Origin of the sequence: Ornithinibacillus bavariensis, from assembly GCF_018333235.1 — a bacterium.
Taxonomy (GTDB): domain Bacteria; phylum Bacillota; class Bacilli; order Bacillales; family Amphibacillaceae; genus Ornithinibacillus; species Ornithinibacillus bavariensis.
On sequence record NZ_BORP01000002.1, the window covers coordinates 230686 to 346028 of the forward strand.

At 38.1% G+C, this 115343-nt stretch carries 108 protein-coding genes (2 of these 108 only partly in view); 87 read left to right on the plus strand and 21 right to left on the minus strand.

Annotation, left to right across the window (positions count from 1 at the left end):
* Positions 1-425, plus strand: the 3' end of a protein-coding gene (gene megL / locus KI338_RS06945) for a methionine gamma-lyase (protein WP_212920283.1). The gene continues 796 nt to the left of window position 1, outside the view; 425 of the gene's 1221 nt are visible here — the last part of the coding sequence; its start codon lies beyond the left edge, outside the window; it ends in the stop codon at positions 423-425.
* On the opposite strand, the gene KI338_RS06950 is transcribed toward megL, so the two are convergent.
* The gene (locus tag KI338_RS06950; protein ID WP_212920284.1) at positions 385-942 is read right to left on the minus strand and encodes a short-chain dehydrogenase; all 558 of its coding nucleotides are present in this window, start codon (positions 940-942) and stop codon (positions 385-387) included. The two genes, megL and KI338_RS06950, sit on opposite strands and share 41 nt — an antisense overlap.
* Before the next feature lie 179 nt (positions 943-1121).
* On the opposite strand from KI338_RS06950, the gene cls reads away from it, so the two are divergent.
* The 7 genes from cls to hutG all read left to right on the plus strand — a co-directional run bounded on the left by cls (position 1122) and on the right by hutG (position 10674).
* On the plus strand, positions 1122-2558 hold the full coding sequence (cls, locus tag KI338_RS06955) for a cardiolipin synthase (protein ID WP_212920285.1): 1437 nt from the start codon (positions 1122-1124) through the stop codon (positions 2556-2558).
* 32 nt (positions 2559-2590) lie between these two features.
* Positions 2591-3106, plus strand: coding sequence for an acyl-CoA thioesterase (locus KI338_RS06960; RefSeq protein ID WP_212920286.1), 516 nt, complete (start codon positions 2591-2593; stop codon positions 3104-3106).
* A 169-nt stretch (positions 3107-3275) separates the two neighbouring features.
* Entirely contained in the window at positions 3276-4697 is a 1422-nt protein-coding gene (locus KI338_RS06965) for an alanine/glycine:cation symporter family protein (protein ID WP_212920287.1), read from the plus strand.
* Positions 4698-5297: 600 nt separating this feature from the next.
* Complete coding sequence (hutH, locus tag KI338_RS06970; RefSeq protein WP_212920288.1) at positions 5298-6824, plus strand: histidine ammonia-lyase; 1527 nt, start codon at positions 5298-5300, stop codon at positions 6822-6824.
* Positions 6817-8469: a urocanate hydratase gene (hutU, locus tag KI338_RS06975; RefSeq protein WP_212920289.1), complete on the plus strand. Its 1653-nt coding sequence runs from the start codon at positions 6817-6819 to the stop codon at positions 8467-8469. The genes hutH and hutU overlap by 8 nt, the downstream gene beginning before the upstream one ends.
* A gap of 49 nt (positions 8470-8518) precedes the next feature.
* Complete coding sequence (gene hutI / locus KI338_RS06980) at positions 8519-9727, plus strand: imidazolonepropionase (protein WP_212920592.1); 1209 nt, start codon at positions 8519-8521, stop codon at positions 9725-9727.
* Positions 9724-10674 (plus strand): formimidoylglutamase, encoded by a 951-nt coding sequence (hutG, locus tag KI338_RS06985; protein ID WP_212920290.1) that lies wholly within the window; start codon positions 9724-9726, stop codon positions 10672-10674. Before hutI ends, hutG begins: the two co-directional genes overlap by 4 nt.
* Before the next feature lie 243 nt (positions 10675-10917).
* Here the strand turns inward: hutG and KI338_RS06990 are convergent, their stop codons facing one another.
* A complete protein-coding gene (locus tag KI338_RS06990; protein ID WP_280530736.1) occupies positions 10918-11241 on the minus strand; it encodes a winged helix-turn-helix transcriptional regulator in 324 nt (107 codons plus the stop codon).
* A gap of 199 nt (positions 11242-11440) precedes the next feature.
* Between KI338_RS06990 and KI338_RS06995 the strand changes: the two genes are divergently transcribed.
* The 3 genes from KI338_RS06995 (at position 11441) to KI338_RS07005 (ending at position 13934) form a co-directional block, all read left to right on the plus strand.
* Positions 11441-12685, plus strand: a complete 1245-nt coding sequence (locus KI338_RS06995; protein WP_212920291.1) for an aminopeptidase — start codon at positions 11441-11443, stop codon at positions 12683-12685.
* A 130-nt stretch (positions 12686-12815) separates the two neighbouring features.
* Positions 12816-13589, plus strand: a complete 774-nt coding sequence (locus KI338_RS07000; RefSeq protein ID WP_212920292.1) for a class I SAM-dependent methyltransferase — start codon at positions 12816-12818, stop codon at positions 13587-13589.
* A 24-nt stretch (positions 13590-13613) separates the two neighbouring features.
* Entirely contained in the window at positions 13614-13934 is a 321-nt protein-coding gene (locus KI338_RS07005) for a hypothetical protein (RefSeq protein ID WP_212920293.1), read from the plus strand.
* Positions 13935-14006: 72 nt separating this feature from the next.
* On the opposite strand, the gene recQ is transcribed toward KI338_RS07005, so the two are convergent.
* A complete protein-coding gene (gene recQ / locus KI338_RS07010) occupies positions 14007-16154 on the minus strand; it encodes a DNA helicase RecQ (protein ID WP_212920294.1) in 2148 nt (715 codons plus the stop codon).
* Between the two features lie 323 nt (positions 16155-16477).
* On the opposite strand from recQ, the gene KI338_RS07015 reads away from it, so the two are divergent.
* Entirely contained in the window at positions 16478-18322 is a 1845-nt protein-coding gene (locus KI338_RS07015) for a cation:proton antiporter (protein ID WP_212920295.1), read from the plus strand.
* Positions 18323-18414: 92 nt separating this feature from the next.
* Here KI338_RS07015 and KI338_RS07020 read toward each other — a convergent pair whose 3' ends face one another.
* Entirely contained in the window at positions 18415-18597 is a 183-nt protein-coding gene (locus KI338_RS07020) for an SE1832 family protein (RefSeq protein ID WP_212920296.1), read from the minus strand.
* 99 nt (positions 18598-18696) lie between these two features.
* Between KI338_RS07020 and KI338_RS07025 the strand changes: the two genes are divergently transcribed.
* The 3 genes from KI338_RS07025 to asnB all read left to right on the plus strand — a co-directional run bounded on the left by KI338_RS07025 (position 18697) and on the right by asnB (position 22554).
* The gene (locus KI338_RS07025; protein WP_212920297.1) at positions 18697-19548 is read left to right on the plus strand and encodes a GNAT family N-acetyltransferase; all 852 of its coding nucleotides are present in this window, start codon (positions 18697-18699) and stop codon (positions 19546-19548) included.
* 177 nt (positions 19549-19725) lie between these two features.
* Positions 19726-20511 carry a helix-turn-helix domain-containing protein gene (locus tag KI338_RS07030; RefSeq protein WP_212920298.1) on the plus strand — a complete coding sequence of 262 codons (786 nt, stop codon included), beginning with the start codon at positions 19726-19728 and terminating at the stop codon, positions 20509-20511.
* Positions 20512-20703: 192 nt separating this feature from the next.
* Positions 20704-22554 (plus strand): asparagine synthase (glutamine-hydrolyzing), encoded by a 1851-nt coding sequence (gene asnB / locus KI338_RS07035; RefSeq protein WP_212920299.1) that lies wholly within the window; start codon positions 20704-20706, stop codon positions 22552-22554.
* A 298-nt stretch (positions 22555-22852) separates the two neighbouring features.
* On the opposite strand, the gene KI338_RS07040 is transcribed toward asnB, so the two are convergent.
* Positions 22853-23935, minus strand: a complete 1083-nt coding sequence (locus KI338_RS07040; RefSeq protein WP_212920300.1) for an AI-2E family transporter — start codon at positions 23933-23935, stop codon at positions 22853-22855.
* Positions 23936-24163: 228 nt separating this feature from the next.
* On the opposite strand from KI338_RS07040, the gene KI338_RS07045 reads away from it, so the two are divergent.
* Complete coding sequence (locus KI338_RS07045) at positions 24164-24529, plus strand: DUF488 domain-containing protein (RefSeq protein WP_212920301.1); 366 nt, start codon at positions 24164-24166, stop codon at positions 24527-24529.
* A gap of 46 nt (positions 24530-24575) precedes the next feature.
* Here KI338_RS07045 and KI338_RS07050 read toward each other — a convergent pair whose 3' ends face one another.
* The gene (locus KI338_RS07050) at positions 24576-25544 is read right to left on the minus strand and encodes a DUF4003 family protein (RefSeq protein WP_212920302.1); all 969 of its coding nucleotides are present in this window, start codon (positions 25542-25544) and stop codon (positions 24576-24578) included.
* Between the two features lie 149 nt (positions 25545-25693).
* On the opposite strand from KI338_RS07050, the gene chrA reads away from it, so the two are divergent.
* The 3 genes from chrA (at position 25694) to KI338_RS07065 (ending at position 28984) form a co-directional block, all read left to right on the plus strand.
* Positions 25694-26878 (plus strand): chromate efflux transporter, encoded by a 1185-nt coding sequence (gene chrA, locus KI338_RS07055; protein WP_212920594.1) that lies wholly within the window; start codon positions 25694-25696, stop codon positions 26876-26878.
* Between the two features lie 38 nt (positions 26879-26916).
* Positions 26917-27357 carry an OsmC family protein gene (locus KI338_RS07060; protein ID WP_212920303.1) on the plus strand — a complete coding sequence of 147 codons (441 nt, stop codon included), beginning with the start codon at positions 26917-26919 and terminating at the stop codon, positions 27355-27357.
* Positions 27358-27586: 229 nt separating this feature from the next.
* Positions 27587-28984 (plus strand): L-cystine transporter, encoded by a 1398-nt coding sequence (locus KI338_RS07065; RefSeq protein ID WP_212920304.1) that lies wholly within the window; start codon positions 27587-27589, stop codon positions 28982-28984.
* 61 nt (positions 28985-29045) lie between these two features.
* On the opposite strand, the gene KI338_RS07070 is transcribed toward KI338_RS07065, so the two are convergent.
* Both KI338_RS07070 and KI338_RS07075 read right to left on the minus strand, forming a co-directional pair.
* Complete coding sequence (locus KI338_RS07070) at positions 29046-29552, minus strand: hypothetical protein (protein ID WP_212920305.1); 507 nt, start codon at positions 29550-29552, stop codon at positions 29046-29048.
* Positions 29553-29622: 70 nt separating this feature from the next.
* Positions 29623-31434 (minus strand): DNA ligase D, encoded by a 1812-nt coding sequence (locus KI338_RS07075; protein ID WP_212920306.1) that lies wholly within the window; start codon positions 31432-31434, stop codon positions 29623-29625.
* Positions 31435-31544: 110 nt separating this feature from the next.
* Here KI338_RS07075 and ku point away from each other — a divergent pair, with 110 nt between their 5' ends.
* Both ku and KI338_RS07085 read left to right on the plus strand, forming a co-directional pair.
* On the plus strand, positions 31545-32387 hold the full coding sequence (ku, locus tag KI338_RS07080) for a non-homologous end joining protein Ku (protein WP_212920307.1): 843 nt from the start codon (positions 31545-31547) through the stop codon (positions 32385-32387).
* Between the two features lie 331 nt (positions 32388-32718).
* Positions 32719-33711: an acyltransferase family protein gene (locus KI338_RS07085; protein ID WP_212920308.1), complete on the plus strand. Its 993-nt coding sequence runs from the start codon at positions 32719-32721 to the stop codon at positions 33709-33711.
* Between the two features lie 135 nt (positions 33712-33846).
* On the opposite strand, the gene KI338_RS07090 is transcribed toward KI338_RS07085, so the two are convergent.
* Complete coding sequence (locus KI338_RS07090) at positions 33847-35193, minus strand: YjiH family protein (protein WP_212920309.1); 1347 nt, start codon at positions 35191-35193, stop codon at positions 33847-33849.
* Positions 35194-35499: 306 nt separating this feature from the next.
* On the opposite strand from KI338_RS07090, the gene KI338_RS17830 reads away from it, so the two are divergent.
* The 3 genes from KI338_RS17830 (at position 35500) to KI338_RS07100 (ending at position 36499) form a co-directional block, all read left to right on the plus strand.
* Positions 35500-35631, plus strand: a complete 132-nt coding sequence (locus KI338_RS17830) for a hypothetical protein (RefSeq protein ID WP_280530737.1) — start codon at positions 35500-35502, stop codon at positions 35629-35631.
* A 174-nt stretch (positions 35632-35805) separates the two neighbouring features.
* A complete protein-coding gene (locus KI338_RS07095) occupies positions 35806-36117 on the plus strand; it encodes a YwdI family protein (protein ID WP_212920310.1) in 312 nt (103 codons plus the stop codon).
* Positions 36118-36130: 13 nt separating this feature from the next.
* Positions 36131-36499, plus strand: coding sequence for a DUF423 domain-containing protein (locus KI338_RS07100; RefSeq protein WP_212920311.1), 369 nt, complete (start codon positions 36131-36133; stop codon positions 36497-36499).
* Here the strand turns inward: KI338_RS07100 and KI338_RS07105 are convergent.
* From KI338_RS07105 to hemQ, 4 genes are all read right to left on the minus strand, one after another.
* Entirely contained in the window at positions 36494-36745 is a 252-nt protein-coding gene (locus KI338_RS07105) for a hypothetical protein (RefSeq protein ID WP_212920312.1), read from the minus strand. The two genes, KI338_RS07100 and KI338_RS07105, sit on opposite strands and share 6 nt — an antisense overlap.
* Positions 36746-36834: 89 nt before the next feature.
* The gene (gene gerQ, locus KI338_RS07110; RefSeq protein WP_212920313.1) at positions 36835-37293 is read right to left on the minus strand and encodes a spore coat protein GerQ; all 459 of its coding nucleotides are present in this window, start codon (positions 37291-37293) and stop codon (positions 36835-36837) included.
* Between the two features lie 28 nt (positions 37294-37321).
* A complete protein-coding gene (locus KI338_RS07115) occupies positions 37322-37744 on the minus strand; it encodes a cell wall hydrolase (protein ID WP_212920314.1) in 423 nt (140 codons plus the stop codon).
* Between the two features lie 269 nt (positions 37745-38013).
* The gene (gene hemQ / locus KI338_RS07120) at positions 38014-38763 is read right to left on the minus strand and encodes a hydrogen peroxide-dependent heme synthase (RefSeq protein WP_212920315.1); all 750 of its coding nucleotides are present in this window, start codon (positions 38761-38763) and stop codon (positions 38014-38016) included.
* 287 nt (positions 38764-39050) lie between these two features.
* Between hemQ and pta the strand changes: the two genes are divergently transcribed.
* Positions 39051-40022, plus strand: a complete 972-nt coding sequence (pta, locus tag KI338_RS07125) for a phosphate acetyltransferase (RefSeq protein WP_212920316.1) — start codon at positions 39051-39053, stop codon at positions 40020-40022.
* A gap of 75 nt (positions 40023-40097) precedes the next feature.
* Here pta and KI338_RS07130 read toward each other — a convergent pair whose 3' ends face one another.
* Positions 40098-40955 carry a lipoate--protein ligase family protein gene (locus KI338_RS07130; RefSeq protein ID WP_212920317.1) on the minus strand — a complete coding sequence of 286 codons (858 nt, stop codon included), beginning with the start codon at positions 40953-40955 and terminating at the stop codon, positions 40098-40100.
* Between the two features lie 97 nt (positions 40956-41052).
* Between KI338_RS07130 and KI338_RS07135 the strand changes: the two genes are divergently transcribed.
* From KI338_RS07135 to KI338_RS07145, 3 genes are all read left to right on the plus strand, one after another.
* Positions 41053-42357: an HD domain-containing protein gene (locus KI338_RS07135; RefSeq protein ID WP_212920318.1), complete on the plus strand. Its 1305-nt coding sequence runs from the start codon at positions 41053-41055 to the stop codon at positions 42355-42357.
* Complete coding sequence (locus tag KI338_RS07140; RefSeq protein WP_212920319.1) at positions 42357-42860, plus strand: YwgA family protein; 504 nt, start codon at positions 42357-42359, stop codon at positions 42858-42860. Before KI338_RS07135 ends, KI338_RS07140 begins: the two co-directional genes overlap by 1 nt.
* A 75-nt stretch (positions 42861-42935) precedes the next feature.
* Positions 42936-43448 carry a YwhD family protein gene (locus KI338_RS07145; RefSeq protein WP_212920320.1) on the plus strand — a complete coding sequence of 171 codons (513 nt, stop codon included), beginning with the start codon at positions 42936-42938 and terminating at the stop codon, positions 43446-43448.
* Between the two features lie 602 nt (positions 43449-44050).
* Here KI338_RS07145 and dltD read toward each other — a convergent pair.
* From dltD to KI338_RS07175, 6 genes are all read right to left on the minus strand, one after another.
* Entirely contained in the window at positions 44051-45226 is a 1176-nt protein-coding gene (dltD, locus tag KI338_RS07150) for a D-alanyl-lipoteichoic acid biosynthesis protein DltD (protein ID WP_212920321.1), read from the minus strand.
* Positions 45223-45456, minus strand: coding sequence for a D-alanine--poly(phosphoribitol) ligase subunit 2 (dltC, locus tag KI338_RS07155; RefSeq protein WP_212920322.1), 234 nt, complete (start codon positions 45454-45456; stop codon positions 45223-45225). The genes dltD and dltC overlap by 4 nt, the downstream gene beginning before the upstream one ends.
* A gap of 213 nt (positions 45457-45669) precedes the next feature.
* Positions 45670-46836 carry a D-alanyl-lipoteichoic acid biosynthesis protein DltB gene (gene dltB, locus KI338_RS07160; RefSeq protein ID WP_212920323.1) on the minus strand — a complete coding sequence of 389 codons (1167 nt, stop codon included), beginning with the start codon at positions 46834-46836 and terminating at the stop codon, positions 45670-45672.
* Positions 46833-48353, minus strand: a complete 1521-nt coding sequence (gene dltA / locus KI338_RS07165; protein ID WP_212920324.1) for a D-alanine--poly(phosphoribitol) ligase subunit DltA — start codon at positions 48351-48353, stop codon at positions 46833-46835. Before dltA ends, dltB begins: the two co-directional genes overlap by 4 nt.
* Before the next feature lie 112 nt (positions 48354-48465).
* On the minus strand, positions 48466-48612 hold the full coding sequence (gene dltX, locus KI338_RS07170) for a teichoic acid D-Ala incorporation-associated protein DltX (RefSeq protein ID WP_244853447.1): 147 nt from the start codon (positions 48610-48612) through the stop codon (positions 48466-48468).
* A gap of 522 nt (positions 48613-49134) precedes the next feature.
* A complete protein-coding gene (locus KI338_RS07175; protein ID WP_212920325.1) occupies positions 49135-51189 on the minus strand; it encodes a transglycosylase domain-containing protein in 2055 nt (684 codons plus the stop codon).
* 194 nt (positions 51190-51383) lie between these two features.
* Between KI338_RS07175 and KI338_RS07180 the strand changes: the two genes are divergently transcribed.
* The 27 genes from KI338_RS07180 to KI338_RS07310 all read left to right on the plus strand — a co-directional run bounded on the left by KI338_RS07180 (position 51384) and on the right by KI338_RS07310 (position 82882).
* On the plus strand, positions 51384-51812 hold the full coding sequence (locus KI338_RS07180) for a YwiB family protein (RefSeq protein WP_212920326.1): 429 nt from the start codon (positions 51384-51386) through the stop codon (positions 51810-51812).
* Positions 51809-53479 carry an arginine--tRNA ligase gene (gene argS, locus KI338_RS07185; RefSeq protein WP_212920327.1) on the plus strand — a complete coding sequence of 557 codons (1671 nt, stop codon included), beginning with the start codon at positions 51809-51811 and terminating at the stop codon, positions 53477-53479. The genes KI338_RS07180 and argS overlap by 4 nt, the downstream gene beginning before the upstream one ends.
* Positions 53480-53790: 311 nt before the next feature.
* Positions 53791-55899 (plus strand): (Fe-S)-binding protein, encoded by a 2109-nt coding sequence (locus KI338_RS07190; protein ID WP_212920328.1) that lies wholly within the window; start codon positions 53791-53793, stop codon positions 55897-55899.
* Positions 55900-56019: 120 nt separating this feature from the next.
* On the plus strand, positions 56020-57207 hold the full coding sequence (locus KI338_RS07195; RefSeq protein WP_212920329.1) for an acetyl-CoA C-acetyltransferase: 1188 nt from the start codon (positions 56020-56022) through the stop codon (positions 57205-57207).
* A gap of 219 nt (positions 57208-57426) precedes the next feature.
* The gene (locus KI338_RS07200; RefSeq protein WP_212920330.1) at positions 57427-58278 is read left to right on the plus strand and encodes a 3-hydroxybutyryl-CoA dehydrogenase; all 852 of its coding nucleotides are present in this window, start codon (positions 57427-57429) and stop codon (positions 58276-58278) included.
* Between the two features lie 68 nt (positions 58279-58346).
* Positions 58347-59477, plus strand: a complete 1131-nt coding sequence (locus tag KI338_RS07205) for an acyl-CoA dehydrogenase (protein ID WP_212920331.1) — start codon at positions 58347-58349, stop codon at positions 59475-59477.
* A 13-nt stretch (positions 59478-59490) separates the two neighbouring features.
* Positions 59491-60630, plus strand: coding sequence for an acyl-CoA dehydrogenase (locus KI338_RS07210; protein WP_212920332.1), 1140 nt, complete (start codon positions 59491-59493; stop codon positions 60628-60630).
* Between the two features lie 14 nt (positions 60631-60644).
* Entirely contained in the window at positions 60645-61577 is a 933-nt protein-coding gene (gene meaB / locus KI338_RS07215) for a methylmalonyl Co-A mutase-associated GTPase MeaB (RefSeq protein WP_212920333.1), read from the plus strand.
* A 5-nt stretch (positions 61578-61582) separates the two neighbouring features.
* On the plus strand, positions 61583-62200 hold the full coding sequence (locus KI338_RS07220; RefSeq protein ID WP_212920334.1) for a TetR/AcrR family transcriptional regulator: 618 nt from the start codon (positions 61583-61585) through the stop codon (positions 62198-62200).
* Positions 62201-62224: 24 nt separating this feature from the next.
* Complete coding sequence (icmF, locus tag KI338_RS07225) at positions 62225-65470, plus strand: fused isobutyryl-CoA mutase/GTPase IcmF (RefSeq protein WP_212920596.1); 3246 nt, start codon at positions 62225-62227, stop codon at positions 65468-65470.
* A gap of 294 nt (positions 65471-65764) precedes the next feature.
* Positions 65765-66331 carry a DNA-directed RNA polymerase subunit delta gene (rpoE, locus tag KI338_RS07230; RefSeq protein ID WP_212920335.1) on the plus strand — a complete coding sequence of 189 codons (567 nt, stop codon included), beginning with the start codon at positions 65765-65767 and terminating at the stop codon, positions 66329-66331.
* 324 nt (positions 66332-66655) lie between these two features.
* Positions 66656-68266, plus strand: coding sequence for a CTP synthase (gene pyrG, locus KI338_RS07235; RefSeq protein ID WP_212920336.1), 1611 nt, complete (start codon positions 66656-66658; stop codon positions 68264-68266).
* A gap of 250 nt (positions 68267-68516) precedes the next feature.
* The gene (locus KI338_RS07240) at positions 68517-68879 is read left to right on the plus strand and encodes a response regulator (protein ID WP_212920337.1); all 363 of its coding nucleotides are present in this window, start codon (positions 68517-68519) and stop codon (positions 68877-68879) included.
* Positions 68880-69013: 134 nt separating this feature from the next.
* Positions 69014-69868, plus strand: a complete 855-nt coding sequence (locus KI338_RS07245; protein WP_212920338.1) for a class II fructose-bisphosphate aldolase — start codon at positions 69014-69016, stop codon at positions 69866-69868.
* A gap of 110 nt (positions 69869-69978) precedes the next feature.
* Positions 69979-70623: a fructose-6-phosphate aldolase gene (gene fsa, locus KI338_RS07250; RefSeq protein ID WP_212920339.1), complete on the plus strand. Its 645-nt coding sequence runs from the start codon at positions 69979-69981 to the stop codon at positions 70621-70623.
* 204 nt (positions 70624-70827) lie between these two features.
* Positions 70828-72117 carry a UDP-N-acetylglucosamine 1-carboxyvinyltransferase gene (gene murA, locus KI338_RS07255; RefSeq protein WP_212920340.1) on the plus strand — a complete coding sequence of 430 codons (1290 nt, stop codon included), beginning with the start codon at positions 70828-70830 and terminating at the stop codon, positions 72115-72117.
* A gap of 81 nt (positions 72118-72198) precedes the next feature.
* Complete coding sequence (gene glpX, locus KI338_RS07260) at positions 72199-73170, plus strand: class II fructose-bisphosphatase (RefSeq protein ID WP_212920341.1); 972 nt, start codon at positions 72199-72201, stop codon at positions 73168-73170.
* 448 nt (positions 73171-73618) lie between these two features.
* Positions 73619-74899 (plus strand): transcription termination factor Rho, encoded by a 1281-nt coding sequence (rho, locus tag KI338_RS07265; protein WP_212920597.1) that lies wholly within the window; start codon positions 73619-73621, stop codon positions 74897-74899.
* Between the two features lie 169 nt (positions 74900-75068).
* On the plus strand, positions 75069-75314 hold the full coding sequence (locus KI338_RS07270) for a type B 50S ribosomal protein L31 (RefSeq protein ID WP_212920342.1): 246 nt from the start codon (positions 75069-75071) through the stop codon (positions 75312-75314).
* A 204-nt stretch (positions 75315-75518) separates the two neighbouring features.
* Positions 75519-76139, plus strand: coding sequence for a thymidine kinase (locus KI338_RS07275; RefSeq protein ID WP_212920343.1), 621 nt, complete (start codon positions 75519-75521; stop codon positions 76137-76139).
* Between the two features lie 287 nt (positions 76140-76426).
* Positions 76427-77404, plus strand: coding sequence for a nuclease-related domain-containing protein (locus KI338_RS07280; RefSeq protein ID WP_212920344.1), 978 nt, complete (start codon positions 76427-76429; stop codon positions 77402-77404).
* Between the two features lie 238 nt (positions 77405-77642).
* Positions 77643-78713 (plus strand): peptide chain release factor 1, encoded by a 1071-nt coding sequence (gene prfA / locus KI338_RS07285; RefSeq protein ID WP_212920345.1) that lies wholly within the window; start codon positions 77643-77645, stop codon positions 78711-78713.
* A gap of 1 nt (position 78714) precedes the next feature.
* Positions 78715-79563, plus strand: coding sequence for a peptide chain release factor N(5)-glutamine methyltransferase (prmC, locus tag KI338_RS07290; protein WP_212920346.1), 849 nt, complete (start codon positions 78715-78717; stop codon positions 79561-79563).
* Between the two features lie 341 nt (positions 79564-79904).
* Positions 79905-80504: a stage II sporulation protein R gene (gene spoIIR / locus KI338_RS07295; protein ID WP_212920347.1), complete on the plus strand. Its 600-nt coding sequence runs from the start codon at positions 79905-79907 to the stop codon at positions 80502-80504.
* Between the two features lie 102 nt (positions 80505-80606).
* On the plus strand, positions 80607-81008 hold the full coding sequence (locus KI338_RS07300; RefSeq protein ID WP_212920348.1) for a hypothetical protein: 402 nt from the start codon (positions 80607-80609) through the stop codon (positions 81006-81008).
* Positions 81009-81229: 221 nt separating this feature from the next.
* Positions 81230-82273, plus strand: coding sequence for an L-threonylcarbamoyladenylate synthase (locus tag KI338_RS07305; protein WP_212920349.1), 1044 nt, complete (start codon positions 81230-81232; stop codon positions 82271-82273).
* Between the two features lie 60 nt (positions 82274-82333).
* Entirely contained in the window at positions 82334-82882 is a 549-nt protein-coding gene (locus KI338_RS07310; protein WP_212920350.1) for a manganese efflux pump MntP, read from the plus strand.
* A 142-nt stretch (positions 82883-83024) separates the two neighbouring features.
* Here KI338_RS07310 and KI338_RS07315 read toward each other — a convergent pair whose 3' ends face one another.
* On the minus strand, positions 83025-83222 hold the full coding sequence (locus KI338_RS07315) for a DUF2187 family protein (RefSeq protein WP_212920351.1): 198 nt from the start codon (positions 83220-83222) through the stop codon (positions 83025-83027).
* Positions 83223-83581: 359 nt separating this feature from the next.
* Between KI338_RS07315 and KI338_RS07320 the strand changes: the two genes are divergently transcribed.
* The 32 genes from KI338_RS07320 to spoIID form a co-directional block, all read left to right on the plus strand.
* Positions 83582-84193 (plus strand): low molecular weight protein arginine phosphatase, encoded by a 612-nt coding sequence (locus KI338_RS07320; RefSeq protein ID WP_212920352.1) that lies wholly within the window; start codon positions 83582-83584, stop codon positions 84191-84193.
* An 11-nt stretch (positions 84194-84204) separates the two neighbouring features.
* Positions 84205-85497 carry a methyl-accepting chemotaxis protein gene (locus tag KI338_RS07325; protein ID WP_212920353.1) on the plus strand — a complete coding sequence of 431 codons (1293 nt, stop codon included), beginning with the start codon at positions 84205-84207 and terminating at the stop codon, positions 85495-85497.
* Positions 85498-85522: 25 nt separating this feature from the next.
* Positions 85523-85969, plus strand: a complete 447-nt coding sequence (gene rpiB / locus KI338_RS07330; RefSeq protein WP_212920354.1) for a ribose 5-phosphate isomerase B — start codon at positions 85523-85525, stop codon at positions 85967-85969.
* Between the two features lie 56 nt (positions 85970-86025).
* Positions 86026-86574, plus strand: a complete 549-nt coding sequence (locus KI338_RS07335) for a TIGR01440 family protein (RefSeq protein WP_212920355.1) — start codon at positions 86026-86028, stop codon at positions 86572-86574.
* A 57-nt stretch (positions 86575-86631) separates the two neighbouring features.
* Positions 86632-87867 carry a serine hydroxymethyltransferase gene (glyA, locus tag KI338_RS07340; RefSeq protein ID WP_212920356.1) on the plus strand — a complete coding sequence of 412 codons (1236 nt, stop codon included), beginning with the start codon at positions 86632-86634 and terminating at the stop codon, positions 87865-87867.
* A 385-nt stretch (positions 87868-88252) separates the two neighbouring features.
* Positions 88253-88882, plus strand: a complete 630-nt coding sequence (gene upp, locus KI338_RS07345) for a uracil phosphoribosyltransferase (protein WP_212920357.1) — start codon at positions 88253-88255, stop codon at positions 88880-88882.
* A gap of 23 nt (positions 88883-88905) precedes the next feature.
* Positions 88906-90024 carry a non-hydrolyzing UDP-N-acetylglucosamine 2-epimerase gene (wecB, locus tag KI338_RS07350; protein ID WP_212920358.1) on the plus strand — a complete coding sequence of 373 codons (1119 nt, stop codon included), beginning with the start codon at positions 88906-88908 and terminating at the stop codon, positions 90022-90024.
* Between the two features lie 123 nt (positions 90025-90147).
* Entirely contained in the window at positions 90148-92385 is a 2238-nt protein-coding gene (locus KI338_RS07355) for a S8 family serine peptidase (protein WP_212920359.1), read from the plus strand.
* Between the two features lie 586 nt (positions 92386-92971).
* Entirely contained in the window at positions 92972-93187 is a 216-nt protein-coding gene (locus KI338_RS07360) for an AtpZ/AtpI family protein (RefSeq protein ID WP_212920360.1), read from the plus strand.
* Positions 93188-93190: 3 nt separating this feature from the next.
* Positions 93191-93565, plus strand: a complete 375-nt coding sequence (locus KI338_RS07365) for an ATP synthase subunit I (protein ID WP_212920361.1) — start codon at positions 93191-93193, stop codon at positions 93563-93565.
* A gap of 17 nt (positions 93566-93582) precedes the next feature.
* On the plus strand, positions 93583-94305 hold the full coding sequence (atpB, locus tag KI338_RS07370) for a F0F1 ATP synthase subunit A (protein WP_212920362.1): 723 nt from the start codon (positions 93583-93585) through the stop codon (positions 94303-94305).
* Between the two features lie 87 nt (positions 94306-94392).
* Positions 94393-94602: a F0F1 ATP synthase subunit C gene (gene atpE, locus KI338_RS07375; RefSeq protein WP_280530738.1), complete on the plus strand. Its 210-nt coding sequence runs from the start codon at positions 94393-94395 to the stop codon at positions 94600-94602.
* A 125-nt stretch (positions 94603-94727) separates the two neighbouring features.
* Entirely contained in the window at positions 94728-95249 is a 522-nt protein-coding gene (gene atpF, locus KI338_RS07380; protein ID WP_212920363.1) for a F0F1 ATP synthase subunit B, read from the plus strand.
* Entirely contained in the window at positions 95246-95788 is a 543-nt protein-coding gene (locus KI338_RS07385; RefSeq protein ID WP_212920364.1) for a F0F1 ATP synthase subunit delta, read from the plus strand. The genes atpF and KI338_RS07385 overlap by 4 nt, the downstream gene beginning before the upstream one ends.
* A gap of 107 nt (positions 95789-95895) precedes the next feature.
* Entirely contained in the window at positions 95896-97410 is a 1515-nt protein-coding gene (gene atpA / locus KI338_RS07390; protein WP_212920365.1) for a F0F1 ATP synthase subunit alpha, read from the plus strand.
* 91 nt (positions 97411-97501) lie between these two features.
* The gene (atpG, locus tag KI338_RS07395; RefSeq protein WP_212920366.1) at positions 97502-98356 is read left to right on the plus strand and encodes an ATP synthase F1 subunit gamma; all 855 of its coding nucleotides are present in this window, start codon (positions 97502-97504) and stop codon (positions 98354-98356) included.
* Positions 98357-98387: 31 nt separating this feature from the next.
* Positions 98388-99779, plus strand: coding sequence for a F0F1 ATP synthase subunit beta (gene atpD, locus KI338_RS07400; protein WP_212920367.1), 1392 nt, complete (start codon positions 98388-98390; stop codon positions 99777-99779).
* A 48-nt stretch (positions 99780-99827) separates the two neighbouring features.
* On the plus strand, positions 99828-100229 hold the full coding sequence (locus tag KI338_RS07405; protein WP_212920368.1) for a F0F1 ATP synthase subunit epsilon: 402 nt from the start codon (positions 99828-99830) through the stop codon (positions 100227-100229).
* A 433-nt stretch (positions 100230-100662) separates the two neighbouring features.
* Entirely contained in the window at positions 100663-100893 is a 231-nt protein-coding gene (locus tag KI338_RS07410) for a DUF1146 family protein (protein WP_212920369.1), read from the plus strand.
* A gap of 97 nt (positions 100894-100990) precedes the next feature.
* On the plus strand, positions 100991-101704 hold the full coding sequence (locus KI338_RS07415) for a YwmB family TATA-box binding protein (RefSeq protein ID WP_212920370.1): 714 nt from the start codon (positions 100991-100993) through the stop codon (positions 101702-101704).
* Between the two features lie 34 nt (positions 101705-101738).
* Positions 101739-103049, plus strand: a complete 1311-nt coding sequence (gene murA, locus KI338_RS07420; RefSeq protein WP_212920371.1) for a UDP-N-acetylglucosamine 1-carboxyvinyltransferase — start codon at positions 101739-101741, stop codon at positions 103047-103049.
* A gap of 378 nt (positions 103050-103427) precedes the next feature.
* A complete protein-coding gene (dppA, locus tag KI338_RS07425; protein ID WP_212920372.1) occupies positions 103428-104252 on the plus strand; it encodes a D-aminopeptidase DppA in 825 nt (274 codons plus the stop codon).
* A 58-nt stretch (positions 104253-104310) separates the two neighbouring features.
* A complete protein-coding gene (locus KI338_RS07430) occupies positions 104311-105114 on the plus strand; it encodes a serine hydrolase (protein ID WP_212920373.1) in 804 nt (267 codons plus the stop codon).
* Between the two features lie 116 nt (positions 105115-105230).
* Positions 105231-106163 (plus strand): ABC transporter permease, encoded by a 933-nt coding sequence (locus KI338_RS07435; RefSeq protein WP_212920374.1) that lies wholly within the window; start codon positions 105231-105233, stop codon positions 106161-106163.
* A gap of 3 nt (positions 106164-106166) precedes the next feature.
* The gene (locus tag KI338_RS07440; RefSeq protein WP_212920375.1) at positions 106167-107123 is read left to right on the plus strand and encodes an ABC transporter permease; all 957 of its coding nucleotides are present in this window, start codon (positions 106167-106169) and stop codon (positions 107121-107123) included.
* 9 nt (positions 107124-107132) lie between these two features.
* A complete protein-coding gene (locus tag KI338_RS07445; protein ID WP_212920376.1) occupies positions 107133-108140 on the plus strand; it encodes an ABC transporter ATP-binding protein in 1008 nt (335 codons plus the stop codon).
* Positions 108141-108152: 12 nt separating this feature from the next.
* Positions 108153-109799, plus strand: coding sequence for a peptide ABC transporter substrate-binding protein (locus KI338_RS07450; protein WP_212920377.1), 1647 nt, complete (start codon positions 108153-108155; stop codon positions 109797-109799).
* Between the two features lie 296 nt (positions 109800-110095).
* Positions 110096-111019, plus strand: a complete 924-nt coding sequence (locus KI338_RS07455) for a S66 peptidase family protein (RefSeq protein ID WP_212920378.1) — start codon at positions 110096-110098, stop codon at positions 111017-111019.
* Positions 111016-112110 (plus strand): dipeptide epimerase, encoded by a 1095-nt coding sequence (locus KI338_RS07460; protein WP_212920379.1) that lies wholly within the window; start codon positions 111016-111018, stop codon positions 112108-112110. Before KI338_RS07455 ends, KI338_RS07460 begins: the two co-directional genes overlap by 4 nt.
* 52 nt (positions 112111-112162) lie before the next feature.
* Positions 112163-113107 (plus strand): C40 family peptidase, encoded by a 945-nt coding sequence (locus tag KI338_RS07465; protein WP_212920380.1) that lies wholly within the window; start codon positions 112163-112165, stop codon positions 113105-113107.
* A 14-nt stretch (positions 113108-113121) separates the two neighbouring features.
* The gene (locus KI338_RS07470) at positions 113122-114132 is read left to right on the plus strand and encodes an ABC transporter ATP-binding protein (protein WP_212920381.1); all 1011 of its coding nucleotides are present in this window, start codon (positions 113122-113124) and stop codon (positions 114130-114132) included.
* Between the two features lie 308 nt (positions 114133-114440).
* Positions 114441-115343, plus strand: partial view of a stage II sporulation protein D gene (gene spoIID / locus KI338_RS07475; protein WP_212920382.1) — the 5' portion only. The gene runs 195 nt beyond the window's last position; the window shows 903 of its 1098 coding nt (coding positions 1-903); the start codon lies at positions 114441-114443; its stop codon lies beyond the right edge, outside the window.

Below are 115343 nucleotides of genomic sequence, written 5' to 3' on the forward strand. Positions count from 1 at the left end.
ACAGTGATAATGCAGAAGAAATTTTTAAACGATTAAAAACACATCCTAATGTGACCGAGGTTTACTATCCGAATGATGAATCCCGATCAGATTATGCGATTATGAAAAAACAAATGAGACGAGGTGGCGGTGTTATTTCATTTGAAATAAAAGGAACCAAAAAAGATGCACAAAGCTTTTTAAATAATCTATCCTTCCTGAAAATTGCAGTGTCTCTCGGGGATGCAGAAACACTTATTGAACATCCAGCAACCATGACACATGCAGTGGTTCCAGGAGAATCTCAGAGAGATATGGGCATCACGGATCAGCTTATCCGCTTATCTGTCGGTCTAGAGGCATGGGAGGATATTTGGCATGATTTAGAGCAAGCACTAAATAAAATTAATGTGGACGCATACTCCAAGGCTTTAGAGTCCCGATAATAGCTTCTGGAATGTTTCGTTTAATTACTTTTATCACACCATTGGAGATTTCGTCATGTGTAAGCCATCTTGAACTGCCATCTTCAAGCACAAATCCCAAATAAACACGTCTGTATTCACACGCTTCCGGTACAGTCGTGTTTTCTTTTACAAAGAAAGAAGAGCTTCCTTGAACATGAATTAATTTCCATGGCTCTATTCTTGTCTCTACCTCTTTTAGAATCGTTGATAATGCAAGTGGCGCAGAGTTATGTATCCAACTAACAATTAAGTCTGGGCAACCTCCATGCTGGTCTATTACTTCTCGGACCTTCCCCTTTAATGCCTGTGTATCATGATAGTCAACCGTGAGCGAATGCAATTGATTTGGTTTTTTACTTTTTTCCTGCATGGATTTGAAACTCTCCGGCTTACGATGTACCACATATACATGATAGCCCTCCTCTACCAGCCATTGACAAACCCCTTCTAGCATACCAGTTCCACCAATCACAAATGCAAATAGTTTTTTACTCACGATTTCATCTCCCTTCTGTTATAGTATTATATAGCAAATTGTTCTGTATAATCGATTTTATCACAACGTAAGCTAAAGGAAAGTTTCAATAAAAAGAGAAAGTGAAAAAATTGGCAATTTTATGCCTTCCTTAGCTTTCATTTATTGCTTCATTATTATGATTAAAAGGGGTAAATAGCATGGAAATTATGCCCTATATATTTCTAGCTTTAATAATTTTTAATATTACATTAGGACTTTCAATAGTATTCTTAGAAAGAAAAGATGCGTCAGCAACATGGGCATGGTTAATGGTTCTTTTATTTGTCCCTGTGGTAGGTTTTTTTCTATATTTAATTTTCGGACGAAGAATAAGTGGAAAGCGTATTTTTACTTGGGACGCAAAGGCAAAGCTTGGCGTAAAGGCAAAGGTTCAGTCTCAGATAAGAGCAATTGAAAATGATGAGTTCATTTTTAATGACCTAGCAGAGTATCGGGATTTATACTATTTACATTTGCGAAATGATGCTGCAATCTTTACTCAGAATAATAAGGTGGATCTATTTGTAGATGGAAATGAAAAATTTCAGGCATTGTTAAATGATATGGAAGCTGCTAAAGACCATATACACCTTTTATACTATATTATACGTCATGATGAGCTCGGACAACGAATAGCAAATATGTTAATTAAGAAAGCACAAGAGGGTGTAGAGGTTAGACTACTATATGATGCACTTGGAACACGATATCTACGTCCTAAATATCTTCGTACATTAAAACGGGCGGGAATTCAAGTAGCAGCATTTTTTCCTTCACTGATTCCTAAAATTAATTTTAAAATTAATTATAGAAACCACCGTAAGCTAGCAATTATTGATGGGGAAATAGGATATATTGGTGGCTTCAATATTGGTGATGAGTATGTAGGGAAGAGTAAAAAATTCGGTCATTGGCGTGATACCCATTTGAGAATATGTGGGGATGCGGTTCAAGGGATGCAAACCCGTTTCATTTTGGATTGGAATCAGGCGTCAAAGAATGATATTCTGTATGATGATCGTTATTATACAACACATTCCTGTGGCGATGTTGGGGTACAAATAGTTTCAAGTGGACCTGACTCTGACTGGGAGCAAATCAAAAATGGTTATATTAAGATGATATTGTCAGCTAAGGATTATGTTTACATACAGACTCCTTATTTTATTCCAGACGAGAGCTTAAAGGATGCCATTCGTATCGCAGCATTATCCGGTGTTGATGTAAAAATCATGATTCCTAATAAGCCTGACCACCCATTTGTCTATTGGGCAACCTTGTCCTATGTTGGAGATATGCTAGAGGCTGGTGCTGAAGTGTATATCTATCAAAAGGGATTCCTTCATTCCAAGACAATCGTGGTTGACGGGAAAATTGCATCCGTAGGAACAGCTAATATTGATGTGAGGAGCTTCCGATTGAATTTCGAAGTGAATGCTTTTTTATATAATAGAACTCTAGCTTCCAGTCTAGTAAAAGAATTCCATATTGATATTGAGAATTCAACACAAATGACGAAAAAACTGTACAGTAAACGATCCGTAGGCATTAAAATAAAAGAGTCCATCTCGCGGTTAATATCACCAATACTATAACAAAACGAAAAAATAAATGGAGTGAATTCATCATGAAAAGAAAACCTTGTTCCGATTCATTAGCAGTAAAAACTTCCCATGTATTACCACCAGACACGAATTATCACGGAACACTTTTTGGTGGAACATTAATGGCACATATTGATGATGTAGCTGCAATTGCAGCAGTAAGACATTGCCGTAAAGCGGTTGTAACTGCTTCGACGGATTCAGTGGACTTTTTAGAGCCTGTTAAAGAAGGAAACTCTATTTGTGTAGAAGCCTTTGTAACCTATACTCGAAATACATCGATGGAGGTATTTGTTAAAGCAGTATCAGAGGATCTTCTATCTGGTGAGCGCAAGGTTTGTGCAACAGCCTTCCTAACCTTTGTTGCGGTTGACGAAGATTTGCGCCCTATTCCAGTACCAGAGGTATATCCGGTTACCGAATCTGAGAAATTACTACATGAAGGTGCAAAGGAACGAGCTGAACTTAGAAGAGAACGGAGAAGGAATTCCAAAGAGTTTGCAGCACGATTTGGAACAAGCTATCCTTGGAATAAATAAAGCCTTGTAGAAATATTACGTTTAGAATTTTCTTAGAGTATGAATAGTAGCCTTGAGAAGAGAGGTCTAGTTTTAATAGGCTTCTTTCTTTTTGAGGGATTTTTTCATAATTGGTTATGCTAATTAATAATAATGAGATTAGATGTCTGTTACTGAAAGGGGAAGTTTAATGGGTTTTTTAGAAGGGCTAGTTGATTCTATTAATGAAGTGTTATGGTCATACATACTTATTATTGTTCTGATTGGATTAGGATTATATTTCACAATTCGTACAAAGTTTATCCAGATTCTTAATTTTCCTGAAATGATACGTGTTTTGTTTGATAAGCGTACAATCGATGCATCAGGTAAAAAAGGTACATCCTCCTTTCAAGCATTTGCAATAAGTGCTGCTTCAAGAGTTGGAACAGGAAACCTTGCAGGAGTAGCCTCTGCTATAGCAGTAGGTGGACCAGGGGCAATTTTTTGGATGTGGGTCATTGCACTACTTGGTTCTGCATCTGGTTTTGTAGAAAGTACGTTAGCTCAAATTTATAAGGTGCCTGAGAAAAATCAATATCGTGGTGGGCCAGCATACTATATGGAAAAAGGTCTTAAAAATCGCTGGTTAGGAGTTGTTTTTGCTATCACGATTACGTTTACATATGGACTTGTATTTAATTCTGTACAATCAAATACAATTAGTTTAGCATTTGAAGGACAATTTAATATTTCGGAAGGCACAATAGCGGTTGTGTTGATAATACTAACGGCTGCCGTTATTTTCGGCGGGATAAAAAGCATTGCTAATGTGTCGCAGGTTATTGTTCCAATCATGGCAATTCTTTATTTGGCTATTGCTTTTTATGTAATAATCATCAATCTTGATGCAATCCCAGAGATATTCTCGTTAATTTTTGCAAATGCTTTTGGAATTAAAGAGGTAGCTGGAGGCGGCTTTGGAGCAGCTATTATGATGGGAATTAAGCGGGGGCTATTTTCGAATGAAGCCGGAATGGGTAGTGCACCAAATGCTGCAGCAACAGCAGAAGTGTCCCATCCAGTTAAACAAGGACTAATTCAGGCATTAGGGGTGTTTTTTGATACGTTATTAATTTGTTCGGCAACTGGATTTATTATCCTATCAGCAGGAGGTTATGCTGGCAGCAAACTAGACGGTATTCAATTAACCCAGAATGCCATTACACAGCATATAGGCCCATGGGCTGGCATATTTGTAGCAGTTGCTATATTTCTATTTGCCTACAGCTCGATTTTAGGTAACTATTATTACGGAGAAAGTAATATTGGATATATTAAAAATAGTCCAGGCTGGTTATTTATCTATCGATTAGCTGTATTAGCGATGGTGGCATTTGGAGCTCTAGCAAGCTTTGACTTTGTCTGGGCACTAGCCGATTTGACAATGGCAATCATGGCATTAATAAACCTTTATGCAATAATGAAACTATATAAAATTGTCCATCGAGTCCTTCAAGATTACCGAGAACAAAGGAGAGCTGGAAAGGATCCAGTTTTCAATCGAGAAATATTAGATGATACATCTGGGATTGAATTTTGGGAGCCAGGTCAGGTGAAAGGAAAGGAATAGAAGTGGAAAGACACTCACTCAAATGAAGTGGGTGTCTTTTATGTTGGAGAAGGGCTGTAAGCATCATTTTAACAGAAGATAAGGTTTGAAATGAATCATAGAAGGACTGTAAGCATCATTTCAACCGTAGAAGAGGACTGAAATGAATCATAGAAGGGCTATAAACATCATTTCAACAGTAAATAAGGTTTGAAATGAATCATAGAAGGACTGTAAGCATCATTTCAACCGTAGAAGAGGATTGAAATGAACGATAGAAGGGCTATAAACATCATTTCAACCGTAGAATAGGATTGAAATGAATCACAGAAAGACTGTAAGCATCATTTCAACAGTAAATAAGGTTTGAAATGAATGATAGAAAGAATATACACATCATAACTAGATGAGATTCATTAATAAAACCATTGAAATATTTAAAGTAAACGCTTACAATGAAAAGTAAGAATAGTGAGAACATATGAGGTGCTGGAATGGTGATTCATAAACTGAAGTATCATCTACAGCTTAATAATCAAGGAGGCTTGGTCTAAGGATCGCAAGCCTCCTTTTTATTTGAACACTTTAACTTGCTAAAACGATACTATGGAGGTGTAGGAAATGGTTGTATTAACCGGGAATTCATTAACCTTGGAAGATATAAAGCGTGTTGTAATGGAGCACGAGTCTGTTACCCTTTGTGATATTCAACGAAAGAAGATAGAACTAAATCGGCAAACAGTAGAAGAAATGCTAAATGAAAAACGTGTGATGTATGGAATTAATACAGGTTTCGGAAAATTTAGTGATGTGCTGATAGAGGAAGATGATCTAGAAGAGCTTCAACTCAATTTAATCCATTCACATGCATGTGGGGTGGGAGAACCATTTGATGAAAAAATAAGTAAGGTGATGGTTTTACTGAGAGCAAATGCGCTTGCACAGGGCTATTCAGGAGTTCGACCAGAGCTTATTCAACAATTAATCGATATCCTGAATGTTGGTATAGCACCAGTGATTCCGCAACAAGGGTCACTTGGTGCGAGTGGCGATTTAGCTCCGCTCTCCCATCTAGCACTTGTTTTACTAGGTGAGGGTGAAGTGTTTTATCAAGGGAAAAGGATGCATACATTGGATGCCTTTCAACAAGTGGGTTTAATACCAATATCACTTAAGGCAAAGGAAGGCTTAGCACTCATTAATGGGACACAAGCAATGACGGCAGTTGGAGTTATCACGTATTTAGAGATGGAAAAGCTTTTATATCAAAGTGAGCTTACGGCTGCCATGACAATGGAAGGATTACACGGAATCATGGATGCATTTGATGCAGATGTTCACCGTGTAAGGGGACATCAGGAGCAAATGGAAGTAGCGAAACGCATACGAGAGATTTTACGTGATAGTGAATTGACAACAGCGCAAGGAGAAATGCGTGTTCAAGATGCCTATACGATACGATGTATTCCTCAGGTTCTAGGGGCGTGCTGGCAGACACTACATTATGCAAAAGAAAAACTAACGATAGAGATAAATGCTGTTACGGATAATCCATTAATCTTCTCCGATGACAATAAGGTAATCTCTGGTGGAAATTTTCACGGTGAGCCAATTGCTTTTACAATGGACTTTTTAAAGCTAGGTATAGCAGAGACTGCAAATATATCAGAAAGAAGAATCGAAAGACTGGTGAACCCACAATTAAATGATCTTCCTGCTTTCTTAAGTCCAAAACCAGGCTTAGAGTCAGGAGCAATGATTATGCAATATAGTGCGGCTTCTCTTGTGTCAGAAAATAAAACACTAGCACATCCAGCAAGTGTCGATTCCATTCCGTCGTCTGCTAATCAAGAGGATCATGTGAGCATGGGAACAATAGCAGCAAGGCATGCACTATCTATGCTGCAAAATACAAGACGTGTCATAGCAATAGAACTTATATGTGCCATGCAAGCAGTTGAATATCGCGGTATCGAAAAAATGGCAGAGAAAACGCGATTATTTTATGAAAAGGCAAGATACATCGTTCCTAGTATTACAAAGGATCGAATTTTCTCCATAGATATTGAAAATTTAGCGGATTGGTTAAAAGAGTCACAGGAAAGTGATGTTACGAATTTAAAAGGAGAGGTGAGGGTTTATGAATAAGGTAAAGGTATGTGCGAAAAAGGGCTTGGAATTAGAGTGTAAGGGCTGGGAGCAGGAAGCTGCTCTTCGGATGCTGTATAACAATTTGGATCCAGAGGTCGCTGAGAACCCTGAGGAATTAGTTGTTTACGGTGGAATTGGAAAGGCAGCACGTAATTGGGATGCCTTCCATGCAATTGTTAAAACGCTCCGTAATCTAGAGAATGATGAAACAATGCTGATCCAATCAGGAAAGCCTGTTGGTGTTTTTAAAACACATCGTTATGCGCCACGAGTGTTACTTTCTAATTCAGTGCTTGTTCCAAAATGGGCAAACTGGGAGCATTTTCATGAGTTGGATAAGAAAGGGCTTATTATGTATGGCCAAATGACTGCTGGAAGCTGGATTTATATTGGAACACAAGGTATTTTACAGGGAACCTATGAAACATTTGCTGAGGTTGCTAGAAGGCATTTTGGCGGTACTTTAAAAGGAACGATTACTTTAACGGCAGGGCTTGGTGGTATGGGAGGCGCTCAGCCACTAGCAGTCACCATGAATGAAGGTGTTGTGATTGACGTCGATATTGATAGAAGTAGAATCGAAAAGCGAATCAAGACGAAATATTGTGATGTCGTGACGGAAACCATAGATGAAGCGGTTGCCTTAGCCAATGAAGCGAAGGAAAAAGGGAAGGCATTATCGATTGCGTTAGTAGGAAATGCTGCCGAAGTTCACCATGAGCTACTTAGGAAAGAGATCAAAATTGATATAGTGACAGACCAAACATCTGCCCATGATCCTCTAAATGGTTATATTCCTATTGGTTATTCAGTTGAAGCAGCAGCGGTTTTGCGAAGAGAAAATCCGGAGAAATATATGACTCTTGCTAAGCAAAGTATGGCTAGACATGTAGATGCGATGTTAATTTATCAAGAAAGAGGTTCTGTTGTCTTTGACTATGGTAACAATATTCGTCAGGTTGCAAAGGATGAAGGAATCGTAAATGCATTTGATTTTCCTGGCTTTGTTCCAGCATATATTCGACCACTATTTTGTGAAGGAAAAGGACCGTTCCGTTGGGCAGCATTATCTGGCGATCCAGCAGATATTTATCGCACAGATGAATTGATTAAGGAGCTTTTTCCAGAAAATGAAGCATTAATCCGTTGGATAGATATGGCTAGAGAGCGTGTGGCTTTTCAAGGATTACCATCTCGAATTTGTTGGCTAGGGTATGGGGAACGCGTGAAAATGGGATTAGCAATTAATGAATTAGTGCGTAAAGGTGAATTGAAAGCGCCTATAGTTATTGGGCGTGACCACCTTGATTGCGGTTCCGTTGCTTCACCAAACCGTGAAACGGAGGGGATGCAGGATGGTAGTGATGCAGTTGGTGACTGGGCAGTACTTAATGCATTAATTAATACTGCAGCAGGTGGGTCTTGGATTTCTTTCCACCATGGTGGAGGTGTCGGAATGGGATATTCACTTCATGCTGGAATGGTAGCTGTTGCGGATGGCTCGGAATTAGCTAGGGAGAGACTAGAAAGAGTACTCACTACCGATCCTGGAATGGGGATTATCCGCCATGCCGATGCGGGCTATGAAAAAGCAATTAATTTTGCAGAGGAACATGATATTACGATTCCTATGAGGAGGTAATAAAGTGCAGGTTGATATTCTAATAACAAATATTGGTGAGTTACTGCCCATGGATAAAAAGGGCCCTGTTCGAGGGAAGGCAATGTCTGAACTAACTGTTTGGCACGATGCTGCAATTGGGATAAAGAATGACCAAGTAGTTTGGATTGGGTCAGGAGATGAAGCTAAAGTTCTAGAAGCTTCGAATGTAATGGATGCAAAAGGTAGGCTTGTTACCCCTGGATTAGTTGACCCACATACCCACCTCGTTTTTGGTGGGTCCCGTGAAAAGGAAATGGCGCTTAAGCAACAAGGAATTCCGTACTTAGAAATTTTAAAGCAAGGTGGAGGAATATTATCTACGGTAAGAGCAACACAAGCAGCATCCTTTGAGGAGCTTTTAGAAAAAGCACTCTTTCATCTTGATCGGATGGCAATGCATGGCATTACAACTGTTGAAGCAAAAAGTGGCTATGGGCTTGACCATGATACAGAAATGAAGCAGCTTCGGGTGGTAAAAGAAGCAAATGAGAAGCATCCATTGGATATTGTTTCTACCTTTTTAGGTGCACATGCTATTCCAGAAGATTATAAGAATAATCCAGAGGCATTTTTGGTATACATGAGTGAGCTTTTTGAACCAATACGAGAAGAGAGGCTTGCAGAGTTTGTTGATATTTTTACTGAAACAGGTGTATTCTCTGTTCCGCAGTCGCGTAGATATTTAATGAAGGCAAAGGAAATGGGATTCGGTCTTAAAATACATGCCGATGAGATTGATACACTAGGTGGGACGGAGCTTGCGGTAGAACTAGGTGCAGTAAGTGGAGATCACTTAGCAGTTACCTCTGACGAAGGAATAGAAAAACTAGCAAACTCCGATACTATCGGTGTTATTTTGCCAGGCACTAGCTTTTATCTTGGTAAAGATGATTATGCAAGAGCAAGACAAATGATAGACGCTGGTGCAGCTATCGCTATTTCAACTGATTTCAATCCAGGTAGTTCGGTGACGGAAAACCTTCAGCTCATTATGTCTATTGCGGCATTAAAACTGAGACTATCCCCTGAAGAAATTTGGCATGCAGTTACGGTAAATGCTGCACATGCTATTGGAAGAGGAGAAGTTGCAGGTTCAATTGCAGTTGGTAGGAAGGCAGATATCGTTTTATGGGATGCACCAAATTATTTATATATCCCGTATCATTATGGGGTAAACCATGCTAATACCGTCATTAAAAATGGAAAAGTAATTTTTGAAAGGCAGGCGATACGATGACAGAAATACGTCATTTGAGGCCTGCTGGTAAAGCTATTTTTAAGGACCGCTATACAACGAAGGCAAAGGAGCTATTAACGAACTGGCTACCAAGAAAGAGTGCTAAATACGGAATTATCGGTCTCCCATTATCCAAATCATCCATTAGTTATTCTGGTGCGGCATTTGCTCCCGGTGCCATCCGTGAAGCACTACAAAGCTACTCGAATTATGCCGGAGAGATTGGTATAGAGTTGACAGATGAGATAATAGACTTTGGGGACTTAGAAATGCACCCTACCGATACCATCGGAAATCATACTCGGTTATATGAGGGATTATCGGATATTTACCAGACAAAGGCTGTAAATAATTGGTTTTTATTAGGTGGGGATCACTCTGTCAGCTATGCTTCTATTCGCGCTTTTAAGGAGCAACTTGGCTCGGTTGGTATTATCCAGTTCGATGCCCATCATGATCTACGGAATATGGAAGATGGTGGACCAACAAATGGAACGCCATTTAGAAGGTTGCTAGAGGAAGGGATTATAGATGGACGGGATTTAGTCCAAATTGGAATCCGTGATTTTACGAATGCCAAGCAGTATCATAATTATGCTATGGAACAGGGAGTAACCGTTTATACAATGGCAACTGTGCGAGAAATTGGGCTGAATGCTATTTTAGAACAAGAGATTGACAGATTAGCAAAGTGCACCAACCATATTTATCTATCAGTGGATATGGATGTCTTGGATCAGGCATTTGCCCCTGGGTGTCCAGCAATCGGTCCTGGTGGGATGGATAGTACTACATTATTGAATGGAATTCACTTCGCTGCACAGCATGAATCTGTAAAAGCAATGGATATCGTAGAAATTGATCCAACGATAGATATTCGGAATATGACAAGCCGTGTAGCATCATATGTATTATTAGAATATATGAAGGGGAAGGCTAGTATGTAAAAAAAGTCCCCAGCCTGGGGACTAAATTAAACATTCGACAAATCTTTCTATTAGAGGGATTCTAATAGATCACAGTTTACTAAGGAAAGTTAAAATTACATAAAGAAGTATTTTAATAGACTTGGGTTAATCTTGATTTATTTGTAATGTCTATTTGTCTGGCTCTGAAAGACCAATCGCCATTGATGAGAGCTAAAATGTTAATTGGCTATACTCTTCCAAAATGCGATAATGGTTAATAGCCTATGCTTCTTCTAATTCTTCCTTTGTAATCCATTTATTTGCCCAGTCCTGGATGTCTTCAATAACAGGACGAAGTGATTCACCTTTTTTGGATAGTGAATATTCAATACGAACTGGAAATTCGGAATATATATTTCGATCGACAATGCCTTCTTTTTCAAGCATCTTTAGACGGTCAGAAAGTAGTCTCCCACTAATAGGTAAACTGGATTCCATTTCAGAGAAACGCTTAGCACCGTCTAACAATTCAAAAAGAATAAGTCCGACCCAGCGTTTACTAATAATTTGCATGGCTTTTTCAAAACGTGGGCATAGTTCACTCACTCAGATCACCTCACTATCGGCATCGGAAGTCTTCATTAGCTTACAAAAAGTAACTATAACAATTTTAACATAACGTAATGAAGAAGTAAAATACAAAAAATGACATAAAAGCTGGTTATACGAATAGAAGTTAGTTGGATATTTTAGTATTTTGTGAAATAATAACAATACAATGAATTTAATATTTGGAGGTTTCAATATGGTATCACAGCAAACACAAGAGAAATATGCAGAATTAGCTTTACGTAAAGGTGTAAATATACAAAAAGGTCAAGCATTAATGATTAACTCTACCATTGAGGGTGCAGAGTTTACAAAGATTGTTGCAAAAAAGGCATATGAGTTAGGTGCAAAGGATGTACATATTATCTGGGGAGATGATGATTTAACACTTTGGAAATATCAATATGCTCCAGATGAGGTATTAGAGCACTTTCCAGAGTGGAAGGTAAAGCTACACGATATGTACGCTGAAGATGGAGCGGCAGTTCTTTCGATTCGATCAACAAATCCAGATTTATTAAAGGATATTGATCCTACAAAAGTAGCTAAAGCAAATAAAGCAGCAGCACTTGCAATGACAAATTTTCGTAAGTATACAATGAACGACAAAATTACATGGTCTATTATTTCGATTCCAACAGGTGATTGGGCACAGAAAATTTTCCCGGAAAAATCTCGTGAAGATGCAATAGCAAGTCTCTGGGATGCTATCATTAAAATTGTTCGTGTTGACCAAGAAGATCCGATTAAAGCATGGGATGAGCATAATGCAACCTTAAAAACAGCTCGTGAAATCTTAAATGATAAGAACTATAAAAAGCTGGTATTCAAAGCACCAGGTACAGATTTGGAAATGGAGCTTCCAGAAGGACATATTTGGAAGGGTGGTTCTGCAGTATCAGAAAAGGGGATTACATTTAATCCAAACATGCCAACAGAGGAAGTTTTCTCCATGCCACATAAATATGGTGTAAATGGAACGGTATCAAGTACAAAGCCATTAAATTATGGTGGAAGCCTTATCGACAACTTTAGCCTAACATTCAAAGACGGAAAGGTTGTTGATTTCAAGGCTGAAGTAGGTGAAGATACATTAAAACATCTACTTGAAACAGATGAAGGTGCAAGTCGTATCGGAGAAATTGCTCTAGTGCCACACGAATCTCCTGTTTCTCAATCAGGCTTAATCTTCTACAACACATTATTTGATGAAAATGCTTCTTGTCATATCGCACTTGGTAAAGCGTACCCAACGAATGTGAAAGGTGGATCAGCTATGAGTGAGGTGGAACTAGATAAGGCTGGTGTCAATGATAGCCTTGTACACGTGGACTTCATGATTGGCTCTGAGAAGCTTGATATCGATGGTGTAAAAGCAGATGGATCAACAGAACCGGTATTCCGAAATGGAACATGGGCATTAGATATGAAAGGGAAATAAGAGCAAAAGAAAAGCTGTTACACAGTGAATGTGTAACAGTTTTTTGTTTAAACGGCAATTTCCTATTGTGAAAAAGGGATACATATCTGTGTTATAATAAATTTGGAAAACTTTGATTTGGGGGATAAACATGGATATTATAAAACAAAATTCAATCGCCTGGGACCAAAAAGTAGAGGATGGAGCAACATACACAAAACCAGTCGCAAAAGAGATTATAGAAAAGAGTAAAACAGGGGATTGGGAAATAACGGTTACTACTGTAAGAAAAGTACCTAGAGGTTGGTTTCCGGATTCTATAAAAGGATTAAAGATACTATGCTTGGCTTCGGGTGGAGGACAACAAGGTCCTGTTTTAGCTGCAGCTGGAGCAGATGTGACCGTTGTGGATATGTCTTTGAAGCAATTAGAGCAGGATAAGTATGTGGCAACACGGGATGGGCTGAATATTACAACCATACAAGGCAATATGAAAGACCTTCATTTTTTAGAAGAGGATACATATGACATGATTATCCATCCTGTTTCAAATGTATTTGTGGATGATGTTTTACCAGTGTGGAAGGAAGCTGCAAGGGTGCTTAAGGAAGGTGGCATTCTAATCGCTGGATTTACTAATCCTCTTCTATATATTTTTGATGATGAAGCGGAAATGAAGGGGAAATTAGAGGTTAAGCATAAAATTCCGTATTCTGATTTAGAAGCACTTTCTAAGGAAAAGCTAGAGGAGTTTAGAAAAAACAAACAAACGTTTGAATTTGGTCATACATTAGAAGATCAAATTCAAGGACAGATTGATGCTGGCTTTGTTATTACAGGATTTTATGAGGATGATTTTGGTGGTACAAGATTGTTAGATAATCATATTAAAACATTTATAGCGACACGTGCTTTAAAAAAGTAACACGATGGAAATGGAGTGTAGGATATGAACGTTGGTGAAATAGATACCTTTGTTTTACTTAGACCTATGTTTACGATGCTATTTGTTTTCTCACTCATTATATTGATTCTACTTATTGTACCGAAAACGAAGTATTATATGAATGGTTTAATGGTAATCGGATCATCTGTTATGCTATCGGTAATAGCAGCACAGTTATTGTGGACGGAAGGTGTATTAGCAGACGAGCTTGGCATAGCTAGTGACGTAATATCAATACTATTGTTTGCTGCTATATTAGGTTTAGCAATTTTATCTTGTATCCTTTTTTATGTACAAAAGAAGAAAGTCACAGATAGAAAATGATTCCTGATAAGGTAAAAAGGTATCCATATGTGGATACCTTTATCGACATCGAAGAATGATTATTACAACTAACTACATAAGCCCATTCTTCACCAGAACAGCTTTTATCTTTGTATAATCATAATCCTCTGGCAACGCCTCTTTAAGTGGCTTTAACTTAGGCTCTTCTACCACTTCTCTTGTTGTAAGTACCTTTGCCTCCTCTTCATCAGTAAAGAAGATATCCCAAGCAATTGGGTAACCATCCTGGAATGCTTTGAAAAGATGACTTTCAACTGTAATCGTAGTCATCTCTCGAATAGCGGCTATTTCCTTTATTGATTTTCCGGACTGAAATAGCTTATAGCTTACTAAATGACTTGGGCCTTCATCTTCTTTTCTTTTTGGTTTGGAAGCATTTGGTGCATTCCCAGTAATTTTAATTCTCCTTTTAGCCTCGGGATGATCACCACGCCATTTACGAATAACTTCTAAAAAGATATCCCCATATTGGTCGTATTTTTTCTCGCCGATACCTTTAATTTCAAGCATATCTTCCTTCGTTTCCGGGAAATACCTACTAAGCTCTTTTAAGGTAACATCTGAAAATAGAACATAGGGTGGAACATTTTGTTCGTCCGCTAGTTTTTTACGTAATTGACGTAACGCATCAAATAAATCCTTATAGTAATCATCCTCTTCCGTCGTAGGGATGGATACCATATACATTTCAACAGTTCTACTCCCTTTTAAAACATCGATGGAATTTTTGTTTAGCTTTAATGTTGGGTATTTCCCCTCTTCTGTTGCAAGCAATTGTTCAGCAATCAAAAAGTGAATTTTTTCAGTGATTTCCTTCTCTGTATAGGTAGACAATAGCCCATAGGTAGTCAGGTTGTGAAGTTGGAACTCTTTCAGCTTTTTATCGCTAGAACCTTTTAATACCTTGGCAGTCATGCTAACACCAAATCGCTCTCCCATGCGTTTAACACAGGATAAAATCATTTGTGCTTCTTCAGTAATGTCTGTTTTTTCTGTCTTGCTAACACAGTTGCTACAGCGACCACAATTTATATGCTCGGAGCTATCATTAAAATAATCTAAAATATACGTATGTAAGCAGCTCTGGGTATGGCAATAATTAACCATTGCCTGTAATTTCCTATACTCATTTTGTTTCGCATTTTCATCCATCAAGGAGCGCTCAATTAAAAACTTTTGCAGTTGAATGTCCTGTGGTGAAAATAACAAAATACAGTCACTGTTTTCTCCATCGCGCCCCGCCCTACCAGCTTCCTGATAATAGGATTCAATGTTCATTGGCATGGCATAGTGAATCACATAACGAACATTGCTTTTATCAATACCCATTCCAAAAGCGTTAGTGGCGATCATAACTTGCTTCTCGTCATGTATAAAGGCTGCTTGCTCCTCTTTACGTTCATTTTCAGACATCCCAGCATGGTATTTCGCAACATTGACTCCTCTTTTTAATAATTGCTCATAAATAGCGTCTGCCTGTTTTCGCGTAGCTGTATAAATGATACCAGAATCATCTAGATGATCCTCTAAATAAGAACGGATAAAGGAAAAACGATCACGTCCTTTTATAATATGAAATGTGAGATTTTCTCTCGCAAAACCGGTATTAATGACATGCTGCGCTTCAATCTGAAGTAATGTCTGTATATCAGCAATTACCTCTTCAGTAGCTGTAGCGGTTAATGCCATAAATACAGGGATATTGCCAAGCTTTTTTAAATTTGGAACAATAGACCGGTAGCTTGGACGGAAATCATGCCCCCATTGAGAGATACAGTGGGCTTCATCAAAAGCAACCAGAGAAATGTTAAGCTGCTTCATTGTATTTATAAATGTCTGGGATTCAAATCTTTCGGGAGCAACATAGACAAATTTATATTGGCCTTTAACTATTTCTTCCATTCGACTATCCTGTTCGGAATTGGTTAAGGAGCTGTTAATAAAGGTTGCTGAAATTCCTAATGCAACTAATGAATCAACCTGATCCTTCATAAGAGATATTAGTGGGGAAATGATAATAGCTGTTCCATCTAAAATTAGACCTGGTATTTGATAGCAAATTGATTTACCACCACCGGTTGGCATAACAGCTAACGTATTCGTAGCAGACAGAACACGGCTAATTACTTCGTTCTGTCCAGGCCGAAAAGCATCATAGCCAAAGTAACTTTTAAGGACTTTTTCTTTATCTTGAATCATGATACTCCTCCTTCCACTGTTCATCCTACCATAATTTAAAGGTTTAAACGAATCGTAAAAACTCGACTTTATAGTGCGAAACATGCTTTCATTCATCAGAATGACTAGCAGAAAAAAGAAGTATTTCCTTTATGAATATCGAGAAAATAAGTTTTGGAAAAGAGTAAATACTACTAAAAAGAAATTTTTGTAAAATAAATACGATGTCATCAACATTTAACCAATATGTAACCAAACCTTATAGGAATTTTAAGGATAAAACGGTTTACTTTTTTAAAGTGGACATTTAGAATGTCCTTATATTTGTAATTAGGGGGTATGTAATGGAGCTATCATTACTTTTTGAAATTATGCTTATATTCTTCCTTGGTATTGGTTCACAATGGGTTGCTTGGCGCTATCGGATGCCAGCAATTGTGGTCATGGCCGTTACAGGGTTAATCATAGGTCCACTATTTGGCTTGATCAATCCAGAGGAGGATTTTGGTAGTCTATATAAACCGATCATCTCAGTTGCAGTAGCAATTATTTTATTTGAAGGAAGCTTAAATTTAAGCTTTAAAGAGCTGAGAGGCCTTGGAAAACCGGTATTTCGAATTGCGACAGTTGGTGCATTTCTCGCCTGGATATTTGGTTCATTAACAGCTCATTACATAGCTGGCTTGTCTTGGGCAGTAGCGTTTGTCATCGGTGGGCTATTTATTGTAACAGGTCCAACGGTTATCATGCCGTTACTACGACAGTCAAAATTAAAGCCTAGGCCAGCAAAGATTTTAAAATGGGAAGGTATTATTGTTGATCCAATTGGTGCATTATTAGCTGTTTTTGCCTTTGAAATCATTGCTTTTTTAACTGCGAATAACCCAGATGGAACAAAACTTCTTCTCTTTTTTGCAGCATCTATTTTTGCAGCTGTTTTTGGTTGGTTATGTGGACGCGGAATTGGTTGGATATTCGAAAATGGCTATATTCCCGAGTTCCTAAAATCACCTGCAGTATTTACCGCAGTAATTTTCTGTTTCACCATTCCAGATGAAATCATGCATGAAACAGGTTTATTATCCGTAACCGCAATGGGAATTACATTAGCTAATATGGGAATATCCTCTGTTGCAGATATGCGTCATTTTAAGGAAAATATATCAATCCTGTTAATTTCGGCAATTTTTATTATGTTAACAGCGTCACTGCAATTAGATACTATTTTACACATTTTTAGTCCGAATATTATCGGTTATGTTCTCTTGATGATGTTCCTTGTAAGACCACTTTCCATTTTTCTGTCTACGATTGGAACAGGTTTGACGTTTAATGAACGATTATTGGTAGGGTGGATTGCACCAAGGGGAATAGTTGCTCTAACCGTTTCTAGTTATTTTGCAAGTATTCTACTCGGGGCTGGCTATGATGATGCGAATATACTCACAACCCTGACATTTGGGTTAGTCTTCTTTACAGTTATTTCGCATGGGTTTTCAATTGGATGGCTTGCAAAGAGACTAAATCTATCGATGGAAGGGAAACCTGGTACATTAATCGTTGGTAGTAATCTATTTACGGTAGAGTTAGCAAAATCACTTGCAAAGGCAGATGTACCAATCATTATCGTCGATAGCTCTTGGGAGAGGCTTAAGGCTGCAAGGGAAGCGGGTGTACCTTTCTATCATGAGGAAGTATTATCAGAGCAAACAGAATATCATTTGGATACTATTCCTTATGAATATTTAATTGCTGCAACGGACAGTAAGTCCTACAATTCACTCGTATGTACAACATTTATGCCGGAATACGGAAGAACGAATGTCTTTAAGATAAGCCCATATGATAAGGAATATCGCTCATCATCTGAAATTGTCTCAAAAGTAGGCGGTAGAATCCTTTTCCGAAAAGAAGTGAATTTAGAAGATTTAGTCGAAAAAATAAACAAAGGGTTTGTATTCCGTCAAACGAATATTACCGAACAATATACGTACAAGCAATATCGTGAAGACCAAGACGAGGAGACAGTATTTCTGTATATTATTAAACCGTCTGGACAAATAAAGTTTTACTCCGAGGAAATGCGTACTGTTCCAAGTACTGGTGACATCATTGTTAGCTTAATGCCAAGAAATAAGGAAAAAGCAAAAATACAAGCAAGACTAGGAAATGGAAATAATAATGAATAATCAATAAAGGAGCATGTTAGCCGATTGGGGTTAACGCTCCTTTTCATTTTGAAAGTATTATTGAAAGGTAGATAGGGGATTCTATCCCTTCATTAATCCTCATATTCTTCTAGCTTTTTATAAACTTCTGCAAGCTCTTTCTCTAAACGAACGAGCTGCTCCTCTGCAGAAGAAGCTCTACCTCTTACATAAACCAATTTATCTAAATCACTTTGAATTCGGACATAATCAGACTTTAGCTCGTCAAGCTTATCCTCAAGTTCTTTCTTTGTCATTTCATCACTCCTTTAGCATTAGTTTATCGTGAACGACTTTACAAAACAATGGATTCGTGTAAAATAGAACCAATTATTTAGAAGAAGGAGGTAAACAGTTTGAAGGTTTATTTAGAAACATCCATTAATAACTACTTAAGTAAGGTTGAGGAGCTTTTACTTAAGGACGAAGCGAACAACAACTTAATGCTTGGCTTATTGGAAAGAGGAAGAAATAATATTGGCATCTATACGAATGGAATCCGTTTAGGTGTCGTAGAGGAGGATGGAGAAGTCATTTATGCCTTCATGCAAACACCTCCGAACAAGTGGATACTGGCTAAGATTGATTCTGTTCAGAAAAACATCATACCAGCAATTGTTCAATTTCTATTTACGAATAAGTATCCTGTTCCTGGTGTACTTGGTCCTTTGAAGCAGGTAGAAGAATTTGTTGATTCATGGAAAGCAGTGTCTGGAAAACGTGCTGACCTAAGTATGAAGCAATTAATCTATCAGTTGGATAGTGTGAGGGTAACGCCAGACCCAAGAGGAGAATTAATGATTGCTGAAGATACACACACACCGCTAGCTAAAAGGTGGCTATATCAGTTTGCAAAAGAAGCAAGAATGCCAATGACAAAGCAAGAAGCAGATAGTATGGCTGTATCGTTTATTCAAAAGCAATCCCTTTTTCTTTGGAAAATGGGTGATGAAATAGTGTCTATGGCAAATAATTCTAGAAGAACAAGGAATGGATCGACTATAAATGCAGTATTTACCCCAGATGAGCATAAGCGAAAGGGCTATGCTACTAGCATCGTGGCAGCATTATCTCAGAAACTACTAGATGATGGGTTTACGTTTTGTAGCTTATATACAGATGCAGATAATCCAACCTCTAATAGCATCTATCAGAAAATCGGCTATTATATTGTTGGGGAGTCAGTGGAGTATTATTTTGTCTCATAATTAATTGTTCCAGTGGGAAAAGCAGTATCCTAGCTTGATAGGTACTGCTTTTCGTACTTTTGTTCCAGTTTCCTATCGTACGAAATAGTGTCTAAATTTAATTCTTTATCCTTTCTATATCAGACGATAAAAACATAAAATAAATTTTAGCAACAATTTCTTAGAAAGGAGAGGGGTATGCTAGATATAAATCCCGATGATTTCATTCTAATGCCTGTGTTTGCTACTATTAATTGTGAGCCTAATTGGCAATGGAAACGTCAGGCTCCCATTCCTAATTATGATTTGCTGTATGTTTGGAAAGGGGAGGGGAAGTTACTATTAAACGGGAAGGAATATTTGATAAATAGAGGAAGCTGTTTTCTCTTTCAACCAGGGGACTGGGTAACTGCGACTCATAATCCTCAAAATCCGCTTGTATTAACCTACATCCACTTTAACCTAGGAAATAGACCAAAATTAATCCCAACTCCTTATCGTATATTACAGAATGCAATCATTTTCGAGTCCCTGTTAACAAGATATATTCGTTTACTTCTCATGGAAAGATTTGCAGCAGAAGTAGAAGCAAGGCTAATTTTAAAACAATTGATAATTCAGCTTTTACGGGAGGATCAACAGAAGGAAAGAAGAGAAGACACCGAGTCAAACACCCTTTTAACTGCCATTAGAGAAGCGGCAAATTACGTGCGAGAACATCCTAGTGAAGCTCATACCATAGATAGCCTAGCTAGTCGTGCAAGCTTTTCTCCTCGCTATTTTTCTCGAAAATTCAAGGAGATTATCGGTCAGTCAGTCCGCTCCTATATAATAGTGGCTCGAATCAAGAGAGCGGAGCATTTACTCTATTACACAGGAATGACTGTAACAGAAGTTTCAGAAGCATTGGGTTATCGTAATCTTCATTTTTTTAGTCGCCAGTTTAAGCAGTATACCGGAAAAAGTCCTTCATCCATTCGCTAAATACAATTATTTCCATACGAAAACACTAAGCATAATGATTCAGTTTTTTTAGTAAAAATATATGCCAAAAAGTACAAATGTTGTATCGAATGGTCTAAATATTCTATAGGTCTATAGTGATACCATAAAAGATACCACGATGAAGAGTAAATGAATTTAGTGGGGAATTTTCTTATGAAAGAGTGATGCTAAATGTGTGGAATTACAGGATGGGTTGATTGGAAGCAAGACTTAAGACAGCAAGTACAAACAATCAAAGGAATGACACAAACTCTAAGTAAGCGTGGACCTGATGCTTGCGAAGTTTTTAGTAATCCTCATGCTGTATTTGGTCATACAAGGCTTTCCGTAGTTGATCCATTGGGAGGCGGACAGCCGATGACAAGGACTTCCAGTAATGGTGACTCTTTTACTATAGTGTATAATGGTGAGCTTTATAATACGGTGGAGCTTAGAAGAGAGCTATCCAATATTGGGTATATGTTTCAATCTTACTCCGACACGGAGGTACTTTTATTTTCATACATGGAATGGAGAGAGAACTGTGTAGAACGCCTAAATGGTATTTTTTCATTTGCAGTATGGGAGCACGGTAGAGAAAAACTCTTTATGGCAAGGGATAGACTAGGAGTCAAACCGTTATTTTATAAACAAAACAATAGCACTTTTTTATTTGCATCAGAAATTAAGGCGATATTAGCTCACCCAGATGTAAGAGCTGAAGTCGATAGGGAGGGGTTACAGGAAATATTTGGACTAGGTCCCTCTCGCACACCTGGACACGGTATCTATAGGGGAATAAAAGAGCTAAGGCCCGCTCACATGTTAATGTATGATCGTAATGGAATCTGTGTAAAACGGTATTGGAATGTGGCAAGCCAGGTGCATTCTCATTCACTAGTAGAAACAGTTGAGCAATTGAAGTATCTAGTTGAGGATGCCGTTCAAAGGCAACTCAATGCAGATGTTCCAGTGTGTACATTTTTATCTGGAGGACTTGATTCTAGTGCGATAAGTGCGATTGCATCAAACTATTTTAAACAGCAAGAAATAGGAACGCTCCATACGTATTCCATTGATTATGAGCATAATAGCAACTTTTTTCAGGCGAGCTTATTTCAGATAGATGAAGATCGGCCATGGATAGAAAGAATGAGTACTTATATAGGTTCCAATCATCATGCTAAAATCATCTCAAATGAAATTCTTGCCAATCGATTGGAGGATGCAGTTAAAGCAAGAGACTTGCCGGGGATGGCAGACATTGATTCGTCTCTCTTATGGTTTTCTGAAGAAATAAAACAAGACTTTACGGTAGCATTATCGGGTGAGTGTGCTGATGAAATATTCGGTGGTTATCCGTGGTTTTATCGAAAAGAGTTATTACAAGCTAATCATTTTCCATGGCTGTATTCTGAAGTAGAAAGACAAAAGCTATTGTTACCACACTTACAAAAAAAGCTAAATCTAAAAGAATATGTGCAGGAGCGATATAAAGAAACGATATCAGAGGTACCACGTTTAGAAGGAGAAAACATATTAGATGCACGACGCAGGGAACTATTTTATTTAAATATGAACTGGTTCATGGCTACCTTGCTAGAGAGAAAGGACCGCATGAGTATGGGAGCAAGTTTAGAGGTTAGAGTTCCATTTGCTGACCATCGAATTGTAGAATATGTGTGGAATATTCCGTGGGAGATGAAAATGTTAGAGGGAAGAGAGAAAGGGATTTTGAGAAAGGCGTTAGAGGGAGTTTTGCCTCAGTCTATTCTATATCGAAAGAAAAATCCTTATCCGAAAACATATCATCCAGAGTATACGGCACGTGTAAAACGTATGCTTTCTAAGATAATGGAGAAAAAGAGCTCACCAATTTTGGAATTAGTGTCAAAGGAAAAGATAGCGAAAATTATTGATACAGATGGTGCTTCCTTTAAGAAGCCATGGTTTGGTCAGCTCATGACAGGGCCCCAGGTGATAGCCCATATCGTGCAAATAAATAGATGGTTAGAGTTGTATAACGTTGATATTATCGATTGATAAACACATGGGTGGAAACATTTGAAGCAAAAGACAGATGCGTAGCAATAATAATTAAAACGGCTAAAGGCTCATAAAAAATGCAATTGACTAATCATTTTCATTTGCCTATGTTTTTGCTTCTATTCAATTTATTAGTTATCTTTCATAAAAGTTACTAAAGACTGGGACAATAACTATCCATAGGATACGAAGCAACTAGTAATTAACATTGGGACGTATTTGGCAACATCCTAGTATATATACCATCAAAAGTAGTTCGTTTAGTTATGTCTCAGTCTTTTTCTCTTCTAAATTATTAAATCAGTGCATCTTCCTTATTTTTCCTTGTATCCCGATATGTTTCATAAAAATGAATTATTATCGCCTTGACCACTGCATAGAATGGAACTGCAAATAGGATACCAATGAATCCCGCGATACTTCCGGCCGCTAAAATTATTGTAATGATGGTTAAAGGATGTATACGTAAAACACGTCCCATGATGTTAGGAGAGATGAAGTTTCCTTCAATCTGCTGAGCAATAATCATAATAATAGCAATCCAGACAACATTCATGGGGTCCTGGAACACTCCCACAACCATGGCAGGGACAACTGCAATAAAAGGACCAACAAATGGAACGACACACATAATCATTCCGAATAACGCAAGGGTGAGCGCGTAATTTAATTCGATGATGGAATAACCAATAAACAACATAATACCAATACTTAAGCTAACAAGGAGCTGTCCTTGGATATAAGCAGAAAGCGTATGGTCAATTTTTTGTAAAAGGCTTCGCAGGTTACTAGCTTTTTTATTCTCAAAAATTTGTGTGACAAATGGAACAAATTTTTCATCATCCTTCAGCATGAAGAACAGGAAGAATGGAACCAAAACGAGAGAAAAGACAAAACCTACGACTTGACTGATAAAACTAAATAAAAAGGTCATGAATCCTTCAATATAGGTTTGGAGGTTGGCCATCATTTTATCAATCGTACCGTATACTTCCTTAGGTATAATACTTTGATTTTTTTCGATATAGTCGATTACATCCTGTGCACCAGATATCATGGCAGGCATATTTTTGACAAAACGTGTTGATTGGTCCTGTGCAATTGGTACAATAAATATGGTGAAGACATAGACAACGCCAATAAGTACTAGAAACACAACAAGAATGGCGACTAGTTTCGGTGTTTTATATTTTACTAGGAGCTTCATAATAGGTCTGGTCAAATAATAAAGTAGCCCTGCTGCAATAAACGGAAAAGCGATTGCACCTATGTATTTCAGTACTGGATCAAAAATAAAACGAGTTTTATAAATTAAGTAGATTAATAGAAAGACTAGAATCAATCCAACTAAAACTTGAAACCAACGTTTTTTAGTCAAGCTCATCACACTTTCATTAGTATTATGGTTTATGATATATCATTTTCTGCCATTTCGCATCTAATTTATTTACCTATTTTAATAAAATTATAGCCGTAAGTTTCGTTATTCATACGATTACGTAGATAAATAGAAAAAACATAATGAATGTGATACTATTTGTGTCATTATTTGTTGGAGATTATGCTTTTTTATAAAATGATTGGCTAACTAGGAGGAATAGCGAAAATGGTTAAGATACAGTACAAACGGATTTATCAGGATGTCTTGGAGGAAGATGGTATACGAATATTGGTAGATCGTTTATGGCCACGTGGAATTTCAAAGGAAAAAGCTAAACTCGATCATTGGATCAAAGAAGTTGCTCCATCCAATGAACTCCGTAAATGGTACCACCATGATGTAAGTAAATTTTCTGAGTTTCAGATGAAATATAAGCAGGAACTATCTCAAGGTACACAGTTTGAGGCATTGGAAAAGCTGAAGAGCATTATTTACAGCAGTAGGGAAACCGTGACACTTTTGTATGGCGCAAAGGATGAGAAGTACAATCAAGCAGTTATTTTAAAGCAAATTCTAGAGGATAGTAAATAAAGAAGCAAGCCCTCAGAGGAACAGAGAGCTTCATTTCTGTAATGACTTAATTACTGTTACTGCTCGTATTAGCGGCGGTAACAGCAGCCATAGTTGTTATCATCACAACCTGCTGGGCTTCTAAAATAGCCTCTAAAATTGTATTTAGACTAGTTTCAGCCACGTGTTCTTGTTCTAGTTTGCCACTAACAAAGATGCTAGATGCTAACATAACATTCATATCCTTTTGCCATTTAAAATCCTTATGCTCATTCAATTCATCATATAGTGCAACAACAGCATCCATAGAAAACTCCTTTTGTGGCAAAAGTGCTAGCATTCCCATCACAGGATAATATATCGGCTTTGCTCTAAGCTTACTCCTAGCAAAGGCATCAAAAACTTGGACAGCACGACTGATAAGATTGGTGCTTTTTTCTTTATCCCCTAGTGCTAGAATATGACTTAAGAACTGTAAATCATTACCTTTTCTAAAGCCATTATTATTTAGCTCCCGATAAAAACCTTCAATATGATTAATAATATCTGGTTTATTATCTAGTGCAAGTAGCGTCGCCAACGGATAGTCACTACTTGATGTAAGAAAGGTATGCTCTTGTTTCATTCCATTGTATATTTCCTTTGCCTTACGAATGATAGCTTCAATATCCTCATGTCCACTTGTTAACAGAATTGTTGCCGCGTGATATGTATAGATTCCACTTCCGAATCGTAGAGATCTAAATCTCTCATATAAGTCCAGTAGTGACTGAATTTCTTCCGCAGGGTGTTCTAATTTTACATCAAACACCGCAGCGGTTGTATATCGTGCATGCGAGCGAAGCGGAGAGAAAAGGGGAGATTGACTTTTAATCTTTTCAGCTAGTGAGAGAAATCGATCTATCTGTATTTCTTCATCATTTAATATATAAATGGCAGCAACCATCATAATAATACGCTTGTCAGAGACTTTCCATTTGATGTGTGGTTTCAGTGCTTCATACGTGTTTAGATAGCTTTGAACGGTGTTATTCATACTTAACCTCCTTCTATGTCTTTGGTAATACTCGTACGGATTAACTGGTGAAAAGGTTTCAAGGTGGAACATTGTTAATTTTTTGTAAATTATTGCATAGGGATCTTCATCCTATGTTATTCTAGGGGGAGTAATAGTTGTTGGAGGTCATGATGAAACAGAAGCATTCTTTACTTGAAATCTTAGGGACATCCTTAAAATTAGGTTTGACATCCTTTGGTGGACCAGTTGCTCACCTGGGCTATTTTAAAAATGAATATATTGATAAGCGAAAATGGTTGGATGATAAGACATATGCAGATATTATTGCATTATGTCAGTTCCTTCCGGGACCTGCAAGTAGCCAGGCTGGTATAGCCATCGGTATACTTCGTGGTGGACTTTTAGGTGGGATCATTTCTTGGTTCGGTTTTACGATCCCATCAGTGTTGATATTAATGTTATTTGCACAAGCTTTTCAGGCATTTTCAATTGGTGATGCCAACTGGATTGCTAGCCTGAAAATCGTAGCCGCAGCAGTTGTACTACACGCCATACTTGGCATGGGTAAAAGTTTGACTCCAGATAAGCCTAGAATTGCAATTGCTATAATAGCGATGTTCATCATGTTATGGTTTCCGTCAGCTATAGTCCAAATTGCAGTCATATTCGGTGCGGGAATCCTAGGTTATTTTCTATTTTCTAGGAATACAGCATCTAAGGTTGAAGCCTTTACAGTTTCCATTAACAAGGTACAGGGCATAATTGCTTTATCTATATTTTTTTTACTGTTAATCGTGCTACCGATCATGGCAATTTTGTTTAACAACCAGTATATTAGTATTTTTGATACCTTTTTTCGTGTCGGCTCTATTGTTTTTGGTGGTGGACATGTCGTTCTTCCATTACTAGAACAAGAAGTTGTACCGAATGGATTCCTTACAAGTAATGAGTTTCTTGCTGGATATGGAATGGCACAGGCAGTACCTGGTCCCTTATTCACATTTGCTAGTTATATCGGAACAATGATGAGTGGAATAGCAGGTGGATTAATTGCAACAGTTGCAATGTTTTTCCCCTCCTTCTTATTGATTATTGGCGCACTTCCATTTTTAAGCGAGTTGCGGCAAAAGAGAAGCTTTCAAGGGATTTTAGCTGGCGTTAATGCCAGTGTAGTCGGAATTTTATTAGCAGCCTTTTATAATCCTGTATTTTCCAGTGCCATTACAGATGCAAAAGACTTTTCACTTGCAGTGATTTTATTTGCGCTACTGTACATTTGGAAAACACCAGCTTGGCTGATTGTTGTTATTGGGGTAGTTTTAGGGGAAGTCATGCATTATTTTTCTATCTAGCTTAAAAGTAGACTAAAATGTATGTGGAGGTGCTAGAAATGGCTGAACATCATTTTCATTTAAAGGCAGAATGGCCAGGCGGTAGAAATAGTGAAGGGTTTATTGATGCAGGAAATTTAAAAACGAAAATTTCCATACCAAAAGAAATGGATGGACCTGGAATTGGGACAAATCCTGATGAGATGTTACTAGGAGCAGCTGCAACTTGTTATATTATTACTTTAGCAGCAATGATTGAGCGAGCAAATTTACCTCTTAAGGAAATGGCTCTAGAATCAGAAGGTATTGTTGACGTTACGAATGGTGTTTTTACGTATAAGAAAATTATTCATCGCCCAACGGTTTCTTTAACAGAGGAAGCGACGGAAAAGGATTATGAGTTAATCGGTAAGCTCATCCAAAAAGCAGAAAAAAGCTGTATGATATCACGAGCGATTCAAGGAAATGTAGAAATTGAATTACAAGAAAGTATTTTATAAATAATTGCAGGGTACTATAAAGGTAGTGCACCAAAAAGTTAGCTTTTAATCTAACCATGGATGCAACACTTAATAGTGCCTTTTTCTTTTCTAATTTCATTCTCTTGACAGACTGATAGAGGCGTAGTATTTTATTAAAGCATACTATTTTTATCGGAATAATACATTTAAAGGACGATATCGATATACTGTGCATATTTTAATAATAAAACAATAGGGGGAATTTACGATGAACTGGCTGGTTATATTAAATATCGCCGTACTAGTAGCGATTATTGGCTTACTGATTTACATGCAACATAAACATGTATCCTTTACCAAACGTGTATTTACTGGTCTTGGCCTTGGGATTGTATTAGGTGCTGCCTTACAATGGATTTATGGTAGTGGAACAGATACGTTACAGCAAACTACCGAATGGTACAATGTTGTAGGTCGAGGATATATTAGCTTTTTAATGATGATTGTAATCCCATTAGTTATGGTATCCATCATTCAATCAATTACTAATTTAGAAAAAACAGCACAGCTTGGTAAAATGGCTGGATGGATTATCGGAATTTTAATCGGAACAACGATGATTGCAGCAATCATTGGTATTGGTGCTGCAACGATATTTGATTTAAATGCTGATCAAATCTCTGCAGGTCAAGCAGAACAGGACCGTGTTGCTTCATTAGAGGAACGTTTTTCTAGTGATATTGAGGGAGTTTCAACACCTCAACGTATTCTGAATTTTATTCCTTCTAATATCTTTCTTGATATGACAGGGCAGCGTTCAACATCTGTAATTGCAGTAGTTATTTTCTCTATTTTTGTAGGGGTTGCAGTATTAGGATTACGTAGAAAAAATCCGGAGCAAGCGGAAACTTTTACGAAGATGGTCAACGCAGTGTATGGTGTTGTTATGCGAATTGTAACATTGGTTTTACGGCTAACACCGTATGGTATTTTAGCACTAATGGCAAACACAGTAGCATCTACTGATTTTGCAGGAATTCTTGAGCTCGGTAAGTTCGTATTAGCATCATATCTTGCGTTAGTGGTTATGTTTATTATTCACTTAATCTTGGTAGGGGTATTTGGCTTAAATCCATTAAATTATGTACGCAAGGTACTACCGGTATTAAGCTTTGCTTTTACATCACGCTCAAGTGCGGGAACAATTCCATTAAATATCGCTGCACAAAAGAATGCGCTTGGTGTTGAGGAAGGCATTGCAAATATGTCTGCATCCTTTGGAGCGACTATGGGGCAAAATGGTTGTGCAGGTATCTATCCAGCAATGTTAGCTGTAATGGCAGCTCCATCGGTAGGAATTGATCCATTATCCATGGACTTTTTAATTCCACTTATATTAGTTATTGGATTTAGTTCATTTGGTATCGCTGGAGTCGGTGGTGGTGCAACATTTGCAGCATTAATCGTTCTTTCTACCATGGGATTACCGGTAGGATTAGCGGGATTATTAATTTCTATAGAAGCCTTTATAGATATGGGTCGTACACTATTGAACGTAAATGGTGCTATGGTAACTGGAACGTTAACCTCACGAATTCTTGGTAACTTCAATATGAAGATATTTAATGATAAGACGGCAATTGAAGAAGCTAAGACTACAATCTAAGATGGCGTATAATATTTAGATATGAAAAGGTGGCTACCTAAAAAAGGTGCCACCTTTTGTGTTAATCGATTAATTGTGAAAGATTTATTTTATATTCTTTTTCCACTCCACCCTCATCCCAGGTAATAAGAATAGGGTGGTGCTGATACATAGTCTGGACATCCTCTTCGGTTAAACCGCTATATTCAAATAGAATGTATCCTTGTGTACTTGCATTGTATTGACCACCATCTTGTTCTCCGGCTCGAATAGAACGTATTTTTCCGTCATAATGGTCTACTGGAAACACTAAGTCAGGAATATCAATCACGATATTTGACATCCCCCAATTCGGATTTACAGAAACGGAGACCTCTAGTTTACGTATATTATCTAAGGATTGGCTACGTGTATTCCTTATACTTTCTGGAATCGACTCATTCCACTCCGTCTGATTAATTGAAGAAATTGTAAGCTCTGCATGTATAGTAGGGTCAGCGTGAACTTGGATCATAAAAAAGGTACTAAATATTAATACAGAAGAAAATAACAGCAAGAAGATAATTTTTCTCCTAGTGAATGTAGCCATAGGAACCCCCAAGAAACATAGTTAGTTTAGTATTATAATACAATAATAGTTATAATTTTCAAACTATACTTTACTGCATTAATGATAAGACTTGATTTAGCTGCTGATTTTTTCCAACTGCAAAATAGTCCCGAAATGGACATCCTTGTCGTTGAACACGGTCTACGACATTTTTAATCGTAAACATTTCTGGTCGTAATTCCATAGTTACTTCCTCCCAAAAAAGTGGAGTTGCCACTGTTCCCTCTGGAGTCCGCCTAGTTGAATAGGGGGCAATCAGTGTTTTATCTCTTCCGTGCTGAACATAATCAATATAAAGACGCCCATTCCGCTTATCCTTCATTCTTTCTGTTGTAAAAATATCCCGTTGCTGACTCTCCAATGTATAAGCAATAGCTTGGGTAAAAACGCCAGTCTCTTCGTAGCTCATACTCCCCTCTGGGATGGGAATATGGACCTGTAATCCCTTATTTCCAGACGTTTTTACAAAGGAGATTAATTGTAAATCGTCTAAGATCTTTTTTATTAATAGTCCAGCTTGAACAGCCCAAGAGAATTTTCCTCGATCAGGTGGATCAAGGTCGAATACTATCTCTTTAGGGTAATTGCTAGAAATATCCTGAAAAGGGACATGGAATTCCAGTGCTCCATGATTAGCAAACCATAATAATGACTCTAGAGAATCACATAGTATCAGTTTTTCTTCATCAGTCCCGTAACCCTCAATGAAGTCAGGAGCATATGGTGGTAGATGCTTCTGAAAAAAGGACTCTTCATCAACACCGTCTGGACAACGGATGGTTGTCAGAGGTCGATTTTTTAGAAAGGGTAGCATATATGGCGAGATTTCTCGTATATAGGCTAAGAAATTTCCTTTTGTTAAGCCAGCGTCTGGCCAATATAGTTTATCAGTATTTGCAAAGTCGATTTTTTTAGGAAGCATAGCCAAGTCTTGCTGAAGCATTTCTAAGGTACAGTCCTCTGGTTTTAATTCCGGTGCGATTCTTTTAAATTCTGGCTCTCGAAGCTCCCCCTCATAAATATCCAACGTATGGATCTCGGCACATACAGCAGGTGGTAAATGATACTTTGTAGCATGCTTCTCGCCATTATTAATAAATAGGTTCTTTACGGTGTTCATATCCTCTGTATTTAGCCCGTGCTTACATTTGCCAACCGCATAGCGTTTATTATCATCTAATACTTGAACATCAAAATAACCATTCTCATTATCATAGGAGGTTAAAATTCCATGTATAAGGCGCCAGTTTTTAATTTTAAACCAATCTTGATGGCCTTTTCCTTTAATGTAGGAACTTTTTTTTCGCTTGGCAACCATTCCTTCTCCTTTATGTTCAAAGATGATTCGCCATAGCTCATTAGGATTTTGAAATGCTTCTACCATCCCTAGAGGATTCCATAAACCTCGGCTTATGTAGCTAGTATCAAAGAAATTCGAAAGCGATTTTTTTCGATAGGTAAAGTCTTTTCTCGTGAGATCAGTGCCTTTTATTTCTAAAATATCGAATACTAACAAGGTAGCAGGTCGTTCTTTGGACGCATTTTGTATCGAATGCTTACTTTTTAAGCGTCCTCGTCTTTGAATTTGTGAAAAGTTGGCTTGGTATGAATTGTTTAAAATGACAAGCTCGCCATCTAATTTAATGGGGAGGACATTCTTTACATTCTTTACATATTCCATGCAATAGGAGACAATTTCCGGAAATTGCTTTGTTAAGTCTTTGTTATTTTTGCTAATTAAATTTATTTCACCATTCTTATTCCAATGGAGAACACAGCGAAAGCCATCATATTTCACTTCATAAAGCCAGTCCTCTCCTAATGGAACATCATCTCTCGGAATGGGCTTCATAATATCCATCTGACAAAAACTCCCTTCTACTTTAAGATGGTTCATTTAGCAACAAAATAATCAAGGATGGATTAAAAATAAAATAGTTCGACAAACTATGGAAAAGGGAGGTTTTTCATGTGCATACCATGTGGAAGGGAACCATTAGTTTCGGGCTTGTGAATATACCGGTAAAAATGCATGCAGCAACAGAAAATAAGGATGTTCCACTTCGGCAGCTGCATAAAGAATGTAAATCACCAATTAAATATGAAAAAGTCTGTCCGGTTTGTGAAAAAGAAGTCGGAAATGATGATATTGTGAAGGCTTATGAATATGCTAAAAATAAATTTGTCGTTTTAGATGAAGATGACCTTGCAGCGTTAAAGAAGGAACAGGAGGACAAAGCGGTAGAAATCATCGATTTTGTCAAATTAGAGGATATTGATCCAATCTATTTTGAAAAAAGCTATTATTTGTCACCAAATGAGGGAGGCAGCAAAGCTTACGGGTTGTTGCGGAAAGCATTAGAGGAAACAGGCAAAATAGGCGTTGCAAAAATGATGATTCGCTCTAAGGAGCAATTAGCAGTCATTCGTGTTTATAAAAATACCATTGTAGTGGAAACAATTCATTATCCAGATGAAGTTCGGGACGTGAAGGAAGTACCCAATGTGCCAGAAAATGTTGAAACTGCAAAGAAAGAGCTTGATACAGCTAAAATGCTCATAGAACAATTAACAACAGAGTTTAATCCAGAGAAATACCAAGATGAATATCGTACTGCGTTGTTAGAGTTAATTGAGGAAAGGAAAAACGCTGATAAAACGACCACAGCGAAGGATAAACCAAAACCAGATAATGTTACAGATTTAATGGAAGCATTACAGGCTTCATTAGATAGAGCAAAAAAAGATAAACCAAAACCAAGCCAGCCAAAGAAGCGGAAAACTACCGCGAAAAAGAAAGTTGCTAGTAAATGAACCCTTCATAAAGGTGGTGAACCCCAAAAGTTAGATATATATGCTAACTTTTGGGGGCAGTACATATTATGAGGGCTTTTTTTCTGTCTAAGAAAATATTTAGGAGTGGCTTGATTATTGTAAGAATGCGCCTGTACATAGGAATGATGTATCCAAGAATCGAAATTATGCATCCAACTATTCCCATTACAAAAAAATATCAATCTTGCATTGCTTTTACAAGATGTTAACAACCACTATAAATCGTGTTGGACAATGCGTAATACTGTTTTGAGATGGGTAGAAAAGTAATACCGCTAATCAAAAAACAGAGTAAAGGATGAATTTCAATATGGAAAGGAACGCTTTTTTTGATAATGCGAAACTACTACTAATCTTCTTAGTCGTGTTTGGGCATATGATTCAGCCATATATCGATGGCTCAGTAGGTTTGCATACATTATATACATGGATTTATACATTTCATATGCCAGCATTTATTTTCTTATCAGGATTTTTTGCAAAAGGATTTGGAAATAAGGGATATATAATAAAGCTATCGAAGAAGTTACTTCTTCCCTATATACTATTTCAACTGGTCTATTCTTCTTATTACTTTGTACTTGGAAAATCAGATTGGTTATCAGATATTTACTATCCGCATTGGTCTCTTTGGTTTTTAATCAGTTTATTTAGCTGGCATATACTATTATATTGGTTTAAAAAGTTACCGTTTTATGCAAGCTTGTTAATTGCAGTGGCATTAGGGATTGTTGTCGGTTATCTAGCTGGTGTCGGTCAATTTTTTAGTTTGTCGAGGACATTTGTATTCTTCCCATTTTTCTTATTGGGTTATTGGTTAAAAGAAGAGCATGTTATGGCACTGAAACGAAAAGGGTTTCGTTATGTATCAATCGGAATTATGGTTTTCTTTGCGATTGCAATATATTATGCTCCTGAGATTAATACGGGGTGGTTATTAGCATCAAAGTCTTATTTTGACCTAGGCATGGAAGAACTAGGTGGGGTTGCGAGGTTAATGGTCTATGTAACCTCTTCCCTAATGGCAGCTAGTATTCTAGCATGGATTCCTTCCAAGCGTTTTTTATTTACGAAATATGGTGAACGAACGCTTTATGTGTATCTTTTACATGGGTTCTTTATCCAATACTTCCGAGAATATGATGTATTCCAAGTGAATGGTCTAATGGACTTATTGTTATTAACTGGAGTAACGATGCTCATTGTCTTCGTTTTATCTAGTAAACCAGTTTTAACGGTTAGTCAGCCTTTAATTGAAGGGAAAATTAGCTATATGAAGCATACCATAAAAACTTCTCAATAAAATGAAACTTTTTTCCTTAGAATAACGTATATATAAGTAGCCCCCCTTTTTCTAGATTCATATAGAAGAAAAAAACCAAACCTCTACCCAAGGTTTGGTTTTTTTGTGTTCGTATCGCTTTATTTTCATGTCTGCTTAAAATAGTATATGAGCGATTAGGACGATGACTGGCAAGGTGATGATGGTTCGTAAAAGGAAAATGATAACTAAATCCTTGAAGGATACGGGTACCTTAGATCCTAATAATAATCCACCAACTTCGGACATGTAGATTAACTGTGTAACAGATAGAGCAGCAACAATAAAACGTGTCATCTCTGCTGGTATAGACGCACCGACTACAGAAGGTAAGAACATGTCTGCAAATCCAATTAAAATAGTCTCTGACGCCTCAGCAGCATAGGGAACCTGCATTAATTCTAATAATGGAATAAATGGTTTGCCTAGCCACTGAAAAAGTGGTGTATATTCTGCAATCATTAAGGCAACTAACCCAAGTGCCATAACTACTGGGGCAACACCCATCCACATATCAAGAACATTTTGTGCTCCTTCCTTAAAAAAGCGAGATACACTTGTTTCCTTTTTTGCACGGTCAATTGCTTTCTCATATCCGTATGTTAGCGCATTATGACCTTCTGGAACACTCTCATCAATCTTGGACTCTTTTCCATTAACATACGTATCTGCCTTTCGGGAAAGCGGAGGAATTCTAGGCATGATTAATGCTGCCACTAATCCAGCAATTAAAACTGTTAAATAGAAAGGGATAAACATCGATTTAAGGTTAACCTGGGCAATAACCACTAAAGTAAAGGTGATAGAAACAACAGAGAAGGTCGTTCCAATTATCGCAGCCTCACGTTTTGTATAATAACCTTCCTCATACTGTTTACTTGTTAATAAAACCCCAATCGTTCCATCCCCAATCCAGGAAGCAACGGCGTCTATAGAAGACCTACCTGGTAATTTGAATAATGGTCTCATCAATTTAGTAGTTAACGTACCGAATAATTCCATTAACCCAAAGTTTGTTAGGAGCGGAAGGAAAATACCTGCAAATAAAAATACAGCAAATAATACATGTAATAAACTACCGAGTAAAAGCTGACCTGTATCTTCTCCGTGGATGGCTTCTGGACCAATCCGAAAATACACCATAATAGCAAATACAGCGGCTAACACTCTTGCAATGGTCCAAAACCAATTAACATATAATAATTTAAGAAAGAAAGGAGTCTTTGCTAATCGTTCCTCTCCAGCTAATCTGGCAAACACGGTTAGAACTGCGGTAACTAGGATAATTAGCATCATTATCAAAGAAAGCTGGTTCGCCAGCTTGTCCTGTACCCAATTTGCCATTATTGCAATGGGGATAGTGAATCCTTCGGCTGTTTTTAATGGAACAATAAACAATAAGATTCCGATTAATGAGGGAATGATAAATTTCAGATGTTCTCCTTTTGTATAAGACTTTCTCATCCAATCCCGCCTTTTTCATTTTCATCATAAATAACCTTTACTAGTATAAGGGATGCATAAATATTTGTCAAAATGAATTATTATAGGTTAATAGACTCGGAATTTGACTAGTATAAAAGTTATAGAATTGAGAGGTACAATTTGATAAATGCTATATAGTTAGTTTGTGCGGTCTTATTTAGTTTCAAGATGTTTACTATTATGCATTCTAGTCCATTTTTACCATTTTTATAAACTTTATTGCGTATATATTCAAAAAAATATATGATGTAGATACTAGTATAGTTGAAAGGGGATTTGCGGTGTATGAAAAGCTATTTGCAAATTTACTATGACATAAAGAATAAGTTAGATAGAGAGCTAACGCTAGATGAAGTGAAATTTTTGCAATGGGTTTTCAATCGCTATGTAGAAGAAGAGAAGGAACAAAGCGCGTAAGATTTATAGTCCCCATCGAGATAATTTGGAAAGTCTTGATCTTATCAAGGCTTTTTATTATGCAGTTTTTCACTATTTGTCTGTGAATAGAAGATCACACCGAATTGCTTCCAGTTGACCGTGGAATTCGGTATGATAGTACCATATGAGATAAAGTGAAAGAGGAGTGTCAACATGGCAGTTGCAAATGAAACCATTCTCATAAAAATGATGCAAGAAATACAGCAGGCAAAGGACAGTCAACACCAGCAAGAAAAAATGCTTAAACATATTGAAAAAATTCGTTTGCTTTGTGATTTGTTTTTAGAAGAAGAAAGGAACGAGGGTTTAATGGAATCACCAAAGGTGAATGACATCACTGCTGCTGAACTTAAGGCTATGCTTGGTGTAGATAAATCAACTGGAACTGGATCAGCACAAACGTTTAAGAAATCCATTAACCTTGATGAAGAGGATGGGAATGGAGAATCAATTTTTGATTTTTAAGGAGTGGAAGTAATTGAAGTTATTTTTAATTCTTGGGGCAATAAATGGATTCTTAGCAGTTGCTCTTGGTGCTTTTGGTGCACATGGCTTAGAAGGGAAACTAACAGAAAAAGCGTTAGGTACGTGGGAGAAGGCCGTAACCTACCAAATGTTTCATACGGTAGCACTTTTTGTTACGGGGTTAATCGGAATGAAAATACAATCCGGTAGTCTGAACTGGGCTGGGTGGTTGTTCTTCATTGGTATTATCCTTTTCTCTGGAAGCTTATATGTATATTCTACTTCTGGAATCAAACTATTTGCTATGATTACACCTCTAGGTGGCGTTTTATTTCTAATTGGTTGGGTGGTTCTTGGTTATACAATTATAAAGTTCTTATAAGAGGATTAATAAAATTGTTACAAATAGAATTAATAAGATGGAACGCAATAGTTGTTTCACACCGTGTATTTGATTTTGCATATACAGAGCAATAAGTCCATCACAAATGAGACTAGCAGCAACTAGAAATAAGCCAAGGATGATAAGTAAAAAGACACCTTGTATTAGAGCAATAAGACCAAAAAACACTGCCAATCCAATGGCAACTAGTTCGCCACGAATAAATTTTTCGTATGGATGTCGCATGAAATCGCCTCACACGTTATAGGTAGAATTTTTATGTAAAAAGGATGGTACAACAAGCCGGTACCATCCTTATTGCTTCTAGAAAATAATTACCTTGGAGAATAGCTTGCTAATTGACTGCCTCCACTTCCGCTAAATGGATAGGTATAATTGATTTCCTCATCGAACGTTACATAATCAAGATAAACCATTAATAATAAGTATCGTCTTCCAGTTTGAGGATCACTAATGATGAGATGGTCTCGACCAGCTGCTTCAATAACGCCTCTGAATACCTTTGCATTCCATTCTGGGTTATTTTCAAACGTCATGTAAACTGTTGCCATTTTCCCACGGTTTAAGCGTAATATATTTTCAATATATGATTGTTCTGCTGGTAACATTCCTGGGACATTGATGGTAGTTGAAGTAGGTGCTTGTGTTGGCTGCCCAGCAAATTGGCGATATGGATATGCAGGATAGTAGGCTGGGGAAGATTGTGGGAAATAGTAATAAGGATTTTGCCCGAAATTTGGGTTGTGCTGTGCATTTCCTTGGTTGTCTGACATAATAAAACCTCCTAAATAAATATTTTCCCTAAAATACTGAAGGACAATCTGATTGGGTAGGGGAATAAAAACAGTGAGACTTAAACCTTCCACTATTCCACTGATTAAACCACTGGGCAGGACAATTCCCCTGCGGTTTAAAAAACCATAGTGAATTAGTTGCAGGGTGGAATCTTTCCCCATTTATTGTTCTGCGAGCTAATCGTTTTTCTGACTCTCTCGCTCGCTGATAAAAATAGCCCTTTTGTGTTGCTTCAAATCCCCCTGGGTTTTGAAAAACCATTTGATTCATTGTGCGAATATCTTTAAAATCTAAGCAATTAGCAAGAATCCGGTTAACTCCTACATTTCCGACCATTAGCATTCCGAGTTGGCCTTCCCCTTCTGCCTCTGCTCGCATTAATCGTGCTAGTAAGTCCACATCCTTTTCTGTAAATGCAATGACAGCCATGGGTACACCTCATTTCATTCCAAGGTCTACTAAGATTATATGTATGAGTAGGCGGAAGGTGATATGCCTAGAGAATTAAATTAGGAAAAAATTAATGTTAATGTGAAGAGTATGGGGAGTACATTTTTATAGTGAATTGTTAGAAAAGACAAGGAGTATTAAAAGTTGAGTTGGCAATCTTTATCTAAGCTCGACAAATTGTTAGCTTCTACTACAATACGAAAATAAAAGAGACTTCCTGTCTAAATAAGAAGTCTCTTGTCCTACACTTAAATTTCCAAGAAATTTGCGATTTCCTCTTTCTTAAGAATGTTACCGACAAAAAATTCACCGAATTCGCCATAACGTGAGCTAACTTCATCAAAGCGCATTTCATAGACAATTTTCTTGAATTGTAGTGCTTCATGAGCGAATAAGGTTACACCCCATTCCCAGTCATCAAGGCCAATAGATCCAGTGATAAATTGCTTCACCTTACCAGCATATTTGCGACCAGTTTTACTGTGCTCATAAAGTAATTTTCCTCGAACATCTTTTTCTAATGTATACCAGTTTTCATCGCCGACACGACGTCTGTCCATAGGATAGAAGCAAACATGCTCCCATTTAGGAAGTATAGGCTTTAGGCGTGCTTGAGTTTCTGGCAATGTCTCTGGGTCAATGCCATCCTTCATTGGGCGATATTTGGATAGCTCAATAACGGATACATACGAATGAGCTGGAATTAAGAATTCACCAATCTTAGATTTGTTTAGCTCTGTTTCAAGCTCATTTAACTCTTCCATTGTTGGGCGTAAAAACATGAACATGATGTCTGCTTTTTGTCCAACTATTTTATATAAGGCATGGGACCCATTCTTTGCTTCTTCTACAGCATCCCACTTGTCCACTAATGCTTCAAAGCTAGCAATTGCTTCCTTTTGCTCTTCTAGCGTTGCTTTTTTCCAGTAGCTCCAATCTATTGTGCGAAAGTCGTGTAAACTGTACCAACCATCCATTGTTTCAACAGCTTCAACCATAAGTATCTCTCCTTCATGTTTGTTATTATATGTAAACTATATCACAATTAAATCCCATAATCATGGGATAGGTCTTATGACCAAAATCATTCAAAATACTTATGTATCAAGGATTTTGTCGTTTTAATGGTCGTTTGTCACGATATTGTCATTTCTATATAAGTCCCTTTTACTTTCATTCGACAGGTAAATACACTATCATAAAATATGTTTTCTAAACGATATTATGTGCAACTTTTGTAGATTTTTGCTACATATTAAGAACATAGCATACATGGAGGTTAAAAATGAGTAGCTTATTTGATCAAGTTAAAGCCAATGTAATTGGAAAAAATAAAACGATTGTATTTCCTGAAGGATTAGATGAAAGAATTCTTCATGCTGCAAGTAAACTAAATAAGGAAAATGTCGTAACGCCTATTTTAATTGGAAATAAAGAGGCGGTTGAAGCGAAGGCGGAAGAATATCAGGCTGATATTAGTGGAATCACTATTTTAGATCCGAACAGTTATGAGAAATTTGCTGAGATGGTTGCCCAGTTTGTTGAACGACGTAAAGGAAAGGCAACGGAAAAAGATGCACGTAAAATCTTACAGGATGAGAACTACTTCGGAACTATGCTTGTCTATATGAATGAAGCGGATGGGCTTGTAAGTGGTGCAGCACATTCTACAGCTGATACCGTAAGACCTGCACTACAAATTATAAAAACAAAACAGGGCGTTAAGAAAACTTCTGGTGTATTCATCATGGAACGGGATGATGAAAAATATGTATTTGCTGATTGTGCGATTAATATTGCTCCAGATAGTAATGATCTAGCTGAGATTGCTGTTGAATCTGCTGCAACTGCGAAGTTATTTGGAATAGATCCTAGGGTTGCGATGCTAAGCTTTTCTACGAAAGGTTCTGCAAAGTCTCCGGAAACGGAAAAGGTTGTCGAAGCATTGAAGCTTGCTAAGGAAAAAGATTCCTCATTAATTATTGATGGTGAGTTTCAATTTGATGCAGCATTTGTTCCAAGTGTAGCAGCAAAGAAAGCGCCTGATGCAGTTATAAAAGGGGATGCCAATGTTTTTATTTTCCCAAGTCTTGAGGCAGGCAATATTGGGTATAAAATTGCTCAACGCTTAGGTGGATTTGAGGCAGTTGGTCCAATCCTACAGGGACTGAATAAACCAGTTAATGACTTATCTCGTGGTTGTAACGCAGAAGATGTTTATAATTTAGCATTGATTACTGCCGCACAATCACTTTAAACGGAAATGCTTGTAACAGGAATTCGTTACAAGCCTCCTTTTTTAGATAAAGCAAAAAGAAGCTTAATGCAATTCCTAAGCTTCTTTTTGTTTTTCCGATATTTTTTCATTTCGTTTAACCATCTGTTCATACCGCTTTTCAAATACGTCCAATTCCTCTTCTGAAAACGGGGTTTCGACAATATCACCTAACTCCTGCAAAGCTGCTACAACTCTGCTTTTTATGTCACTTATTGTCAATTTCCGCCCGGTAAGCTTCGACAATGATCCCATCACTTCAGGATTTACATGAGGATATGTGAATTTTGTCTCTTCACCCTTGAGGCTAATTTGATAAAAATCCCGAATTAACGAGGCACGCTCAAAACTGTCACCTTCCACATCTAGATAAATTTGTATGGCAGCCCCATCACGTACTCTTCGCTGGGATATTCCAGCAAACTTCTTTCCGTTAATGCTAAGATCATAATCTCCAGGGCAATAGGATTCGACAATTTCATATGCCTTTATTTCTGTTGTTATATCCTGTAGCATATGCTTAACAAAATGCACCATCGCTTCATAGCAATCATGAATCGACAAATGCTTTACACCTGGTAGAATAAGGGATAGATTGAGGACACCACTGTCTAGTGCTACTGCAAGTCCACCAGAATTTCGTACAACTACATGGTAGCCATGACGAGCTAATAATTTTACACCTTCCTCTATATAAGGAAGTTTAGCATCTGGTATGCCTAGAACAATTGTTTTAGGATGCAACCATAAGCGTACAACAGGTGGGGATTTTTCTAGACTTACAGAAGTCGCTAGTGCATCATCAATAGCAAAAGAGATTACAGCAGTATTTTTCACATGATGAAAATATTCCAGATTGGTGTGATCGATAAAACGAAATGTCGATTGTGTCACAATTTCCTGCCAGCTTTTCATTGTAGTCTCCTTTTAAGTTCGAAACATGTCTTTTTTCACTTGACTATCTATTATATAATAATAACAAAATCGTCGAATAGAAACGAGTTGAACCATCGTGACTTATAAAAATGAGCAACTACATGAAGAGAAGGTGTTTAAGGATCCAGTACATGCCTATGTCCATGTACGTGATCGAGTTATTTGGGACTTGATTGCAACTCCAGAGTTTCAACGCCTTCGTAGAATAAAACAGCTTGGAACGACCAATATTACCTTCCATGGAGCCGAACATAGTCGTTTTAATCACTCTCTTGGCGTTTATGAAATTGTCCGTCGAATTATATATAATTTTCAAGGTAGACCCCATTGGAATAATGATCAGCGCTTACTCTGCATGTGTGCGGCGCTATTACATGACTTAGGACATGGTCCTTTTTCCCATTCCTTTGAAAAAGTTTTTAAGCTAGATCATGAGTATTTCACGCAACAAATCATTTTAGGGGATACATATGTTAATAAAGTGTTAGAGCGTGTAAGTCCAGGGTTTGCCCAAGAGGTAGCAGATGTTATTGCTAAAACCCATTCAGATAAACTTGTCGTTAGCTTAATATCAAGTCAAATAGATGCAGATCGTATGGATTATCTGCTTCGTGATGCATATTACACAGGGGTAAGCTATGGTCATTTTGATATGGAACGGATTTTACGAGTCATGCGCCCTATCGAAGATCAAGTAGTGATCAAATCGTCTGGTATGCATGCCGTAGAAGATTATATTATGAGTCGTTATCAAATGTATTGGCAAGTATATTTTCATCCTGTCACAAGAAGTGCAGAGGTCATTTTAACGAAAATATTACATCGAGCAAAGCAACTCTATGAATCTAACTATCAATTTAAATTGCAGCCAACTCACTTTCTTACTTTCTTTTCAGGTGATGTTTCCTTAGAAGAGTATTTGAAGTTAGATGAATCCGTTGTCCACTACTATTTCCAGCTTTGGCAAGAGGAGGAAGATGAGATTCTTAGAGACCTTTGTGAGCGATTCATGAATAGACGCCTCTTTAAATATGTTGAATTTAATCCGAATAAACAAATAGGTGATTTAATGCGGCTTATTCAGCTGTTCAAGGATGCAGGAATCGATTCCGATTATTACTTAGTAGTTGATTCATCTTCCGATTTGCCGTATGACTTTTACCGTCCGGGTGAAGAAGAAGAGAGGCTCCCAATTCATTTAGTAATGCCAAATGGTACATTAAAGGAGTTATCTAGGCATTCAGATATCGTTGAAGCCATTTCAGGTAAAAAAAGAACAGACCATAAATTATATTTTCCTAAAGATATGATATATGCCATTCAAGATGAGGAAATTAAACAAGATATTATAGGGATTCTATTTAGTAAGGAGAGAATATAATGCTGGATAACCATGCTAAATTAATGCAGTTTTTTTCCGAAGCCGAGGAGGTCACAGGCAGAAAAAAACTACAAAAGATGATATATATCTTACAATCATTAGGTGTTCCATTTGAGGAGAAGTTTCAGTTTCATTTCTATGGACCATATTCTGAGGAGCTTTCCTTACGTATAGAAGAATTATGTAATTTAGGATTTATTCATGAAAAGAAGGAAGTGAAGAGCAACTATTTCCAATATCATTATTCCTTAACAAAGGATGGAACAGCATTTTTACAACAATTTTCAACGAATTTACCAGATTGTACAAAGATGATTACTAGATTACAGGAGAAGAGCTCTCGTTTTCTGGAACTAGTGTCTACCATGCTTTATTTTCGAGAACTACCTAAGCGTGAGGTAGAAGAAAAGGTTCATACCGTTAAGCCAAAGCAAAATTATAGTGAAGATGAAATGGCAGAGGCATGGCAGTTCATTTCTGAGCTTTCGAAACAGGCTCACTAGGGTTGCCTAACGTGAAATTGGTTAGCTAGCTATGCTACAATAGAAGATAAAGAGTATTGAATAGGAGGCTAGTTAATGAGCGGAGATCAATCTTCAGAAAATAAGAATCGGTTTACGATAATCAAAGATGATTCGAATGATGGACATGGGGGCTATGGAGTTGGTGCTATTAGTCTAGAGAATATGTCGTCTATTATTGTGGACCCAAATGAAAATAAAGCATATGTGGATATGGGGGCCATGCACGCACGAAGCGATGTAGAAAGACGTGTCAAATTTCAACCAGATAAGTCGTTAGTTCCTGATGGAAAGCTTTACTGGATTGTATGGGTAACCGTCGAACGTAATGAAAACGGACCTTATTATGCAGGTGTTGCAGGAAGTGAAATTCGAGTTGACCGTCCAAATAAAATTGCCTATAAATCAATGCCAGAGCATGTTAAACATATGGAAAAATCATTGAAGGGCCATGTGATTGTTGAACATATGGATGAGCAATCAAGACACCTTCTCCGCAACTTCTTACAGGAGTTCAATCCCGAGCTGTGGAACAACTCAAGTGAACAGTTGAAGGAAGCTTTGGGCTAAGCTGAACGTTAAAGAGGCTGGGACATAACAAAGAGATTTATTCTAAAAACGAACAATGGCCAAATTAGCTTCGGAAATATACGCAGACTCCTGCGGGAGGCTCACCAGCCGCCCGCGGAACGCGAAGTATATTTCCGAAGCGAGTTTACGCTGTAACTATATGAATTGTTCGACTTTTATTTTCAAATAAATTCTTTTGTCCCAGCCTCTTTTTAATGGATAGGAAATTATTAAATTATGTGATTGTAGATAGTTTTGTGTGGAAAATGGCAATTAACAGTTTGTTATAGGGTGATAAATTAAATCTTAATAAACATTTCAACGGATGTATGATACATTCTAATCATAGTATTAAAAGCTTTAAAGAATCCGCGTGGAGAATCAATTCGATGTGGGTTTTTTGATTTCGGTTATGCAATTCATGTTTTCGTTAGTAGTTACAAATGACAAGGTGATCACACAGGATATTGTAATAACAAAAAAATCCCGCAAACGATTGCGGGATTTTGCTCATGTCTTAACATTCCAATGATTAGCCAAACTAGCCAAAAAGGATTTCTATGGTAGGTTTCGCAATAATAATTTATTGGATAAATCATGTCCTACCGTTTCCAATGTTCTATCAAGGCTTGATCCACGTAAACCCAGCCCTTCCAGGCAATATGCATCGGATCTTTTAAAAAGTAAGGGTCATATTCATGTCCTGAAAAGTCAGCAACAGGAAATCCGGCTGTTTCTACCTGATCAACGATGGATTGATAGAATTCATTACGCACTTCTATTGGAAGTCCAGCATAATCGTACCATAGACCATTAATCGGTAAGGAGATAAAAATAGGGTCTGCTCCTTTATCCTTGAAAAGATCTAGTACCATTTGAAAGTCTTGATACTCTAAAGATCCCGCAAAAGTTGCGTTTTTCTTATAACCTTTTAGCTTAGCCTCTATTGGAGCGTAGTTATGATTGTAGTAATCATTATCCATAAAATATGGGTTGTTATTTGCACGTTCTTTTCCGTAGTTGCTTGCTTCCTCTAAAAGTTCTTCCCATGATTTATTTCTTACTAAATCGTTATCTTGATGGTGGTCTCTATTGGGAAAACCGAAGGCAGCATAATATAAATCCTTCTTTTCTAATAGTTTCTTTTTCATATAGGCTAGTGGTCTTACAAGTTTTGCTTTCCAATGATGTTCCTTTGAAGGTGATATTTCGTATTCATATAACGTAGTCAAAATAGTATCTCTTTTGACAACATCAAATTGCAGGATACGGCGAATCGCTTCCCTCTTCAATTCAGGATCAATCGTATCATTGAAGGCTAAATTGTACGCTTTTAGCATCGAATAGTTTGGTTCAAAATGGGCATTATCAATTCCTTCTGTTATAAACCATTGTGGAGAGACGATGAAAGCAATTTTCTTCCCTTTTAATTGCTCAGCCTGGGAAGCAAGATCCATAAAAAGTATTAGTGATTGTGTTCCACCACGCCCAATTAGAAAAGGTGTATAATCCAAATTATTGGCTTCCGCAAAATTAGACGGGTGAAATGGATCGAAACGAGAAAGCTCTGAAGATCCATAAATCGGAAAATACTTATCATCTGCGAGCATTCTGCCTTGTAAATAGTCTCCTTGAAACATTAATGGACTCAAACTGGTTGCTGCTTGCTGAACTTTTTTATCTGAAATAAAATACTCAAGCCAACGATTGGGAAAGAATAAAAAAACCAAAAATAAGGAAACCGCAATGAAGAGCGGTACAAAAGAGTACTTCTTCATGCGCGATCAGCTAATTCCTTTGCAATTTTATTAGGAGTATTCCACTCCTCACGGTTAAACTCTGTAATTGGAACACTTATCCCAAACCGTTCCTCTATCTCTACAAGCAATGTAATTGTTCCAAATGAATCGAGTAATCCAGCTTCAAAAATATCCATGTCCAATTCTTCTTTTACTACATCATCCTGACAAACCTCTGCTAATAAATCATATACATCTTGTTTTTCCATAGTTGTTCATTCTCCTTTATCGTTGTTTTTTCTAAGTTAAAGTTTGATATGGAATACCTCTAAAAAGTGTTTTAAATACGCCCACGGGAGGAGAGACATAGATGAGATTTCGCATCTTGGAAAGAGCGAAGAGTCTCAATAGCCTCTCTTAAAAGGCGGAGTATAAATTTGCTGCTCCCTTTAAATAACGGGAGCGTATAGAGTAACAGTAAATCAATAAAATAAATTCCCTGAAAAAATATAAAATCCAAAACATACGAAATGGAATGTGATGATAACTGCTACAACATGTGTAAATTTATTTTTCGGCCATACTTTATGCTTTTTATTCCAACGGTCAAAAAAGTCAAAACCAATGATTAAACATGCATGGTACAAGCCGTATACGATGTAATGTGGTGCGAGGCCATGCCAAACACCCATGAGTAAAAACAACATCAAATAGCCTAAATTTGAAATGGTAACACGATTCTTAATCCATTTCTTTTTGGTCATCCAAAAGGCAAATCGCATATAAACATAATCCCTAAACCAAAATGATAACGTCATATGCCAGCGATTCCAGAAGTCTTTAATATTTCTACTGATAAATGGTAGATGAAAGTTCTCCGGTGTTTTAATTCCCATGATATAGCTAATACCAATTGCAAAAGCACTGTATCCAGCAAAGTCAAAGAATAAGTACAAACTGTAGGAATACATATTCAATAAGTGATACTGTACTGGATGCAATTCAAAATAATGGGTTTCTAGTAATTGCACGATAATATAAAAATGAATCAAAAAAGCAATTATAAATTTATAGAGAAAACCACGGAAAATCTTATTGATTCCCAAGTATAAGTATTCACGGTAGGCCTCTTTTGTCGGTACGGTATGCACATCCTTCTGAAATCTACGCCACCTGTCAATTGGGCCTGATGAAAGGCTTGGGAAAAACAATAAAAAGTATAAGAAATCCGCTAATGGAATTTCACTCTTTATGAGACCATCTCTAATCTCCATTATCATTTGTACTGCTTTAAAGGTAAGATAGGATACCCCTAAAAAACCAAATAGATGATTAAGCCCTAAAATTGGTAGTATTTTTACTAGAATTAGAGGCATTATCGAGGCAATAATTCCTATACAAAATATTGCAGTACTATTCGCTTTTTTTCGGTATGCTATATATCCTTTTACTAATACCACTTGCCATATAGTGAATATTAGTAATGAAATTGTTCCTAGTAAGCTATTCGCAAAGATGATTGCCAGCATAATAATCGTAACAACCATGTTATATTTCCGAGAGGCTTTCCCTTGAAGCCCCATAATAATAGATGGGATTAATAGAATCCCAACAATAAAGAAAAAGTAAAAGGATTCAAAAGGTATCATGCTAATACTCCTGTAGCTAATAGTTTACGGTCAACCTTTCCGTTTGCAGTCATTGGTAGTTGATCCAAATAAGTGAACTTTCTTGGAATCATATATGCCGGGAGTAGGTTAGACAGCTCTTTGCGAAGTGCGGCGGTTAATTGGTATTCCTTTTCGAAGGAGTGCTCATTTGTTACGATATAAGCCGTCAAATAATCTACCTTTTCTTCACGATAAACGGGCTCCACAATACATGATTTCACATAATTAGACTGAGCAATGCTGTACTCGATTTCTTCCAGTTCCATACGATACCCGTGAACTTTTACCTGAAAGTCTAATCTTCCTAAATAATAATACAGGCCGCCTTTTTTGTATCCAGCATCACCGGTTGTATAGGCTTGTTTATTGTTCATGATTCCAAAGGATTTTTCTGTTAATTCGGGACTTCCAAGATAGCCTTTGCTAACACTTGGGCCAAGAATTATCAATTCACCCTTTTCTCCTTCTGCAACAGGAGCCCCATTCTCATCCACAACAAGTAGCTCCGTATCCTGTTTACAATGTCCGATAGGGAGGACTGTATGTGAGTCTGCTATTTCCTTCGTTATTTCAAGCTTAGTAATAGCCACAGTCGCTTCTGTAGGGCCGTATAAATTAAAAATACGGGCATTAGGAAAGCGCTTCTGTAGCTGTTTGGCCAAATTTACCGGAAGAATCTCACCGCAAAAGAGAAATGTCCTCAGATTCGGGAGAAGCTCTTGCCTAAAGCTTGGCTCCATTAAGCATAGCTGGGCAAATGATGGCGTAGAAGTCCAAACCTCGATATCAGATTGACTCAAGCCTTCAAAAAGCACTTTTGGATTGGCAATCATCTCTTTCGTTACTGCAAATAATGTTCCGCCTGAACATAATGAAGGATAGAGATCCATTACGGATAAATCAAATGAAAATGGTGCTTGATTAAGGAAAGTCTGCTCACGTTCGATTGGGAAATCCACTAACATCCAATCTACGAAACTACTAAGGTTATTCGCCGAAATTTGAACTCCCTTTGGATTACCGGTACTTCCTGATGTGTAAATGATATAGAAATTATCATTACCCTGTACCCAATGCTTCGAGCTTGATTTTTCCGCGTCATCTACCAGAAGCTTCTTAAGCTCCATTTCTTTTATGATCTTAATGGGATGTTTAGAAAACATTTCACAGCTCATATCCTCTGTTGCGATTAAAAACTCCGCCTGGGAACTTTCAATTATTTTATTAATTCGTTCGAAAGGAATGGAAACATCTACTGGAATATAAGGATGACCAGATTTCACACTTCCAAGAAACGATATAAGTACTTCAGGTTTCATGTGTCCATAGACGATAATTGGGGACTTAGCTTGGCTGGATTGTTTTAATAAATATGCAGCCAATTGGTCAGATTGTTCCCACAGCTCTCCATATGTTATCGATCTATCTTCACTCTTAAAAGCAATTTTTTCGGAATAGCCTATCGAATTTTGTTGGATTGCTTTTAGTATGTTCATATTCTCTTTACCTCTCTTTTTCTCTAATGCATGTTCAAAAAGGACTTAGTTGGTCATTGTGATAGGATAACAATCCATGTATCAACTTTCAAGGCCCTTTTTTGCACTCACTTTAAAATTCATTGTAAATAAATGGTCCAGCATTCATATCGTGGAATCCATAAATGAGTACAAGTAAAATTAAAATGACTAAATAATATAAGGTCTGACCTGTCATTTTTGCAAACGTGTTGTCAATTAATGTTCTTACGACTTTCAACCAATTGTTCCCCTCTCTTTTCACAATCTCCTAAAACATAATAGCACTATTTGTTTTCTTTGAATCATCTTTTTTGAAAAAAATGTCGTATTTACATGAATATAAGACGTTTCAACTGTTAAAAAGGTTTCACATCTTTGTAAAATATGTCATTAAATTGTAATTTGTCTATGATTAGTAAGAAAAATTGATTCTCATATTGAAGGGGTGCTTAAATCTTCCTAAATAGGGAAGTGGAAATTTATTTCCAATTCTTGTTAGGGGATATTCACTGACAGTTACTGCTAAAAAAGTGAACAAATTGTGTCTGAAAAGTGAATCTTTAGCTAAAATCTTGTACTTTACTTAAGAAATTTGTAAACTTAGTAATACATGGGCTTACTCATGTATTACTAGGACAAAAGAGAAGCCGACGACATGCAAGCTGGACACTTGCTGTACGTCGGCTTCTTTTGTTTTCTAAATAGAACCACAACCAAAAGTTCAAAAACCTAACTAAAATTCAATAATGATGCATCTACTTTAGTCAAAAAACACCTCAAACCATCGTTGGAACAGCCCTTTTTCTTTCTTTTCCTTCTTCTCTTCGTGCTTTATTTCTTCTCCATTATAATGTTCGGAACAATGGAATTCCGGCTCGGTTCCCTTTTCAAAGAACATGACGGTACTTGTTGGACAATGTGGCGTAGCCCGTAGTCCTGTTTTTGGATCAATAGGAATAGCAACAAGACCTTCTGGTGCTTCAAAATGTTGCTTTGGTAAATCTTTATGTGCTTTTTCCATAAGATCAGCCCATATATCTTTGGCATAACCACGTTCTTTCGTGGATGTAATCGTCCGGTTGTCATCAAAGCCAGTCCATACTCCTGCTACAAGAGATGGACTAAAGCCTATCATCCAGTTGTCTGAATCGGTTGAGCCAGTTTTTCCAGCGTAGGTCCTAGATAGTTTGTCCGTAATAGAAATACCAGTAACAGACGTATAGCCATTTAAATCCGCATCAAACATCCCTGTCATCAGCTGGGTGAGAATATAGGCTTTTGGAGGATCTAGGACTAATGATTTCTTGTTGTTTTTTCTCTCATAGACCGTTTTGCCAGTTCGATCAACAATTTTTTCAATCGTGTGTCCGTTTATACGATATCCTCCGTTGGCAAGTATTCCATATGCGGAAACCATCTCTTCAACGGTAACCGCTGCTGTACCTAAGGCAAGGGATGGTACAGCAGGGAGCTTACTTGATATGCCGAATTTTTTTGCTGTTTCCACTAATGTTTCTTCACCAAGATACGTATTCGTCTTCACAGCGTAAATATTATCAGACAGTGCAATAGCCTGTGCTAATGTAATTGGTTCATTTGCATAATAACCATTAAAGTTGCTTGGTTGATATACATTACCACCTTCAATTTCAAAGGAAGTTGGCTTACTCATGAGTTTGGTAGTAGCTGTGTAACCGTTATTTAATGCAGCGTAATATAAAAAGGGTTTAAAGGATGAACCAGGCATCCGTTTTGCTTGTATAGCTCGGTTATACGGACTATCCTGATAGCTACGTCCACCGGCGAGGGCACGAATCGCACCAGTTGCTGGATCCATGACAACAGCTCCAGTTTCGATCTCGCTAGTTTCCGGAATGGTAGCTGCAATACTTTCCTCTAAGTATCCTTGCATGGCGGAATCCAAGGTTGTGTATATCTGATAGCCACCAGAACGTACAGATTCAAGGTCAAGCTCCAGTCTCTTTGCTGCCTCATTTAAGACAGTATCTTGAAAATAAGGCCCAACAGTTAACGATTTTCTTTCTTTTTTTGTTACATATTGGAGATTTTCTTGACTAGCTTTCGTGTATTCTTTGTCAGATATAACATTTTCGTCATGCATAATGGTTAGAATATGCTGCTGACGGCTGTTTGCCTTTTCCTGATTATTAAATGGTGAATAGTAGGTTGGTCCTTTGGGGATTCCTGCAAGCATTGCTGCCTCAGCAAGGGTTAATTCATCTGCTGCTTTATTAAAGAAATGGTTACTTGCAGCCTCTATCCCATAAGCACCGTGGCCATAGTAAACGGTATTTAAATACCCTTCTAGAATTTCGTTTTTGGAGTAAAACATCTCAAGACGAATGGTGTAAAATGCTTCCTTAATTTTTCGAGTCCAGGTTTTCTCAAAGGAAAGATAAAGATTTCGTGCATATTGCTGGGTTAGCGTGCTAGCACCTTCTTTTAACGACATGGTTTGAATATCCTTTATGATTGCACCAATAATGCGCTTTACATCAAAACCATGGTGCTGATAAAAGCGTTGATCCTCAATCATGAGAGTAGCATCAATGATGTGAGGAGACATTTCATCTATATCTACCCAAGATCTGTTTTCAAAACCATCCTCTTCACCGATTACTTCGCCATCCTTATTATAATAAATAGTGTTTTGGTCTGCTGAAAGATTTGGTGGACCAAGTAGGAAAGCAACCAAATAGACTAAAAGTACAGCAGATAATAAAAAAAGGATTGAGCCAACAATCATCTTTAGAATTATCCCTTTGATTCTATTTCCAATAAATATCTTTTTCATATTTGCCTACTCCGTTTGATTATGTCGTTTTTTGTCAAGTAATACCATTATGGGAAAAGTACGAACGAATTAAACTGGAAAATGTATATTTTTTGCCCGTTCATCGACTAAACGAAAAAACTATTTTTATTGAAATACCTCTCTACAACTCGCTATAATAGAAAAATATGATATGAATTGGAAAGGCGACCAAGATGGAACAAGTTTTAATAACATTACATACCCGAATTATGGATGATGGGGAAGAAGAAACTTCTCAGAATACCTATAGGGGCCATTATTATGAGAAGAATAATCTTGAGGTACTGTCATTTGAGGAGAAAACGGAAGATCAGTACCTCATCAAAAGTTTAATAACAATTCAGCCTGAAAAGGTTACTATCAAGCGTTCAGGACTAATTTCGATGAATCAACAATTCCGTAAAGACCAAATTACGGAAAGCATTTATACACATCCACATGGTCATATGCGGATGGAGACCTTTACGAATGCCATTACCTATCAAGTGGATGACCAACAAACTAGGGGTCAGCTTAAAATAGATTATACGGTGAAATTGAACGGACAAGAGGAGCGTCATCATATGTTAACGCTCACCTATCAAAAGGAGGACATACAATGAACGTGTTGGCACAAACTGAAATGAAGGTAAAAGAACAGATTAAAGCATCTGTACTGAAAGCGGGATTAGCTACCGAACAGGAGCTTCCAGATATTATCTTAGAAAAACCAAAGGATAAAGCGCACGGAGATTTTGCTACGAATATTGCTATGCAATTAGCGAGAATTGCTAAAAAAGCCCCTAGACAAATCGCTGAGGATATTGTGAATAATTTAAATCAAGATGCAGCCTCTATTGAAAAGATTGAAATAGCTGGACCAGGATTTATCAATTTCTTTATGAAAAATGACTTTTTAACTGATCTTATACCGACAATATTAGAAGCTGGAACGGAGTATGGTAAGACGGATTATGGGCATGGACAACGTATTCAGGTGGAATTTGTTTCGGTAAATCCCACAGGAAATCTACATCTAGGACATGCACGTGGTGCAGCATTTGGGGATGTTTTATGTAATGTTCTTCATGCAGCAGGCTATGCTGTAGAGCGTGAATACTACATCAATGATGCTGGAAATCAAATTGATAATCTAGCTCTTTCGGTGAATGCACGTTATTTGCAGGCGCTTGGGCAGGAAGCAAGCATGCCTGAAGATGGTTACCATGGTCAGGATATTGTAGAAATTGGGAAAAGGTTAGCTGAAGAACATGGCGATAAATGGGCAAATAAGACGGAAGAAGAACGATTAGCTTACTTCAAAGAGTATGGACTTGAATATACATTAGGTAGAATTAAGAAAGACCTTGATGATTTTGGGGTACATTTTGATAATTGGTTCTCCGAGCGTAGTCTATACCAAAATGACGAAATTGCTGACGTGTTAAATAAGTTAAAGGCTGGCAGATACATCTATGAAAAGGATGGAGCAACCTGGTTCCGTTCCACAGATTTTAATGATGATAAAGACCGTGTACTTGTAAAAAATGATGGTGCATTTACTTATTTAACACCAGATATTGCTTACCATCAAAACAAACTAAACCGTGGGTTTGACAAGCTGATTAATGTATGGGGTGCAGATCATCATGGCTATATTCCACGAATGAAGGCAGCAATCCAGGCGCTTGGTTATGAAGCGGATAAATTAGATGTTAAGATCATTCAAATGGTAAATCTATTTGATGGTGGCGAAAAGCTTCGCATGAGTAAACGGACAGGTAATGCAGTATCTTTAAGGGAGTTAATGGATGAGGTAGGGATTGATGCTGTTCGCTATTTCTTTGTAGCCCGTTCAAATGACACGCAGCTTGACTTTGATGTTGAGCTTGCACGCTCCGAGTCCAACGATAACCCTGTTTACTATGTACAATATGCCCATGCTCGTATTTGTACGATGTTAAAGCAGGCAGAAAATAAGGGCATAGAAATTAAGCAATCCTTTGATCCATCCTTATTAACATCGGAAAAAGAACTTGATTTATTGAAGAAAATGGGGGATTTTCCGCGAGTAATTGTCGATGCAGCTGAGAAGCATGCACCACAAAAAATAACCCAGTATGTATTTGATTTAGCATCATTATTGCATAGCTTTTACAACGCTGAAAAGGTTCTAGATTCGGAAAATGTTGCACTTACCAATGCAAGAATAGCTTTAATGAAGGCTGTGCGGATTACCCTTGAAAATGGATTGAAGTTAATTGGAGTAAATGCTCCAGAAAAGATGTAATTATTTAATGAATAGAAAGGGACCTGTAATAAAACTAGGTCCCTTTTTATTCACTTGTAAGTATTTTATATTGAAAACGCGTCATATGTATTATTCCCAAAAAGCATTATACTGACAAATGATAAATTATAGTCATAGCATTAAAAACTGGTTGACTGAATAGTCATTCATAATTTATAGTAGTAGTTGAAATACTGTTTTTTATTTTCGGAAAAATGGAATCGCTATCATTTTTTTGGTGGAAAGTAATTCAGAGGTAGTAATAGAATAAATTAGGACAATGAACTTCAGACAGTCAGGAGGATCAGCTGATGGAAAATCTATTCTTATTGGTGAACACATTAGTATTTATTGCCATAGTTCTCTATGCACTATACTTGTTTGGTAGAGTAATAGCAACACGGGTAGCCTACATACGGTTAGGTAGAAAATCAGAGTTTGATGGTGATATTAAGGAACGAGTAAATCGAATAGTTAAGATTGTTTTTGGTCAATCCAAGCTACTAAAGGATAAAAAATCTGGGATTATTCATGTCATGATGTTCTACGGTTTTATTCTTGTACAGTTTGGAGCAATTGACTTCATCGTAAAAGGGATATCACCTGGTAATCACCTGCCATTTGGGTTCTTATATCCTGGCTTTACTTTTTTCCAAGAAATTGTTACCTTGACCATTTTAGTAGCCGTCATCTGGGCATTTTACCGCCGTTATATTGAAAAGCTGGTCCGTTTAAAGCGCGGGTTAAAAGCTGGATTAGTATTGATCTTTATCGGGACATTAATGCTTTCTGTATTACTAGGAAACGGAATGGCGCAAATTTGGCATGGGGAAGCTGCTACATGGACAGAACCAGTTGCTAGTTTGATAGCTACTATTTTTGGATTCTTATCTCCAACCTCTGCGATGGTTGTTTTCTTTATTGCATGGTGGATACATAACCTTACATTATTAACGTTTTTAGTCTATGTTCCACAATCCAAGCACGCACACCTAATTGCAGCACCAATTAATGTATTTTTAAGTAAACGTGTGCCTGGCAAATTAAAAAAGCTGGATTTCGATATCGATGAAGAAAGCGAAGAAGAGGTTTCTTTTGGTGTTGGTAAGGTAGAGGACTTCGAACAAGTTCAAATGATCGACTTTTATGCTTGTGTGGAATGTGGTCGTTGTACAGATGTTTGTCCAGCAGCGGGTACTGGGAAGATGCTGTCCCCGATGGATTTAATGATAAAAATACGTGACCACTTAACAGAGAAGGGTGCGGCTATTACGGGTAAAACACCTTGGGTACCTGCTTATGCATTTGCGAGTACTCAAGGTAATCAACTAGCCAAAACTACTAGAAACGAAGCTGCAGCAACGATGGAAAACATTAGCCTAATCGGTGATGTTATTACAGAAGAGGAAATTAATGCCTGTACAACTTGTCGTAACTGTGAAGATGCATGTCCTGTCATGAACGAGCATGTCGATAAAATTATCGATTTACGCCGTTATCTTGTGATGACAGAAGGGAAGATGGATTCTGAGATTCAACGTGCGGTTATGAATATTGAGCGGCAAGGAAATCCTTGGGGATTATCTAAAAAAGACCGTATTAAGTGGCGTGAAATTGATGAGTCTGCCTACATTCCTACAGTGAAGGAACTGAAAAAAGAGGATAAAGATTTTGAATACTTGTTTTGGGTTAGCTCTATGGGGTCATTTGATGCACGAAGTCAAAAGATTGCTATTGCTTTTGCAAAACTAATGAACCAGGCCGGTGTGAGCTTTGCTATTTTAGGTAATAAAGAGGAAAATTCTGGAGATACGGCTAGACGTATTGGTAATGAATTTTTATTCCAAGAAATTGCCGAGCGAAACATTAGTGAATTTGAGAAAAATGGCGTGAAAAAGATTGTGACAATCGACCCACACGCATATAATATTTTTAAAAACGAGTATCCTGACTTTGGCTTTGAAGCCGAGGTTTACCATCATACACAATTATTGTATGATTTAGTTATGGAGGGTAGGTTAAAGCCTACAAAGGCGATTAATGAACGCTTAACATATCATGATTCCTGCTATTTAGGAAGATATAATGGGGTTTATGATCCGCCACGAGAAATTTTACGCGCAATTCCAGGATTAGAGCTTGTCGAGATGGATCGCAGCCGTGAAAATGGCATGTGCTGTGGTGCTGGTGGAGGTCTAATGTGGACAGAGGAAACCACTGGTAACCGAATCAATGTTGCGCGTACAGAGCAAGCGCTTGCGGTGGAGCCAACGGTTATCTCTAGTGCTTGTCCGTATTGTTTAACGATGTTAAGTGATGGAACAAAGGCAAAAGAAGTAGAAGAGGATATTAGTACAATGGATGTAGCAGAGATTCTTGCTCTATCCGTTTTAGTTGAAGAAGAAGTAAAGACAGCTTAAATTGATAAGGGGGGGTTCTAATGAAATGACCCCTCTTATTTTCCGAATAGGCATCGAGCGAGCGTTCAATCGTAGAGAAATAGAATTTTAATAACACTAACATTAGAGGAGGAAAATGGAATGAAAAAATCTGTTATAGTTTCAGGAGCTAGAACTCCCTTTGGCAAGTTCGGTGGCGCATTAAAGCCATTGACAGCAGCACAACTTGGCGGTAAGGCAATTAAAGCGGCAATCGAGCGAGCAGGTGTCGATGGTTCAGAAGTTGGAGAGGTTATTATGGGGAATGTCCTACAAGGTGGTCAAGGTCAGCTCCCTTCGCGTCAAGCAGCAAGAGAAGCCGGGTTGCCATGGGACGTAAAAACAGAAACAATTAATAAGGTATGCGCTTCTGGGTTACGTAGTGTAACACTTGCAGATATGCTAATTCGTTTAGGAGAAGAAGATATTATTGTGGCAGGTGGCATGGAGAGCATGAGCAATGCTCCATACATTTTGCCAGATGCACGTTGGGGAAATCGCATGGGTGACAAACGTGTTGTTGATATGATGGTACATGATGGCCTAACCTGCTCCTTTACTGGTGTACACATGGGAACGTACGGCAATGCAACAGCAGAGGAATTTAACTTAACACGTGAAGCCCAGGACGAATGGGCGTATCGCAGCCATATGCGAGCTATTCAAGCGATAGACGAAGGAAAGTTTAGTGAAGAAATTGTTCCAGTCGAAATACCACAACGGAAAGGCGAACCGATTGTAGTGAATCAAGACGAGGCGCCAAGAAAAGATACAACGGTAGAGGTGCTAGCAAAATTAAAGCCGGCATTTGATAAAGACGGTACCATCACGGCAGGAAATGCGCCAGGTATTAACGATGGTGCAGCAGCATTTGTCATAATGTCCGATGAAAAAGCGGCAAGTCTCGGCAAGAAGCCTATGGCAACTATCCTAGGTCATGCTGAGGTCGCTGTCGAAGCAAAAGACTTCCCGAAAACACCAGGAATTGTTATTAATGCGTTATTTGAAAAAACAGGCTATAGCAAAGATGATATCGACCTATACGAAATAAATGAGGCTTTTGCAGCAGTATCATTGGCAAGTAGTGTAATTGCGGATTTGGATCCTGAAAAAGTAAATGTAAACGGTGGTGCAGTTGCACTTGGTCACCCAATTGGAGCAAGTGGAACCCGCATTATCCTAACACTAATTCACGAATTAAAGCGACGTGGAGGCGGACTAGGAATTGCAGCAATTTGTAGTGGCGGTGGTCAAGGTGATGCCATATTGATTGAGGTACCAGGGGAATAATCCTTTGTTGATCTGGAACATACTCATGGTTTAATATTCACCTATTCTAGTAGGGCTCCAGTGCAAGCTTAGACACATAGTTCGTGAGTATAAACAAAGTCTAATAATGCTAACTTAATACATTTTAGCAACATTTTATGAAGCCAGAAAAGACACCTAGATACAAATTCTATTCATCTATCTTTTCTGGCTCTCTCTTCATACATAGGAGGTGCAAGGATGACTATTAAAACAGTAATGGTAATTGGTGCAGGACAAATGGGGGCAGGAATTGCTCAGGTTTTTGCACAAGCTGGTTTACAGGTATTTTTAAATGATATGAATGAAGTAGCACTTGATAAGGGAATGAAAAATATTGAAAAGCTATTAGCCCGTGCGGTGGAAAAGGGCCGCATGGAGGAGGAAGAAAAAAATAGCACATTGAGTAGATTAACCTCTACCAACACGATAAATGACGCACAACACTGTGATCTAATTGTCGAAGCTGTTGTAGAAAATATGAATGTGAAAACCAAGGTGTTTAAACAGCTTGATGAGATAGCACCGAAGCATGCCATACTTGCTTCTAACACATCATCACTTCCAATTACTGAAATTGCAAGCGCTACCAATAGAGCTAGTCAAGTAATTGGAATGCATTTTATGAATCCAGTACCGGTAATGAAATTAGTTGAAATTATTCGTGGGCTACAAACTAGTGATGAAACATATCAGGCAATTGAAAACCTGACACATCGGTTAGGCAAAACTCCAGTTGAAGTGAGTGATTTTCCAGGCTTTGTTTCAAATCGCATTTTAATGCCAATGATTAATGAAGCAATTTATACCTTATATGAAGGAGTGGCATCGGTCGAGGATATTGATACTGTTATGAAGTTAGGTATGAACCATCCAATGGGGCCTTTGCAATTAGCTGATTTTATTGGACTAGATACATGTCTATATATTATGGAAGTATTGCATGAAGGATTTGGTGATAGTAAATATCGACCATGTCCATTATTAAGAAAGTATGTAAAAGCGGGATGGCTAGGGAAAAAGTCTGGAAGAGGTTTTTATCAATATGATTGAATTAATCGTTACGGATTCCTAGACAATCACCTGAAGATGTTTGAAACAACGAGAGGGGGTAGCCGGTTATGCATTTTCGATTCACCGAGGAACAGCAGATGATGCGTAAAATGGTTCATGATTTTGCACAAAAAGAGGTACTACCAGAAATAGAACGAATGGAAAAGGAAGAACGCTTCCCAATTGAGGTCATTCGAAAGATGGGGGAGCTAGGTATTATGGGCATCCCCATTCCCGAAGAGTATCGTGGCTCTGGAATGGATTATACATCCTATATTATAGCAATTCATGAGTTATCAAAGGTTAGTGCAACATTAGGAGTTATATTATCTGTTCATACATCTGTAGGTACCAATCCTATCCTATTTTTCGGAACAGAGGAGCAAAAGCAAAACTATGTTCCAAAGCTAGCAACCGGTGAATACTTAGGAGCATTCGCATTAACAGAGCCCCAGGCTGGATCAGATGCCAAAAATGTAAAGACAACTGCCAAACGCGATGGAGATCATTATATTATAAATGGCTCAAAGGTGTTTATAACCAATGGTGGAGCTGCTGATACGTATATTACGTTTGCACGAACAGGTCCAGAGGAGATCAGTGCCTTTATTGTAGAAAAGGGGACAGAGGGATTTGTTATTGGAAAACAGGAAAAGAAGATGGGACTACACGGTTCCAGCACAGTCCAGTTAACATTTGAAAACTGCCGTATAAAAAAGGAACAGCTACTTGGTAAAGAAGGTGAAGGCTTTAAAATTGCTATGTCTAATCTAAACAAAGGTCGGGTCGGCATTGCAGCACAGGCGCTTGGTATCGCTGAAGCGGCGCTAGAACATGCAACAAACTATGCCAAAGAACGGGAGCAGTTCGGAAAACCAATTGCTCATAATCAGGGTGTATCGTTTAAACTCGCAGATATGGCAACACAGGTAGAGTGTGCAAAGCTATTAGTCTATCAAGCAGCATCACTTATTGAAGAAAATAGACCATGTGCAAAGGAAGCTTCGATGGCAAAGCTATTTGCAACAAACACTGCAATGAAAACAGCAATTGAAGCAATACAGATTTTTGGTGGATATGGCTATACAGAAGAATATCCAGTGGAAAGACTCTTCCGTGATGCAAAAATCACGCAAATTTATGAGGGTACAAATGAAATCCAGCATATGGTTATTGCAAACCAAATATTGAATGCTTAGGAGGCTACGAAACATGAATTTTCAATTGACTGAAGAACAAGAAATGCTACGAAAAATGGTACAGGATTTTGCTAAGAAAGAGGTAGAACCAACAGCAGCAGAGCGTGATGAGGAAGAGCGTTTTGATCGTGAAATATTTAATAAAATGGCTGAACTTGGTCTAACCGGAATTCCTTGGCCAGAAGAATATGGTGGTATCGGTGCTGATTATGTAAGTTATGTCATTGCTGTAGAAGAGCTATCTCGAGTCTGCGCATCAACAGGTGTAACACTTTCCGCCCATTTATCACTAGCTAGCTGGCCAATTTATAAATACGGCTCAGAGGAACAAAAGAAAAACTTTTTAAATCGTTTAGCAACTGGTGAGGCTCTTGGAGCGTATGCTTTATCTGAGCCTGGTGCAGGAAGTGATGTCGCATCTATGAGAACGACTGCTAAGCTAGATGGTGATTACTATATACTAAATGGTAGCAAGGTTTGGATTACGAATGGTGGAGTCGCTGATATTTACGTTGTGTTCGCTAAGACCGATATTGATGCACGACATAAAGGAATAAGTGCGTTTATTGTGGAAAAGGGAACAGAAGGATTCACGTTTGGTAAGAAAGAGAAGAAGCTAGGAATTCGTTCATCACCGACAACCGAATTGATTTTTGAAAATTGTCGTGTACCAAAGGAGAACTTGCTTGGAAGTGAAGGAGAAGGCTTTAAGATTGCCATGACAACACTTGATGGTGGTCGTAATGGTATTGCTGCACAAGCTGTTGGAATCGCCCAAGGTGCCCTTGATGCTGCAATCAATTATGCAAAAGAGCGGGAACAATTTGGCAAACCAATTGCCCATAATCAAGGAATATCTTTCAAACTAGCAGATATGGCAACGGAAATAGAAGCTGCTCGTCTATTAACCTATCAAGCTGCATGGCTAGAATCTCAAGGGCTTCCATATGGGAAAGCATCTGCCATGTCGAAGCTATTTGCTGGAGACACTGCAATGCGTGTGACGGTTGAAGCGGTACAAGTTTTTGGAGGCTACGGTTATACAAAGGATTACCCAGTAGAACGCTATATGCGTGATGCAAAGATAACGCAAATCTATGAAGGTACACAAGAAGTACAACGTCTTGTGATTGGAAGAATGCTAACGAAATAGAAAGGATGTCCAGGATGCACCAGCTAGTGGAAAGGATTGCCAAACAAGATATACGAGCATTAGCGAAAGCAATCACGCTTGTAGAAAATGATTCTGAAGATAAGTTACAGATTATGCAGGATGCCTTTTTGCTCAAGAAGAATGGAATGTACGTTGGACTAACTGGTTCTCCTGGTGCAGGAAAAAGTTCATTAGTCAATCGATTGATTAGTCATATAAGAACGATGGGGAAGACAATTGCTGTCATTGCTGTTGACCCGTCCAGTCCATTTAGTGGTGGTGCACTACTTGGTGATCGGGTACGAATGAATGAACATTTCACTGATGATGGCGTTTATATCCGAAGTATGGCCACAAGAGGAAGTCTTGGAGGCCTAGCTCGTGCCACGAAGGATGCCATTCGATTATGTGATGCATATGGCTTTGATGTCATTCTAGTGGAAACGGTAGGTGTTGGACAGTCTGAACTAGATATCATGAAAATCGTTGATACCACAGCGGTAGTACTTACCCCGAATAGCGGAGATGTTATGCAGATTTTTAAAGCCGGAATCATGGAGATTGCTGATTTATTCGTTATTAATAAGGCAGATTTGCCTGGTGTGAATAAGCTTAAAGCCATGCTTAGAGAGCTAGTTCATATTACCAAGACAGAAGAACATCCAATAGCTATCGTTAAAACGATTACGACAGAGAATGAAGGCATTGATTTACTTTGGGAGAAAATTGAAGAGCATCATACCTACCTGTATCATACCAACGAAGGAGAAAAACGCCGTAGTATGCAATATCATTTGGAATTAGTTGAATTGATACGGGAGGAAATCTGGCGAGATGTGGATAAATTCATTACGACTCATGTTGATTTTCCCAAGGATCTACAAAGCGTAGATCCTTATCGACTTGCAAGCGTTTGGTATGAGAAATGGAAGAAAGAAGGGAGATAGACGAATTGAGTAAAAACAAGGTCCTATCTTCTGTTAAAGATGAGGAATTAATTAAAAAACGCCGAGATCAAATGATAAAAGGTGCGTTAACCCTTTTTAAGGAAAAAGGATTTCACCGAACTACAACACGTGAAATAGCTAAGGAATCGGGCTTCAGTATTGGAACCCTGTATGAATATATTCGTACGAAGGAAGATGTCTTATATCTTGTTTGTGATTCGATTCATGGTGAAGTAAAGAAACGCTTGGAAGCTGTCGTAGACTTAAAACAGCCTTCAACAGAGAATCTATGTAATGTCATTACCTCATTTTTTCATTTAATGGATGAAATGCAAGAGGAAATTTTAATTTTATATCAAGAGGTAAAGTCCTTAAGCAAGGAAACAAGAGTATACATCTTGCAAAAAGAACGAGAAATGGCTGACATGCTGGAAAAAGCGATTATTACTTGTTTACCTCATAAACTAGCAAAACAGGATACGGCACTCCTAGCAAACAACATATTAATTCAAGGACATATGTGGGGGTTTCGCAGATGGATGGTCCAAAAGGAATTTACGTTAGAGGAATATATCGAAAGACAGTTGAATTTTGCATTACGTTCCATGGGAATAAAATCATAAAAATTTGAATTGGAAGGGTTGATGATGGTGCAAGCAACAATACCTTATAAAACAAAGCATCCAGTTCGTTTTGTGACTGCATCCAGTTTATTTGATGGTCATGATGCATCCATTAACATTATGCGTCGAATCTTACAATCAAGTGGCGCTGAGGTTATTCATTTAGGCCATAACCGCTCGGTTGAAGAGGTTGTTCATGCTGCTATCCAGGAGGATGTGCAAGGAATCGCAATTTCCTCTTATCAAGGTGGGCATGTCGAATACTTTAAATACATGGTTGATTTATTAAAAGAACTTGGTGCGGAGCATATTAAAGTATTTGGTGGCGGTGGTGGAGTTATCATCCCACGTGAAATAAAGGAATTACATCAATATGGTGTGACACGAATCTTCTCCCCAGATGATGGTAGGGAGCTTGGACTTCAGGGGATGATTAATGTCATGTTAGAGGAGTGTGACTTCCTACCACCTTTTGATTTAAACTTGCAGCTAGAAAAATTACGCAGTGGAGATCGTCAGGCAATTGCTAGAATGATAACCTTTGTGGAAAATGAAGAGACAAATCTTAAAGAAAAACAATCGATACTTGAGGAACTAAGCAAATATGTTGATGACTCCATCCCAGTGCTAGGAATTACAGGTACTGGTGGTGCTGGGAAAAGCTCCTTGACAGACGAGCTAATTAGACGCTTCATTAATGAAATACCAAACCGTAAAATTGCAATTATCTCCATTGATCCAACAAAACGTAAAACAGGTGGCGCACTTCTTGGTGACCGAATTCGCATGAATGCAATTTTTACGGAACGCGTGTATATGCGCTCTCTTGCAACAAGAGATTCAAGAAGTGAGCTCTCAAAGGCAATTGAGGATGTTATTCAGATTATTCGTGCCTCAGGCTTTGATTTTATTGTTGTCGAGACAAGTGGAATCGGGCAGGGGGATGCGGCAATAACCGAGATTACAGACCTATCCATGTATGTGATGACCTCCGAATATGGCGCACCTACTCAGCTTGAAAAGATTGATATGATAGATTTTGCGGATTTTATTGTAATTAATAAATTTGAACAGAAGGGTTCAGAGGATGCATTAAATCAAGTTCGCAAGCAATATGAAAGAAGCCATATGCTTTTCCATCAAGACAAAAAAACGTTTCCTGTATTTGGAACGATTGCTAGCCAGTTTAATGATTCAGGTACAAATGCATTATTTGCGGCTATAATCGACAAATTAAATGACAAGTACAATTGGGATGAAAAAGTAAGTTTTGATCGTCATACCGTCTCGGAAAAGCAAAATCTAATCATACCGAACGATCGACGTCATTACTTACGTGAAATTGCTAGTCATGTCCGTAATTATCATAAACAAGCGAAGGAGCAGAGTGAGGTTGCTCGTAGATTGTATCAGCTACAAGGTGCTATTGAAATAGCAGAGGATGAAACGGTTAAGAACAAATTAAATAAAACCTATACAACCTATGAAGCTAAGCTACATCCTAATGCAAAAAAATTATTGGAATCCTGGGATTCGTTAAAGGAACAGTATTCAGGGGATACATTTACTTTTAAGGTTCGTAATAAGGAAATTCAGATGGATCTCACTACAGAATCCCTAGCTGGCCTGAAAATTCCAAAGGTTGCTTTTCCGAAATATATGGACTGGGGGGAAAGACTTCTATGGCAGCTGAGGGAAAACGTTCCAGGGGCTTTTCCATTTACGGCGGGAGTATTCCCCTTCAAGCGTCAAGGGGAGGATCCAACACGTCAGTTTGCTGGTGAAGGAACCCCAGAACGCACGAACCGACGCTTCCATTATTTATCCAAAAACGATGACGCAAAACGACTTTCAACGGCCTTTGACTCGGTAACATTATATGGAGAGGACCCAGCCTATCGTCCAGACATTTATGGAAAGGTCGGAGAAAGTGGTGTGAATGTTTGTACATTAGAGGATATGAAAAAGCTGTATAAAGGATTTGATTTAACGAATCCATTAACATCAGTTTCAATGACAATAAATGGGCCAGCACCGATTATATTAGCCATGTTCTTTAACACGGCAATTGATCAACAGATAAATAAATTTGAACAGGAAAACGGGCGTAAACCTAATAATGAAGAATATGAAACCATAAAACGGGAGACATTAGCAGTTGTTCGTGGTACTGTCCAAGCAGATATTCTAAAAGAGGATCAAGGACAAAACACCTGTATTTTCTCTACGGAATTCGCATTACGAATGATGGGAGATATTCAACAATACTTTATCGATCATAATGTTCGTAATTATTATTCCGTATCTATTTCTGGTTATCACATTGCTGAGGCTGGAGCGAATCCTATTACCCAGCTTGCGTTTACTTTAGCTAATGGTTTTACGTATGTAGAATATTATTTGAGCCGTGGGATGGATATTAATCAATTTGCACCGAATTTATCCTTCTTTTTCTCGAACGGGTTAGACCCTGAGTACACGGTAATTGGTCGAGTTGCACGTCGGATTTGGGCTATAACGATGCGAGACAAATACGGTGCTAATGAACGTAGTCAAAAGCTGAAATATCATATTCAAACTTCTGGACGTTCCTTACATGCACAGGAAATTGATTTTAATGATATTCGTACGACCCTACAAGCATTAATTGCTATTCAAGATAATACAAACTCACTTCATACGAATGCTTATGATGAGGCAATAACCACCCCAACAGAGGAATCCGTTCGTCGGGCAATGGCAATTCAGATGATTATTAACCGTGAGTTTGGTTTGACTAAGAATGAAAATTCATTACAGGGGTCCTTTATCGTGGAGGAGCTAACCGATTTAGTCGAAGAAGCGGTTCTTCAAGAATTTGAACGAATCAATGATCGAGGTGGGGTATTAGGAGCCATGGAACGCCAATACCAACGAGGCAAAATCCAGGAGGAGTCCTTATATTATGAAGGAAAGAAGCATTCCGGTGAACTTCCAATCATTGGAGTGAACACTTACTTGAATCCTAATCCACCGTCTGAGGAAGCAATTGATTCGATGGAATTGGCTCGAGCAACAACAGAAGAAAAAGAACATCAAATTCAGCAATTAAAGGAGTTCCAAGAAAAGAATATAGATCAAGCTGGTCCAGCTTTGGAACGGTTAAAATCCGTTGCCGAATCAGGTGGGAATATCTTTGAAGAACTAATGGAAACAGTAAAATTTGCGAGTCTAGGTCAAATCACAAACGCCCTTTACCAAGTCGGTGGCAAATATCGAAGGAATATGTAACAACTAGAATTGAAGACGCTCAGTTTGGAAAAACAGAGAATAAATTTCCGATAGTTCCAGGGTGCTATTAAACAAAAGTGGAAGCACGTTGATTTATCGTATACCTTCAGCCACAAATAAGTAAGAATGTAAATAAATTTGATAAATTCCCTAAGATTTGTTTATAATGAATGATAGCTTTATGACTATACACCGTTATAAACAGTTTCCATCAAGAATAATTCCTTCTTGTGAATTAACTTTTCAATAGAAAATATGTGGAATTTTATATTAAAGAAAAGGGAGTGCGGTATTGTGAGCTTGGAAAATCTTAGCCGCGAGGATATCAAAAGCATGTCAATGCTTGAATTAGCAAAGGAAATTTTACTTGTAGAAAAGAAAGCAATGGATTTCAGAGATATTTTCAACAAAATAGCTGAAATGAAAGAGCTAACTGCAGATCAAAGAGACGATCTATTATCACAATTTTACACAGATATAAATGTGGATGGTAGATTTATTACATTGGGCTCTAACATGTGGGGACTGAAACGCTGGTATCCTGTTGAGCAAATGGATGAAGATATTCAAAATGAACCGAAGAAGAAGAAAAAGGCGAAGAAGAAGCTATTAGACGAGGACGATGATTTAGATTTAGAATTAGATGATGATGAAATAGATCTTGATCTAGAAGATGAAGTGGAAGACGACATTGATGAAGAGGAAGACTTCATTGATCTTGATGATGAAGACGATGAAGACTTTGATGACATTGATGAAGAAGAATACGATTTCGATGAAGACGAAGATCTTGAAGATGAGGAATTAGACGAATTAGATGAGATTGATGAGGAAGACGAAGAATTTGAAGATGAAAAGTAATGTTTTGACTGCTTGACTTTTTTTGGACAGGTGAGTACAATTTATATTGGGCTCTTAAAAACAATTAATTACAAGCGTTTCCCCTAACTATGGGGAGACGCTTTTTGTGTTTTATACAAGCTTTAATCGGGAATCTATTCCCTAGTGGTAGAAAAGAGTTTTTTCTTTTCTATATAAGTAGAATTGCTAAGAAGCAGATTCTTTCTATAAAAAACCACTGGGGAGTTTTGTATTTCTAGGATTCATCATCAAGAATGTGTACACACTAAATGAAACAGTGGTCGTACTTATAATCTATTATCATACACAGAAAGAGGGATAATTGTGGCTAAATACATTTTTGTCACAGGTGGCGTAGTGTCATCATTAGGAAAAGGAATTACAGCAGCATCATTAGGGAGATTATTAAAGAATCGTGGACTCAAGGTTACTATTCAAAAGTTTGATCCATATATCAATGTCGATCCAGGTACAATGAGCCCGTATCAGCATGGGGAGGTTTTTGTAACAGATGATGGTGCAGAAACAGACCTTGATTTAGGTCATTATGAACGATTTATTGATGAGAATTTAAATAAGTATAGCAATATTACAACTGGTAAGGTGTATTCAAATGTGATAAGAAAGGAACGTCGCGGAGACTATTTAGGTGGAACAGTACAAGTAATCCCACATATTACTAATGAAATTAAAGATCAGGTTTTCCGTGCGAGTGAGGCAACAGGAGCAGATGTGGTAATTACTGAAATAGGTGGAACAGTTGGTGATATTGAGTCTCTTCCATTCTTAGAAGCAATTCGTCAGGTGAAGAATGAAGTAGGTAGACGAAATGTTATGTATTTGCATTGTACACTTGTTCCTTATATTAAAGCAGCAGGAGAATTAAAAACAAAGCCTACCCAACACAGCGTTAAGGAATTGCGTTCATTAGGTATCCAACCTGATGCGGTAATTTTGCGAACAGAACATGGAATCAGCCAAGAAATGAAGGATAAAATTGCATTATTTTGTGATACTCGCAAGGAAGCCGTCATTGAAATGCGGGATGCAGAAAATCTTTATCAAATTCCATTAGCCCTCCAAGAGCAACAATTGGATCAGCTTGTATGTAATCACTTTGGTATAGAAACTGCACCAGCAGATATGACGGAGTGGAAGGAATTAGTTGATCGTGTGAGTCATCTGAAGAAAAAAATCGATATAGGTTTGGTCGGTAAATATGTAGAATTACAGGATGCCTATATTTCTGTGGTGGAATCATTAAAGCATGCAGGATATGTGTTTGATACAGATATAAATGTTCATTGGATTAATGCGGAAAAATTAGATGAAAATGCAATCCATGAAGAGCTTTCACATGTGGATGGTGTTATAGTGCCAGGTGGTTTTGGTGATAGAGGTATTGAAGGAAAAATCCAAGCTATTCGCTATGCAAGGGAAAATAAGATACCTTTCCTAGGCATTTGCTTAGGCATGCAATTAGCAACGGTTGAATTTGCACGTAATGTATTAGGATATACAGATGCTCATTCAGCTGAAATTAATCCAGCTACGACTCATCCAGTCATTGATCTACTTCCAGAGCAAAAAGATGTTAAGGATTTAGGTGGAACATTACGTTTAGGCTTATACCCTGTGAAATTAAAGGATGGTACGAAAACCAAAGCGGCCTATGACAATCAGGAAGTAATTGAAGAGAGACATCGTCATCGTTATGAGTTTAATAACGAGTATCGTGAAGAAATGGAAGCCAAAGGATTAATCTTTTCTGGAACTAGTCCAGATGGAAGATTAGTGGAAACAATTGAAATTTCGGATCACCCTTGGTTTGTAGCTAGTCAATTTCACCCAGAATTTAAGTCGCGCCCAACTAGGCCTGGAAGCCTATTTAAAGGTTTTATAGGAGCATCAGTAGAACATAGTAACCATAAATAAAAAACGCAATAAGAAAATAATAGTAGAAAAGTCGCAAAATATGCCAATATTAGGCACATTTCGCGACTTTTTTGATATATTCAACTTATAGTTTAGTGATCGAATGAAGTGGGTAAACAATAAGGATGTTCTTTACAAAAGGATTAACAATAAATAAAGGTATAAAATACCAAAAAAATGTTCGTTAAAAAGAAGGAAATTTTGTTCTTTATATCGAATATGTTTAGCAAAAGGGGGATGTTGTCATAAAATGAAAAAGAAAATTTTGATTGTAGATGACGAAGCGGGGATACGGTTATTGCTAGAGGATCTACTAGAAAGTGATAGACACGAAATCTTTACCGCAAAAAGCGGAAAAGAAGCACTTGAGCTATTATCTATCCATACGTTCGACCTATTAATAATAGATTACAAGCTTCCGATTACGGATGGAGTTGAAGTAATCAAGCAATTAGAGAAAGAGCATAAAGAACTATCTATTATAGTAATGAGTGGTTTAGTTGAAAACATTAAGGATGAAGTAATTACCTTACGAAATGTAAAAAAAGTATTATCAAAACCATTTAATGTGCTTGAAGTAAAGGAATTTGTTAATCAGTTACTAGTGCAATAGGAATTTTCTGAAAAGTTCGCGAGTAATTACATAAGCCCTATAACCTTGCATCTAGCTAATGGACTTTGGTATTCTAAAATGGAAAGTGAACTATAGTGAATGGACTTTTCATTCTTTTAAAAGGAGGAAATCAAATGCCATTAGTATCGATGAAAGAGATGCTAGAAAAAGGTAAAGAAAACGGCTATGCAGTTGGTCAATTCAATATTAATAATTTGGAGTATATACAAGCAATCCTACAAGCTGCCGAGGAAGAAAAATCCCCTGTTATTTTAGGTGTATCAGAAGGCGCAGGTAAATACATGGGTGGTTTTAAGGTTGTTGTAGCGATGGTAAAATCGTTAATGGAGGAATATGGTACAACCGTTCCAGTTGCAATCCATCTTGACCACGGTTCAAGCTATGAAAAATGTGAACAAGCAATCGAAGCTGGATTTACATCTGTAATGATTGATGCTTCACATTCTCCAATTGATGAGAATATTGCCATTACAAAGAAAGTTGTGGAACTGGCACATTCACGTGGGGTATCTGTTGAAGCAGAGGTTGGAACAGTTGGAGGAGAAGAAGACGGTGTCATTGGCGGAATTAATTATGCCGATCCTAAGGAATGCGTGCGTCTTGTAAAAGAGGCAGGTATAGACTGTTTAGCTCCTGCTCTTGGTTCTGTTCATGGACCATATCAAGGTGAACCAAACCTTGGCTTTAAAGAAATGGAAGAAATATTAAACCTAACTCAGGTTCCATTAGTGCTACATGGCGGAACAGGAATTCCTACAAAGGATATTCAAAAGGCTATATCATTTGGAACAGCGAAGATTAACGTAAATACAGAGAACCAAATGGCACAAGCTAAAGCAGTTCGTAAGGTTTTAGATGAAAAACCTAATCTATACGATCCACGCAAATACCTTGGACCAGGAACTGAAGCAATTAAGCAAACTGTCATCGGCAAAATGCGTGAATTTGGTTCTTCAAACAGAGCTTAAATTTAAAATAGTATAGTAAAATAGAAATGCCCTTTCAGATAAGTACTTTTTCATAAACTCATCTGTTTGGGCAGTTCCTGTAATTATAGACAGAAACGGGGAGGGTAAAAATGAAATTTTTCATTGATACAGCTAACATTGATGAGATACGTTCTGCAAATCAATTAGGGGTCTTAGCAGGTGTAACAACTAATCCAAGCCTTGTAGCGAAAGAAGGTGTGTCCTTTCATGATCGCTTAAAGGAAATAACTGCAGAGGTTACAGAGGGCTCGGTCAGTGCAGAGGTAATCGCGGAGGATGCAGAGGGAATGATTGAGGAAGGAATGGAATTAGCAGCAATCGCTCCTAACATCACGATTAAAGTGCCAATGACCTTAGAGGGTTTGAAGGCTGTCAAAGCATTTAGTGATAAGAAGATTAAAACCAATGTCACACTTATTTTTAATGCGAATCAAGCATTATTAGCTGCACGCGCAGGAGCAACCTATGTATCTCCTTTTCTTGGCAGGTTAGATGACATTGGTCATGATGGAATGCAATTAATCGCAACGATTGCCGAGATTTTTGATAGACACCATATTGCAACGGAAATCATTGCAGCAAGTATTAGACATCCGCTACACGTGACGGATGCGGCTTTACATGGTGCACATATTGCTACTGTACCTTATTCAGTTCTTAGTCAGTTAGTCAAGCATCCATTAACTGACCAGGGAATTGAGAAGTTTCTAGCGGATTGGAACAAACAAAATTAATAATCATGGAATAAATAGAGAATGACCAAACTATGAATAGATAACAACTAGTATTCCATCTAGACGTTTAAAACATGAAGAAAATATATTCATGAGCTATACTAGTGATAGTTAAGTTAGATAACATAATAAATATGTGTGAGTCTGCTTTATAATGGTTATCCCTTTATAAAATAGTCTCAACCTCAAAAGCGGGGTTTTAAAATGCAAAAGATGATAGTAGAGGGCGGTCATGTCTTAAACGGAAAAGTACGCATCAGTGGAGCAAAAAACAGCGCAGTAGCACTTCTCCCAGCTGCAATACTTGCGGACTCGGAGGTTACGATAGAAGGACTGCCACAAATTTCAGATGTATATACACTAAGTGATTTATTAGAGGAAATAGGCGGGAATGTGTCTTGGGATGGACAGACCATACATATTAACCCGGAAAATATGATTTCAATGCCACTTCCAAATGGAAAGGTCAAAAAGCTTCGTGCTTCCTATTATTTTATGGGAGCAATGCTTGGTAAATTTAAAAAGGCAGTTATTGGTCTTCCTGGTGGCTGTTTTCTAGGACCACGTCCAATTGACCAGCATATTAAAGGCTTTGAAGCACTTGGTGCGGAGGTAACCAATGAACAGGGTGCCATCTACCTGCGGGCAAATGAATTACGTGGTGCACGAATTTATCTTGACGTTGTAAGTGTTGGAGCCACCATCAATATTATGCTTGCTGCTGTAAAAGCAAAGGGTAAAACCATTATTGAAAACGCAGCTAAAGAGCCAGAAATTATTGATGTTGCTACCTTACTAACCAATATGGGTGCAAAGATAAAAGGTGTGGGGACAGATGTGATACGAATTGAAGGAGTCCCTTCTTTACACGGCTGCAGACATACGATCATTCCAGACCGTATCGAAGCAGGCACATATGCGATTGCTGCGGCTGCGGCTGGTAATGAAGTAATTATCGATAATGTGATTCCACAGCATTTAGAATCACTTCTTGCAAAACTGCGTGAGATGGGTATCACCGTAGAAGACTCAGACGATCAACTATATATTGCTCGTGCAAAAAACCCACTAAAGAGTGTTGATATTAAAACGTTAGTATATCCTGGATTCCCAACAGATTTACAGCAGCCATTTACAAGCCTACTAACAAAAGCACATCATACCGGGGTTGTAACAGATACCATTTATTCTGCTCGGCTTAAGCATATTGATGAATTGCGAAGAATGAATGCTTTGATTAAGGTCGAGGGTGGTTCAGCTATTGTATCTGGACCGGTTAATCTTGAGGGGGCACGTGTCAAAGCAAGTGACCTTCGAGCAGGAGCAGCGTTAGTAATTGCGGGCTTAATGGCTAATGGAATAACTGAAATTACTGGGCTAGAACATATTGATCGAGGATATGAAAATATGACAGAGAAATTAAATAGCCTTGGTGCTAACATTTGGCGTGAGGATATGTCTGAAGAGGAAGAATTACAATTCCAAAATTCTTAGAAAAAGGTACTTTTCAAAGTTATCCGTTTCATTGATTAGACCTTTGGGATGAGGCTATTTTCAAGTAGGGAGATGGATAAGATGGAAAGAAGTTTAACAATGGAAATCGTGCGCGTTACAGAGGCAGCAGCTCTTGCATCTGCCCGTTGGATGGGTAGAGGAAAAAAGGAAGAGGCTGATGATGCTGCAACTACGGCAATGCGCGATGTTTTTAATACTATTCCAATGCAAGGCACGGTTGTTATTGGAGAAGGCGAAATGGATGAAGCACCAATGCTTTATATTGGTGAAAAACTGGGTACTGGCGTGGGACCAAAGGTAGATATAGCGGTTGATCCATTAGAAGGAACCAATATTGTAGCACGAGGAACCACTAATGCACTTGCAGTAATTGCTATTGGTGACCATGGGCAAGTTCTTCATGCGCCAGATATGTACATGAAAAAAATAGCTGTCGGGCCAGAAGCAGTTGGTAAGATAGATATCAATGCATCAACCATTGACAATTTAAAAGCTGTAGCAGAAGCAAAAAACAAAGATATTGAAGATCTAGTTGTCATGATTATGGATCGTCCACGTCATGAAAAGGTGATTGATGAGATTCGTGCAGCTGGTGCAAGAATTAAGCTATTTCAAGATGGTGATGTAGCCGCAGCCATTAATACTGCTTTTGATAACACTGGTGTCGATTTGTTTATGGGCATTGGTGGAGCACCAGAGGGGGTAATTGCTGCTATTGCTTTAAAATGTCTAGGTGGTGAGATGCAAGGACAGCTTGTGCCTCAAAATGATGCAGAGATAGAACGATGCAAGAAAATGGGTATTCCTGATATTAACAAAATCTTCTATATGGATGATTTATGTGGTGGAGAAGATGCTATCTTTGCTGCAACAGGCGTTACTGATGGAGAGCTCTTAAAGGGAGTTCAGTATAAAGGTTCGAAAGCAAGAACGCAAACTGTAGTAATGCGCGCCAAGAGTGGAACAGTACGTTTTATTGATGGCGAGCATAGTCTTAAGAAGAAGCCAAATCTAGTCATGAAACCAGAATAAGTAGTAAATCTCCTTCTGTATTTATGCAGAAGGAGATTTGTTAACTAATCTGCAAATTAACTGGAAGGTGCCTTTATATCAGTACTTTCCAATCCCTCACGATAACTATTTCTTCAAAAAAAGTATTGAATATTCCAATTAAAACGTTTAACATTGTAAATGTTTAAGATAAGAGTTGTTTGGATACGATACAAAATAATAAGTCAAAAAACTGGAAATAATAATGCGAGGATGTATAAAATTTAAAAACTTCTATTCTAGCTTCTTAATATTCTTCCCTTCTACGCAAAGTATTCACATCAGGAAGTAATATCTCATATATTCGAATCAGATAAGCCTTATCAAGGATTAAAAGAATCAGACCCCTTACTGCGTATTTGTACCATACATACTCAGGAATGTATCTATCAAAATAGTAAAAATGTTAAAGGAATAGGCGTGATGAATGATGGCTGAACTAACATTAAGTAAACTTCAGGAATTAACATTAAAAGAAATTTATGCCTTAGCAAGAGAATATAAGGTATCCTATTATGCAAAATTAACTAAAAAAGAATTAATATTTTCCATTTTAAAAGCACAGGCAGAAAAAGATGGATTTCTATTTATGGATGGAGTATTAGAAATTATTCCGTCAGAGGGCTTCGGTTTCTTGCGACCAATTAACTACTCTGCTAGTGCGGAGGATATTTATATTTCTGCATCGCAAATCCGTAGATTTGATTTGAGAAACGGGGATAAAGTATCAGGGAAGGTACGCCCGCCGAAGGAAAATGAACGATATTATGGATTACTCCATGTTGATGCTGTAAACGGAGAGGACCCTGACTCGTCGAAGGAGCGTGTACACTTTCCAGCCCTAACAGCATTATATCCAGATCGTCTCATCAAGCTAGAGACAGCATCAAACAAACTTTCAACAAGAATTATGGATTTAATGGCACCTGTTGGATTTGGACAGCGGGGACTTATTGTCGCACCACCTAAGGCTGGTAAAACGATGCTGTTAAAGGAAATAGCAAACAGTATTACCTTAAACCATCCAGAAGCAAAATTAATTATTTTATTAGTAGACGAGCGTCCAGAAGAGGTAACAGATATCGAACGTTCCGTTAGCCCAGAGGTTGATGTAGTAAGTTCGACATTTGATGAAGTACCAGAAAACCATATTAAAGTATCAGAGCTTGTTTTGGAACGAGCAATGCGACTAGTAGAGCACAAACGGGACGTCATTGTATTAATGGATAGTATTACCCGTTTGGCGCGGGCATACAATTTAGTTATTCCACCTAGTGGTCGTACACTTTCTGGTGGTATTGACCCCGCAGCATTCCACCGTCCAAAGCGTTTCTTTGGAGCAGCCCGAAATATTGAAGAGGGTGGTAGCTTCACGATACTGGCAACGGCACTTGTTGATACAGGATCACGTATGGATGATGTCATTTATGAAGAATTCAAAGGAACCGGTAATATGGAGCTACATTTAGACCGTAACCTGGCAAACCGGAGAATTTTCCCTGCAATCGATATTTTACGTTCAGGCACTCGTAAAGAAGAGCTTTTAGTTGAAAAAAGTCAGTTAGACACGATGTGGGCGATTCGCAAAACAATGCAGGACTCACCAGACTTTCTCGAACGTTTCCTAAGAAGATTAAAAGCATCCGAAACAAATGAGGAATTTTTACAAAAAGTGGAAGAAGAAATGCAGCGTAAACGTGGATCGAAGTAATTAAACGAAGCAAGAAACTAATTTTCTCTATTATTTCATATAATTGTACTTGAAATCAGTGTTCCGCACTGTTATAATTTTTTAGTGAGTTTAGAAAAGGTTTATACCTACCTGAGGCTCTAAAATAACTCTGTTTCCAAAGGATTCAGGGCAGAAGGAGTGGAAAGACATGAAAGAAGGAATTCATCCTGAGTACAGAAAAGTAGTATTTTTGGATACTAGCTCAGACTTCAAATTCTTAAGCGGCTCTACGAAATACTCAGACGAAACAATTGAGTGGGAAGATGGTAACACATACCCATTAATTCGTGTTGAGATCAGTTCAGAATCACATCCATTCTATACTGGTAAGCAAAAAACTGACACAGTTGGTGGACGTGTTGATCGCTTCAAGAAGAAATATAATATGAAATAAGATGATTATTACTGCATGGCAGTGTGGTCAATGATACAATCTTGGGTGAGTTTACTCATGCCGGTAAGAAACAGGCAAATCTTTAGTGCTTTGCCTGTTTTTTATTTAGCTGATGGGGAAGGATAAACCTGTATCGGCTAGCTATAACTAATTATTGGACTAATACTTTTTAAACATAGAAGATACGAAGGGAGATCCCGATACATGTATGTTATGAATCAAAGCGGCTGGCTAGAAGTAATCTGTGGCAGCATGTTTTCTGGTAAATCCGAAGAACTGATCCGTAGAGTAAGAAGAGCAACTTATGCCAACCAAAAAATTCAAGTGTTTAAACCTGCAATTGATAATCGCTATGATGATGTTGCCGTAGTTTCTCACAATGGGAACTCAGTAAGAGCGATTCCAGTCAATAGCTCAGCAGAAATCTTTGAAAAAATAGAATCGAATGTAGAAATCGTAGGAATTGATGAAGCACAATTCTTCGATGAAGATATAGTCTATGTAGCAGAACAACTGGCAGACCGGGGTATCCGTGTTATAGCTGCTGGTCTCGACCTAGATTTCCGTGGTGAGCCATTCGGCCCAATGCCAGAGCTTATGACTCTTGCTGAATCTGTTACGAAACTTAATGCGATTTGCCCAATCTGTGGATCTCCCGCAAGTCGCACACAGCGCTTAATAAATGGACAACCAGCATCCTATAACGACCCCATTATCCTAGTTGGGGCATCTGAATCGTATGAACCAAGATGCCGCCATCACCACGAAGTCCCAAACCGCCCAACTAGTGCGGGAATGCGGAAGTTGCTAAATGTTGGAAAGTAAGTTATTTGATATTCGAGAAGAGCATCTTATGGGGTGCTCTTTTTTGGTTGAGTGGTGTTGTAAAGTGGATATTCGCTGATATATTTGCAAAAACGCTGATAAAATTTAATGTGCGCTGATATTTTTAATAAATCGCTGATATAACAAATTATTCGCTGATAACCAGCTCGAGTGCGCTGATAAATGCTATTAATCTAATCAGAAGAATAAATAACATTTTTTTGTTTAAAAGAGGGATTATTTGTTGTTTGTAGAATTTGTAATAGGGAAGGAGGAGATAAGAAGAAATGATAGTGAAACACCGTACTAAGCCAAAGGAACTGTATAAATTAGAAGCAGCTGTAAGAAGAGTTACACAAACACATCCCTACTATGAAAGGTTACAAATGGATTTAAAGAGGAAGAGACGGCAAATTACAGGTGAGAAAGAAGTAGATTATCCACTTCGTTTCTTAGAGGAGAAAGAAAACTTAATACTCCATGACTTACGCCTTAAGGATGAACAAGGTTATTTCCAAATTGATTCGCTAATTATATGTAAGAAGTATTGTTTAATCTTAGAAATGAAGAATTGGTACGGAACCATTCTATTTGATGAGAATAATCAAGTTATTAGAATAGGTGACGGTGGTAAAGAAGAAGGATTCCCCAATCCAATTCCTCAAGCACAGCTCCAGCAATATCGGCTAAAAAAATGGTTGTACAAAATTGGTATTACAGCTCATCCAGTTGAATACCTAGTGGTTATTAGCTTTCCCAGTACAATTATTAAAGCCACCCCCAAAAGTAAAATCCCTGAGAGAGTCGTCCACAGCAAACAGTTAATATTTCATATTCATAAATTAGATAATCTGTATAATCCAACCACAATCACAATTAGAAAACCGAAAAATATAGCAAAACGATTAGTTGAGTCCCATCAAGAAAGTGACAGGAACTTTTTCGATTCATACCGAATAACAATTAATGACCTTATTAGAGGAGTGTTTTGTCCAGAATGCTCTTTTGTGCCAATGATAAGGGAACATCAAAAATGGGTATGTTCAAAATGTGGTTTTCAATCAACGGATGCTCACATACAGGCATTATCAGACTATAGCTATTTAATTAGTTCAACGATTACTAATAAAGCAGCAAGAGAATTTTTACAGGTTAGTTCACCACACGTAGTGAAAAGATTGCTTCAGCAAGGGGGCTATGAGCAGATTGGGATCAATAAAGGGCGAAAGTATAGGTTAGATTCTTTAAGAATACAAAATCGCTGATAAGTAGAAAAATACGCTGATAAAATAATGTAAACGCTGATAAATGGCAAGATTCGCTGATAAAATGAATAAAGTCGCTGATATAACACATTATTCACAGAAACAGTCAAAGAGACGATGACATTTTCTTTCGAAGTTCTGATTAGGTTCCTTGTACCATCTCGTTTTTTAAAGATATTTTGACCTCTACCCCTTTGTATACTATAATTATACTGTTAATCTGAGTGAGGTGACCGTGATGTTAGATCGATTACAAGCTTTAGAAGATCGTTATAATAAATTAAATGAGTTATTAAGTGATCCGGAAGTAATTAGTGATACAAATAAATTACGAGAGTATTCCAAGGAGCAGTCTGGACTGGAGGATGTGGTTCAGGCGTATCGTGAATATAAAGAAGTAACAGAGCAGCTGAAGGACGCTAAGGAAATGCTGGAGGACGACTTAGACAAAGAGATGTATGATATGGTTAAATCAGAAATCTCTGAGCTTAGTAAGTTAAAAGAAGAGTTGGAAGAGAAAATGAAGATTCTTCTATTACCAAAGGACCCGAATGATGACAAGGATGTATTCGTGGAAATTCGTGGTGCTGCTGGTGGGGATGAGGCTGCATTATTTGCTGGGGACTTGTACCGCATGTATACACGTTATGTAGAGAGTCAAGGATGGAAAGCAGAAGTAATGGATGCACATACTACCGGTGTTGGTGGATATAAAGAAATCATTTTCATGGTTAAAGGTCAGGGTGCTTACTCTAAGCTGAAGTTTGAAAATGGAGCTCATCGTGTTCAACGTGTCCCAGAAACCGAATCTGGTGGCCGAATTCATACATCTACTGCAACGGTTGCTGTTTTACCTGAGGCTGAAGAGGTAGAAGTGGAGCTTCATGATAAGGATATCCGTGTGGATCTATTTGCATCCAGTGGACCAGGGGGACAAAGTGTTAACACGACCATGTCTGCTGTGCGTTTAACACACATACCAACAGGAATTGTTGTTTCGATGCAGGATGAAAAGTCACAGATTAAAAACAAAGAAAAAGCAATGAAGATACTTCGTGCTCGTGTATATGATAAATTCCAACAGGAAGCACAGGCCGAGTACGATGAACACCGTAAAATGGCCGTTGGAACTGGGGACCGTTCGGAGCGAATTCGCACGTATAATTTCCCACAAAATCGTGTAACAGATCACCGAATTGGACTTACCATTCAAAAGCTTGATCAAATTCTAGAGGGTAAGCTAGATGAAGTGATTGATGCATTGATTATGGAAGAGCAAGCCAAAAAACTAGAGCAAATTGGTGAATAACATGTCTCAAAAACAATATGAAGTCCTACAGTGGGCTTCTCTTTTTTTAGAAAAAAATAATCGTGAAACACGTGTAGCTGATTTATTACTTCAGCATCATTTAGGTGTATCGAGAACACAGTTCTATGCCCGAATGAGAGATGAGATTCCGAATGAAATTGTGGAAAAATTTCACGCTGACATCGAGGACCATGTGAAGACTGGTGTGCCAATTCAGCATTTAACTGGCTATGAACACTTTTATGGCAGAAAATTTTCCGTTAACTCACATGTTTTAATTCCTCGTCCTGAAACCGAGGAGCTTGTGCAACATGTAATAAACCACTTACCAGAAAATGAATCAATTACGATTGTGGATGTAGGTACAGGCAGTGGTGTTATTGCTATTACTCTTGCACTGGAAGTTCCTAATGCAAAGATTATTGCTACGGATATTTCCGAAGAAGCGCTCCGAACAGCTAGAGCGAATGCGAGAAATTTACAAGCAAATATTACCTTTTTACAAGGAAATTTTCTCGAACCTGTCATCGATAAAAATATTAAAGCAGACATAGTAGTTTCTAATCCACCATATATTTCCGAGGCAGAGAGGGAGGAACTTTCTGATACGGTTGTAAATCATGATCCAGAATTAGCATTGTTTGCAGCGGAAAATGGACTGGCAGCCTATCAGAAAATCTGCAGCCAGCTCCCACAAGTGATACTACCGAATGGTAGTGTAGCCTTTGAAATTGGCTATTTACAAGGTGAAGCAGTTCAAGCACTTATTAAGGAAAAGTTTCCTAAAAGCACGACAAATATAATCAAGGATATCAATGGAAAAGATAGAATCGTTTTTGCTCAACTTTAAACAGCTATACTTACTGAAAAAACATGAAACTGCCCGGATATGGAACGAAAAGAAATCGCCATGGAAGGTGTAGTTTTATTTTTTGTAAATAAAGCTATAGTAGTCATTCATATTATTTCTCGATGGTTATTATCGAATATATTGGCCAGAAGATGCTGCTTCATTTCTCTTTCCTCTCTTAGATAATAAATAAAGTCTATGATTGTCTTATTATTCTCATAAAACTTTAAAAATTACTAGATTAGTAGTTTAAAAACTCTTCTCTAAGACCATACTGTGACTACATGGAAATATTAGGACAGGGGGAACTATTCTCATGTTCTGTTATGGGGGAAGAGGAAATGAAAAAACTAACGATTATCCTAATTATTCTCATTATCATTGCAGTCTCATTACCTGTAAAGGGTAAAGGGCAAGAAAATTATTCGGATTATCAGGTTATTCCTGATGATGCAATTCGTTTACGGATTCTAGCAAATAGTGATAACGAAGCAGACCAACAAATTAAGCGCATAGTTAGAGATCAGGTAAATGCTGCTATTACCGATTGGGTAGCCGATATTTCAGATATTGAAGAAGCTCGAGCCTTATTAGAAAATAGGATTCCTGAAATTAAAGATATTGTAAAGAGAACGTTAGAAGAAGAAGGGGAAAATAGGAGCTTTGATGTAGAATATAATGATAGTGTAAGCTTTCCTACAAAAATTTATGGATCCTACCTATATCCTGCAGGTGAATACGAAGCTATATTAATTACGATTGGTGAGGGAGAAGGCTCTAATTGGTGGTGTGTTTTATTTCCGCCTCTTTGTTTCTTAGATTTTTCTAATGGTATTAGTGTGGCAGAAGCAATTCCTGGTGGATTAGAAGAGGAACAGGTAGATGAAGAAAAAGGATTAAAAATTAAATTTTTCCTATTAGAATGGCTAGGATGGTCATAGAATAATAAGTCTCTGCATAAAATGATAGAGAAGCAAGACTCTGATAAAGATTGATAGAGCTTGTTTTCTATAAAAATTCTTTCGCAGATAGAGGTGGGAAAAATGAAAGTATTAATCGCAAGTGAGGTACCGATAGAAAAGGTCGAAGCATTTATTAACACCACAGATCAAGTGGATAAGGAAAGCTTAATTCAGGATGGTTATCTGGTCGAAATAAATGGTGAAATCAAGGCTTGCTTTGTGCTCTCTTCTGTAAAAGGTGGAGTTTACTGGCTAAAACAGCTCTACATTGCTAAAGAAGCAGCTATGAATCTACCTATACTATTTGAAACAATTATTGTATTAGTAAAAGAAAAACGAGCAAAAAAACTTTATGTACATAGTCACCAACCAATTGTGGATATCTTATTAGATGCACTACAATTCCATCCACAAAATGAAGCAATAGATATTCAGAGCTACCAGCAGAATGAGGGGAATTGGTGGGCATATGAAGTTTCCTAATCGTTATGGGATTATACACAAATAAATGTGCACAACCTGTGGAGAACCCTGTTAATAAAGATAAATTTTGTGGATAATGGGTTAATATGTGGATATTAATGACGTATGTTTCAAAAAATCTGTGGATAAACTGCAGATTATTTCTTTTTTGTGGATAAACTTCTCTCTTTGCGAAACAGTTTTTAATCCGCTAAAATAAGGAAAGAAGAGAGGTAGTATTTATGATTGATACGAGACGATGGAACATAGTCAAAAATATAAATAAAAGTAATGAAATGATCCAAGAGGCAGCAAACTATCTAATAATTGGTGACACAGTAGCATTTCCTACAGAGACTGTATATGGATTAGGTGCAGATGCAACCAATAAGAATGCTGTCGCAAAAATTTTTCAAGCAAAAGGTCGTCCACAGGACAATCCACTAATTGCACATGTTGCAACAAAAGAACAGCTACTAAATCTCGTGACAAACGTCCCTGACTATGTGGATAGACTCATTGAAACATTTTCACCTGGGCCAATAACCTATGTACTTCCAAGTAATGGAGTATGTGCGGAAAACGTAACCGCGGGCTTGTCAACAATAGGGGTACGTATCCCAAGTCATCCAGTCGCACTTGCTTTAATAAAGGCGTGTGGGTTGCCTATTGCAGCACCAAGTGCAAATATATCTGGTAAGCCTAGTCCAACGACAGCAGATCATGTATGGGAGGATCTCTCTGGAAGAATTGCTGGAGTTGTGGATGGTGGGCCAACTGGTGTAGGGGTAGAATCAACTGTGATTGATTGTACACAGGATATTCCAGTAATCCTAAGACCAGGTGGTATTACTTTGGAAGAGTTGGAAGTGGTTGTTGGCAAGGTTCTGATTGATCCGGCTTTTGAAAAAGGGGAAACAAAAGAAAAGCCGAAAGCCCCTGGAATGAAGTATAAGCATTACGCACCAGAGGTTCCAATGTGGCTTATCGATGGGGACTTCAAGCATATGCAACAAGTAATAAACAATTTAATTGCAGATGGAAAAAGTGTTGGCGTGTTAGCGAATCGGAATACCTTAGAAAGATTGTCATCAGAGGAAAAAGTATATGCCCATTCGCTAGGTGAATCATTAGAGGATGTAGCTGCCAATTTATATGATGGTTTACGTAGCTTCAAATATGGAGAAGTAGATATCATATTATGTGAAACCTACCAAGAAATTGGGATCGGACAAGCTATCATGAATCGCCTGAAAAAGGCAGCTAGCAAACTAATACATGAATAACTATCATATTTCCCCTCTGGACATCATATAGTTTAAAAGCATGTCCAAGGGGGACGAATAATGGAAAAGGCTTTAGGTGAATTTTTATCTCTTTTCTTCATGGCAATAGCTGTCGGAATGGATGCATTTTCGGTGAGCCTAGGGCTTGGGATGCAAATGATTCGGTTAAAACGCATCGCAATTATTGGCATAGTAATTGGGATGTTCCATTTCCTTTTGCCTTTTTTAGGAATTGTTCTAGGAACATTAATTTCAGCGCGAATTGGTGAATGGACAATGTTAACAGGAGGATTAATACTGTTTGGGATAGGTGCTCATATGGTATTTTCTGCTTTTAATCACAAGGCTGTTAAAGTCATCCAAACGACAGGATTCGGTCTAATCCTATTTGCTTTAAGTGTAAGCATCGATAGCTTTTCTGTTGGCCTGAGCTTAGGACTTTCCAACGTTAAAACGGTCTTAACCCTAATATTATTTGGAGCAACTAGCATGATGTTAACATGGGCAGGAATGATTATAGGAAGAAAAGTACATGGATTTTTAGGTGCATATAGTGAGATACTTGGCGGAAGTATTCTATGTGGCCTAGGACTTTATATCATTTTTTAGATTTCATATAAGAAGTCTGACTCAAATAATAACTGGAGTCCAGACTTCTTTTTAGATTATAGATAAGGGAATTCTATTTATGTGCATAATTGGGCCGTCTGAATTTAGTTGACTGCCAATGGTTAAATGAACGAATCTGTAATTAAGAAATAATACTATACTTACCGTGGCGAACGACTGTATTAGGCATCTCATAGCCTAATGTTTTTGCAGCATCCTTTGTTAGCTCCACTAATACGCTATTTTCTCTTACTTGAAAAACTTTTCCTTGGTGTTGTTGATTCCTTCTGTCAAAAAGTACAATATCTCCTATACTTGCTGTTTGCATAGAATTTGCCATGTAACTTTTCCCTCCCAAAGGTTCGTACTTAAAGAGTACTTTGTATAGTTTATAAGAAATGTAACGCTATTATGTAAACAAAAATTATGCAACAAATTTACATATTAGTAATATAGTAACCTGTGATATTGAAGAATATAAGTTAATAGTAATACTTATTCCTCAAAATTTCTACAACCTTTCACATATTTAGACAATTTGTGAATTAATAACTGGGTATATAGTACTAGTAATTTTTAGGGTTCTATAACTTTGGATTCATTTCCCCTTTTGCTATCAACTGATTTTATTCTATGTTATATTTTAGTTAGAGATATCCGTTTGTTGTAATACCAACCGATTATATTGGGGGTACTTTCATGAGGATTTTATTTGTTTGTACGGGAAATACGTGCCGGAGTCCTATGGCTGAAGCTTTATTGAAAAACAAAATGCCAACAGCAGAAGTGAAGTCGGCAGGTATTTTTGCTGCGAAAAACCAACGCGCTTCTAAGCATGCAGTCGATGTGCTGGAGAAAAAGGGGATTCGATTAGATCACCTTTCGAAACCTGTTGATGAAAAGCTATTAAATTGGGCTGATGTCGTTTTGACAATGACAACGCAGCATAAGCAATCTCTAATCATGGAGTTTCCAATTTTTCAGGAAAAATATTATACATTAAAAGAATTTGTTTCCGATTCCGATAAAAAGATATGGGAAGAATTAAAAGTGCTTTATGCAGAATATGAATTGAAACGTTCTCAATTTTTACACGAACACGGAAATAAGCTTGATTATAAGGCACTTGAGCAACAATTAAGAGAGTATTTACAGGCTGACTTGGACAAGATTAATCAGCTTGAAAGCAGTCTTATAAATTATGATATTTCCGATCCATTTGGTGGCAATCTTACAATTTATCAAAAGACATTGGAAGAATTAGATAACTATATCACATTATTAATTAAAAAATTACAAATAAAAGGCTAGGGGAGAACAAAATGAGGCAGAAATATCGTTCAGGTCTAAGATTAAAGCTTGTACTCTTTACAACAATTTTAGCCATTATTACGTATTCGACAAGTGCTTTTTTTCTTTATTTTTTGTATGACTTTGTTGTCGAATTTTGGCAGATATCCATGGAAGCATATACGATTATTACACTATCCTTAGGAATTATCTGGTCTGGAATATTAGCGTTTTTTGCGGCAAGTTTCATTACCAAGTCTTTAAATAGACTTGCCCATGTAGCATCTGAGGTTGCTAATGGGAACTTAAATCAGGAAGTTATTATTCCGAATTCTGATGATGAAATTCGTGCACTTAGTGTGTCATTTGATACGATGCTAAGCAATTTAAAGGAAATGGTACATAATATTGATGTACACTTTAATAGTACAAATCAGTCTGTTTTGGAATTAAAGGGAGCAGCTGATCAGGTTTCGAAGCACTCTAATCAAATTAGTGCAGCAGTAGACGAGATTTCAAAGGGTGCGGAAAGTTCATCAGAGGCAATACAGATTACTGTGGAAGCTGTTGAAGAAGCTACTTCTCTTGCAGAAAAGGTTCAGGAAAAAGCAGGTCAATCAAAAGAAAAGTCAACTGTTATGCTGGAGACGCTTGATAAAAGTAAGCAGGTAGTTGGACAGTTGATTAATGGTATTAAGAACCTAGCACAAGAGCAAGCGACCTCATTGAAAGATGTTGATCATTTAAAGGAGAATGCCCTACAGGTAGAATCGATCATTTCAATGGTTGGTGAAATCGCTGAACAGACTAATTTGCTAGCATTAAATGCCTCGATTGAAGCAGCTCGAGCAGGGGAACATGGAAAAGGCTTTGCTGTTGTTGCAGAGGAAATTCGCAAGCTAGCTGACCAAAGTGCACAAGCGGTACAACGAATCTCGAGTTTAATTACTGCTATTCAAGAGGATGTCAATCAGGTTGTGAAAAAAATCAATGAGAATGTCCAATATACAGTCAAGGAGGCAAATAATGGTGTTGAAACCAATACCGCCTTTGAACAAATGTCTCAATCTGTTGAAGAAGTCGCAACCGAAATTGATGTAATATTATCCCTTGTGAATCAACAGTTAGCATCCATACAAGCAACAGCATCACAATCACAGGAAGTTGCAGCAATTGCCGAAGAAACCTCTGCTGGTGCGGAGGAGGTCAATGCATCTATTCAAGAACAAGCTGCAACAATTGGGAAGGTTGACCAGCTGGTTCTTGAATTAGAAACACAGGCAAGCGGCCTTAACAAGCAAATCCAAAAGTTTAACGTAAAATAATACAACATGAATGGAGTGATAAACGATGAAGGTAATTATCTCTGGGGATCATGCAGGTATGACGATACGTAATGAGGTAAAAAGTTTATTAGATGAGAAGGGTATTGAATATGAGGACACAGGCTGTAGCTGTGAGACATCCGTTGATTATCCAGATTACGCACTACCCGCTGCAGAACGTGTAGCGAAGGGTGAATTTGATCGTGGGATTCTAATCTGTGGAACAGGAATAGGAATGTCCATCGCTGCAAACAAGGTGAAAGGGATTCGTTGTGCTTTATTACATGATGTTTATAGTGCCAAACTTACTCGACAGCACAATGATACGAACATGATCGCTCTAGGTGAGCGTGTTCTTGGTCCTGGCTTAGCAAGGGAAATTGTCCAAGCTTGGCTGGAAACAGAATACGAAGGCGGTCGCCATGAAAGAAGACTGGAAAAGATAAAAGCTTACGAAGATAAAAATCTTTAAGATGTTAGACGAAGGGACTCCCTTCGTCTTCCTATCTGCATGGAATAGGTGATACGATGGAATTAAGTATTGAAAAAATTCGTGCCGATATTGAGTCCCTCATGACTGAAATCCTGGAGGCCAATTTTTTACAAAAGGATTCTATTTTTATCATTGGCTGCTCCACAAGTGAAGTAGCAGGAGAACGAATAGGTACATCTGGAAGTGAGGAAATAGCTTCCCAAATTTTTGCTGGTTTGAAAGAACTACAAAAAAAGAAGGACATTTATTTAGCTTTTCAGTGCTGTGAACATCTGAATCGGTCTCTAGTAGTTGAACAAGAACTTGCTGAGAAGTTGGAATTGGAAGCGGTTTCCGTTATTCCAGTTCCTAAAGCGGGGGGGTCCATGGCTGCTTATGCATATAGGAATTTTAATAAACCTGTTGTAGTTGAACATATAAAGGCACATGCAGGAATAGATATTGGGGAAACCCTTATCGGAATGCACCTCAAACATGTGGCAGTACCTTTACGTTTCAATCAACAATACATAGGAAAGGCACGAGTGAATGCAGCCTTTACACGCCCCAAACTAATTGGTGGAAGCCGTGCTGTTTATCAATAAAGGATATCAATCATTAGAAAAATAGTACCTATTTTTAGGACAGGGAGGACACAACGAATGGAACATTTAAAACAAACAGATAATGAATTATTAGAAGCAATCCTAGCGGAAAAGAAACGCCAACAAACTAAAATCGAACTAATTGCATCTGAAAACTTCGTGTCAGAATCGGTAATGGAGGCAATGGGATCTGTTTTAACTAATAAGTATGCAGAAGGATACCCTGGAAAGCGTTACTATGGAGGCTGTGAATTTGTAGATGTTGTTGAAAATCTTGCTCGTGATCGTGCAAAAGAATTATTTGGTGCGGAGCATGCTAATGTTCAACCACATTCTGGTGCACAGGCTAATATGGCAGTCTATTTTTCTATAGTAAAGCCAGGTGATACAATTCTTGGAATGAATCTAAGTCATGGCGGTCACCTAACCCATGGAAGCCCTGTGAACTTTAGTGGCTCCCTATATAATTTCGTTGATTACGGTGTTGAAAAGGAAACAGAACAGTTAAACTATGATGTTGTTTTAGAAAAAGCAAAAGAAGTGAAGCCTAAATTAATTGTAGCTGGTGCTAGTGCCTATTCTAGAACCCTTGACTTTGCTAAATTCCGAGAAATTGCTGATGCGGTTGGAGCATACCTAATGGTAGATATGGCTCATATTGCTGGTCTTGTTGCAGCTGGTCTACATCCAAATCCAGTGCCTTATGCTGATTTTGTTACAACAACTACTCATAAAACATTAAGAGGACCTCGTGGTGGAATGATTTTATGTAAGGAAGAACATGCGAAGAAAATTGATAAGGCAGTATTCCCTGGCATGCAAGGTGGTCCACTAATGCATGTAATCGCCGCAAAAGCAACTGCATTTAAAGAAGCTTTATCCGATGAATTTAAAGAATACTGTAAACAAATTATCCGAAATGCAAAAGTTCTTGGAGAAGCTTTAGTTGCAGAAGGCATCCGAGTAGTATCTGGTGGTACTGATAACCATTTATTATTATTAGATGTTACACCACTAGGCATTACCGGAAAGGTTGCTGAGCATGTATTGGACGAAATCGGAATTACAGTAAATAAAAACACCATTCCATTTGACACCGAGAGCCCATTTGTAACTAGCGGAATCCGTATTGGAACACCTGCTGTCACAACTCGTGGCTTTAAAGAAGAAGAGATGCGTGAAATTGCAAGCATCATTTCCATGACATTAAAAAACCATGAAAACGAAGAAATTCTTAACGAGGCTGCTAACCGCGTACTAGCCTTAACAGAAAAATCACCTTTGTATGTATAAAATGATAGAGAGGGCACCTGTTATGGTGTCCTTTATTTGTTTATAAGACGGTAAATAAGTATAAATTAGTCTATTGCTTACACGGTATATGGAAGTGGTCACATTGTTATGAAATTCGGAGATAGTATCAAAGTGTGGTCATATCGTTATGAATTTCGACAAAATAGTTTCAAAGCTCAGAGCTCACTTATACAGATTGGGAACATACTTCTGAAACGTATTCACAAATCCTCCATAACATCTCCTAACCAAAAAAATCTTTTAAATAGCGTGATCCTGAAAATAAACTTCTGTCTACTTTATATTCCAGACCTTAGCCTTGAATAAGTCTTATTTTTTCTGTACAATTTTAAAGATGTAAATAAAAAGAAGGAGTGACCGCTAAATGGGAAATGTACATGTTCTAGATCATCCGTTAATCCAACATAAATTGTCTTATATTCGAGATAAGAATACAGGAACGAAGGAGTTCCGGGAATTAGTGGATGAGGTAGCAATGCTTATGGCATTTGAAATTACGCGTGATTTGCCACTTGAGGAAACAACGATAGAAACACCTGTTACAACAATGAAGACCAAAGTGCTTGCTGGTAAAAAAATTGGTTTAATACCAATTTTGCGTGCGGGGCTTGGTATGACAGATGGAATGGTGAAATTAATTCCTGCTGCAAAGGTAGGACATGTCGGTTTATATCGTGATCCAGAAACACTGAAGCCAGTAGAATATTACATAAAATTGCCTTCTGATATTCATGAGCGTGAGCTAATCGTGATTGATCCAATGCTTGCAACTGGAGGATCTGCTAGTGATGCAATCGAATCATTGAAAAAGCGAGGAGCTAAAAATATTCGTCTAATGTGTTTAATCGGAGCTCCAGAAGGTGTAGAAAAGATAAAAAATGAACATCCTGATGTGGATATTTATTTAGCGGCACTTGATGAAAAATTAGATGAACATGCGTATATTGTACCAGGACTAGGAGACGCTGGTGATCGCTTGTTTGGTACAAAATAATTAGCTTATCGGAGAGGAAAAGGATGCCAAAACGCATTAAGGTTATGACTATTTTTGGGACAAGGCCAGAAGCAATTAAGATGGCTCCACTTGTTCTTGAACTTAAAAATCGACCAGAAGAGTTTGAAACCATTGTGACAGTAACAGCTCAGCATCGGGAAATGCTAGATCAGGTTTTAGAAATTTTTAACATTACGCCTGATTTTGATTTGAATATCATGAAACCAAATCAATCTCTTGCACAAATTACAACTCGTGCACTGGAAGGCTTGGACGAAGTGATGAAAGAAACAAAACCAGACATAGTCCTAGTACATGGGGATACAAGTACAACTTTTGCCGGATCACTTGCTGCTTATTACAATCAAATTGCCGTCGGACACGTGGAAGCTGGTTTAAGGACATGGAATAAATATTCTCCATATCCTGAAGAAATGAATCGTCAGTTAACAGGTATTTTAACAGATTTACATTTTGCTCCTACTGAAAAATCCAAGAATAATTTATTGGAAGAAAATAAGTCTGAAGCACACATCTATGTAACTGGTAATACGGCAATTGATGCATTAAAAACTACTGTAAATGCATCTTATTCCCATCCGATATTAGAGGCACTTGGCGAAAAACGTCTCGTCCTTTTAACAGCACATCGTAGAGAAAATCAGGGAAGTAATATGCAACAAATGTTTCGTGCGATTAAACGGTTAGTGGAAAAACATGAAGATATCCAAGTGGTGTATCCTGTTCATTTAAATCCAGTTGTACAAGAAACTGCGAATGAAATACTCGGGAATAATAAGCAAATACAGCTAATTGAACCACTTGATGTCGTTGACTTCCATAATTTTGCAGCACATTCCTACTTGATTTTAACTGATTCGGGTGGTGTTCAGGAAGAAGCGCCTTCACTTGGTGTACCTGTTCTTGTGCTTCGAGATACAACAGAGCGTCCAGAGGGAATTGAAGCAGGTACCCTAAAGCTAGCAGGAACCGATGAAGATACTATATTTAAATTGGCTGATGAATTATTAATGAATCAAGCTTTACACGATCAAATGGCTAAAGCAACCAATCCTTATGGAGATGGAAAAGCAACTCGACGTATTGCCGATGCGATTTTGAATTATTTCCATACACTCTAAGATATAAAGGCTGATTTCCAGAAAAGTGTTCTGGAAATCAGCCTTTTCATATAAGGGAGTTAAGCAACGTTATGTATGTTTCCCGTCTATACAACAAATACTAGGAGGATAGGAGGGGAAAATATGCGTATTATGCGAAGTGTGTTGTTAATAATGTTGTACATAGCAGTTATGGGGATTAACCCAACGAGCGCAAATCCAGATGAAAAACAACAATCCATCATTATTGAAGTAGAAGGAAATCCGATGGAGCATAAGAAATACCTAGAAAAATATTATCCTTTTATCAATGTAGTTGCCACCTATACAAAATTATTCAAAGGTATAGCCTTACAAGGTTCACCTAAGGATTTAGAAAAAATGGGAACCCTAAGCTTTGTGAAGGCTATCCATTCCGTACAAACATATAATACGCAACAATGGTTTCAACATGAACAAGATGGAGTAAACCCTGAACCTGTAAATTCTATTGATGAACTGTTAAAGGATAATCCAGATATTGTAATACCAGAAGCACTTAATAATACTGAATATACGGGAAAAGGTGTTGTTGTTGGTGTAGTTGATACCGGGGTGGACTATAACCACCAAGACTTAAAGCTGAACTATACAGGTGGTTATGATTTAGTAGATTTAGATGATGATCCAATGGAAACACTTGAGGCAGAAGGCATGCCAACACAGCATGGAAGTCATGTAGCGGGAATTATCGCGGCAAATGGAGCAATGAAGGGAGTTGCACCGAATGCGGAAATTCGTGCTTATCGCGCACTTGGCCCTGGTGGAAGCGGAACCTCCGTTCAGGTTATCGCTGCTATGGAGCAGGCAGTAAAGGATGGGGTAGATGTTATTAATCTTTCCCTTGGTAATTCCGTTAATGGACCTGATTATCCAACTAGTGTAGCAGTGAATCGTGCAAGCGAGCTTGGTGTAGCTGTTGTGATTGCAAATGGAAATAGTGGTCCAGATAATTGGACGGTAGGTGCCCCAGCAACTGCATCAAAAGCCCTTGCTGTAGGAGCTTTTGCTAACGCGCAAACCATCCCAATACTATCTCCTGCCTTTGAGGATAAAAAAATACCGATTAATCCAATGGTGGGATCCGTTCCTTGGAGACTTTCAAAGGATTATGAAATAGCTCTTGGAAATGCAGCAGATTTAGATAGAAAAATAGCTCTCATTCAACGTGGAAAAATTCCCTTCTATGATTTAGCCAAACAAGCAGAAGAAAAAGGCGCGATTGCCGCGATTATATATAACAATGAGGACGACCCATTTCAAGGTGCAATTACGAATGATGAACAACCAGTTAAGATTCCAGTTATCTCACTATCTAAAAAAGATGGTGAATGGCTGAAAAAGTACATGGAGGAAAACAAACATCCATACATTGAAACAATCTATGAAAAAACAGAAGACGGTATTGCAGCCTTTAGCTCCAGAGGACCAGTTACCATTAACTGGGAAATAAAACCGGATATACTCGCACCTGGAACAAATATATTAAGCACTGTCCCAGGAGGTTATTTACCATTACAGGGTACAAGTATGGCAGCACCACATGTATCAGGAGTTATCGCACTGATGAAGGAAGCACATCCTAGCTGGAGCAATCAAAAAATCTTTGGTGCGATTAAAACAACTGCTATTAGGGTAAATGACAGTAAAGGAACCCCATTAGAGCCAATTGTTCAAGGGATGGGAAAAATTAATCCAAAAGACGCGATAAATGCACCGGTCATTATATATAATCCATCAATTGCATTTGGGAAAATTAACGATTACCGAGAAGAACAAACCGTAATGCTCACAATTGAAAACACTTCCAATAAAACAAGAAGTTTTTCCTTTCATGTTCCTAAAAAGGAAAAAGGTCTCCACTGGAATTTACCTCTTTCTTTTACAGTGAAAGCAGGTGAGAAAAGAGACATTCCTGTTAAGCTTGGAATAACCTCTCCACTTCTGGACAAAGGGATACATCAAGGGTGGCTAGAGTTGCAATCAGAAAAGAATTCCTACCACCTTCCTTATTTATTTATAAATGAAACAGCTGATTATCCGAAGGCAGTAGGATTCGAATTTACACTTAAACCTTTTTCAGAGGAAGAATTTATCTACAGACTATATCTTACAGAAGAGACTCAGAATGTAGATGTGGAGCTATATGATCCACAGACCTTAATTTTCGATAGAACCTTATTCCACCTGGAGGATACCAAGATAGGGTTGAATGAAGGGTATGTAGAAAAAAGGAAGCTCGGAAAACCTGGTAATTATTTAGCCGTGATTACTGTTCAATTGGAAGATGGAACGTATGAAAGCTATGAAACAGAATTGGTGATTGAACCTGGTAGTAATTGATAAAATAAGTAGTTAAGGCGTTTTAAATAACCTTTTGGAAACAAACAGAGTACGGAGTATATCCAAGAAAATTCGGCCGAACTTCGCTGGATCACAGCGGAGTCGCCGAACTCATGATGAAAATAGCTGGCCTCTCCTTACATGTGCTTAGCAGTATAATTGCCCCATGCCTCAACATGACTACCCGAATGGCACTGCAAACATAATAGGAGAATCATAATCTAAACAAAAATTAAATATTTCTCCATTCCTAGATTGAATGCTTAACTGAGACACTTTCGTTCACAAAACTGTCACTAACTGGAACTCGTTATTCCTATATAATAAATGTAAGTAATATTCATCACAGGCAATCCTATTTGAAGGTTAATTGACTGGACAAAAATTGGTAGGCGTGAAATATGTCAAAATTCCTTGGATATCAATTGACAAGTTAACGCTTGCTAGGGTAAACTGACTTAGTGTGGAATGATAGGGTTTTCAAGTATAATTTGGTAGTTCTGTCTTGATTTTTTACATACCTTCACATACTTGAAAATTTATTGAAATGTAACCCCAGTAATCTCTTACTAGAGGAGGTTTTCGTATGGGGATTAAACCACAAAAAGCAATTGTGTTAGCAAGTGCGGTTTCTGCTAATTTAGCAGGTGGAACGATTCTAGGAATATTTTCTGGTATCTATCTCGATAAACTAGTTTCCTCAAAACCAATTTTCACAATAATTGGTTTATTACTAGGGCTAGCAGCCGGAATCTATGGAATGGTTGCAACTGTTAAGAAATTTACGGAAGCGGGAGAGTAACAAATGACAACCAATGAAATGATGATGACCCGTCAGCGTAAATGGATGCTCTATCTACTAGCGATATTCGTGCTTGGTGCAGGCTTTACTCCTTATATGCGTATTTTCCTCGGGCTTCTCTTGGGAAGCACCATTAGCTTCTACAATCTATATCTATTACAAAAGAAAACAATTGAATTTACAGAAGCAGTAGCAAAGAAAGAAAAGGCACGAGGAATAGGTACCATTTCAAGATTAGCAGCAGTTGCTTTAGCAGTCATTATTGCCCTTCGTTATGAAGAGTATTTTCAAATGATTGCAGTGATAATTGGATTAATGACTTCTTATATAGTCATTATGATAGACTTTATTCTTTTTAAAAATAAGGATAGTGCTTGAAAGAGGGGTGAATAAGTATGGATCATGGGGCACCGATAGTACATGACGTCTTTGGAATTAGCTGGCTTGATTTCAACTTGTCGAATGTATTTATGATTATTGTAACATCATTAATTGTATTTGTTCTTTCGGTTTTAGGTGCTAGAAAGCTACAAATGAAACCAACTGGTGCTCAAAACGTGATGGAATGGATTCTAGATTTTGTTAAGGGAATCGTAAATGACACGATGGATTGGAAGACTGGTAAGCTATTCTTACCATTAGCACTAACACTATTTTCTTATATTCTAGTTGGTAATATGCTTGGTGTTGTCACAAATGGAGTATATGAAAATAGCACTTGGTGGAAATCACCAACTGCCGATCCAGGTTTAACCCTAACATTAGCAGCTATGGTAATCGTCTTATCTCATTTCTATGGAATCAAACTGCGCGGTGGAAAAGAATATATCAAAGATTATTTTCGTCCACTACCGTTTTTATTTCCAATAAAACTAATTGAAGAGTTTGCAAACACCTTGACACTAGGCTTGCGTCTATTTGGTAACCTATATGCCGGTGAGGTATTACTAGCATTATTAGTAGGCTTAACTTCATCTGGAGTATTAGGATTTATAGGTGGGGCAATTCCATTCTTAGCATGGCAAGGATTCTCTGTATTTATTGGAGGAATCCAAGCATTTATCTTCACAATGCTATCTATGGTTTACATTTCCCATAAGGTAAGTGAGGAACACTAATTCATTAATTAACCAGTTTTAATAGTATTCTGTTAAAACCGGAAAATATTAAAAAATTATTTATATATTATGAGGAGGATTTATATTATGTCAGGAGCATTAGCAGCAGCAATAGCGGTAGGTTTAGCGGCACTTGGTGCAGGTATTGGTAACGGTTTAATCGTTAGTAAAACAGTAGAAGGAATCGCTCGTCAACCTGAGCTTAAAGGTTCACTTCAAACTACAATGTTCATTGGTGTAGGTCTAGTAGAGGCTATGCCTATCATCGCAGTAGTTATCGCATTAATGGTAATGTAATAATTTGATAATTAAACTTGATAATGGCGAAGACTTTCCCATGAAACTTCGCCGTTGTTTTTACTAGAATGATTACGTGAACACTTTTGTTGATTGTTTGAATCAGGTTGAAAGGAGTGAATTCAGTGCAGGCATTCACTATATACTCGTCAGTAGTAATCTGGGGATTCCATGTTGGTGACATGCTCGTTCAGCTATTTTTCTTCGCACTATTACTATTCCTAGTGAAAAAGTTCGCTTGGGGACCAGTAATGAACATGATGAAAAAACGTGAAGAATATGTAGCGAATGAAATTGAAGCTGCAGAAAAGAGCCGTAAAGATGCTGAAAAGGCAGCAAAAGAAGCGGCAGATCAGTTAAAACAAACGAAATTAGAAGCACAAAAAATTATAGAAGATGCTAAAACTGCTGGTGTGAAGCAAGAGCAAGATATTATCGAATCAGCTCGCCAGGAAGCAGATCGTATCAAAAAAGCAGCACAAGAAGAAATTCAAAACGAAAAAGAAAAAGCACTTCAAGCACTTCAAGATCAAGTTGCGTCCTTATCTGTTCTAATTGCAAGTAAGGTAATTGAAAAAGAACTAAGTGCACAAGATCAAGAAAAGTTAATCAATGACTATATTAAAGAGGTAGGAGAAGAGCGATGAGTGAAGCAGTAGTTGCCAAACGTTATGCAGATGCTCTTTTTCAACTCGGTAGTGGAAAAGCAACACTTAGTGAAATTACAGAAGAATTACGTGTTGTGAATCAGGTTTTTCATGAGAATAGGGAGTTAAATGCATTCCTAATCCATCCACGTGTTACAAACGAAAAGAAGAGGTTATTCCTTGATGAAGTATTCAAAGGAGTTTCAGTCGACGTCTTAAACACATTAAAACTTCTAGTTGAACGTCATCGTATAGGAATTGTTTCTCAGATTGTTGATGCTTTTGTAGCACTTGTCAATGATGCTTCAGGAATTGCACAAGGTAAAGTATATTCCGTTCGTAAGTTATCAGATGCAGAAAAAGCAGAGTTGGAAACCTCATTTGCAAAACGTCTTAATAAATCGGTGGTCAAGCTAGAAAATATTGTTGACCCATCCATTGTCGGTGGTATGAAGATCCGAATGGGAAACACCATTTACGATGGAACGATAAGTGGAAAATTACGACGCATTGAGCAAAATATGAAACTTGGCAGTTAGGAAAGTATATAAACTTTCCTTCTGCATAAGAAAAACTACCACATTCGCCAAAAAGCGAGCGAATGTGAGTTTTTCTAACGAACATTTGATGATAGGGGTGAAATGGTATGAGCATCAAAGCTGAAGAAATCAGTAAACTGATAAAACAGCAAATCGAAAATTTCGATTCAGATATTGAAGTAAGTGATGTCGGAACAGTTATTGAAATTGGTGACGGTATCGCACGTGCTCATGGTCTTGACAATGTCATGGCTGGAGAGCTTGTTGAATTTTCAAACGGTGTAATGGGTATGGCTCAGAACTTAGAAGAGTCTAACGTCGGTATCATTATCCTTGGCCCTTACACAGAGATTAAAGAAGGCGATGAAGTTCGTCGTACAGGACGAATCATGCAAGTACCAGTAGGTGAGGAATTAATCGGACGTGTTGTTAATCCATTAGGACAACCAATTGATGGTGGTAGCCCAATTGAAACAACTAAATTCCGTCCAATTGAATCTCCAGCACCAGGAGTAATGGATCGTAAATCTGTTCATGAGCCATTACAAACTGGAATTAAAGCGATTGACGCATTAGTACCAATCGGCCGTGGTCAGCGTGAGTTAATCATTGGTGACCGTCAAACAGGTAAAACAACGGTTGCAGTTGATACGATTCTTAACCAAAAAGACCAGGATATGATTTGTATTTATGTTGCTATCGGTCAAAAAGAATCAACTGTTCGTGGAACTGTTGAAACTTTCCGTCGATATGGTGCATTAGATTATACAATCGTAGTTGCTGCTGGTGCATCTGACCCAGCACCACTATTATACCTAGCTCCATATGCAGGCGTAACGATGGGGGAAGAGTTCATGTATAATGGCAAGCATGTGCTTGTTGTTTATGATGACCTATCGAAGCAAGCTGCAGCCTATCGTGAGCTATCCCTATTGCTTCGTCGTCCTCCAGGTCGTGAGGCATTCCCAGGGGATGTATTCTACTTGCATTCACGTTTACTGGAGCGTGCTGCTAAATTAAGTGATGCAAAAGGTGGCGGTTCTTTAACTGCTCTACCATTTGTTGAAACACAAGCAGGCGATATCTCTGCATATATTCCAACGAACGTAATTTCTATCACGGATGGACAGATTTTCTTACAATCTGACCTATTCTTCTCAGGTGTACGCCCAGCTATTAACGCAGGTCTATCCGTATCACGTGTTGGTGGTTCTGCACAAATCAAGGCAATGAAAAAGGTTGCTGGTACATTACGTCTAGACCTTGCATCATTCCGTGAACTAGAGGCATTTGCTCAGTTCGGTTCAGACCTTGATAAAGCGACACAAGCAAAATTAAATCGTGGTGCTCGTACGGTAGAAGTGCTGAAGCAAGGACTGCATGCACCACTTAAGGTAGAGTATCAGGTTATGATTATTTTTGCTCTAACGAAAGGATTCCTAGATGATATTCCTGTTGAAGACATTACTCGTTTCGAGGCTGAATTCAATGCATGGTTAGATTCGAATCACCCTGAATTATTAGCTACAATTCGTGATACAGGAAATCTTCCAGAAGATAATGATATGACTTCTGCTATAGAAGCATTCAAAAAGACATTTTTAACTTCTGACCAAAAATAATTACCTTTATAGATTGATTGGGTAAAGAGCAGAGATGATGATCTCTAGCTTTTTGCCCCCGTACTTTGCTACGAAAGGGTGGTGAAAGAGCTTGGCATCACTTAGAGATATTAAAAAACGTATTGATTCTACAACAAAGATGAAAAAAATCACCAAAGCAATGGAAATGGTTTCTGCGGCAAAGATGAACAAGGCAGAGCAAAATGCTAAAGCATTTGTTCCTTATAGTGAAAAAATGCAAGAGGTTGTTGCAAGTATTGCAAAGCATACCGATGCTGATCATCCAATGCTAAAAACCCGCGAGGTGAAAAAGGTAGGTTATATCGCCATTACTGCAGACAGTGGACTTGCAGGTGCATATAACGCAAATATTTTACGGAATTTGAATCATGCCATTCAAGATAATCATAATTCTACAGATGAATATACTGTGATTGCCATTGGTAGAATGGCAGTGGACTTCTGTAAGAAGCGTAATTTTCCAATTGCTAGAAGTATTACTGGTCTACCGGACCAGCCAGCATTTGCTACGATTAAGGATATTGCTTCTGAAACCGTACAAATGTACAGTGATGGGGAAATTGATCGGTTAGTCATTATTTATAACCATTATGTAAGTGCAATATCTCAAGTTGTAACTACGAAACAGTTATTGCCTATTGAAGATATGAATAATTCCGGATCAAGCAGCCAGTACGAATATGAACCAAGTGAGGAACAGATTTTAGCAGTACTACTACCTCAGTATGCCGAAAGTTTAATCTATGGTGCATTACTGGATGCTAAAGCAAGTGAACATGCTGCACGTATGACGGCTATGCGTAGTGCAAGTGATAATGCTTCTGAATTGATTGATGATTTATCCTTGTCCTATAACCGTGCACGCCAAGCAGCAATCACACAGGAAATTACCGAGATTATTGGTGGAGCAAGTGCATTAGAGTAATCTTGATGAAAGTATGTTAGGAGGGAAATCGATGAGTTTAGGACACGTTACACAAGTAATGGGACCAGTCGTTGACGTTCGATTCGATGACGACAAGCTTCCTGAAATTTATAACGCACTAGTTGTCAAAAAAGAGGGAGGATCACTAACACTTGAAGTGGCACTTCACCTTGGTGATAACTCTGTCCGTACGATTGCTATGGCATCAACAGATGGTCTAACACGTGGCATGGAAGTTGAAGACCTCGGAGGACCGATTTCTGTACCTGTTGGTGACATTACATTAGGTCGTGTATTTAACGTATTAGGAGAAAAAATTGACTTGGATTCAGAATTGCCAGAAGGAATTCGTTTAGATCCAATTCACCGCGAGCCTCCTAAGTTTGAAGATTTGTCAACAGAGACAGAGATTCTTGAAACAGGAATTAAGGTTGTTGACTTACTAGCACCTTATATCAAAGGTGGTAAAATCGGTCTTTTCGGTGGTGCCGGTGTAGGTAAAACGGTATTAATCCAAGAATTAATTAACAACATCGCACAAGAGCATGGTGGTATTTCTGTATTCGCAGGCGTTGGTGAGCGTACTCGTGAAGGTAACGACCTTTACTATGAGATGAAAGACTCTGGCGTTATCGCTAAAACTGCAATGGTTTTCGGTCAGATGAACGAACCACCAGGTGCACGTATGCGTGTTGCCTTAACTGGTCTTACAATGGCTGAGTATTTCCGTGATGAACAAGGTCAGGACGTACTACTATTTATTGACAACATTTTCCGTTTCACACAAGCAGGTTCAGAGGTGTCTGCCTTATTAGGTCGTATGCCATCTGCGGTTGGTTACCAACCAACACTTGCTACAGAAATGGGTCAATTGCAAGAACGTATTACATCAACTAAAAAAGGTTCTGTTACATCTATCCAAGCGATTTATGTACCTGCCGATGACTATACAGACCCGGCACCTGCAACAACATTTGCTCACTTAGATGCAACAACAAACCTAGATCGTAAACTATCTGAACAAGGTATTTATCCAGCGGTGGATCCACTAGCATCAACATCACGTGCCCTTGACCCTGAAATTGTAGGGGAAGAGCACTATCGAGTAGCACGTGAGGTTCAGGCAACACTGCAAAAATACCGTGAACTACAAGATATCATTGCAATCCTTGGTATGGATGAGCTTTCAGATGATGATAAATTAACAGTTGCTCGTGCACGTCGTATCCAGTTCTTCCTATCTCAAAACTTCCACGTAGCAGAACAATATACTGGTCAACCGGGATCTTATGTACCAGTACAAGAAACTGTTCAAGGATTTAAAGAGATTTTAGAAGGTAAATACGATGACCTACCTGAGGATGCATTCCGCCTCGTTGGTCGCATTGAAGAAGTAGTTGAAAAAGCGAAAAGCATGGAATAATAAGTAGACATATTAGGGAATTCCCTATAGTCTTTAGGAGGGGTTACATTGAAAACACTAACTGTGAGTGTTGTTACTCCTGATGGCCCTGTATTAGAAGATACGTATGAAATGGTTAGCTGTAAAGCAGAAAATGGTGAACTCGGTATTTTACCAGGGCATATTCCATTGGTTGCACCACTTGCAATCTCAGCTGTTCGCTTAAAGCGTGATTCAAGTGAGGATAAGCTAGCTATAAATGGCGGATTTTTGGAGGTTCGCCCAGACAAAGTAACAATACTTGCACAGTCTGCAGAAAAACCTTCAGATATTGATATTGCACGTGCAGAAGCAGCAAAAGAACGTGCCGAGAAACGCCTAAATTCAAACGATGATCACATTGATCGCTTAAGGGCAGAATTAGCACTCCGAAGAGCAGTCAACCGTCTGGATGTTGCTCAAAATTCATAATAATGAAGACTCCCGCTACCTGTTTGGTTGTGGGAGTCTTTGCTGTTTTAAATACCCTCTGAATTCAGAATATTAACTCGCAAAAAGACCTCTCAACTATAAATTAATCTCTTCCCACGCAATATAAATTTTAAAACGAATACGAATTTCTACAAACATCAACATGTAATTAATAAATTCAATCCAAATTACTCTATAAATGCAATTAATACAATAAGGATTGTCAAAATGTGAACCAATTACTTTATAAAATAAATTTATCAAAATGGATATAACAAAGTTCCCTAAGGTTGTCGATATTTCCCGGGAAATGTGAATAATATCTGGAATTTTTCTCTCAACTTGTCGAAGGAATAGTCTCTTCTTTAATTGACTTTTCTTGTCGTGCATGGCACAGTACTATATAGAATGTTATTCATATAGGGTGGTTTTGATGTTGTCAATTGGCCAAATTGCAGTAATGAGCATAATATCGCATGTAGTATTTATTTATATTACCTGGCGATTAATGCAAACGATTAATTTTGAACCATTAATTCGCAAAGGTAGAGGGAGAGAAGCACAAATCCTAATCCTATTTTTAACTATAGTGATTGGCAGTGGGGTAAGTCGTTTTTTTCTTGAATTCCTACAATGGTCTCAAGATCTGCTCTTTCTACTCTAATCAATTCAATTCTTTCTAGTAATCTATTAATATAGGTATGTTTTGAATCTCTCTTGTTCATACTAATGTATAAGTTGAGCGAGGGGGATTTACTAGTATGAGAAGGGTATATTTAGCCTGTCTATTAATTTTAATTATCGCTAACAATGTTATGGCAATGGAGACGGAGTCAATTGAATTACCACTTTTAGCAGATATAATGATAGATAGCAAATTGGAAATAGATAGCTGGGAAGTAATAATTAAGGAACATCAGGGGCATAAACAGTTGAAGAAACTAATTGAGGAATTAAGTATTAGTCATACTGTCGTGAAAAAAGAAAATGAAAACAGTATTATTTATTCAGTTAAGGACACTCATAAAAAGAGTAATCTTATCGTAAGCTATAATGCTGTGATTCCTAAAGATAGGCAGTACAAACCTGAATTAGTTGTTACCATAAAGGGTGACTCATGGGAGGGAGATATCCAATCTTCTTTTCTAAATATCTACTTTGATGTAAGAAGCGAATATTTTACTAAAGAGGCAAAAATATTCTCTTGTATGTCATCTAGACCTAGTGCTATAATTAATGATGATTATATAGTAGAAAGTTTTACTGAAAAACTAAAAATTAGATATTTAACTACAGAAAAAGACAATCTAAAATCGACAAGAAATATAGAAAATACATATGGTTATACTGCGTTATGGAGCAGGAATATTACCATTCAGGATAAGCCAGTGAATGTTCAGATAGTAATGAAAGACATTGGCAATGGTGATGTCCAATATATGATTGGAACACCTATCCTAATAAATGAATATTAATATAGGGAAATTGGATCTGAAGGAGATTTGAAATATGGAAAAAATCATCGTAAGAGGCGGACAGCAATTGAATGGTAATGTTTATGTTGAGGGTGCAAAGAACGCTGTTTTACCAGTAATTGCTGCGAGTATTCTTGCTAGTGAGGGAAAAAGTGTCATTCATGAAGTCCCAGTTCTAGCTGATGTTTATACTATTAATGAAGTGTTACGAAATATGAATGCTGATGTTGACTTTAAAGATAATACAGTTGTTATTGATGCTTCAAATGAGTTAAAGACGGAAGCGCCATTTGAGTATGTTCGAAAAATGCGTGCCTCCGTTCTTGTTTTGGGTCCTTTACTTGCTCGTTATGGCCATGCAAATGTGGCAATGCCAGGTGGGTGTGCGATTGGTTCGCGACCGATTGACCTGCATTTAAAAGGCTTCGAGGCGATGGGTGCTAGTGTCCATGTAGGAAATGGGTTTGTCGAAGCACATGTCGAAGGTAGACTTAAGGGTGCGAAAATTTATCTAGATGTACCAAGTGTAGGTGCGACAGAAAATATTATGATGGCTGCTGCCTTAGCTGAAGGAAGAACAGTTATTGAGAATGCTGCAAAAGAGCCTGAGATTGTAGACCTAGCCAACTTCTTGAATAAGATGGGTGGAAAGGTGATTGGTGCAGGTACGGAAACCATTCGAATTGACGGTGTGGAAGTATTGCATGGTACCGAGCATTCCATTATTCCTGACCGAATTGAAGCAGGAACATTCATGGTTGCAGCAGCAATTACCGGTGGTAATATTTTAATAGAGAATGCTGTTAGTGAACATCTAAGACCGATTATTTCTAAATTAGAAGAAATGGGTGTAACGATTCTTGAAGAGGGCAGTGGCTTACGAGTAATTGGGCCAGATGCTTTAAAAGCAACCGATATTAAAACACTACCACATCCAGGATTTCCAACAGATATGCAATCACAGATGATGGCATTAATGTTATGTGCCCATGGCACAAGTGTTATTACTGAAACTGTTTTTGAAAATCGATTTATGCATGTAGAAGAATTCCGTCGCATGAATGCAAAAATGAAGATTGAAGGTCGCAGTGTTATTATTGAAGGACCTTCAGAACTTCAAGGTGCAGAGGTTGCCGCAACAGACCTACGTGCAGCAGCTGCGCTAATTCTTGCTGGGCTTCGTGCAGAAGGAATGACACGAGTTACGGAACTAAAACACTTAGACCGTGGCTATGTGAACTTGGCTGGAAAACTAGCAAGCCTAGGAGCGGACATCGAACGTGTAGACGAAAATGGTGATGTTGTTAACCCATATAAAGTAGGTATTGTCGCAGAATTGTCTTAATTAATAGGATAACTAGAATAGTAGATACGAAGTACTCTCTGAGTACTTCTTTTTTTTTGACAATAATAAGGAATTTGAGTGCATATTTCCACTTATTTACCACTAAAAGCAGCAGAACCTTCACAATATACCATTTAATGTAAAAATTAATAATAATCTTGCAATTTATTGAAACAATATGTACAATATAGTCAACAAAAAAGAACATACAACTACTTTGAAAATGGGAATCGTCGAGACAACATCTATACAAAATCTCTCCTAAAGCTCGATTTATAGCCCATTTTTTATTTCCGAAAATAACAGCGCGAAATAACCACTCATTTCTAAAAAAATCCTATCATATAATTTAATATAACGAATTAAAGGGGACATGTTATGAAACTATACCTATCAGTTGATATGGAAGGAATAACCGGCTTACCTGATTACACTTATGTTAGCGCTTCCATGCATAATTATGAGCGTGCCCGTAAAATAATGACTGACGAGACGAATTATGTCATTGGTGCCGCATTTAAGAACGGCTGTAGTGAAGTGTTAGTAAATGATAGTCACATGAAAATGAATAATATACTGATTGATCAATTACATCCAGATGCACAACTAATTACAGGAGACGTGAAAACGTATTCCATGGTTCATGGTCTGGATGATAGTTTTTCTGGCGCAATGTTCATAGGTTATCATTCACGTGCTGGTATGCCGGGAGTTATGTCACACTCGATGATCCATATGGTCCGAAATTTTTATGTTAATGACCTACAGGTTGGAGAGCTTGGTATGAATGCATTTGTTGCAGGTCATTATGGTGTTCCAATTTTGCTTGTTTCTGGAGATGACCAAACGGCAATAGAAGCTGAGGAGCTTATTCCTAATGTTACTACTGCTATTGTCAAACAAGCTATATCACGCTCTGCAACAAAGAGTTTAACCCCTAAAAAAGCAGGGGAACTTTTACAAGAAAAGGTCAAGCAAGCAATAACATACCGTGATCAAGTCGAGCCTCTTATTCCACCAACAAACCCAACCATTCGTGTGGAATTTGTTAATTATGGTGCAGCGGAGTGGGCAAGCATGATGCCTGGAACGGAAATTATTCCGGGTACAACAATGGTTCAATATCAGGCCAAGGACATGCTTGAAGCATATCGAGCGACACTTGTCATGATTGAATTAGCCTATAACACTAAATATGCATAAACTTCCAGAGCTACTTACTTCGTAAAAGATTAATATGTCAAAACTGGGGAGAACGAATTTGAAATCATTAACAGAAACAATACAAAAAGTAGTCGATGATGCTGGAGGTTTATGGGGAATTTCCTTACTAGACTTAGATACCAATGATAGCTGGGAGCTTAATGAGCACGAGCTTTTTTATGCAGCAAGTGTGATAAAGGTTCCGATAATGATAGCGGCTTTTGCTGCTAGCCATAATGGGGAAATGGAGCTTAGCAAAAAAGTAGTTTTAAAGCGAGAGGATATCGTTGGCGGGTCCGGGGTTTTACAGTATATGACCCCGGGTACAAGTGTTGCGATATATGATCTCATCACATTGATGATTATTCAAAGTGATAACACAGCTACCAACTTATTAGTCGATTTAATTGGAACAGAAAAAATTCAACAAGAGATGGAGAATATTGGGTTGGAGAAGAGCTGTTATTATCACAAAATGATGATTGGTTCAGTTGATCGAAAGGAATTCAATCAAATTACTGCTGCAGAGATGACAATGATGTTAAAGAAACTTGTGACGGGTAAAATAGTCTCTATTCATGCCTGTGAACAGATGATAGATATCATGAAAAAACAGCAAATCCGTCATACCCTACCGAGTAAAATAGAATTAATTGATGGACCAATTATTGGTACTTTAAAGGAATTTGAAATAGCTCACAAGACTGGAAATGTTTTAGGTATTCGCCATGATATTGGCATTTTCTACGTTGGGCAAAGAAAAATGATAGCTTCTATTCTTTCAAAGGGTGTAGGGGAAATTGATTCATTAGAGGCGTTTGGACATATTGGATTAGAAATATATCGCTTTCTTAAGCAATAAACATAAATCCATAAGCGCTGTTATTGAATAAATAATTAAGAAGAATCATAGCTTATCTTTAGAGAATTCTACATTATTTGCGCTAGCCAAGCGTAAGAATACAGGAGTTGGGGGCAATGCTTCGCTACATATTAAAACGATTATTAATCATGATCCTTACGTTATGGATTATTATTACGCTGACATTTGTACTAATGACATCCATCCCTGGGTCACCATTTACTAGTGATCAGACGTCCAATGAAACGGTTCAACAAAATCTTGAAAAGCACTACAATCTAGATAAACCAAAGTATATGCAATACCTACTTTATTTAAAGTCAATCGTAACATTAGATTTTGGACCATCTATTAAACAACCAAACCAGACGGTGAATGACTTACTTGGAAGAGGGTTCCCAATATCCTTTGAGCTTGGAATTGTTACAGTTATTGTTGCAGTAATATCTGGGATCACGTTAGGGGTATTAGCTGCACTACGGCATAACGGGATTATTGATTATTTAGCGATGGGTATTGCAGTTCTTGGTATTTCTATCCCAAACTTCATACTGGCAACATTGCTTATCCAAAAGCTGGCGGTAGACTGGGAAATATTCCCTGTTGCAACCTGGGCGAGTCCAATGCATATGGTTCTTCCCGTTCTAGCACTGGCGACGGGACCAATGGCTATTATAGCAAGGTTAACTAGATCAACCATGCTAGAGGTGTTAACACAGGACTATATAAAAATGGCACGCGCCAAAGGCTTAGCACCCTGGAAAATTATCATAAAACATGCACTTCGAAATGCCTTAATGCCTGTAATCACAATTATGGGAACCCTACTTGCAGGTATATTGACGGGAACGTTTGTTATTGAACAAATATTTGCCATACCGGGAATGGGTAAGTATTTTGTGGAGAGCATTAATCACCGTGATTATCCCGTCATTATGGGAACTACTGTATTTTATAGTGCGTTTTTGATTATCATGCTTTTTCTCGTGGATATTGCCTATGGATTCGTTGACCCAAGAATTAAAGTAACCAAGAAGGAAGGGGAATAGGCCATGAAAAGTAATCAACATCCCCATCACATAGCAGCAAAGGAGCAGATACATGATGATTGGTTTAGATGGCGAGAAAAGGACAAATCAGAGCAGGAGCAAGTATCAAGGCCATCTCTATCCTATTGGAAGGATGCTTGGCGGAGGCTTCGTAAAAATAAATTAGCTATGCTGGGACTAGTTTTCCTAATAGTACTCATTATCATGGCAATATTCGGGCCAATCCTATCTCCATATGAAGTCAATAAAGGGGTACTATCCGACCAGTACCAAGCCCCATCTAGTGAACACTGGTTTGGAACAGACTCACATGGCCGGGACGTATTTACACGTACATGGTATGGAGCAAGAATCTCTTTATTTGTTGGATTTATGGCTGCGCTAATCGATGTAACGATTGGAATCGTATGGGGAGGTATCTCGGGCTATAAAGGCGGACGCACGGATAACATCATGATGCGAATAATTGAAATCCTATATGGCTTACCTTACCTTCTAGTCGTAATTTTGTTACTAGTAGTTCTTGGTCCCAGCCTTTCTACTATTATTGTTGCTTTGACGGTAACAGGCTGGGTAGGAATGGCCAGGATTGTACGAGGGCAGGTCATGCAAATTAAAAATTACGAGTATGTTCTCGCATCGAAATCATTTGGAACAAAAACATCACGCATTATCCGGCGAAATTTATTGCCAAACACGATGGGGCCTATTATTGTACAAATGACTTTAACCGTACCTTCTGCAATTTTTGCAGAAGCCTTCCTAAGCTTTATTGGTCTTGGAATTCAGGCTCCGTATGCAAGCTGGGGTGTCATGGCTAATGATTCACTTGGAGCGATATTATCAGGGAACTGGTGGACATTATTCTTCCCTGCATTTTTCATCTCGTTTACTATGTTTGCATTTAACGTACTAGGAGACGGATTACAGGATGCACTTGATCCGAAACTAAGGAAGTAGGTGCTAATAATGGAAAAAATACTAGAGGTACAAGACCTACATGTTAGGTTCACGACCTATGGTGGGACCGTTCAGGCGGTCAGGGGCGTAGACTTCCATATACATAAAGGAGAAACATTGGCTATTGTGGGTGAATCTGGCTGTGGAAAAAGTGTTACATCCAATGCCATTATGCGACTTATTCCAAATCCACCTGGAAAAATAACAAAGGGGAAGGTTCTCTTTAAAGGTCAGGATTTAACAAAGTTAACGGAGAAAAAGATGCGTTCCATTCGTGGTGTCGATATCTCAATGATATTCCAAGATCCAATGACTGCTCTGAATCCTACTTTAACGATAGGAACCCAGCTAGTTGAGGGATTGAAGCAACATCGGAAGGTCTCTGACAGCATAGCAATGAAAAAAGCGTTGGAAATGATGCAACTCGTTGGAATTCCTAATCCTGAAGAGCGAATGAAGCAGTACCCACATCAATTTAGTGGCGGAATGCGTCAGCGAATTGTGATAGCAATCGCATTAATTTGTGAACCAGAACTACTTATAGCGGATGAACCAACAACTGCCTTAGACGTTACTATTCAGGCCCAAATTCTAGAGCTCTTTGAAAAAATCCAGGAAGTTACTGGTGTATCAATTATATTAATTACTCATGACTTGGGTGTGGTCGCAAAGATTGCTGACCGAATTGCTGTAATGTATGCAGGAAAAATCATTGAGACGGGAACAAAGCGTGAGATTTTTTATCAGCCACAGCATCCATATACACAAGGATTACTAAATTCTGTTCCCCGGTTAGATACGAAGGGAAAATTGCAACCCATTAACGGAACACCACCAGATTTATTCTCACCTCCTCTAGGATGTCCATTTACATCGAGATGCCCTTTAGCGATGGAGGTGTGCAATAAAGTTTACCCAGACTCCACTAGGCTAAGTGATTCACATGCTGTGGATTGTTGGCTACAGGATGAGCGGGCGAAAAAACTACTGGCCACGATGGTCACAAACAAAAGGTAAGGGGGATAAAGGATGAAAAAGCTTCTCTTTTTACTAATGGCAGTATTTACGATATTTGTTTTAGCTGCATGTACTGCCAATGAAAATGCAGGTAAATCAGACGAGACAGAAAACAAAGGTAATGAACCAGGAGATTCAAAAGATGTGGAAAATGGAAAGGTTCTTAAATTGAATAATGGCACAGAACCTACATCACTTGATCCATCTATTGGATTTGATGCGGTATCATGGGATCCGCTTAACAACTTAATGGAAGGACTAACCCGCCTAGATTCAGAACATAAAGCTGCTGAAGGGGTAGCGGAGAAATGGGATATATCAGAAGATGGTCTTACCTATACCTTCCAAATCCGTGAAAATGCAAAATGGTCAAATGGTGACCCTGTCGTAGCTAAGGACTTTGAATATGCATGGAAATATATGCTTAACCCTGATACAGCATCACCAGCAGCATTCCTAGCCTATTTTATAAAAGGGGCTGAGGACTATAACAGTGGAGACGGATCAGTTGATGATGTTATGGTCACAGCAAAGGATGAGAAAACATTAGAGGTCGTGTTAGAGCAACCAACAGGATTTTTTCTGGATGTCTTAACGAATCCTGCGTTTTTCCCAATTAATCATAAGGTTGCCGAAGAGAATCCTAATTGGCATGCTGAAGCAGATACGTTTGTTGGAAACGGTCCGTTTAAATTAGATTCATGGAAACATGATGAAGAGATGGTATTTGTGAAAAATGAACATTACTGGGATGTTGATTCTGTGAAATTAGATAAAGTCCATTTTGCTATGGTCAATGATTCAAACACACAGTATCAGATGTTCCAAAGTGGAGAGCTTGACACTGCAAGCATCCCACCAGAATTATCGGATGAATTAATCAATGGAGATAATGTATTCATTGGTCCCTATGGAGGTCTAGAATTTTACCGTTTTAATTTAACAATGGAACCATTCCAAAATAAGAAGATTCGACAAGCATTTTCGCTTGCGGTAAACCGTGAGGATATTGCGAAGTACGTCGTGAAAAACGGTGTAGAGCCAGCTTACGGCTTCGTCTCCCCGGGGTACACTAGTCCAACTGGTACAGATTTCCGTGAAAAAAATGGTGATCTTGTATCTTATGACCCAGAAAAGGCAAAACAATTACTGGAAGAAGGAATGAAAGAAGAAGGCTATAATGAACTACCACCAATCACGTTATCGTATAACACAAATGATACAAATAAAGCAGTTGCAGAGGCACTTCAAAACATGTTTATGGATAATTTAGGTGTTGAAGTAACACTAGAAAACCAAGAATGGAATGTATTTTCTGAAGCTCAAAAGGCATTAGAGCTTCAATTCTCTCGTAGCTCGTTTATTAATGATTATAATGATCCAGTTAACTTCCTTGAAAGCTTTATTACAGATTCCTATATGAACCGTACTGGGTTTTCGAGTAAGGAATACGATGAGCTAATTACTAAGGGAAAAACAGAAACCAATGAGGAAAAACGTTGGGAGGCATTATACGAAGCAGAAAGAATGCTAGCTGATGAGATGATCGCGATACCAATTCGTTATTACAACACAGTAGTATTAGAGGCGGACGGTGTTGAAGGTATTTTACGTCACCCGGTAGGTTATTTTGATTTGAAATATGCAGATAAGAAGTAAAGAGAGTAGTCGGGGCTGAGTGGCTTATGGGATTCGTGGTTTTCGAAGAGATATTATGACAAACTTCTATCCGATATCGATCTGTCGTTCAAGGATAACTAATCCAGTTGAACATTAGTAGCAGATTGAAACGATGTCATCATATGGATGTAGGGTATCAACCATTTTTGAAATCTATTTGTCCTTTAAGACTAGCAAAACTGACACACCACTACTGTATTACTAAGGAATGGCTCACTCATGAAAGGTGAGCCGCTCCTTTTTCATTCATGAATACGAAGAAAGAGGGTCATAAAATGCTTCTTCCAAAAGCCTTAAAAAAAGGTGATCTAATAGGTGTAATTGCCCCTGCAAGCCCTCCTGATATGAAACGACTTCAACAAGCTATTCCCTTTTTTAAGAGCATGGGTCTTCATGTGAAACTGGGACAAAATATTGATAAAGTATATGGCTATTTAGCTGGCACAGATGAAGAGCGATTAGCTGATTTTCATCACATGATTGCGGATGATGATGTAAAGGCAATCATTTTCGCAAGAGGGGGCTACGGTACTAGCCGTATAGCAAATGTCATCAATTACGATTTAATCGCAAAACATCCAAAAATCATCTGGGGCTACAGTGATATTACTTATTTACATATTGCAATAAGGCAGAAAACAGAACTCGTTACCTTCCATGGGCCAATGCTAGCGTCTGATATAGCAGATCCGAAATTCGATACATTATCTGCACAAATGTTTCAGCAATTATGGGAACCTACTGCACTACGCTATGATGAAGCATTTTCCGAACTAAATGTGCTAGTTGAAGGAAGAGGGGGAGGTCCTCTAGTTGGTGGGAATTTATCTTTAATATCGAGCACCTTAGGAACAGACTTTGAGATAGACACAAATGGGAAAATATTATTAATGGAGGATATTGGTGAGGTACCATATCAAGTGGACTCCATGCTGAATCAATTGAAGCTTGCTGGAAAGTTAGGAGAAGCGGCAGGAATAATCGTAGGTGATTTTGCTGATGCAAAACCGAAGAATAAACCCTCGCTATTATTAGACGAAGTCCTTCAGCATTATTTAGGGGATTTAGAGTGCCCCGTCATGACCGGATTTAAAATTGGACATTGTTTTCCACATTTTGCAATCCCGCTTGGTGTGACTGCATTATTAGATACAAAAGATAAAAGTTTGTCTGTCATGCCGGGGGTGATTAGGGAATGAAAATCCAACAAATTGAAACATATCTGGCAAAGGTTCCATTAAAAAAAGCATTTAAAACAGCCTTGCGAACAGTCACCATTGCGGAAACCATTATTGTAAAAATTACCTGTGATAACGGCAAGGTCGGCTACGGGGAGGCTCCTCCAACCCATGTAATAACAGGGGAATCAATAGCAAGTATTTCTTTTGCAATTAATGAAGTATTAAGACCGGCTTTAATCGGAATGTCATGCCTTGACCGGGAACAATTATTTGCAAAAATTAATAGTCTATTAGTTGGTAACACCAGTGCAAAAGCTGCAGTAGATATGGCAATTTATGATTGTGTAGCACAGCAAGCGGAAATGAGCCTTAGACAATATTTAGGTGGGTACCAGTCACAAATCGAAACAGATTATACGGTCAGTGTTAATAGTCCAGAGGAGATGGCGAGTGATGCAGAAGAGTATGTAAGAGATGGTTTTTCAATGTTGAAAATAAAAGTAGGAAAAGATGAAATTGATACGGATATACAACGGATACAAGCAATTCGAAAGCAAGTCGGATCAAATGTGAAGATTAGACTAGATGCAAATCAAGGCTGGGAACCAAAAGCAGCCGTACGTGCCATTCAAAAGATGGAAGACCTTGGCTTAAATATTGAATTCATTGAGCAACCAGTAAAGGCTCATGATATAAAAGGCTTAAAATTTGTCACAAGTCATACATATATCCCAATAATGGCAGATGAAAGTGTCTTTTCTGCTCGTGATGCAGAAAATGTTCTCGAACAGGCTGCGGCAGATCTAATTAATATTAAACTCATGAAGGCAGGAGGCATTCACGAGGCGTTAAAGATTGCTAATCTAGCGAATGTGTTCGGTATCTCCTGTATGGTTGGTAGTATGATCGAATCTAAAATAGGAATTACTGCTGCAGCACATTTTGCAGCAAGTCAACCAAATATCGCTTACTATGATTTCGATGCCCCACTTATGCTGTCAGGTGATTTAATTGACGGTGGTATACAGTACAAAGGGAGTCGGATTGTCTTTGGCGATAGCTTTGGATTAGGCATTCAAGGGCTTCGTGAGGAGTATTTAGTGAAGTAATTATCCAGACATTCATATGCAAGAAATAAAACTCCTGAAAGGGGAAAAACAAATGTACAATCAAACGTTCCTTCCATTCCCAGATAAATTTCATGTCGTGGCTGTCCAGGTTGCTACAGTATGGACTGCCCCAGATTCACCAAGAGAAATGGATCGACTAGCCATTACTAATCCAACAAATATAAGAGCTTGGCTTGAAAATCAAACTTATGAAGACAAAGTGAATTTATGTGATGATAATCGCGTACAAACTCAAGCACTCTATGGTGAGGCGGTACTTATCCAGGAAGTGCGGGGAGGTTGGGCCAAGATAACAATCCCTGCTCAGGCAACTAAGAAAAATGAACAAGGCTATCCCGGTTGGATTCCTATATGCCAATTAGCCGAAGTAGAAAAGAAAAATTGGCAGAAAGAGAAGACAGCAGCTATCAGTGTGAAGCACATATGGCTTAAAAATGAACAAGGAGAAAGAGAATTGGAGCTTAGCTTTATGACCTGTCTTCCTGTTTTAAATGTGCATGCTGATAGCGTTGAAGTGGTGACCCCTAAAGGAGTGGGATATCTGCCAAAAGAAGCTGTAAAGATATTCCCAACAGAAATTGGTGGGGAAAAAGGTGGGGGAGAAGCCATTATCAGAGCTGGCGAGAACTTTATCGGATTGGATTATCTATGGGGTGGGATGAGTTCCTTTGGTTTTGACTGTTCGGGATTCGCTTATACAATGCATAAAGCGAATGGCTATGAGATTAGTAGAGATGCTTCCGATCAGTCTGAACATGGTCAGGAAATTCCTTTTGATAAGGTAATGCCAGGGGACTTACTCTTCTTTGCCTATCAGGAAGGGGACAGGAAAGGATATGTCCACCATGTGGGGTTTTACTACGGTGACGGAAGGATGCTTCATTCCCCTCATACAGGAAAAGGAATAGAAATTACTAATTTGAAAGATACAAAATACGAGAAAGAGCTTTGTATTGCAAGGCGGTACTGGTTCTAGGAGGTGCAAGGAACATGGGAGCAGAAAAAATATTAGAGGTAAAAAATTTAAAGAAGCATTTTAATCTTGGAAAAAACCGAGTATTAAAGGCAGTGAACGATGTAACCTTCCATGTGAATAAAGGTGAGACCTTTGGACTGGTGGGGGAGTCTGGCTGTGGAAAATCAACAATCGGTAGAACAATACTCGGACTATATAACAAGACAGCTGGTGATGTGTTTTTTGACGGGAAATCCGTTCATACCTTACCAGAAAAGGAGCTCTTTAAGCTTCGGCAGCGCATGCAGATGATTTTTCAGGACCCCTATGCATCATTAAATCCAAGATCAACAGTACGTGAGGTAATTTCAGAACCAATGGAGGTTCATAAGCTCTTTCGAACCAAAAAAGAACAAAATGACCGGGTTTACCAATTACTTGAGGAGGTTGGCTTAAACCGTGATCATGCAAATCGCTATCCCCATGAGTTTAGTGGAGGACAGCGTCAACGCATTGGTATTGCAAGGGCCTTAGCACTTAATCCAGATTTTATTATTGCTGATGAACCTATATCCGCGCTTGATGTTTCCGTTCAAGCACAGGTAGTTAATCTCTTAAAACAGCTTCAAGAAGAAAAAGGATTAACCTTCCTATTTATCGCCCATGACCTTTCTATGGTCAAACAAATTTCAGACCGTATAGGTGTTATGTATTTAGGAAACATGGTGGAGCTAACGGAAAGTGAAAGTCTTTATGAAAATCCATTGCATCCTTATACGCAAGCACTTCTCTCTGCAATCCCGATTCCAGACCCTGATATTGAGGAAGCAAGGGAGCGGATCATTTTACAGGGAGAACTACCCAGTCCAATTAACCCGCCAAGTGGATGTGTCTTCCGAACACGGTGCCCTTTCGCAATGGAAATATGTACTAGAGAAAAATCTCAATGGCAGGAGGTAGAGAACAATCACTATGTTGCATGTCATTTATATAATGAAAAAGTAAATAAGCAGAAGGACTCAGATTTAGTCGTGAATATACGGTAGCCATGAATGAACGTAATGCTTTTAATAAAAAATAAGGTTGTCTTTTTTTTAAAGGCAGCCTTATTTTTTATGTAACCCTCGCTATAAACCCCTAAGATACTCATTTTCCAAAACCTGTCCTATTAAAAAACATTCACTAGATTTTTTAATTTTAAGTTCTATTATTTTAACCTACTGTATAAGTTTAATAGTAGGAATGCTAGAAAAGAAAAAATAAAGAATAATGAGTTACAAAAGGAGGGTGCCTTCTGAGAAACTATAATTTATCAAGTAAAAAAATTCAAAAGCTAAGAAAGAAAAAGAGTGCCATGAAACTCCGAACATTGAAGAAGTCTAGCACCTTTGTTCCTTCGCAAAAGCATCATATGGGTATTAACTTAGAGAAAGGGCGGCTAAAATGGTCTGTTCCAACTATATTTATTCTCGGACTTGTAGCCATGATCCTAGTGATTCCAACTATGATAGTTGTTCCCTTCATTTCAAAAGGCGAGGTATTGTCCCAGTCTATCGATAAACAGCAGGGTGAGAAAGATGCAAAGCAATTGGTTGAGGATGACTCTGCAGTTGAAGTGTCGGTCATGCGAACACAAACATCCCAAGTAGAAGATGTTCCACTAGAAACCTATGTTACTCGAGTGGTTGCAGGGGAGATGCCAGTAGAATTTGAAACGGAAGCGCTGAAAGCACAGGCCCTTGCCGCTAGAACCTATATCGTGAACCAAATGCTATATCAAAAAGAAGAAGAAGTATCCAATGTAACGGATACCATTCAGGATCAAGTTTATAAAGATGATATGGAGTTAAGACAAAAGTGGGGAAAAAATTATCAAAAGAATATGGATAAAATATCTGCAGCGGTACTTGCAACGAAGGGGCAAATCATCACATACAATAACAAGCCAATTACCCCACAATTTTTTTCAACTAGTAATGGATTTACTGAAAATTCGGAGGACTATTGGACAAATGAAATCCCATATTTGCGGAGTGTCCCAAGTCCTTGGGATGAAGTGTCACCGTATTACCTTGACCAAGAAACCTTCACCATTGAAGAAGTAGAAAAAGCGCTCGGAACGAATCTGCCAAATAACCAAAAACTTTCCATTGAAGCAACCAGAACAAAGAGTAAGCGGGTGGAGCAAATAAATATTGCCGGAGCTAAATTTTCTGGGCGAGAAATTCGAGAAAAGTTAAAACTACGTTCCAACGAT

Coding starts and splice junctions, on each gene's coding strand:
- cls (WP_212920285.1), top strand. CDS start 1,122: ATGGAAATTATGCCCTATATATTTCTAGCTTTAATAATTTTTAATATT.
- KI338_RS06960 (WP_212920286.1), top strand. CDS start 2,591: ATGAAAAGAAAACCTTGTTCCGATTCATTAGCAGTAAAAACTTCCCAT.
- KI338_RS06965 (WP_212920287.1), top strand. CDS start 3,276: ATGGGTTTTTTAGAAGGGCTAGTTGATTCTATTAATGAAGTGTTATGG.
- hutH (WP_212920288.1), top strand. CDS start 5,298: ATGGTTGTATTAACCGGGAATTCATTAACCTTGGAAGATATAAAGCGT.
- hutU (WP_212920289.1), top strand. CDS start 6,817: ATGAATAAGGTAAAGGTATGTGCGAAAAAGGGCTTGGAATTAGAGTGT.
- hutI (WP_212920592.1), top strand. CDS start 8,519: ATGGATAAAAAGGGCCCTGTTCGAGGGAAGGCAATGTCTGAACTAACT.
- hutG (WP_212920290.1), top strand. CDS start 9,724: ATGACAGAAATACGTCATTTGAGGCCTGCTGGTAAAGCTATTTTTAAG.
- KI338_RS06995 (WP_212920291.1), top strand. CDS start 11,441: ATGGTATCACAGCAAACACAAGAGAAATATGCAGAATTAGCTTTACGT.
- KI338_RS07000 (WP_212920292.1), top strand. CDS start 12,816: ATGGATATTATAAAACAAAATTCAATCGCCTGGGACCAAAAAGTAGAG.
- KI338_RS07005 (WP_212920293.1), top strand. CDS start 13,614: ATGAACGTTGGTGAAATAGATACCTTTGTTTTACTTAGACCTATGTTT.
- recQ (WP_212920294.1), bottom strand. CDS start 16,154: ATGATTCAAGATAAAGAAAAAGTCCTTAAAAGTTACTTTGGCTATGAT.
- KI338_RS07015 (WP_212920295.1), top strand. CDS start 16,478: ATGGAGCTATCATTACTTTTTGAAATTATGCTTATATTCTTCCTTGGT.
- KI338_RS07020 (WP_212920296.1), bottom strand. CDS start 18,597: ATGACAAAGAAAGAACTTGAGGATAAGCTTGACGAGCTAAAGTCTGAT.
- KI338_RS07030 (WP_212920298.1), top strand. CDS start 19,726: ATGCTAGATATAAATCCCGATGATTTCATTCTAATGCCTGTGTTTGCT.
- asnB (WP_212920299.1), top strand. CDS start 20,704: ATGTGTGGAATTACAGGATGGGTTGATTGGAAGCAAGACTTAAGACAG.
- KI338_RS07045 (WP_212920301.1), top strand. CDS start 24,164: ATGGTTAAGATACAGTACAAACGGATTTATCAGGATGTCTTGGAGGAA.
- KI338_RS07050 (WP_212920302.1), bottom strand. CDS start 25,544: ATGAATAACACCGTTCAAAGCTATCTAAACACGTATGAAGCACTGAAA.
- chrA (WP_212920594.1), top strand. CDS start 25,694: ATGATGAAACAGAAGCATTCTTTACTTGAAATCTTAGGGACATCCTTA.
- KI338_RS07060 (WP_212920303.1), top strand. CDS start 26,917: ATGGCTGAACATCATTTTCATTTAAAGGCAGAATGGCCAGGCGGTAGA.
- KI338_RS07065 (WP_212920304.1), top strand. CDS start 27,587: ATGAACTGGCTGGTTATATTAAATATCGCCGTACTAGTAGCGATTATT.
- KI338_RS07070 (WP_212920305.1), bottom strand. CDS start 29,552: ATGGCTACATTCACTAGGAGAAAAATTATCTTCTTGCTGTTATTTTCT.
- KI338_RS07075 (WP_212920306.1), bottom strand. CDS start 31,434: ATGGATATTATGAAGCCCATTCCGAGAGATGATGTTCCATTAGGAGAG.
- KI338_RS07085 (WP_212920308.1), top strand. CDS start 32,719: ATGGAAAGGAACGCTTTTTTTGATAATGCGAAACTACTACTAATCTTC.
- KI338_RS07090 (WP_212920309.1), bottom strand. CDS start 35,193: ATGAGAAAGTCTTATACAAAAGGAGAACATCTGAAATTTATCATTCCC.
- KI338_RS17830 (WP_280530737.1), top strand. CDS start 35,500: ATGAAAAGCTATTTGCAAATTTACTATGACATAAAGAATAAGTTAGAT.
- KI338_RS07095 (WP_212920310.1), top strand. CDS start 35,806: ATGGCAGTTGCAAATGAAACCATTCTCATAAAAATGATGCAAGAAATA.
- KI338_RS07105 (WP_212920312.1), bottom strand. CDS start 36,745: ATGCGACATCCATACGAAAAATTTATTCGTGGCGAACTAGTTGCCATT.
- gerQ (WP_212920313.1), bottom strand. CDS start 37,293: ATGTCAGACAACCAAGGAAATGCACAGCACAACCCAAATTTCGGGCAA.
- KI338_RS07115 (WP_212920314.1), bottom strand. CDS start 37,744: ATGGCTGTCATTGCATTTACAGAAAAGGATGTGGACTTACTAGCACGA.
- hemQ (WP_212920315.1), bottom strand. CDS start 38,763: ATGGTTGAAGCTGTTGAAACAATGGATGGTTGGTACAGTTTACACGAC.
- pta (WP_212920316.1), top strand. CDS start 39,051: ATGAGTAGCTTATTTGATCAAGTTAAAGCCAATGTAATTGGAAAAAAT.
- KI338_RS07130 (WP_212920317.1), bottom strand. CDS start 40,955: ATGAAAAGCTGGCAGGAAATTGTGACACAATCGACATTTCGTTTTATC.
- KI338_RS07140 (WP_212920319.1), top strand. CDS start 42,357: ATGCTGGATAACCATGCTAAATTAATGCAGTTTTTTTCCGAAGCCGAG.
- KI338_RS07145 (WP_212920320.1), top strand. CDS start 42,936: ATGAGCGGAGATCAATCTTCAGAAAATAAGAATCGGTTTACGATAATC.
- dltD (WP_212920321.1), bottom strand. CDS start 45,226: ATGAAGAAGTACTCTTTTGTACCGCTCTTCATTGCGGTTTCCTTATTT.
- dltC (WP_212920322.1), bottom strand. CDS start 45,456: ATGGAAAAACAAGATGTATATGATTTATTAGCAGAGGTTTGTCAGGAT.
- dltB (WP_212920323.1), bottom strand. CDS start 46,836: ATGATACCTTTTGAATCCTTTTACTTTTTCTTTATTGTTGGGATTCTA.
- dltA (WP_212920324.1), bottom strand. CDS start 48,353: ATGAACATACTAAAAGCAATCCAACAAAATTCGATAGGCTATTCCGAA.
- KI338_RS07175 (WP_212920325.1), bottom strand. CDS start 51,189: ATGAAAAAGATATTTATTGGAAATAGAATCAAAGGGATAATTCTAAAG.
- KI338_RS07180 (WP_212920326.1), top strand. CDS start 51,384: ATGGAACAAGTTTTAATAACATTACATACCCGAATTATGGATGATGGG.
- argS (WP_212920327.1), top strand. CDS start 51,809: ATGAACGTGTTGGCACAAACTGAAATGAAGGTAAAAGAACAGATTAAA.
- KI338_RS07190 (WP_212920328.1), top strand. CDS start 53,791: ATGGAAAATCTATTCTTATTGGTGAACACATTAGTATTTATTGCCATA.
- KI338_RS07195 (WP_212920329.1), top strand. CDS start 56,020: ATGAAAAAATCTGTTATAGTTTCAGGAGCTAGAACTCCCTTTGGCAAG.
- KI338_RS07200 (WP_212920330.1), top strand. CDS start 57,427: ATGACTATTAAAACAGTAATGGTAATTGGTGCAGGACAAATGGGGGCA.
- KI338_RS07205 (WP_212920331.1), top strand. CDS start 58,347: ATGCATTTTCGATTCACCGAGGAACAGCAGATGATGCGTAAAATGGTT.
- KI338_RS07210 (WP_212920332.1), top strand. CDS start 59,491: ATGAATTTTCAATTGACTGAAGAACAAGAAATGCTACGAAAAATGGTA.
- meaB (WP_212920333.1), top strand. CDS start 60,645: ATGCACCAGCTAGTGGAAAGGATTGCCAAACAAGATATACGAGCATTA.
- icmF (WP_212920596.1), top strand. CDS start 62,225: ATGGTGCAAGCAACAATACCTTATAAAACAAAGCATCCAGTTCGTTTT.
- KI338_RS07240 (WP_212920337.1), top strand. CDS start 68,517: ATGAAAAAGAAAATTTTGATTGTAGATGACGAAGCGGGGATACGGTTA.
- KI338_RS07245 (WP_212920338.1), top strand. CDS start 69,014: ATGCCATTAGTATCGATGAAAGAGATGCTAGAAAAAGGTAAAGAAAAC.
- fsa (WP_212920339.1), top strand. CDS start 69,979: ATGAAATTTTTCATTGATACAGCTAACATTGATGAGATACGTTCTGCA.
- murA (WP_212920340.1), top strand. CDS start 70,828: ATGCAAAAGATGATAGTAGAGGGCGGTCATGTCTTAAACGGAAAAGTA.
- glpX (WP_212920341.1), top strand. CDS start 72,199: ATGGAAAGAAGTTTAACAATGGAAATCGTGCGCGTTACAGAGGCAGCA.
- rho (WP_212920597.1), top strand. CDS start 73,619: ATGGCTGAACTAACATTAAGTAAACTTCAGGAATTAACATTAAAAGAA.
- KI338_RS07270 (WP_212920342.1), top strand. CDS start 75,069: ATGAAAGAAGGAATTCATCCTGAGTACAGAAAAGTAGTATTTTTGGAT.
- KI338_RS07275 (WP_212920343.1), top strand. CDS start 75,519: ATGTATGTTATGAATCAAAGCGGCTGGCTAGAAGTAATCTGTGGCAGC.
- KI338_RS07280 (WP_212920344.1), top strand. CDS start 76,427: ATGATAGTGAAACACCGTACTAAGCCAAAGGAACTGTATAAATTAGAA.
- prfA (WP_212920345.1), top strand. CDS start 77,643: ATGTTAGATCGATTACAAGCTTTAGAAGATCGTTATAATAAATTAAAT.
- prmC (WP_212920346.1), top strand. CDS start 78,715: ATGTCTCAAAAACAATATGAAGTCCTACAGTGGGCTTCTCTTTTTTTA.
- spoIIR (WP_212920347.1), top strand. CDS start 79,905: ATGAAAAAACTAACGATTATCCTAATTATTCTCATTATCATTGCAGTC.
- KI338_RS07300 (WP_212920348.1), top strand. CDS start 80,607: ATGAAAGTATTAATCGCAAGTGAGGTACCGATAGAAAAGGTCGAAGCA.
- KI338_RS07305 (WP_212920349.1), top strand. CDS start 81,230: ATGATTGATACGAGACGATGGAACATAGTCAAAAATATAAATAAAAGT.
- KI338_RS07310 (WP_212920350.1), top strand. CDS start 82,334: ATGGAAAAGGCTTTAGGTGAATTTTTATCTCTTTTCTTCATGGCAATA.
- KI338_RS07315 (WP_212920351.1), bottom strand. CDS start 83,222: ATGGCAAATTCTATGCAAACAGCAAGTATAGGAGATATTGTACTTTTT.
- KI338_RS07320 (WP_212920352.1), top strand. CDS start 83,582: ATGAGGATTTTATTTGTTTGTACGGGAAATACGTGCCGGAGTCCTATG.
- KI338_RS07325 (WP_212920353.1), top strand. CDS start 84,205: ATGAGGCAGAAATATCGTTCAGGTCTAAGATTAAAGCTTGTACTCTTT.
- rpiB (WP_212920354.1), top strand. CDS start 85,523: ATGAAGGTAATTATCTCTGGGGATCATGCAGGTATGACGATACGTAAT.
- KI338_RS07335 (WP_212920355.1), top strand. CDS start 86,026: ATGGAATTAAGTATTGAAAAAATTCGTGCCGATATTGAGTCCCTCATG.
- glyA (WP_212920356.1), top strand. CDS start 86,632: ATGGAACATTTAAAACAAACAGATAATGAATTATTAGAAGCAATCCTA.
- upp (WP_212920357.1), top strand. CDS start 88,253: ATGGGAAATGTACATGTTCTAGATCATCCGTTAATCCAACATAAATTG.
- wecB (WP_212920358.1), top strand. CDS start 88,906: ATGCCAAAACGCATTAAGGTTATGACTATTTTTGGGACAAGGCCAGAA.
- KI338_RS07355 (WP_212920359.1), top strand. CDS start 90,148: ATGCGTATTATGCGAAGTGTGTTGTTAATAATGTTGTACATAGCAGTT.
- KI338_RS07360 (WP_212920360.1), top strand. CDS start 92,972: ATGGGGATTAAACCACAAAAAGCAATTGTGTTAGCAAGTGCGGTTTCT.
- KI338_RS07365 (WP_212920361.1), top strand. CDS start 93,191: ATGACAACCAATGAAATGATGATGACCCGTCAGCGTAAATGGATGCTC.
- atpB (WP_212920362.1), top strand. CDS start 93,583: ATGGATCATGGGGCACCGATAGTACATGACGTCTTTGGAATTAGCTGG.
- atpE (WP_280530738.1), top strand. CDS start 94,393: ATGTCAGGAGCATTAGCAGCAGCAATAGCGGTAGGTTTAGCGGCACTT.
- KI338_RS07385 (WP_212920364.1), top strand. CDS start 95,246: ATGAGTGAAGCAGTAGTTGCCAAACGTTATGCAGATGCTCTTTTTCAA.
- atpA (WP_212920365.1), top strand. CDS start 95,896: ATGAGCATCAAAGCTGAAGAAATCAGTAAACTGATAAAACAGCAAATC.
- atpD (WP_212920367.1), top strand. CDS start 98,388: ATGAGTTTAGGACACGTTACACAAGTAATGGGACCAGTCGTTGACGTT.
- KI338_RS07410 (WP_212920369.1), top strand. CDS start 100,663: ATGTTGTCAATTGGCCAAATTGCAGTAATGAGCATAATATCGCATGTA.
- KI338_RS07415 (WP_212920370.1), top strand. CDS start 100,991: ATGAGAAGGGTATATTTAGCCTGTCTATTAATTTTAATTATCGCTAAC.
- murA (WP_212920371.1), top strand. CDS start 101,739: ATGGAAAAAATCATCGTAAGAGGCGGACAGCAATTGAATGGTAATGTT.
- dppA (WP_212920372.1), top strand. CDS start 103,428: ATGAAACTATACCTATCAGTTGATATGGAAGGAATAACCGGCTTACCT.
- KI338_RS07435 (WP_212920374.1), top strand. CDS start 105,231: ATGCTTCGCTACATATTAAAACGATTATTAATCATGATCCTTACGTTA.
- KI338_RS07440 (WP_212920375.1), top strand. CDS start 106,167: ATGAAAAGTAATCAACATCCCCATCACATAGCAGCAAAGGAGCAGATA.
- KI338_RS07445 (WP_212920376.1), top strand. CDS start 107,133: ATGGAAAAAATACTAGAGGTACAAGACCTACATGTTAGGTTCACGACC.
- KI338_RS07450 (WP_212920377.1), top strand. CDS start 108,153: ATGAAAAAGCTTCTCTTTTTACTAATGGCAGTATTTACGATATTTGTT.
- KI338_RS07455 (WP_212920378.1), top strand. CDS start 110,096: ATGCTTCTTCCAAAAGCCTTAAAAAAAGGTGATCTAATAGGTGTAATT.
- KI338_RS07460 (WP_212920379.1), top strand. CDS start 111,016: ATGAAAATCCAACAAATTGAAACATATCTGGCAAAGGTTCCATTAAAA.
- KI338_RS07465 (WP_212920380.1), top strand. CDS start 112,163: ATGTACAATCAAACGTTCCTTCCATTCCCAGATAAATTTCATGTCGTG.
- KI338_RS07470 (WP_212920381.1), top strand. CDS start 113,122: ATGGGAGCAGAAAAAATATTAGAGGTAAAAAATTTAAAGAAGCATTTT.